The sequence below is a fragment of the Pseudoalteromonas simplex genome (assembly GCF_015278155.1).
Classification (GTDB): Bacteria; Pseudomonadota; Gammaproteobacteria; order Enterobacterales; family Alteromonadaceae; genus Pseudoalteromonas; species Pseudoalteromonas simplex.
Window position 1 is genome coordinate 692,057 of record NZ_JADILN010000002.1, and the last position, 103,474, is coordinate 795,530.

General features: G+C 40.5%; 85 protein-coding genes (1 of these 85 only partly in view). 46 read left to right on the forward strand and 39 right to left on the reverse strand.

Translation table 11 applies throughout. The features are described 5' to 3' along the window. A protein-coding gene (locus tag IRQ78_RS07055; protein WP_054551747.1) for an outer membrane protein assembly factor BamD crosses the window boundary here: on the forward strand, window positions 1-464 show its 3' portion. It extends 295 nt beyond the left edge of the window; the window shows 464 of its 759 coding nt (coding positions 296-759); its start codon lies beyond the left edge, outside the window; its stop codon occupies window positions 462-464. Window positions 465-560: 96 nt separating this feature from the next. Here IRQ78_RS07055 and IRQ78_RS07060 read toward each other — a convergent pair whose 3' ends face one another. Continuing rightward, window positions 561-899, reverse strand: a complete 339-nt coding sequence (locus IRQ78_RS07060) for a P-II family nitrogen regulator (protein ID WP_054551748.1) — start codon at window positions 897-899, stop codon at window positions 561-563. 137 nt (window positions 900-1,036) lie between these two features. Here IRQ78_RS07060 and IRQ78_RS07065 point away from each other — a divergent pair, with 137 nt between their 5' ends. Both IRQ78_RS07065 and IRQ78_RS07070 read left to right on the forward strand, forming a co-directional pair. Next, entirely contained in the window at window positions 1,037-1,585 is a 549-nt protein-coding gene (locus tag IRQ78_RS07065; RefSeq protein WP_194441676.1) for a GspH/FimT family pseudopilin, read from the forward strand. A gap of 72 nt (window positions 1,586-1,657) precedes the next feature. Then, window positions 1,658-2,197 (forward strand): GspH/FimT family protein, encoded by a 540-nt coding sequence (locus IRQ78_RS07070; protein WP_194441677.1) that lies wholly within the window; start codon window positions 1,658-1,660, stop codon window positions 2,195-2,197. Window positions 2,198-2,203: 6 nt separating this feature from the next. Here the strand turns inward: IRQ78_RS07070 and IRQ78_RS07075 are convergent, their stop codons facing one another. From IRQ78_RS07075 to murJ, 15 genes are all read right to left on the reverse strand, one after another. After that, on the reverse strand, window positions 2,204-2,629 hold the full coding sequence (locus tag IRQ78_RS07075) for a type IV pilin protein (RefSeq protein ID WP_166339021.1): 426 nt from the start codon (window positions 2,627-2,629) through the stop codon (window positions 2,204-2,206). Window positions 2,630-2,782: 153 nt separating this feature from the next. After that, a complete protein-coding gene (locus IRQ78_RS07080) occupies window positions 2,783-5,968 on the reverse strand; it encodes a pilus assembly protein (protein ID WP_194441678.1) in 3,186 nt (1,061 codons plus the stop codon). 12 nt (window positions 5,969-5,980) lie between these two features. Beyond that, on the reverse strand, window positions 5,981-6,493 hold the full coding sequence (locus IRQ78_RS07085) for a pilus assembly PilX family protein (protein ID WP_194441679.1): 513 nt from the start codon (window positions 6,491-6,493) through the stop codon (window positions 5,981-5,983). Between the two features lie 395 nt (window positions 6,494-6,888). Next, on the reverse strand, window positions 6,889-9,915 hold the full coding sequence (locus IRQ78_RS07090; RefSeq protein ID WP_194441680.1) for a PilC/PilY family type IV pilus protein: 3,027 nt from the start codon (window positions 9,913-9,915) through the stop codon (window positions 6,889-6,891). A gap of 15 nt (window positions 9,916-9,930) precedes the next feature. Further along, window positions 9,931-10,413, reverse strand: coding sequence for a pilus assembly PilX family protein (locus tag IRQ78_RS07095; RefSeq protein WP_194441681.1), 483 nt, complete (start codon window positions 10,411-10,413; stop codon window positions 9,931-9,933). After that, window positions 10,401-11,396: a PilW family protein gene (locus tag IRQ78_RS07100; protein ID WP_194441682.1), complete on the reverse strand. Its 996-nt coding sequence runs from the start codon at window positions 11,394-11,396 to the stop codon at window positions 10,401-10,403. Before IRQ78_RS07100 ends, IRQ78_RS07095 begins: the two co-directional genes overlap by 13 nt. Before the next feature lies 1 nt (window position 11,397). Then, window positions 11,398-11,952 carry a type IV pilus modification protein PilV gene (gene pilV / locus IRQ78_RS07105; protein WP_194441683.1) on the reverse strand — a complete coding sequence of 185 codons (555 nt, stop codon included), beginning with the start codon at window positions 11,950-11,952 and terminating at the stop codon, window positions 11,398-11,400. Between the two features lie 183 nt (window positions 11,953-12,135). Further along, on the reverse strand, window positions 12,136-12,846 hold the full coding sequence (locus tag IRQ78_RS07110; protein ID WP_228482538.1) for a LytR/AlgR family response regulator transcription factor: 711 nt from the start codon (window positions 12,844-12,846) through the stop codon (window positions 12,136-12,138). Further along, a complete protein-coding gene (locus IRQ78_RS07115; RefSeq protein WP_194441684.1) occupies window positions 12,843-13,868 on the reverse strand; it encodes a sensor histidine kinase in 1,026 nt (341 codons plus the stop codon). Before IRQ78_RS07115 ends, IRQ78_RS07110 begins: the two co-directional genes overlap by 4 nt. Before the next feature lie 38 nt (window positions 13,869-13,906). Further along, entirely contained in the window at window positions 13,907-14,836 is a 930-nt protein-coding gene (gene ispH, locus IRQ78_RS07120) for a 4-hydroxy-3-methylbut-2-enyl diphosphate reductase (RefSeq protein ID WP_194441685.1), read from the reverse strand. Further along, the gene (gene fkpB / locus IRQ78_RS07125) at window positions 14,836-15,276 is read right to left on the reverse strand and encodes an FKBP-type peptidyl-prolyl cis-trans isomerase (RefSeq protein ID WP_194441686.1); all 441 of its coding nucleotides are present in this window, start codon (window positions 15,274-15,276) and stop codon (window positions 14,836-14,838) included. Before fkpB ends, ispH begins: the two co-directional genes overlap by 1 nt. Beyond that, the gene (gene lspA, locus IRQ78_RS07130) at window positions 15,273-15,773 is read right to left on the reverse strand and encodes a signal peptidase II (protein ID WP_194441687.1); all 501 of its coding nucleotides are present in this window, start codon (window positions 15,771-15,773) and stop codon (window positions 15,273-15,275) included. Before lspA ends, fkpB begins: the two co-directional genes overlap by 4 nt. A 9-nt stretch (window positions 15,774-15,782) precedes the next feature. Continuing rightward, window positions 15,783-18,608 (reverse strand): isoleucine--tRNA ligase, encoded by a 2,826-nt coding sequence (gene ileS / locus IRQ78_RS07135; RefSeq protein WP_194441688.1) that lies wholly within the window; start codon window positions 18,606-18,608, stop codon window positions 15,783-15,785. Window positions 18,609-18,633: 25 nt separating this feature from the next. Next, entirely contained in the window at window positions 18,634-19,560 is a 927-nt protein-coding gene (gene ribF, locus IRQ78_RS07140) for a bifunctional riboflavin kinase/FAD synthetase (protein WP_062564282.1), read from the reverse strand. 73 nt (window positions 19,561-19,633) lie between these two features. Then, on the reverse strand, window positions 19,634-21,214 hold the full coding sequence (gene murJ, locus IRQ78_RS07145) for a murein biosynthesis integral membrane protein MurJ (protein ID WP_268795023.1): 1,581 nt from the start codon (window positions 21,212-21,214) through the stop codon (window positions 19,634-19,636). A gap of 243 nt (window positions 21,215-21,457) precedes the next feature. Here murJ and rpsT point away from each other — a divergent pair, with 243 nt between their 5' ends. Further along, a complete protein-coding gene (rpsT, locus tag IRQ78_RS07150) occupies window positions 21,458-21,718 on the forward strand; it encodes a 30S ribosomal protein S20 (RefSeq protein ID WP_036967030.1) in 261 nt (86 codons plus the stop codon). A 96-nt stretch (window positions 21,719-21,814) separates the two neighbouring features. On the opposite strand, the gene IRQ78_RS07155 is transcribed toward rpsT, so the two are convergent. Then, a complete protein-coding gene (locus IRQ78_RS07155) occupies window positions 21,815-22,198 on the reverse strand; it encodes a response regulator (RefSeq protein WP_054551762.1) in 384 nt (127 codons plus the stop codon). 151 nt (window positions 22,199-22,349) lie between these two features. On the opposite strand from IRQ78_RS07155, the gene IRQ78_RS07160 reads away from it, so the two are divergent. The 3 genes from IRQ78_RS07160 (at window position 22,350) to smrA (ending at window position 23,869) form a co-directional block, all read left to right on the forward strand. Beyond that, on the forward strand, window positions 22,350-22,793 hold the full coding sequence (locus IRQ78_RS07160) for a hypothetical protein (protein WP_054551763.1): 444 nt from the start codon (window positions 22,350-22,352) through the stop codon (window positions 22,791-22,793). A 100-nt stretch (window positions 22,794-22,893) separates the two neighbouring features. Continuing rightward, on the forward strand, window positions 22,894-23,139 hold the full coding sequence (locus tag IRQ78_RS07165) for a hypothetical protein (RefSeq protein WP_054551958.1): 246 nt from the start codon (window positions 22,894-22,896) through the stop codon (window positions 23,137-23,139). 148 nt (window positions 23,140-23,287) lie between these two features. Then, entirely contained in the window at window positions 23,288-23,869 is a 582-nt protein-coding gene (gene smrA / locus IRQ78_RS07170; RefSeq protein ID WP_054551764.1) for a DNA endonuclease SmrA, read from the forward strand. Window positions 23,870-23,930: 61 nt separating this feature from the next. Here the strand turns inward: smrA and IRQ78_RS20735 are convergent, their stop codons facing one another. Together IRQ78_RS20735 and IRQ78_RS07175 are read right to left on the reverse strand one after the other, a co-directional pair. Beyond that, window positions 23,931-24,065 (reverse strand): hypothetical protein, encoded by a 135-nt coding sequence (locus tag IRQ78_RS20735; protein ID WP_262387613.1) that lies wholly within the window; start codon window positions 24,063-24,065, stop codon window positions 23,931-23,933. Between the two features lie 95 nt (window positions 24,066-24,160). Then, window positions 24,161-25,081, reverse strand: a complete 921-nt coding sequence (locus IRQ78_RS07175; RefSeq protein WP_054551765.1) for a 2-hydroxyacid dehydrogenase — start codon at window positions 25,079-25,081, stop codon at window positions 24,161-24,163. Between the two features lie 124 nt (window positions 25,082-25,205). Here IRQ78_RS07175 and IRQ78_RS07180 point away from each other — a divergent pair, with 124 nt between their 5' ends. Continuing rightward, the gene (locus IRQ78_RS07180; protein ID WP_194441689.1) at window positions 25,206-26,924 is read left to right on the forward strand and encodes a lysophospholipid acyltransferase family protein; all 1,719 of its coding nucleotides are present in this window, start codon (window positions 25,206-25,208) and stop codon (window positions 26,922-26,924) included. A gap of 215 nt (window positions 26,925-27,139) precedes the next feature. On the opposite strand, the gene dapE is transcribed toward IRQ78_RS07180, so the two are convergent. After that, a complete protein-coding gene (gene dapE, locus IRQ78_RS07185) occupies window positions 27,140-28,318 on the reverse strand; it encodes a succinyl-diaminopimelate desuccinylase (protein WP_194441690.1) in 1,179 nt (392 codons plus the stop codon). A 70-nt stretch (window positions 28,319-28,388) separates the two neighbouring features. Beyond that, window positions 28,389-29,807 carry an MATE family efflux transporter gene (locus IRQ78_RS07190; RefSeq protein ID WP_054551768.1) on the reverse strand — a complete coding sequence of 473 codons (1,419 nt, stop codon included), beginning with the start codon at window positions 29,805-29,807 and terminating at the stop codon, window positions 28,389-28,391. Between the two features lie 233 nt (window positions 29,808-30,040). Between IRQ78_RS07190 and IRQ78_RS07195 the strand changes: the two genes are divergently transcribed. From IRQ78_RS07195 to IRQ78_RS07235, 9 genes are all read left to right on the forward strand, one after another. Continuing rightward, on the forward strand, window positions 30,041-30,694 hold the full coding sequence (locus IRQ78_RS07195; RefSeq protein WP_194441691.1) for an OmpW/AlkL family protein: 654 nt from the start codon (window positions 30,041-30,043) through the stop codon (window positions 30,692-30,694). Between the two features lie 328 nt (window positions 30,695-31,022). Beyond that, entirely contained in the window at window positions 31,023-33,236 is a 2,214-nt protein-coding gene (locus IRQ78_RS07200; RefSeq protein ID WP_194441692.1) for a CapA family protein, read from the forward strand. A gap of 9 nt (window positions 33,237-33,245) precedes the next feature. Beyond that, window positions 33,246-35,156: a hypothetical protein gene (locus IRQ78_RS07205; RefSeq protein ID WP_194441693.1), complete on the forward strand. Its 1,911-nt coding sequence runs from the start codon at window positions 33,246-33,248 to the stop codon at window positions 35,154-35,156. Then, complete coding sequence (locus IRQ78_RS07210; RefSeq protein ID WP_194441694.1) at window positions 35,156-38,269, forward strand: poly-gamma-glutamate biosynthesis protein PgsC/CapC; 3,114 nt, start codon at window positions 35,156-35,158, stop codon at window positions 38,267-38,269. Before IRQ78_RS07205 ends, IRQ78_RS07210 begins: the two co-directional genes overlap by 1 nt. Then, the gene (locus IRQ78_RS07215; RefSeq protein WP_194441695.1) at window positions 38,256-40,520 is read left to right on the forward strand and encodes a hypothetical protein; all 2,265 of its coding nucleotides are present in this window, start codon (window positions 38,256-38,258) and stop codon (window positions 40,518-40,520) included. Before IRQ78_RS07210 ends, IRQ78_RS07215 begins: the two co-directional genes overlap by 14 nt. Then, a complete protein-coding gene (locus tag IRQ78_RS07220; RefSeq protein ID WP_194441696.1) occupies window positions 40,510-41,256 on the forward strand; it encodes a hypothetical protein in 747 nt (248 codons plus the stop codon). Before IRQ78_RS07215 ends, IRQ78_RS07220 begins: the two co-directional genes overlap by 11 nt. Continuing rightward, window positions 41,241-45,518 carry a hypothetical protein gene (locus IRQ78_RS07225; RefSeq protein WP_194441697.1) on the forward strand — a complete coding sequence of 1,426 codons (4,278 nt, stop codon included), beginning with the start codon at window positions 41,241-41,243 and terminating at the stop codon, window positions 45,516-45,518. The genes IRQ78_RS07220 and IRQ78_RS07225 overlap by 16 nt, the downstream gene beginning before the upstream one ends. Next, window positions 45,508-49,599, forward strand: a complete 4,092-nt coding sequence (locus IRQ78_RS07230; protein ID WP_194441698.1) for a poly-gamma-glutamate synthase PgsB — start codon at window positions 45,508-45,510, stop codon at window positions 49,597-49,599. Before IRQ78_RS07225 ends, IRQ78_RS07230 begins: the two co-directional genes overlap by 11 nt. 242 nt (window positions 49,600-49,841) lie before the next feature. Beyond that, window positions 49,842-51,083, forward strand: coding sequence for a DUF642 domain-containing protein (locus IRQ78_RS07235; protein WP_054551960.1), 1,242 nt, complete (start codon window positions 49,842-49,844; stop codon window positions 51,081-51,083). A gap of 60 nt (window positions 51,084-51,143) precedes the next feature. On the opposite strand, the gene IRQ78_RS07240 is transcribed toward IRQ78_RS07235, so the two are convergent. Beyond that, entirely contained in the window at window positions 51,144-51,674 is a 531-nt protein-coding gene (locus IRQ78_RS07240; protein WP_194441699.1) for a thioesterase family protein, read from the reverse strand. 110 nt (window positions 51,675-51,784) lie between these two features. Between IRQ78_RS07240 and IRQ78_RS07245 the strand changes: the two genes are divergently transcribed. Beyond that, window positions 51,785-52,273 (forward strand): hypothetical protein, encoded by a 489-nt coding sequence (locus IRQ78_RS07245; protein WP_054551777.1) that lies wholly within the window; start codon window positions 51,785-51,787, stop codon window positions 52,271-52,273. A 63-nt stretch (window positions 52,274-52,336) separates the two neighbouring features. Here IRQ78_RS07245 and tyrR read toward each other — a convergent pair whose 3' ends face one another. Beyond that, window positions 52,337-53,893, reverse strand: coding sequence for a transcriptional regulator TyrR (gene tyrR / locus IRQ78_RS07250; protein ID WP_054551778.1), 1,557 nt, complete (start codon window positions 53,891-53,893; stop codon window positions 52,337-52,339). Window positions 53,894-54,395: 502 nt separating this feature from the next. Here tyrR and IRQ78_RS07255 point away from each other — a divergent pair. From IRQ78_RS07255 to IRQ78_RS07275, 5 genes are all read left to right on the forward strand, one after another. Continuing rightward, window positions 54,396-55,826 carry a peptide MFS transporter gene (locus tag IRQ78_RS07255; RefSeq protein WP_138616931.1) on the forward strand — a complete coding sequence of 477 codons (1,431 nt, stop codon included), beginning with the start codon at window positions 54,396-54,398 and terminating at the stop codon, window positions 55,824-55,826. A gap of 555 nt (window positions 55,827-56,381) precedes the next feature. Next, a complete protein-coding gene (hppD, locus tag IRQ78_RS07260; RefSeq protein ID WP_194441700.1) occupies window positions 56,382-57,428 on the forward strand; it encodes a 4-hydroxyphenylpyruvate dioxygenase in 1,047 nt (348 codons plus the stop codon). Window positions 57,429-57,583: 155 nt separating this feature from the next. Then, window positions 57,584-58,897, forward strand: coding sequence for a fumarylacetoacetase (gene fahA, locus IRQ78_RS07265; RefSeq protein ID WP_054551781.1), 1,314 nt, complete (start codon window positions 57,584-57,586; stop codon window positions 58,895-58,897). 150 nt (window positions 58,898-59,047) lie between these two features. Next, entirely contained in the window at window positions 59,048-60,199 is a 1,152-nt protein-coding gene (locus IRQ78_RS07270) for a M23 family metallopeptidase (RefSeq protein ID WP_054551782.1), read from the forward strand. After that, the gene (locus IRQ78_RS07275) at window positions 60,189-60,671 is read left to right on the forward strand and encodes a bactofilin family protein (RefSeq protein WP_054551783.1); all 483 of its coding nucleotides are present in this window, start codon (window positions 60,189-60,191) and stop codon (window positions 60,669-60,671) included. The genes IRQ78_RS07270 and IRQ78_RS07275 overlap by 11 nt, the downstream gene beginning before the upstream one ends. Here IRQ78_RS07275 and IRQ78_RS07280 read toward each other — a convergent pair. Continuing rightward, entirely contained in the window at window positions 60,668-61,144 is a 477-nt protein-coding gene (locus IRQ78_RS07280) for a hotdog fold domain-containing protein (protein ID WP_194441701.1), read from the reverse strand. The two genes, IRQ78_RS07275 and IRQ78_RS07280, sit on opposite strands and share 4 nt — an antisense overlap. A 177-nt stretch (window positions 61,145-61,321) precedes the next feature. Here IRQ78_RS07280 and IRQ78_RS07285 point away from each other — a divergent pair, with 177 nt between their 5' ends. The 4 genes from IRQ78_RS07285 to IRQ78_RS07300 all read left to right on the forward strand — a co-directional run bounded on the left by IRQ78_RS07285 (window position 61,322) and on the right by IRQ78_RS07300 (window position 65,762). Then, complete coding sequence (locus IRQ78_RS07285; protein ID WP_194441702.1) at window positions 61,322-62,494, forward strand: multidrug effflux MFS transporter; 1,173 nt, start codon at window positions 61,322-61,324, stop codon at window positions 62,492-62,494. A 222-nt stretch (window positions 62,495-62,716) separates the two neighbouring features. Beyond that, window positions 62,717-64,558, forward strand: coding sequence for a S8 family serine peptidase (locus IRQ78_RS07290; protein ID WP_194441703.1), 1,842 nt, complete (start codon window positions 62,717-62,719; stop codon window positions 64,556-64,558). Between the two features lie 98 nt (window positions 64,559-64,656). After that, window positions 64,657-65,289: a LysE family translocator gene (locus IRQ78_RS07295; RefSeq protein ID WP_194441704.1), complete on the forward strand. Its 633-nt coding sequence runs from the start codon at window positions 64,657-64,659 to the stop codon at window positions 65,287-65,289. A gap of 8 nt (window positions 65,290-65,297) precedes the next feature. Then, window positions 65,298-65,762: a methylglyoxal synthase gene (locus IRQ78_RS07300; protein ID WP_054551787.1), complete on the forward strand. Its 465-nt coding sequence runs from the start codon at window positions 65,298-65,300 to the stop codon at window positions 65,760-65,762. 31 nt (window positions 65,763-65,793) lie between these two features. Here IRQ78_RS07300 and yegD read toward each other — a convergent pair whose 3' ends face one another. The 6 genes from yegD to IRQ78_RS07330 all read right to left on the reverse strand — a co-directional run bounded on the left by yegD (window position 65,794) and on the right by IRQ78_RS07330 (window position 73,600). Further along, entirely contained in the window at window positions 65,794-67,161 is a 1,368-nt protein-coding gene (gene yegD, locus IRQ78_RS07305) for a molecular chaperone (RefSeq protein WP_194441705.1), read from the reverse strand. Window positions 67,162-67,228: 67 nt separating this feature from the next. Next, on the reverse strand, window positions 67,229-68,068 hold the full coding sequence (locus tag IRQ78_RS07310; protein ID WP_194441737.1) for a DNA ligase: 840 nt from the start codon (window positions 68,066-68,068) through the stop codon (window positions 67,229-67,231). A 92-nt stretch (window positions 68,069-68,160) separates the two neighbouring features. After that, a complete protein-coding gene (locus IRQ78_RS07315) occupies window positions 68,161-68,817 on the reverse strand; it encodes an HAD family hydrolase (RefSeq protein ID WP_194441706.1) in 657 nt (218 codons plus the stop codon). A 48-nt stretch (window positions 68,818-68,865) separates the two neighbouring features. Beyond that, window positions 68,866-69,165, reverse strand: a complete 300-nt coding sequence (locus IRQ78_RS07320; protein WP_119853425.1) for a hypothetical protein — start codon at window positions 69,163-69,165, stop codon at window positions 68,866-68,868. 110 nt (window positions 69,166-69,275) lie between these two features. After that, window positions 69,276-71,537: a TonB-dependent receptor gene (locus IRQ78_RS07325; protein WP_194441707.1), complete on the reverse strand. Its 2,262-nt coding sequence runs from the start codon at window positions 71,535-71,537 to the stop codon at window positions 69,276-69,278. A 368-nt stretch (window positions 71,538-71,905) separates the two neighbouring features. Further along, window positions 71,906-73,600 (reverse strand): mechanosensitive ion channel family protein, encoded by a 1,695-nt coding sequence (locus tag IRQ78_RS07330; protein ID WP_249362531.1) that lies wholly within the window; start codon window positions 73,598-73,600, stop codon window positions 71,906-71,908. A 156-nt stretch (window positions 73,601-73,756) separates the two neighbouring features. On the opposite strand from IRQ78_RS07330, the gene IRQ78_RS07335 reads away from it, so the two are divergent. Further along, a complete protein-coding gene (locus tag IRQ78_RS07335; RefSeq protein ID WP_054551794.1) occupies window positions 73,757-74,305 on the forward strand; it encodes an HdeD family acid-resistance protein in 549 nt (182 codons plus the stop codon). Window positions 74,306-74,327: 22 nt separating this feature from the next. On the opposite strand, the gene IRQ78_RS07340 is transcribed toward IRQ78_RS07335, so the two are convergent. Beyond that, complete coding sequence (locus tag IRQ78_RS07340; RefSeq protein ID WP_054551795.1) at window positions 74,328-75,200, reverse strand: mechanosensitive ion channel family protein; 873 nt, start codon at window positions 75,198-75,200, stop codon at window positions 74,328-74,330. 198 nt (window positions 75,201-75,398) lie between these two features. Between IRQ78_RS07340 and IRQ78_RS07345 the strand changes: the two genes are divergently transcribed. The 6 genes from IRQ78_RS07345 to IRQ78_RS07370 all read left to right on the forward strand — a co-directional run bounded on the left by IRQ78_RS07345 (window position 75,399) and on the right by IRQ78_RS07370 (window position 82,586). Beyond that, a complete protein-coding gene (locus IRQ78_RS07345; protein ID WP_054551796.1) occupies window positions 75,399-75,608 on the forward strand; it encodes a hypothetical protein in 210 nt (69 codons plus the stop codon). Window positions 75,609-75,825: 217 nt separating this feature from the next. Further along, on the forward strand, window positions 75,826-77,964 hold the full coding sequence (locus tag IRQ78_RS07350; protein WP_194441708.1) for a M3 family metallopeptidase: 2,139 nt from the start codon (window positions 75,826-75,828) through the stop codon (window positions 77,962-77,964). A gap of 147 nt (window positions 77,965-78,111) precedes the next feature. Continuing rightward, window positions 78,112-79,539, forward strand: a complete 1,428-nt coding sequence (locus IRQ78_RS07355; RefSeq protein WP_138616913.1) for an amidohydrolase family protein — start codon at window positions 78,112-78,114, stop codon at window positions 79,537-79,539. 97 nt (window positions 79,540-79,636) lie between these two features. Then, entirely contained in the window at window positions 79,637-80,494 is an 858-nt protein-coding gene (locus tag IRQ78_RS07360; RefSeq protein ID WP_063700288.1) for a carboxylate/amino acid/amine transporter, read from the forward strand. Window positions 80,495-80,529: 35 nt separating this feature from the next. After that, entirely contained in the window at window positions 80,530-81,759 is a 1,230-nt protein-coding gene (locus IRQ78_RS07365; protein ID WP_194441709.1) for a glycerophosphodiester phosphodiesterase family protein, read from the forward strand. A gap of 89 nt (window positions 81,760-81,848) precedes the next feature. Then, complete coding sequence (locus IRQ78_RS07370) at window positions 81,849-82,586, forward strand: dienelactone hydrolase family protein (RefSeq protein WP_194441710.1); 738 nt, start codon at window positions 81,849-81,851, stop codon at window positions 82,584-82,586. On the opposite strand, the gene IRQ78_RS07375 is transcribed toward IRQ78_RS07370, so the two are convergent. Beyond that, complete coding sequence (locus IRQ78_RS07375) at window positions 82,583-83,494, reverse strand: LysR family transcriptional regulator (RefSeq protein ID WP_194441711.1); 912 nt, start codon at window positions 83,492-83,494, stop codon at window positions 82,583-82,585. The genes IRQ78_RS07370 and IRQ78_RS07375 overlap by 4 nt on opposite strands. A gap of 134 nt (window positions 83,495-83,628) precedes the next feature. On the opposite strand from IRQ78_RS07375, the gene IRQ78_RS07380 reads away from it, so the two are divergent. Together IRQ78_RS07380 and IRQ78_RS07385 are read left to right on the forward strand one after the other, a co-directional pair. After that, window positions 83,629-84,315: a type 1 glutamine amidotransferase domain-containing protein gene (locus tag IRQ78_RS07380; RefSeq protein ID WP_166339077.1), complete on the forward strand. Its 687-nt coding sequence runs from the start codon at window positions 83,629-83,631 to the stop codon at window positions 84,313-84,315. 112 nt (window positions 84,316-84,427) lie between these two features. After that, window positions 84,428-85,018, forward strand: coding sequence for a rhomboid family intramembrane serine protease (locus tag IRQ78_RS07385; protein WP_187490558.1), 591 nt, complete (start codon window positions 84,428-84,430; stop codon window positions 85,016-85,018). 39 nt (window positions 85,019-85,057) lie between these two features. On the opposite strand, the gene IRQ78_RS07390 is transcribed toward IRQ78_RS07385, so the two are convergent. Continuing rightward, window positions 85,058-86,077 (reverse strand): endonuclease/exonuclease/phosphatase family protein, encoded by a 1,020-nt coding sequence (locus tag IRQ78_RS07390; protein ID WP_194441712.1) that lies wholly within the window; start codon window positions 86,075-86,077, stop codon window positions 85,058-85,060. Between the two features lie 207 nt (window positions 86,078-86,284). Between IRQ78_RS07390 and yghU the strand changes: the two genes are divergently transcribed. From yghU to IRQ78_RS07405, 3 genes are read left to right on the forward strand one after another with little or no spacing between them, the layout of a single operon-like run. Beyond that, window positions 86,285-87,124 carry a glutathione-dependent disulfide-bond oxidoreductase gene (gene yghU / locus IRQ78_RS07395; protein ID WP_054551806.1) on the forward strand — a complete coding sequence of 280 codons (840 nt, stop codon included), beginning with the start codon at window positions 86,285-86,287 and terminating at the stop codon, window positions 87,122-87,124. 35 nt (window positions 87,125-87,159) lie between these two features. Further along, entirely contained in the window at window positions 87,160-88,458 is a 1,299-nt protein-coding gene (locus IRQ78_RS07400) for an MFS transporter (protein WP_054551807.1), read from the forward strand. Between the two features lie 58 nt (window positions 88,459-88,516). Continuing rightward, a complete protein-coding gene (locus IRQ78_RS07405; RefSeq protein WP_054551808.1) occupies window positions 88,517-88,903 on the forward strand; it encodes a hypothetical protein in 387 nt (128 codons plus the stop codon). 59 nt (window positions 88,904-88,962) lie between these two features. On the opposite strand, the gene IRQ78_RS07410 is transcribed toward IRQ78_RS07405, so the two are convergent. Beyond that, on the reverse strand, window positions 88,963-90,885 hold the full coding sequence (locus IRQ78_RS07410) for an alpha/beta hydrolase family protein (protein ID WP_194441713.1): 1,923 nt from the start codon (window positions 90,883-90,885) through the stop codon (window positions 88,963-88,965). A 186-nt stretch (window positions 90,886-91,071) separates the two neighbouring features. Here IRQ78_RS07410 and IRQ78_RS07415 point away from each other — a divergent pair, with 186 nt between their 5' ends. Then, entirely contained in the window at window positions 91,072-91,671 is a 600-nt protein-coding gene (locus IRQ78_RS07415) for an FMN-dependent NADH-azoreductase (RefSeq protein WP_138601395.1), read from the forward strand. Between the two features lie 43 nt (window positions 91,672-91,714). Here IRQ78_RS07415 and IRQ78_RS07420 read toward each other — a convergent pair whose 3' ends face one another. Together IRQ78_RS07420 and IRQ78_RS07425 are read right to left on the reverse strand one after the other, a co-directional pair. Then, a complete protein-coding gene (locus IRQ78_RS07420; protein WP_194441714.1) occupies window positions 91,715-92,182 on the reverse strand; it encodes a hypothetical protein in 468 nt (155 codons plus the stop codon). Continuing rightward, window positions 92,179-92,466, reverse strand: a complete 288-nt coding sequence (locus tag IRQ78_RS07425) for an EF-hand domain-containing protein (RefSeq protein ID WP_194441715.1) — start codon at window positions 92,464-92,466, stop codon at window positions 92,179-92,181. The genes IRQ78_RS07420 and IRQ78_RS07425 overlap by 4 nt, the downstream gene beginning before the upstream one ends. 169 nt (window positions 92,467-92,635) lie before the next feature. On the opposite strand from IRQ78_RS07425, the gene IRQ78_RS07430 reads away from it, so the two are divergent. The 4 genes from IRQ78_RS07430 to IRQ78_RS07445 all read left to right on the forward strand — a co-directional run bounded on the left by IRQ78_RS07430 (window position 92,636) and on the right by IRQ78_RS07445 (window position 95,710). After that, a complete protein-coding gene (locus IRQ78_RS07430) occupies window positions 92,636-94,132 on the forward strand; it encodes a cryptochrome/deoxyribodipyrimidine photo-lyase family protein (protein WP_194441716.1) in 1,497 nt (498 codons plus the stop codon). Further along, on the forward strand, window positions 94,122-94,274 hold the full coding sequence (locus IRQ78_RS07435; RefSeq protein WP_138601387.1) for a DUF2256 domain-containing protein: 153 nt from the start codon (window positions 94,122-94,124) through the stop codon (window positions 94,272-94,274). The genes IRQ78_RS07430 and IRQ78_RS07435 overlap by 11 nt, the downstream gene beginning before the upstream one ends. Window positions 94,275-94,363: 89 nt before the next feature. After that, on the forward strand, window positions 94,364-94,792 hold the full coding sequence (locus IRQ78_RS07440) for an OsmC family protein (protein WP_054551814.1): 429 nt from the start codon (window positions 94,364-94,366) through the stop codon (window positions 94,790-94,792). 126 nt (window positions 94,793-94,918) lie between these two features. Continuing rightward, window positions 94,919-95,710, forward strand: coding sequence for a putative porin (locus IRQ78_RS07445; RefSeq protein WP_194441717.1), 792 nt, complete (start codon window positions 94,919-94,921; stop codon window positions 95,708-95,710). A 64-nt stretch (window positions 95,711-95,774) separates the two neighbouring features. Here the strand turns inward: IRQ78_RS07445 and IRQ78_RS07450 are convergent, their stop codons facing one another. Continuing rightward, window positions 95,775-97,265 (reverse strand): dipeptidase, encoded by a 1,491-nt coding sequence (locus tag IRQ78_RS07450; protein WP_194441718.1) that lies wholly within the window; start codon window positions 97,263-97,265, stop codon window positions 95,775-95,777. Window positions 97,266-97,421: 156 nt separating this feature from the next. Between IRQ78_RS07450 and IRQ78_RS07455 the strand changes: the two genes are divergently transcribed. Then, entirely contained in the window at window positions 97,422-97,568 is a 147-nt protein-coding gene (locus IRQ78_RS07455) for a DUF2986 domain-containing protein (RefSeq protein WP_082389188.1), read from the forward strand. Window positions 97,569-98,762: 1,194 nt separating this feature from the next. Here the strand turns inward: IRQ78_RS07455 and IRQ78_RS07460 are convergent. Next, the gene (locus IRQ78_RS07460; protein ID WP_194441719.1) at window positions 98,763-100,895 is read right to left on the reverse strand and encodes a TonB-dependent receptor; all 2,133 of its coding nucleotides are present in this window, start codon (window positions 100,893-100,895) and stop codon (window positions 98,763-98,765) included. Window positions 100,896-100,999: 104 nt separating this feature from the next. Next, window positions 101,000-101,851 (reverse strand): universal stress protein, encoded by an 852-nt coding sequence (locus tag IRQ78_RS07465; protein ID WP_187489923.1) that lies wholly within the window; start codon window positions 101,849-101,851, stop codon window positions 101,000-101,002. 267 nt (window positions 101,852-102,118) lie between these two features. On the opposite strand from IRQ78_RS07465, the gene IRQ78_RS07470 reads away from it, so the two are divergent. Further along, complete coding sequence (locus IRQ78_RS07470; RefSeq protein WP_194441720.1) at window positions 102,119-103,309, forward strand: MFS transporter; 1,191 nt, start codon at window positions 102,119-102,121, stop codon at window positions 103,307-103,309. Window positions 103,310-103,474: the final 165 nt, after the last annotated feature.

Here is a 103,474-nt window from a genome sequence, read left to right on the forward strand (position 1 = left end):
CAACAATCGACCGTTTTATTCGCTTAAACCCAAACCACAAAGATTTAGATTACATGTACTACATGCGTGGCTTGGTAAACATCAAAGCCGATGAAAACGCATTCCAAGAGTATTTTGGTGTAGACCGTGCCGACAGAGATGCAAACCGTACTCGTGTCGCATTTACTGATTTATCAACGCTTTTAAAACGTTTTCCTAACAGTGCTTATGCACCAGAAGCGAAAAAGCGTTTAGTATGGCTACTTAATAAAATGGCGCGCTACGAGTTAAAAGTTGCAGAATACTACTATGAGCGAGAGGCGTACCTTGCTGCAGCAAACCGTGGTAAATATGTGGTTGAGCACTACTCACAAAGCAGCTACCTTGATCAAGCACTGGAGATCATGGAAAAAAGCTATAACAAGCTTGGCTTACCTGAGCTAAGTGAACATGCTAAAGCAACGCGAGAAGCTAACAAGCGTTAAAATAGACTAAAAGCAAAAAAGGCGCCTTAGGCGCCTTTTTTAATGTTTGCGGTTGAATATACCCAAACCACCTCAAGGTGTGAGTTTCAGTTGGAATTAAATCGCGTCTTCATCTTCTTCAGCGGTACGAATACGTACGACACGCTCAACGTCAGTGACAAAGATTTTACCGTCACCAATTTTACCTGTTTGCGATGTTTTAACGATAACATCGATAGCACGGTCAACATCTTCATCGCTTAATACGATATCTAATTTTACCTTAGGTAAAAAGTCCACCATATACTCAGCACCGCGATAAAGCTCGGTGTGTCCTTTTTGACGGCCAAAGCCTTTTACTTCGCTTACCGTCATACCTGTGATGCCCACATCTGATAATGCTTCGCGCACATCATCAAGCTTAAATGGTTTAATAATTGCTTCGATTTTTTTCATTTCGGATTACTTATTATTTCTCGATTGCCTCGATTTTAGACAATCCCATTGCTGATGGCAAACAAAGCTATGAATTACGGTGATTAAATCAGCAATCATGATATTATTAAACAAAGTGATTCAAAATAGAGACAACAATGAAATCATTACAACGGGGTTTTACATTATTAGAGCTAATGGTCACGCTTGCCATTGTGGGTATCGTTGCACTAATAGCACTATGGGATAGCTCAGACATGCTTGAAAATGACCGTGCAGAGAGCTATTTGTTAGAGTTAAAACGCACACTCAGTTTTGCACGCGCAAAAGCAACAAGTAGTGATGCAATTATTGTTGTTTGTAGTGGCAACACTTCAAGAGTTGAAACTAACAGACGAGTTCCATGTTTAAACGATTGGAGCCAAGGTACTGTATTCGTCTTTTTCGATTCGAATCAAAATGGCGTTTATAACCCAAGAGTTGGCGATATCATTTTAAGAGTCATGGAAGAAGTTCCAGAAAGCAGTCAGTTAAATTTCACTGGAGATAATTCTATTATTTTTGATACCAGCGGTATGCTCACGTCAAGTCAAGGAAAGTTCACTTACTGCCCTTCAAAAGCTGATGACGATAATAACAAACAACTAGAAGTACTTACCTCAGGGACTGCTTTATATATTGGTACTACGACAGATGGCTGTAATTAAGCTTGGTAAATTGACAGCCCACACTCTCGAATTATAGTTAAATAAACAGTCGCAATTTTGGAGTCTTCAAGGATGAAGGCATTTACAACTCTGCGCAGCCTCAATGGAGCGACGTTAATTGAAAGCCTCGTAGTGCTATCAATTTTATCACTCCTGCTGCATATCGCCTTATTTGAATATAAGCCACTTCTAGCTAAAAACCGTTTAGAAAGCAACATGCAAACGGTGAAAAGAGCGCTGCAGTTTACTCGCCTAAAAGCGCAAACAAATGATGCCTATGTCACCTTCTGCGCCTTAAAACATAACAGATGCAACAAAGCTATATGGCACAAATCGTTAACCATTTTTGTAGACAGAGGCGTGCTAGGTGTATTTGAAAGTGGTGATACCAAGTTAATGGAAATCGAAGCGATTAATAAATTTGATATGCTGACTTATCCGCGTCATTCAGTCACATTTAGCCCAGCAGGTATGCCGATGGGGCTAGGTAATGGTACTTTTATCTACTGCCCAGAATATAGTAAAGCAAGCCTCAAAGGGCTTGCTATAAGCGTTAGTCCATTTGGACGGGTCAGGTTAATTGATACTGATAAATGCCAAACTGATAATTGATAAAGCTTATTTACCCCAACATGTGCTTGAATCAGCAGACCCTGTTGACGTTTTTAAACCCGTATCAGAAATAGATAAAGTTTTGCACTCGCTATCCTGTAACGGCGGTCCAGACTCAGGTGTTGCCTTAAATATAAATGTACCTGCGTCATTATCTACCTCGACACTAATGGTATAAAAGTTATTTTCTGTAGTACTAGAAACACCTAAATCAGCAATTGTGCTTGTATATTCTCGATTATCGACAAAATACTGCTCTTGCTTATTAGCTGCATCTAATAACGAAGTAATTGCCTCAGTTCGAGCAGTACGTTTTACGTGCTCAAAATAACTAGGAATAGCAATGCTCGCGATGATCCCTAAGATAGCTACAGTAATCATCAGCTCGATTAGCGTAAAACCGTTATGACCCTTTGTTCTTATAAAGTTCATTTTTTAAAAACCTATATGATTGTTTTTTACAGGAATTACCCCTATTTGTTCTTATCTTAGATGGCTAACAATAATTATGCAATTAAGGCGAGTATTCAAATCGCTACCACATGCTCTGCCTTAACACCTAAGGCAGAGCATTCGCTTAGTGCTTTATTGGCTATTATCGTTTCGCTCTTGCTTGTAGATGAAAGTTTGTTGTGTTTTAAAGCCAAAGCCAATAGGCACTGCATCACTAACAAGCTTAATTTTACCGTCTTCAACTGTTATACTTGGACCTAAGATTTCTTGAACCTTAAATGGGTTTTCTTGCCCCTTAATACCAGGCCCAATTGTTAGAAATTGACTTAACTCTTCGACTTTTTCTTCAGTATCTTTAATGACATCTGGATTGTCAGGATCAGGTAAGTCATCACAATAGCCATTATTATTATTATCAACACAACTATTCCCCACGCCAAAATACAACTGAGGTGTGTCCGGAACATCATTGGAAGTAGTAAATTTCAGGCTATCGTAAACCTTTGTGCCATAGTGTAAATGAAAGGCATATACGCTTCCTGAGCCACCAGTTAACGAGCACTGGTTAGTTGTCTCGGTTGCAGAAGCAGGGGTATAGCTTGTGAAATAGGCAACCCCCCCTATAACTGTACTCGCAGCAAGTGATTTTTCTCCCACTGACGGAAGGTTATAATACCAGCCTTTATAAGCTCCAAGTTCAACTTCTAGCTTGGTAAATTTATCGACATTATCAAGCGCATTACCAAATGGATCTGAGTCCATATTCATTAAATCAGATTGAGTAATTACCTTGGGTACGTCACTACCTACAAAAGATTGAGTAACTGTATTAATATCTCGAATCATGAAAAGTTGATCCTTAGTTACTGTTGAAGTTGGCTTTGAACGATTACCACTGCCAACTAAAACTGCATCAAAGGGTGTATCTCGTCGAGAAAATATTTTTTTCCCATTAATAGTTGTTTCTGTGACCTTGCTGAACATAGTTCTTGCTATCAGCGGTTTGTAGAAAAAACGCCTATCTTGTGTACTCAAAGAACTGCCCAAACTTGCAAGTTTGAAGTGAGTCCAAGGACTATCAGAGCTATTTGGTTTTTCACTCGGCATATCTATTCGCCAAATATCACCACCTGTGTCAGTTGCATATAAACGGTCAACAAAGCCATCATAATCCGAATCAAGAACACTAACATCAGCCGCAATACTGTGCTTACCTTTAAAACCGTTTTCGGTTGGAGTTAGTGCCCAAATTTTATTTCCTGTTTGCGCATCAACAATATAGATCCCGCGGCCTTCGTTATCATCTGTTCGGATCACGTTATCCTTGTTAGTGTCGTAACCCGCACCAAAAATCAATACAGGGCGGTTTTTATAGCCTTCCATATTAATATAGGTAACCGTAGGCTTAGACCAAGTTTGACCTAACTCTTTGAAGTCACCGGAACCACCTTCAATAGGTTGATTCCACAGTAAACTTGGTGAGTCGGGGTTTGTAATATCTAAGCCATAGTAATAATTACCACCACGCCTCAAACCAAAAAATGCCCAAACACGATCACTCCCATTTACCACACCATCATTATTTTTGTCATCGAAAAATACAGATATTGGACCATCAACACCATATACTTTAGTGTTCGCTTGATTCTCTCGTAGCGGCTTAATTATTTTGTACAAGCTACTTGGAATAAATGCCCAGCTTTCTTTAAGAACGTCCTTTTTATCTTGGAAAAAGTGTAAAAAGCCTGCATTTGTACCAATTAAAATGCGAATGTCATCATTACCATAATCAATTGTAACGGGTTTAGAATGTAGCGGATCACCGAAAATATCTTGTCGCTGCTCCACTGATGAAGAATCTCCATCCTCGTTATCAACATCTATCCCGCGCGCCCAATCAATTGTTTTTTGTAATTGTGACTTATCAACCCCAAACAACTTCGCGGCTTTTTCATCGCCACCTAAGGCACTCGAAACATTTGCTTTTGTAAAATCTACTAGACTAGGCTTACCCGCGTCTGTGTATAACTTTCGCGATGCTAGTTTAGTTAAATGTAGATTTACGCCACCACGTTGCACTGTATTTCCATCAGCTTCTTCATTAGTTGGTAGCCAGAACGTTCTCGCTTTATTAGAAATCAAACCATCTTCATTAAGTGCTGATTTACCTGTTGAATCAACAATTTGATCACCAGACACTTTTAATTTTTTCAAATTTCCACGCCAACGCGCACCCGTTTCAGGGTAAAACATAGCGTAGTAAATCGATTCGCGGCTACGGGTTTGATCAACATTGTTACTCGCGATTGACGGTGAAGTGAAACTATCATTTACTTCACGGATTTGGGTGATTGTATTTTTCAATGCCTCGGATAATTGCTCTGAAGTATTCGCATGCAGGTACTGGCCACCGCCTAATCGAGCGGTTTCCGAAAGTAGAGTTTTACCGTTATTACTCATCCCACTACCAAAGCCGATGGTATATACACGCCCTGTTTCATGGATATCCGTTGTGGTTGGCCTTAAGTCGACTTCAACATCATCGGTGCCATGTATGATCTGAGCTAACTTGTGTAGAAGAACCCCTGCAATTTTATCTGAGTTATAAAGGTAGGTCCCAAAATGAGAGTAAAAAAGATTGCTAATATTTCCATCTTGTTGATTATCTGAACCTGCAGAAGGGTCACCATCGGTCATATAAATAATATTGACCGAGTTATCACAACGCTTAACTTCTTCGGAGTTATCAAATGGAGAAATATAGGTATAGTCGTACTTTGGATTCCACCAACTACCTGTCTGTTTCCTTTTCTCAATTGACGTATCTCTGAGCGCTTCATTAACTTTTTCACCGTAAAAAACATTTTGTCCTGTAATATACAGATATGCTTCCCAGAGGGTTTCTGTTAGAGGGGTCCCCCCATTTGCAGGTAAGGCGGCAATTGTTTGTTTTAAGAAGGAACTAGACGAACCTATACCAGATAATACATAACCACCATCAGTACTATTAAAGCGCATCAAGCCAAAGTCAATATCGTCATTACCTTCAACTAAGCTTGTTATAGCACTTTGTGCAACACCTAACCGACTATCAGAACAAAGGATATAGCCTGAATAATTACTGTAACCACAGCTGTTACCAGTCGATGTTGAGAAGGCCATACTTCCAGAAGTATCGAATACAATTAATACGCGAGGTTTCTCATCGAGATCAACATTATGATTGACATAAAGCTCTATATCTTCGGCGTGGCCCAAAAAACTAATTACAGCTAATGAAGCTAGCAATATTCGTTGAGTAATTTTTTCTATATTCATTACTTTTCTCCACTAACCACCGGTATTGAGGCTAGCCATTTCTTGGGCAACGCCTGTGCTGATCGTTAAGGTATGTTTACTCTTAGTGCCATAAGTAATAGTGGTATCAACTTGGACCATGTTACATGATACACCGGCAGTAAAGTTAAATTTACGTGGGCATGGTAAATCTAGCACACCATTATTTAGGTTTGTCATAGTATTAGATGCGCCATCCATATCATCCATATCAAAACCTCCCTCAGGTATTTCAGATGCTTTCATTAAAAAAGCACTATTGCCACCTGCTGCCGCTTCATTAGCGATAACTTTTTGCACTATACCAATTAGACTATTTTCGGCCGTTTCTCGCTCTTGGGCTGAGTTTGCAACTTTAATATCTACACTACTACTACTCATCAATGTAACAGCAATACCTGTTACAGCAACGACCATAATCAATGCTATAACTAGTACAATACCTTGCTGTTTATGCAAACTTGAAACGCTATATTTTTTATTTCTATTGATTAAAACTTTTTCCATAACCAACCCATTTAAAAATATCCACCCAACACCCTTAGCGAAAATTCAACTATCAAAAACAAAAGCACTATAAAAAGCTAGCAAATTAATACTAGTACAAGATTATTATAAAAAATATATAATATCAATCCAAAAATGTTAATCAGCAATGTTAAACAATGAGATAACAACGATTTAAAAAATAAGTTCCAACATTTTCAAGAACATAGAAGTATAAAAAGAATAAAATCATAAGCTAACCATAAAGAGGGAATGAAAATGTAAAGGTATAAAAACAGAGCCTACAATTTAAAAAATTGAAGAAATTTATATTATTAATAAAAACCCATTTAAACAAAAAAAGCCCAAATAAATTTGGGCCATCTGAAATAAGAAAATAAGATTTTAATATATAACTACAAGCTATTATCATTCCTCTCTAGTTTATATATATAGCTTTGTTTGACTTTTAATTTAAGAGGTTCTTTATCATATAATTGAACTTTTCCATTTTCATCAATCGTCGGCATTGGGCCATTAATAGATCCAACCTCTATTTTCTCACAATCTTCAATGCAATTTATATCTTTTGGAGGTAATGGAAATAGGTAAACTTTTCCATCTTTCACATACATTGTCGGTGTATCGGGTAATTCTGAAGCAGTTGGGCTCCTCCACCAATCGTAAACTTTTGTTCCGTAATGAAGATGAAAAGCATAAAGGTAGCCTTGGCCAGCAGCAATAGAGCATTCAAAACGTGACTTTGAGCTTGTATCTGGTTTATGAGTAGTAAAATATGCAATCCCACCAATTACAGTTGCTTTGGCTGTGGCTTTTTCTCCCCACCCTAAATTGAAAAACCACCCATCTTTACCAGCTAGGTCTACTTCTAATTCTTGAAAGTCATGTATATTATCAGTCACTTTTGAAAAAGGATCACTGTTAACATTCATTAAATCTGTTTGTTTAATTGTCTCGGGTATCTCGCTATTTTTGAAGCTGCGAGTTACAGTATTTGCATCACGGATCATGTAGAGTTTGTCACTCACTTTTAAATTTAAAGGATCAGTACGATCTCCACTACCAATAAGTACCGCATCAAAAGGGGTATCAATTCTTGAAAAAGTTTTTTCACCATCGATTGTTGTTTCTGTTACTTGACTGAACAGAGTTCTAGATACATAAGGCTCATAAAAAAATCGACGGTTGTTATTGCCTAACTTTGCCAGTTGATAGTGCGTCCAGTTACGAGAGTCATTTGTAGCTAAATCTACTCGCCAAATACCACCACCTGTGTCACTTGCATACAATCGGTCTGTATATCCATCATAGTCAGAATCAAGTAAATGTATGTCTGAAGCTATACTATGCTCACCTTTAAAGCCACCTTCTGAGTTTGTTAACGCCCATAATCTTTTACCTGTTTCTGCGTCAACAATATACAACCCTCGACCTATTGAGTCTGCTGAGATAGAATTATCTTTGTTAGTGTCGTAACCCGCACCAAAAATCAGAACAGGTCTATTTTCATAGCCTTTAAGATTAATAAAGGTAACCTTTGGTTTAGACCAACTTTGCGCCAGCTCTTTAAAACCTGCAGCGCCACCAACAATGGGAGCACCCCACATTAACTTCGGCGAATTAGGGTTTGTAATATTGAGTGCATAATATTCATTACCACCCCGTCTTAAACCAAAAAATGCCCACACCCTATCAGCACCATTAACAACACCGTCGCTATTCTTGTCATCAAAGAATATTGAGATTGGGCCATCTACCCCATACACCTTACTTCGTTTTTCTTTATCTCTTAATGGCTTAATAATTTTATATAAACTTCTTGGTATAAATGCCCAGCTTTCACTCAATACATCATTTTTATCCTGAAACATATGTAAATAGCCTGCATTAGTGCCCACAAGTATGCGTACATCATCATTCCCATAATCTATTGTGGCAGGTTTAAAATGCAATACATCTCCAAAAATATCATGTCGAGTGTCATTAGTAAGGCCGTCTTGATTTTCATCATCAACATCACGGCCTCTAGACCAGTCTATAAGATCAAACACTTCATCTGGATCAGACTCAAAATCTTCAGCGGCTTTAAAACGATTTCCGTAATGGATAATGACTCTATAGTCAGTAAATGGAAGCATTCGACCACCAGAAACATTTGTCAAAACCTTCCTGTCTTTATTAGGGATACTCGATTGGGTTGATAAAAATAAATTAACACCTCCTTTATCAACAAACCCACCATCTGCTTTTAGACTCTCATTTGATTGCCAATATGTTTTAGCTTTAGATAAAATTGCGCCATTACTATCAAGAGCAGGTTTAGCATCCGCACCGATAATTACACCATTTGAAACTTTTAACTTTTTCAGATTTCCTCTCCAACGAGCATGATTTGAAGGCAAAAACATTGGAAAATATACTGCATCACGGTGTGATAATTTATCTGAATTATTTGATGCTACCGCTGGCGAAGAAAAAGTTGAGTTAACCTTTCTAATATTGTTGACAACATAAGAAAATGCCTCTCTTAGCGCTTCTGGAGAGTCTGCGAAAATATAGTCACCACCACCATTATCAGCAGTCGCCTGTAAAATATCTCCTGCGTTTTTGGCTAAGCCTTTACCAAAACCTATCGTGTAAACATTTGCGCCATCTACAACACTTGTTGCAGGGTAAATATCCCTTTTTTCATTCTCTTTACCATGAAGAATTGTTGCCATTGATGGTAAATAACTCTTCCCAACTGCTCCTGGTTCAGTACCATAAATACTTTTGTACAAGCGTTTAATAAAGTCATCTTGATTAAAATCCCAATAAGGCTCACCGTCTGTCATCAAAATGATATTAACGCTATTATCGCAACGAATTGGATCACCTGAATTCTGTTTGAAAGGAGAAATATACTTACCACTTTGTTCTATAGAAGTATCGCGTTCTACGGGGTCTACTAAATTAGCATAGAATATTTCATCGCCCGATAGGTATCGCCACGCTTCTGTAATGGTTTCAACAAGGGGTGTTCCTCCCTGTAAAGAATTTACATCCCAGTTTCTTATGGTATTTTTAATCGCCTTATGGTTTGTACCAATTCCATGAACAACATATCCACCAGTGCCTTTAATAAGCCGCATTAAACCAAACTCAATATCACTATTGTCGTTAATTAATTTAATCATCGCCTCCTGTGCGACTTCTAATCGACTTCCTTCGGGACATAGTATGAGTTTCCCCTTATTCATACAGACTCTGCCCGTCTCTATAGAGAATGCCATGCTATTTGATGTATCAAAAACGAGTAAAATTCGTAACTTTTCGTCTTCCGAAACTTTATAATTTATATATAGATCAATATCTTCAGCAAAAATACTTGGGCTGATAACACTAAAAAAAATAAAAAATAGGCTGCTTAATTTGATTTTCATACTAGCCTTACTCCATTAATTATCACTATTTAAGCTCAGCATTTGTTGAGCTATTCCTGTTGTAATAGTGAGGTTGTGCTTACTTTTCGAACCATATTTAATAACTGAATTTATCTCAATCATATTGCACTTTAAGCCTTCGGTATCGTCAAAGCGCCTAGGACAATTCAATGGCAGAGGGCCTTCATTCCTGTTAAACATCCTGTTTGTAGTATCACCTAGGTTACCTAAGTTAATACCAGCGTCACCAATTTGTTCCTTATTTAAGAAAAAGCGGCTGTTACCTCGCGCACGAGCTTCATTTGCTATAATATTTTGTACATCACCTATTAACACGTTTTCAGCTACTCCCCGCTCTTGAGCTGCATTAGTAATTTTTATATCAACACTACTGCTGCTTAACAGAGTTACTGCAATCCCCGTAACCGCCACCACCATGATCAAAGCAACGATTAACACCACCCCTTGTTGTTTCCTATACAAGGTTAGATGCGCCATAAATTTGCTCCAACATTATTCAAGCGTATTGTTGTTGTGAACACGGCTCGACGAAAATTATCTTTGAAACTCAGCTCTTTCTTACTGGCATCTTCACCCAATGTGTAAGTCTGGTTTTTTAGTTTTAAGTTTGAATCCGGTAAGAGCGATCTAACAAGTAAAAAAACTTGTACTGTTAAAATGCCTCTTCGATTTTCCCAGTCGCTGTTTGTCATTTGGTTTATGCTTTTGTAAGTATCTACTCGACTATTGTTCGTGGTATCTAGACCAAATACAAAATGCATATTCTCCACGCCTTCCATCACACTCTCAGTTCTCATATTTTGGTTAGTAGTTAACCTTTTTCGGCGTAAAACGGGGACTTTAACTGATTGATCATTTATTTTGAATGAGTCTTCAACAATATAATAAACATGGTGTCGATAACGCCATATAGTTGCATTACCATTGATAGATGCGGCCAAAATTGGACCTTTTCTAAATTCAGCCCGCTCTTGCTCAGCAATGAAGTAGTAATAGTCTTTGCTTGTCTGGTTAGGTTGGATCTGCAGCCCTTCAAGAAACTTCATCTGTAAAACATCAGTATTTTTCTTTGCATTGTTGATACAACTAAGCGCAGAACCATCTGAGGTTTCTACTGCATAAACCGAGCGAAAATTACTAGTTGCACTGTCAGCAGGGAAGCTCGCATTATTGAGGCCTTCTGAGCAGTCACCTGTAGGGTTATTTACAGTATCCGTATTAGTATTTTCATCTGAGAACGAGTCTTCATAGAATGTTCCCCAAAAGCCAATCTGTTCTATATCACGCTGCATGATATTTAAAGCTAACCGACCTGTTTCCTGCAATTCACCAATCGTCATGGTGTCTCGTGTTGTTACTTTCATACTTAAATAAGTAAACATCACCCCACCAAGCACTATGCCGCCAATGAATAAAGCGACCATCATCTCAACAAGTGTAAATCCAGTTTGCTTTTTCATCTTATGACCTTAAGTATATGTAGCTTTCAAGCACGACTAAACGGCGCTTGTCGTTTTGTGTTCCACAATCAATAGCAGCTGTCGCATTATTTGCTTTTTGCTCCTGCCTACCTTGCCAGCTGATCACCACCCTTATATTAAATTCACTCGCATTTCCTGCTGCGACTGGGGTGTTATTTATACACACAGTGGCATTATCTAAAGCACCCGTATTTTCACGAGCTTGAATTGCGCGGATCCATTGTTGTTTATCAAACTCAGCTATATTTTTTGCAGTACAAGCGGAGTTAAAACATGCCTGAGCTTTGTCGGCTGATGATTGACTACTAAACTCTCCATTGTATAAACCGGCAAAACCCGAAGAGTCATTTGCTCTCATACGTTGGATTATGTCATTACCAAGTGCCACAGCAGCTGCACGCTGCATTGAATCAAAGCTAGCTTGTTTTGCTTTAGCTTGTAAGGCCACGGCACCTAATAAACCAAAACTCAAAATAACAAAGGCAATAAGCACTTCAATAAGCGTAAAGCCTTTCTGCTCAGAATGTTTAATCATGGTGAAGTTCATTGATACTTTTACATACCATAAGAATATTACGACACAGATAAATAACAATCTGTATATGGACAAGCGGTCATAATGCGCGATAAACGGTACCGAAACTTTCTTCAGAGCAAAGTAATAAACAATAAAGAAGCTGGGACTTTAGGAGATAAGCTGCTGCATTGAGAGTTTTTATTATTTACCCATTACAGCTTTTACATTTTTAAGCTCTCGACGACTAACAGACAAAGGCTCTTTAAACTGCTTCATCGTGACTGTATGTCCACCAGAAGAAGGACTATTAAGGCTTACAATTTGTTGCTTATTGACAAGTGTATTACGATGAATTCTGAGTAGCCGCAGAGGATAGGTTTGCTCAAGTTGTTTTAAACTTTGCTCAACAAGTGCCTCACCTTCAAAAAACACCACCCGCGTGTATTTTTGCTCTGCAATACAGCAAATAACATCATCTATATTTACTCTTCTTAATACGCCTGCAAGTTGATAGCAAATATAGTTATTTTCAGGTGTTAATACTTGAGTTCGGTTTAATTTACTAAGCTGCGCCATTGCTTTTGTTAAAGCTTGCTCGGATACAGGTTTAACTAAATAGCCATCTACTGCGAGCTCAAATGCAGTTAACGCATACTCAGGATGCGCTGTTAAAAACATCACTGCTGGGGGGATCGAAAACTGTTTTAGTTCAGCAGCTACTTCAAGGCCCGACTGCTTGGGCATATTAATATCTAGCATCACTAAATCAGGCTGGAGCTGCTTACAAAGTTCAATCACCTGTTCGCCGTTACTGGCTTCACCTACAACTGTGCAAAGTTCGTTGGTAGCTAATAAACGTTTAATACGCGCCCTTGCTAAAGGCTCGTCATCAGCAATTAAAATTTTTATCATGCGCTTCTCTTCTTAGGTATCACCAGTTTCACCCTAAAGATCTCATCACGAACAGTCGTAGTCAGTTGCGCTTTTTGATGATAGAAAAGTGACAAACGCTGACGGATGTTTTCAAGTGCCATACCGTTGCCTGCTCGTGAATGGCTCCCTTGCTTCGCTACAGGGTTAGTTATAATGAAAGTATAAGCTTTGTTCGATTGATACATCTCGACAGAAATGTTGCCCTGCTCTGCTGGCTCTACGCCATAAAAAACCGCATTTTCAATAATCGGCTGTATTGTCAGACACGGAATATCGATATCTGGCAACTCGTCAGGTAATTTCCAGCTTAATGCTAGGCGTTCGCCATAGCGCCAACGTTCAAGTGCCACATACTGCTGGCATAAAGTGATTTCATCAGCAAGCTTTATGGCTTTACCGCTGCGCATTGCGGCCTGCGACAGCGCCGCCAGCGCCAAAATTGCTTGTTCAGCCGCCTCAGCATCATAATGGGTAAGCTCAGCAGCAGTGTTTAAACTATTAAACAAAAAGTGAGGGCGTATTCTTGCTTGTAATGCATCAAGTTCAGCCTGCGCTAACGCTTTCGTTTGTTGCTCTTTTTGATTATGAATAAGCAGGAATTGGCTGAACAACGCGGTGACCAAAAATATGATCAGTAAATTACTGACAATAAAGTTAGCTCTCGACTCCATAGCGAACACATCTGAAAACACAGACAAAAACAGCCAGCTAAAAACAGACGTTAATGCCAGTAAAGTGGATACCAAAATGAATAACTGTTTAGGGTGCGACAGCTTCGTAAGTAGAGCCCGGCATACATACAGTAACGACAAGCTTGAAAGAAAAATTAGATGTAAAAAGCAGCTAAATATAGCTAGACGTAACCAAACATCACCTAAGCTCATTGGTGAAAAGGCGAGTAAAATAGCAATGACTTGGCTGACGATCAGTGTGGCAAGGACACCACGAGATTGAAAAAGAGCCGCAATCAGCAAGCCGTTTGAATTAGGCTGTTTGCTCATGGGCTCCTCTTTTAACTGTTGACTACTATTTGCTTAGATTAGCGTAGCTCAACAGGAACGGCAAATACTATGTTCTCTTCTTCGCCAGGATTTTCAACAACTTGATTGCCACCCAATCCTTTTAGACGAGCAATAACTTGTTGAACTAAAACTTCTGGTGCAGATGCACCTGCAGTAACACCCACCGCATTTACATTGTTGAACCAATCAGCTTCAACATTACTTGCATCATCAATCAAATAAGCCGTAGTGCCCATTTTATCGGCAAGCTCACGTAAACGATTAGAGTTAGAGCTATTTTTAGCCCCAACTACAAGCAATACATCCACTTTATCAGCTAAGTCACGCACTGCATCTTGACGGTTTTGCGTAGCATAACAAATGTCATCTTTACGCGGGCCATCAATTGCTGGAAACTTAGTACGTAATGCATCAATCACATCTGCTGTATCATCTACAGATAACGTTGTTTGGCTACAGTAAAACAGGTTCTCAGGGTTTTTAACCGTTAAGTTTGCAACATCTTCTGGCGTTTCTACTAAGTAAATACCACCGGCTTCGTTGTCGTACTGCCCCATTGTACCTTCTACTTCTGGATGACCATGATGGCCAATTAACACACACTCAGTACCTTTACGGCTTGCACGTGTTACTTCCATATGTACTTTTGTTACCAACGGGCAGGTTGCATCAAATACTTTAAGGTCACGACGCTTTGCCTCGCTTCGAACAGCTTGTGATACACCATGCGCACTAAAGATAACAATGCTGTCGTCAGGAACCTGATCTAGCTCTTCAACAAAGACTGCACCGCGATTTTTCAAGCCATCAACAACATATCGGTTGTGAACGACTTCATGACGCACATAGATTGGCTTTTCAAAGATATCGAGTGCGCGCTCCACAATACTGATTGCACGGTCAACGCCTGCGCAAAAACCACGTGGGTTCGCTAATAAAATATCCATTAACCTGTTACCTCTAAAATATCGACTTCAAAGGTTAAGCGTTGCCCTGCAAGTGGGTGGTTAAAGTCAATAGTAACTGACTCACCTTGCACTTCACGAACAAGACCAGGTAACTCTGCACCATCAGGCTGAGTAAAGGCAATAATATTACCTACTTCAGCAGGCGTGTCTGCACCAAACTTGCTGCGGTCAACATAGTAGATGTTATCTGGATTTGGCTGACCAAATGCATCTTCTGGCTCTAATGCAAATGACTTACTTTCACCAGCCGCTAAACCGAGTAAGCACTTTTCAAAGTTTGCTGTCAGACTGCCATCACCCATTCGCAATTTTGCAGGTTTATTATGTACTTTAGTTGAATCGGCTGCTGAGCCATCTTCTAACTTAATTGAGAAATGAAAGATCACTTCAGAGTTTTCACCAATTACAGCTTGGCTCATGCTTGTTGCTCCTTAGGACTTTCGCCTGTGAAGGCATCAAATAAAAGTAATGCGGCACCGATACAAATCGCACAATCGGCAATATTAAAAACAGGAAAGTGCCATTTTTCGTAATATACATGCAGGAAGTCAATAACATAGCCATACGCGATTCGGTCGTATAAATTGCCTATTGCACCGGCTAAAACTAACGCATAAGCAGAACATAATACCTTGTTAGACGCAGGTAAACGTTTCAACCACCACACTAAAAGCACACTAATCGACACTGCAATCAAACTAAAGAACCAGCGCTGCCAGCCACCTGAATCACTCAAAAAGCTAAATGCCGCACCATAGTTGTGTACATAGGTGAAGTTAAAGAATGGCAGAATATCTATCGACTCTTGATAGGCCATGGTATTAACGACAAGTGATTTTGTCGCATAGTCTACTACCAAAAGTAGTAGACTAAGCCATAACCAAACCAAGCCACTTTTTCCGGCTAGTTTGCTCACAAACAACTCCTATGCGAACTGACGCTGTTCACCATCGCCATCAACATTGCTTACACAACGGCCACAGATCTCAGGGTGAGCAGGATCAGCACCTACATCATCACAGTAATGCCAACAACGCTCACATTTTTCAGCGGTTGTTGCAGCAACTTTAATGTATAAGCCATCAATTTCTGTAGCTTGCGTATCTTCTGGCTGTGCTGTCACAGTTTCAACGGTTACGCCTGACGTTAATAGTACAAAGCGCAGTTCATCACCTAATGCAGCTAACTTCGCGCTTAGCTCTTCACCTGCATAAATGTTTACGTTTGCTTGTAGAGTTGCACCAATAACTTCTTCTTTACGAGCTGCTTCTAGTACACGGTTTACTTCATCACGCACGTTAAGGATTGTTAACCAATCATCGTTGCTAAATTTACCTTGTGAAGAGGCTTGCAAGCCATCGTACCATACTGAAGTGAATACAAACTTGTCACGATCACCTGGTAATGCTTCCCAAATTTCTTGCGCGGTGAAGCTTAAGATCGGTGCCATCCAACGCGTCATTGCTTCGGCAATGTGATAAAGCGCAGTTTGACATGAACGACGCGCATGACTGTCGCTTTTCGCTGTGTATTGACGATCTTTGATTACGTCTAAGTAGAACGAACCAAGCTCACCAGTACAGAAGTTCATTAGCTTTTGCGTTACAAGTAGCATTTGATACTTGTCATAAGCCGCTAAGATTTCATCTTGAAGCTCAGCTGCGCGGCCCACAATCCAACGGTCAAGCTCAACCATGTCTTCAATAGCAACTTGATCCGTTTTAGGATCAAAACCATTTAAGTTCGCAAGTAAGTAACGGCTCGTGTTACGAATACGACGATAACGGTCTGCTGAACGTTTAAAGATTTCATCAGATACAGTCATTTCAGCCGTAAAATCAGTTGATGCAACCCATAAACGTAAGATGTCAGCACCTAGTTTGTTCATCACGTTTTGTGGCGAAATTACGTTGCCTAATGATTTAGACATCTTGCGGCCATTTTCATCAACCGTGAAACCATGTGTTAGCACTTGCTTATATGGCGCATGACCATTAATAGCAACCGATGTCATCATTGACGACATAAACCAACCACGGTGTTGATCAGAACCTTCTAAGTAAAGATCAGCAGGACCGGTTAAATCTTCACGTGCATCAACCACACATGCGTGAGTCACACCTGAGTCAAACCAAACATCTAGCGTATCTTGTACTTTCATGTATTGCTCAGCGTCATCACCAAGTAAGGTTGCTGGATCTAAGTCATACCAAGCTTGAATACCTGATTTTTCAACCAACTTCGCAGCTTCTTCGATAAGCTCTTGTGTATTCGGATGAAGTGCACCCGTGTCTTTATCAACGAATAATGCAATTGGCACACCCCATGTACGTTGACGTGAAATACACCAATCAGGACGGCCTTCAACCATGTTTGCAATGCGGCTCTCGCCCCACTCAGGTAACCACTCAGTCTTTTTGATTTCGTTTAATGAATCTTGACGAAGGTTAGCTTGGTCCATACTTACGAACCACTGTGGCGTAGCACGGAAGATAATAGGTGTTTTATGACGCCAGCAATGTGGGTAGCTGTGCGTAAGCGCATGATGATGCAATAACGCATTGTTTTCAGTTAATACGTCAATAACGCTCGCATTCGCTTTAAATACGTGCTGACCTGCAAACATTGGTGTGTCAGGTAAGTAAACACCGTTAGCACCAACCGGATTAGCTACTTCTAAACCATAAGCAAGACCTGCCGCGAAATCCTCTTGACCATGACCAGGTGCAGTATGAACAACACCAGTACCAGAATCAGTCGTTACGTGATCAGCCACAATCACAGGCACTGTGAAGTCATAGAACGGGTGAGCAACCTGTAAGTTATCAAGTGCGGCACCTTTTACATAACCGAGTACGTGGTAATGTTTGAAGCCATAACGGTCCATAGCATCTTTAACTAGCTCAGAACCTAAAATTAGACGTTGCTGTGCACCTTCATCATCAATTTGAACAAGGGCATATTCAAGCTTTTCGTGAACTGCTACTGCACGGTTAGCTGGTAATGTCCACGGTGTTGTCGTCCAGATCACTGTACTAACTGCACCTATACCTTCATGGCCTTCAGCAAGTTCAAACGCATTGATTACAGCATCTTGATCAGCAAACTGAAAACGTACATCGATTGCTGGAGACTGTTTATCTTGGTATTCAACTTCCGCTTCAGCTAGTGCTGAACCACAATCTGTACACCAGTGAACAGGCTTAGCACCTTTGTGTAAGTGACCATTTTTAATGATGCGACCAAGCACGCGAATTGCGTTCGCTTCAAAGTCAAAGTTCATTGTTAAGTAAGGCTTGTCCCAGTCACCAAATACACCAAGACGTTTAAAGTCTGTTTTTTGACCTTCGACTTGTTTTTTGGCGTATGCGCGACATTTTTCACGGAACTCAGCAGCAGACACTTTCACGCCTGGCTTGCCTACTTTCTTTTCAACCATTAATTCAATTGGTAAACCGTGACAGTCCCAACCCGGCACGTAAGGTGCGTCGAAGTCAGACAAGGTTTTTGACTTAACAATAATATCTTTAAGAATTTTGTTTACCGAGTGGCCTAAATGGATATCACCGTTTGCATACGGAGGGCCGTCATGCAAAATGAAGGTTTTTTTACCTTTTTTAGCGCTGCGAATTTGACCGTAAAGATCGTCTTCATACCATGTCTTAAGCATCTTTGGTTCACGTTGTGCCAAATTGCCGCGCATTGGAAACGCTGTTTCCGGTAAATTCAAAGTATGTTTGTAGTCGCTCATTAATCCTACTTTCCGTATCGGCTACCTAATTTAAACCAAAACACTGCTTAGCGGCGGTTACATCATCTGCAATCTGCGCCGTCAGTTGTGTTAATGTCTCGAATTTTTTCTCATCGCGAAGCTTTTTAATTAGCTCCACGTGCATAAATTGTCCGTAAATGTCTTGCGCAAAGTCGAAAAGATGGACTTCTAACAATGCGCGTGTCCCATTGAATGTGGGTTTGTTGCCAATATTTGCAACCCCATATAATTCTTTATCACCCACTTTTGCTCTTACCGCAAATACCCCATTTACAGGGCATACTTGGCGTTTTAGTGCTATGTTGGCTGTTCTAAACCCTAATTCACGACCTTTCGCCCAGCCATGAATAACACGTCCAGAAATCGCATAACCATGACCTAACATGGTTTTTGCATCTTCCAATTGCCCTGCAGCAAGCGCATGGCGAATAAGGGTACTACTTACTCTATCATTGAGTCTGCGAAAACTTGCAGTACTTTTCACATCCATGTTCAGCTCAGCGCCCATGGTTTTTAGTAACGCAAAATCTCCACGACGACGTTTGCCAAAACAAAAGTCATCACCAACAGTTAATGCTTTAACGCCTAGCTTTTCAACCAGTACTTGGCTGACAAACTGTTCTGCTTCCATGTTGGCAAATTGCTGATTGAAGCTAATACAAATCACTCGTTCCACGCCTAATTTAGCAAGCAAACTGAGCTTATCACGTAGTCGAGTTAAACGCGCGGGTGCATTATCTTTGGCAAAAAACTCTTGTGGCTGAGGCTCAAATAACATCACGGTACTTGGCAATTGATGCTTTTCTGCGTCTTGCAGCAAGCCTTTAATCACTTCTGCATGACCTAAGTGCACGCCATCAAAATTACCAATGGTCAACACACAGCCATAATGCTGCGCGCGAATATTGTGAATACCTCTAATTAACTCCATGCCACCTTTTTGCCTTTATCAGCGAGCCCAAAACATTGATATCGGGCTTGAAGCGCCGATTATAATCTTTTTTTTAGTTTGATTCAGTAGTTGCAACACTTTTTATCGTATTTAGTCGCACACCTAGAATGAATAAGGCCGCAAAGTAAACAAAAACCGCCAGCACTAATAATCCACTCAACAGCAGCACTTGCTCAGTAAAGTGCCATGCTTTCCAGGCAAATTGCTGGCCCACATACCATACAGATGCGGCCATTAATAAACTTGAAAACAAACACTTAAAGGTGAAACCAAGGCTCATCGCAGAAAACTGATAAACGCCTTCTTTACGTAGTTGATGATACAACAAATAGGCATTACAACTGGCCGACATCGCGGTTGCTAACGCTAACCCCAAATAGCCAATAAATGGAGCTAGCATAATGTTAAACACCATATTTAACACCAGTGTTTTAATACCAATTTTTACGGGGGTTTTAGTATCTTGACGCGAATAAAAGCCCGGTGCTAACACCTTGATTAACATAAAGCTAACCAGTCCAACTGAGTAGGCCATGACACCGTAACTTACCGCTTTTACATGATCAATTTCACCGTCCTGAAATGCACCATGATCAAATAAAACCGTAATAATGAGCGGGCTTATCACCATTAAACCAAACATAGCAGGCAAGCCTAAGAAAATAACAAATCTCACCCCCCAATCCAGGGTTAGCTGAAAATCTTTTGTGCTTTTAGTGCTATGTAGCTTAGACAATGCGGGTAAAATTACCGTCGCGATACCGATACCGAATAAGCCAAGAGGAAACTCAATTAAACGGTCTGAGTAGTAAAGCCACGCGATAGAACCGGTCATCAACATTGAGGCAATCATGGTGTCGAGCAACAGGTTTATTTGACTGATAGACACGCCAAACAAGGCTGGTAGCATGAGTTTTCGCACTTTTTTAACGTTTTCATCTTGCCAGCCCCATTTTGGGCGGCTCAGCATACGGGCACGGTACAAAAATGGCAACTGAAACAGTAACTGCACTACCCCCCCAACAAATACGCCAATGGCAAGGGCATAAGCCCCAACTGAAAATTTATCGTGCAATAAAACTGCGCAGCTAATAATCGATATATTCAACAGCACAGGTGTAAACGCTGCAACAGCAAAGCGATTATAGACGTTCATGACCGCACCGCTCAGGGCAACCAAACTCACGAAAAATAAATAAGGGAAAGTCAGTTTTAACAGTGCACTGGCCAGTACGAACTTCTCGGCATTTTCGCCTCCTTGCCACCAATCAATAAACCAGCCAGTTCCAAATAAGGCCGCTATAACTGGAGAAGCAATAACTCCGAACAGGGTAACAATTAATAAAATAGTTCCTAACGTACCGGCTGCTTGAGCCACAAACAACCGGACTTTATCATCGCCTTGTTGTTCTTTTATCTCAGATAAAACCGGCACAAATGCTTGGGCAAAGGCTCCTTCAGCAAATAAGCGTCTTAGGAAATTAGGAATTCGATTGGCAAATAAAAACACATCCGCAGCAGCACTGGCACCTAGGAGATTCGCCACAACCGCATCTCTTACTAACCCTAAAATACGCGAGATCATCGTCATTGCACTAACAATCATCCCAGAACGAAATAATCCTTTTGCCACCTTAAACCCATTATCAAAAAACTTCTAAGATGGGCGATTATGCCTAAAATATCTTTAAAGCACTAGGCTCGAACCCGACCCTTTGTTACAATGGCGATATTAACTGCTAAAGCGGCAAATTGATGTTCGTTATAAGGAGCAGTTTTTCTTGAGATGTCAAAATTTCGTTGACATTCATGATAAAAACAGGCATATTCCACGGCCTTTAAATTAAGCTTATTTTAAGATTGTTAGGAGCAAACCTTGGCTAACATCAAGTCTGCAAAAAAACGCGCTATTACGAGCGAAAAAAATCGTCAACATAACGCAAGCCGTCGTTCAATGATGCGTACTTACTTCAAAAAAGTAGTTGCTGCAATTGAAGCGGGCGACAAAGAAGCTGCACAAGCGGCATTCGCTGTTGCAACACCTATCCTAGACCGTTACGCAACTAAAGGTCTAATCCACAAGAACAAAGCAGCTCGTCATAAGAGCCGTTTAGCAGCTAAAATCAAAGCGCTATAATTTGTTTTTGATGAATATGAAAAACCGGCTTTTGCCGGTTTTTTTTTGTTTGTAATTTAACAAGGCACTTTTCTAAATACCCCAATAGTTAATTAGCTAAACAATTTCTAGTTCTGGGTAAAACTTTTTCAGCATTGCCGCAATTTTCTTAGGTGTAAACGGTTTTACTACAAATCCTTTAGCGCCCTTTTCAATTGCTTCTTTAACGTTTTCTACTGTTGAATGAGCCGAAACCATCACGACATTCGCTTCGGGCGAAATTTCATTTATTTGCGTGATAATCTCTTTACCATCTCCATCGGGTAATTCAATATCTAGAAAAATTATATTGAACTCTTTCTCTTTACATGCGCTTAAACACTGTGCGGCTGTAGAAGCTTCACGTACATTATCGATACCAAGGTGCATTAATGTTTGATTTAGAAAACTGCGGACCGTACCTACGTCGTCCACAATTAGAATTGAAAGCTGCGTATCCATACTATTCCTCTTAAACTATGAAGATAAACACTCATTGCACTGTAGAGTGTAACGCATTTAAGCTATGAGTGATTTGAATTTGACTATTATATCAAAAACTTCGTTATAATCTCATTATAGAGACCTATATTTAAAAGGCCAGATAAGCTTTATGTCTAATAAAATAAAAAAACAATCTTTACTTGGTAAAGCTCCTGCACGAAAGAAACCAACACAAGCAAAGCGCCAAAGACCAGTAAACCAACAACAAGCGCGCGCACAAGCTGCTCAGCACAGTGCTCCTGAAGTAGAACTTAAGAAAAGCAAAACACGGTGGTATGCACTCGCAGCAGTTGTATTAATTCTGCTAATTACGCCAAAACCCGTGTTAATCACTTACGAAAAGCTAGGTATGGTCTCACAAAGTATATTTTGGCCCGGGGTTTTTGGTTATGGTGCAAACTTATTTGATTCTACTCTTAGCCCCCGTGCAGACCTAAGCCGCAACATTATTTACCTGTGCCAAGATAAGCGTAAACCAGACACCTGTCAGAAGTACCGAGTTACAGAACAAAATGGATTTTTTGCAGCGATGAAAAAGCTGATAATGGATTAAAAAATCTAATCCGAAAATTTAAAATTACTTGGTTGAAAGCTGTGTAAAAGATCACCATAATGGCGCTCCTTTTTCAACACAGACACGATCAGATACGACCATGCTAAACGAGCTAGATTGGCTTTTAAACTTAACGTTACTTGCACTAGGACTAGGTGCATTTTTTATTAACCAGCTAACATTACTGCGTTTTGCAGCGATTAGCGCGTGTAGTTTATTATTTTTATCGTTTAGTTTAGATCTGATGTCATCAAGCGTAATATCAAACATGAGCTTGGTGTTGATCAACACATTTTATTTATTCAAGGTCTACACATTTGGCCAGTTGAATATTAATCAAGGTTAATCTTCCCCTAAGATAAATTGATAGAATAGGCTATATCATCTATCAGCATTTATGCCCAAGCAGTCCCCTGCTTGGGCTTTTTTTTACTTACAAAATGGTTGAACTGAGATACCATTAATGGCGTATATAAATAATTTGGAGGTACCTTATGTCATTAAACGACTTCGACTTATTTCTCTCATCTATGGAAGACGTAAAACCTCTTAAGCATGACACTGTTCAATTTGATTCCACCAAGCAAGGCCCTTCTTTAGCGCAACAAGAAAAACGTAAAGCAGCTGAGTGTGATTTAGCAATTGATGAAAACTATTTGCGCAGCGAGTTCGTCGAGCTGTTAGATCCTCATGCCATATTGGCATTTAAAAAAGATGGCGTACAAGGCCAAGTATATAAAAACTTACGTTTAGCTAAATATCAACTCGATGCCACGCTTGATTTGCATGGTCAGCCTCTTCAACGTGCACGTAGTACGTTATTTAATTTTATCGATGACTGTCATAAACGAAATATTCGTGTCGTACTTATTCGCCATGGGATTGGTATCAAAAATAAATCACAGCCAGGTATTTTAAAGAGCTATACCAATAAGTGGCTGCAAGAAATTCCAGCGGTTTTAGCCTTTCACAGTGCTCTTAAGCATCATGGTGGTAGTGGTGCAACGTATGTGATGATTAAAAAATCTGACGAGAAGAAACACGAGAACAGAGAAATCCACTCAAAAAGAAGTTAGTTGAATAAGCGATTAAAGTGCAGCATCTAAACGTGCTGCACTCGATGAGCATGCTGTGTGGTTATGATTGACTAACTTCAATGTCCTGAACTGGTTGCTCCGATGCATTAGCTTGGTTAAACCATGCTGACACACCTAAAACGATAACTGACACGACGACCAGACTAAATTTAGCTCCACTTTGATTAGATTTCATAACGCCTCTTTTATTATTGTTTTTTTATTGAGCAACTCCAGAATAGCAAAATTACAGATGTTAACAAGACGTTTATTAAACAAATTTACAATGTGTCAATAACCTTTTGTTCTATCAACCTGATTTATTAGTTCTTTACCTTCAGTTAACCTTTTAGCATTACCTGCAATTTGCAACGAGACAGACTCTAAATCTGAAATTGCAGCACAGTGAGGCGTTAAGGTCACCTTTTGATGAGACCAGTAAGGGTGCGCCTGAGGTAAAGGCTCTTCGCTGAATACATCAAGGGTGGCGCCACGTAATTGCTCACTATTAAGTGCCTCGAGTAAATCTTCATCGACAACATGTTTGCCTCTGGCAACATTAATTAGCACCGCATGGCTTTGTAGTTTACCCAGCAGTGATTTATTGATAATGCCCTGAGTGTGTTGGTTAAGTGGTAGTAAGCACACGAGATAATCAATTTGACCAAGCATGTCATCTAACCCCTGCTGTGAGTAATAGGTGCTTACTTCAACGTCGTGTTTTTCACTATTAGACCAAGCACTCACTTGAAAACCATTTGCGAGTAAACGCTTTGCACAGGCTTTGCCTAGTTCACCGTAACCTAAGATACCCACATGTTGATGTGAATACGCTCGCTTTGGCTTCCAAGTACCCGCTGATTGTTTTAAATAATATTCTTTGAGTCTCAGCTTGTGCGCCAATACATGACCCAATACATACTCTGCCATATCATTAGCAAGGTTATCATCAACAATTCTAACAACAGGAACATGCGCTGCTATCTTTGTTAAGTCGATGCTATCAACGCCTGCACCAAATGAAGAAACTGCTTTTAAATTTACCAGCTTAGGCCATAAATCAGCGGGCGCATTCCAGGCCAGTACAAACTCTACGGCTTCGTAGTCTGTGCACTCAGACCAAAGCTGTACGTCAATCTCTGGTAATAACGCTTGTAATCGGGCAATTAATTGGCTGCAATCTCGGCCTGTTACAGCTACAAGTAAAATCATTGTCTTCTCCATTTTAGCCTCGAACACGAAGCGCTCTTTAAAAAGTCACACAACTGCAACCTAACTGTCACAGCGAACTCTTACCCTAACCTCATCGCTAAATGCGTTTATGTTTGAGGTTTGTATGATCAGTGTTGATAAAGTAATAGAAGCAAATTTACCACAATTAGAAAATTCGCCAAAAGTAAAAGGTTTAGTAAAGAAAGGCCTAGGTTATTTATTACATGAGCAAGAGTTTGTTGCCTTTGGTGATGCATACCCACACTTACAGGGGCTTGAATTTGTAGAGCAAGTGCTTGATGAGCTTGACTTTGACACGCGCTACAAGCCAAAACAAATGGAACATATACCAAGTGAAGGTAATGTCGTTATTGTCGCTAACCACCCTATCGGCTCTCTTGATGCATTAGCGCTGATAAAAGTCTTATCAAGTGTACGCCCCGACTTAAAAGTCGTTGCAAACCGCATGCTGATGTCAATCACTCCGATGCACTCGTTACTCCTTCCCGTTGATAACCTCTCTGGTACGAGTAAAAAGAAAGAACTCGCTAATATCCAGCAACACTTAAAATCAGACGGTGCATTATTAATCTTTCCTGCAGGTGAGGTATCGCGCTTAAGTCCAACGGGCATTAAAGACTGTAAGTGGAACAGCGGTTTTTTACGTATGGCAAAAAAAGCCAACGCACCTATTTTGCCTATTTACATCAAAGCGAAAAACAGCCCGTTATTCTACGGCACCTCAATGATCTACAAACCCTTAGCCAGTTTGTTATTAGTCAAAGAGATGTTCAAACAACGACAAAAATCATTAGAGTTTGAAATTGGCGCGTCCATCCCACCTGAGTCATATTTAATCGAAAATTTAAAAGATAAAGAAATAGCTCAGTTGATAAGAAAACAACTGTATCGACTTATCACAAAAAAACCTCTGCCGTTAAAAACGCAAACCCCCATTGCCAGTCCTGAAGCAACGAAAGACCTTAAAAAAGCCATTGAAGAGTGTGAGCTATTAGGTGTAACCTCTGATGGTATGAAAATTTATTTATATCAATACTGTGGTAGCTCACCGATTTTCCGTGAACTAGGACGACTTCGTGAAATTGCGTTTCGGGCAGTCGGTGAAGGCAGTGGTAAACGCCGTGATATAGATAAATACGACATGGATTATCAACACCTCGTTCTGTGGGATGCTAAGCAACTTGAACTAGTCGGCGCATACCGACTTGCCTGCGCACAAGACATTATAGAAAAACATGGCCGCAAAGGTTTATATACTGACAGCCTATTTAGCTACAGCGATGATATGGCGCCGTATTTTGAAAAGGGCATTGAGCTCGGTCGCAGCTTTGTGCAACCCAAATACTGGGGTAGAAAGAGCCTAGACTATTTGTGGTTTGGCATTGGCGCATTTGTGAACCGGTACCCGCAATACCGCTATTTGTTTGGCGCAGTTAGCGTATCTAACGCGCTCCCCGAGCAAGCTAAATCGCTATTGGTTCACTATTACCAGCATTATTATGGTGCTAAAAAAGTGTTAGCTATCCCCAATAATGAATATCGCCATACCGAATCACAAAAAGAACAATGTGCTCAGTTATTTGCTGGGGATGATATTAAAGAAGATTTTGTTGAACTTAAGCATGTGCTTGCCAATATTGGTGCGCAAGTCCCAACCTTATTCAAACAATACACAGAGCTTTGCGAGCCAGGAGGCGTACAGTTTTTAAGTTTTAGCATCGACCCTGAGTTCAATAATTGCATTGATGGATTAGTGCTTGTCGACTTAGATAAAGTAAAAGCGAGTAAAGCCAAACGATACTTAGGGCAGCCACGCGAATAATCGTTATAAAATAGCTAATACCAACCCGCAATAATACTTAATCATTTTGAGGGATTAAACCTGTCGCTAACGGCGTTAAAAATTTCTCATTTAGAACAACTAAATAACGAAATTTTTGCCTTGTTATCAACGAGGTTTTATTGCCTCAAAATAGACTACTTAATTAAGCGGATTGGTATAAAAGAAAAGTCGGCATGTTCGCCGACTTTTTCTTTTTAATTAAAGATATTTCTAAGCGCAGCTAAGTATATTTGCTCAATAGTTTTTAAATCTGCGATAGGAACATGCTCATTAACTTGATGAATGGTATGGTTTCGCACACCACATTCAATCACTTGCGTGTGCTCATTGGCAAAAAATCGCCCATCTGATGTGCCACCACTGGTACTAAGCATAGGGAAGCTGCCTGTTACTTCATGCACGGCTTGTTCAAGCTGCTGCAACAAGCAATTGCTCGCCTGATGCAAGGTATAAAATGATTCGCACGGACGCTCCCAAACAAGCGTTAGCCGCGATGCTAAATCTGCCAATGCAAACTGAATTTCTTCTTTGATGTCTTTACTTTTGTAGCCATGACTATAACGTACGTTAAACGTGAGCTCACATTGAGCAGGAACAAGATTATCGACCACATTGGCAATATTAATTCCGGTCACTTGCAGTGTTGTAGCCGAGCTTGTTTCATCTTTGTGCCAGCTAATTGCCGTTAAGCGCTTTACGACCTCTGCACTTAAATGTGCAGCGTTTATGGTGTTTTCTGGATAAGCAACATGCCCAGCTTTACCTTGAATAGATAATCGAGCAGACAACGCGCCTCGCCTACCATTTTTAATGGTATCACCCACATGCTGATGACTCGTCGGCTCGCCAACTAGGCAACCATCAAGCACAACACCTTGTTTGGCTAGACGCTCAGCAATCAATAAGGATCCGTATTCAGCTTCGCCCTCTTCATCTGAGGTTATTAACCAGTAAAATGTGCCGCGTTTATTGCTATTTTGCGCTAAAAAACGTTTTGTTGCGCAAAGCATCGCAGCAACACCGCCTTTCATATCTGCTGCGCCACGGCCATAGACACTGCCATCGACTATCTCGCCACTAAAAGGATCAACTCGCCAATCACCTTCTGCAGCAGGGACCACATCAATATGGCCAGAAAAAGCAACGATAGGGCCTTCACCAAAGGTGATTTTAGCAATTAAATTAGTAACATGATTAAAGCTAAATACCTCACAATCAAAGCCGAGCTGGCTTAAGTTACCTTCAAGCCAATCAATTGCACCAGCTTGAGCGGGCGTTACCGATTTAAATCGGAGCAAGGTTTGTAATGTTTCAACCACCTCAGATTGCACCGACTGGTGCGTTACTAACTCTGCATTTGATATCAAACTCATAATAACCCTAATCAGTTAGAAAGCTTAGGTTATTACAACGAGAGATTATGACCGCAGTGTGAAACTTAAATTAATGATTTCCTTCTTCAATAAGGGTTTCTTGGGTTACCTTGGCAATGTCTTTGTCTTCTTTGGTTAATTGTGTTCGTTGCCAACGACCAGCTGCGAACCAAAGATAAGTAATAATCGCCACAAGTACATTCGTAATAGCAAACGAATACCAAATCCCCTGCGGTCCAAGAGAGGTATGCTTAGACAAAATATACGCGGCAGGAAATTGAATAACACATTGTGAAAGCAGTGACACAACCATCGCATTTAGCATGTTGCCTGAAGCCCTAAATGCAGCGACTACACAAAGCTGCACGCCTATTCCGCCCCAAGTTAAGCACATAACCCGAATGAACTCTGCACCACCCGCTATCACAGACTCATCATCAGGAATGAAAAAAGCCACCAAGTATTCAGCAAACAGATAAGCAACAACACCCACTATTGTCAGGCCCAGCAGTCCCCAAAGTGAGGCTAATCGTGTTATTTGTGCTGCACGCTGTGGATTTCCCGCCCCCATGTTTTGACCAACCAAAGTCGAAACAGCCATTGAAAGACCCATTGCCGGGATCATCACCATTTGTAAAATATTAGATCCAACACCATAAGAGGCAATCGTGTGCGTACCAAAGCTTGCCACCAAAAACGACATAATAATTAAACCAAAGGCTCGCGCAGAGAGTTCAACCGAGCCTGGCGCTCCTAAAAAGAAAGCCTGCTTCATATACTGCCAGTCTGGTTTAAAACTAGAGAGTTTAAGTTGAATGCCGTGACGCCCTCGCAAAAACACCCATACCCCGATTGCAGCCGCTAAACTTTGCGTGATAAGTGTGGCTAATGCAGCGCCCATTACGCCAAAACCCGAAAAGTCACCAAAACCAAAAATCAGTAAGGGGTCAAGCACAAAATTGAGTAACACAGTACCGCTTACAATATAAAGCGGCACCTTGGTTTGCCCGATACCACGCATTAATGCTTGAAACATGGCATAAATAAATACAAACACAACGCCGATAAAAGATACATGCATAAATTTAAGGGCATCACCAAACACTTGATCTTCAACACCTAATAAAGTCAAAAAATATGGTGAAAGCATATAGCCTATTAAGCCAAGTATGGTTGCGGTAATTGTCACCATTAACATAGTTTGGGCAGCAACGTGATTAACCTTATCTTGCTGACCCGCTCCCATGTATTGAGCGGATAAAATAGCCCCCGCCATTGCCAACCCAGAGCCAATAGCAATCACTAAAAAAGTGACCGGCATACTGACAGAAACGGCAGCTACTTGCTCTGCCCCTAAGCGGCCTACCCAAAATGCATCGGTCAGTTGATAAGCCGACTGCAAAATATTGATTAAGATGATCGGGATACCTAATTTAAGTAGCGCTTTTGAAATCGAGCCATGAAGAAATAAGTGCTGAGGATCAGCCATGCAAAATACCTAATAAGCAAATAACACCGTTAGTTTACCAGCCGCAACTGAATATAGAGTCAATAAGAGTCAATCTTTTTTTGATCTTCCCATTTAAAAACTTAATCTAAATCAAAAAATGGCTTCACTTAGTTCAAACATTTTTGAAACTTTGATCTAGAACAGGTTTTGTCCTCTGCAACTTAGTAATAATAGCCTCAACCAATTAAGACAAGTAGTTCGCGGAGAACAACATGAAAACTAAATTAAGCATTGCATTACTTACTTCACTATTAGCACTCTCTCCTGTTGCAAACGCAAACTTAAGCGTGAATGTAGGTGCAATTAATGTAAACCCTGATAACGACAGCTCAAAAATCAATGAAGCGCCAACGTTAGGACTTCGTGGCGATGACAATACCCAATTAGGTATTACGATTGATTACTCTTTTAATGACAACTGGGTTCTTGAATTAGTTGCAGCGACACCATTTAGCCATGATGTTCAAGGAACTGGTGGCTTAGCGGGCAATAAAATTGCCGATATTAAGCAATTACCACCATCACTAATCGCCCAGTACCACTTCTTAGACTCAACTTATAAGTTCCGTCCTTTTGTGGGTGTAGGTATTAACTATACAACCTTCTTTAATGAGAAACCTTCTGCGGCTTTAAAAGCAACATTAGGTACTGACGATGTAGAAGTGAAACTAGATGATTCATTTGGCTTTGCAGCTCAAGCTGGTTTTAACTACATGATGAGTGAAAACTGGGGCCTACATGGCATGGTTTCACTCATCGACATCGATACAGACGCAACAGTTTATGCTGACGGCGCAAAGGCATTAACTTCAACGGTAGAAATTGACCCAGTCGTTGCTATGTTCGGTGTTAAATACAAATTCTAACTTTCATTTTGTGAAAGCCCATACGCACAAAAAGGCCATTTAATGGCCTTTTTTTTCATCTTTATTTAGTCGATTACAAATTTATTCTTTAACTCTGGCATCATATTTGTTAAACCCCTAGTAAACAAATTATATTTTTGAAAAAGAACATTTTTTTGAGCTAAACTTCAATTTAAGACGTATTTGTTTTGCTAAATTTCAACGGACTAAGAAATATCTGAATTTTCAGAGCCAGCGGTTATTGTTCCCGATAACCAACAAAGATACAATATATCAATAATAATATTGACCTATACAATGTAAAAAAAATGATAACGAGGCTTGCCTTTTGAAAAAGATTATCAACTATTTACTTATAATTTCATGTTTAACCTTAACAGCATGTAAAGTGAAAGACCCTGATGAAGATAAGCCGCAAGAGCAAAAGCAAGATTCCATCAGTGCTAGAGAAACTTTACTTGCTGGTAAGGCTGATTTATCTCTATCAGTGGTGGATGAGAGTAAAGCCAATTTAAGCAATGTTGTCATAAAAGTCGCAGGACAAAGCTACACATCAGATGCCAATGGCAAAGTTAACATTAGCGATTTGCCTTATGGTAACCATGCCTTAATGGTGCAACAAAACGGTTACTTTGCAAAAGCAGGGGTTATCGTTAATCAACCAAATTATGCAACTTCTCAAGTACAATTAGAAACAAAAGCTCAAAACAGTAAAAGCCTGATTTTTGCTGGAGATACTATGTTTGGACGCCGTTATTTAGATCCAAGCTTATCGACTATGGGAACAAACATCCCCGATGTTAAAAATGCACTTATTCGCCCTGAAACAGCTGGGGCAGATAGTGTTGCAATTACTGCCGATGTTGCTGAGCTATTTTTAAATGCAGACTTTGCTTCTGTTAACTTTGAATCACCAGTAACAAGCAATCCTAGTACCGTTCATCCAACTAAAGAGTTTAGCTTTTTTTCTTTACCTGATTCGCTCCAAGGACTTTCAGCCATAGGCGTTGACTATTTGGGGCTCGGTAATAACCATGTGTATGACTATTTACAATCGGGTCTTGAAGACACACTTATAGAAGTAGCAAATGCGGGGTTCTTACACAGTGGTGCTGGAATAAATGACACTGACGCTCTTGCTCCTGTGAATGCTAGTCTTGGGGACATTAACTTAACACTCTTTGCTGCAACCTCTATCACTGGAGATGAGCATGAATTTAATTATGTTGCAGAGCAGAGTAAAGGAGGAGCGGCAGATCTTACCAATGCAAATGCAGTAAATGATACTCTACAAGCTCTTGATACTAATAATTTTATAATTGCACAAATGCATGGCGGTGATGAATATAGTTACTCGCCAACAAGTTATATAGACGGTCGGTTCCAAGCTCTTTCTTCGCAAAATACTGATTTATTAATAGCTCATCACCCTCACGTTGCTCAGGGTTTTGCTGTTTATAATGATATTCCTGCAGTACTCGGCTTAGGTAACTTTGTATTTGATCAACCTAGATTAGACACTCTATTAGGTGTTGCGGTGATGATTGACCTAAACGCAGACACACAAACAGTAAATCGTGCCTTTGCTTACCCTATTTACATTGAAGACTACAAGCCTCGTTTTACCACTGGCTTTTTAAGTAACTATTTAGTGCGCCGTCTAGCAGAGTTCTCAGATAACTCGGTAACGTTAATACCGCGTGACAACTATGCTGAAGTATATTTCTCTAAAGACCAAGCAACAAAGCGTACTTCACAAGTGACCGTTACACTCGATAGCAGCAGTGACATAATTGACTTACGTCAATATGCACCATCATCCGCTGCATACTTGTCTAATATTGAAGTGATTAGTGGTGAGCTTAGCAATAGTATTTTAGGCCGAGACATCATGGTATTCGGCGATTTCGAAGACTGGGATAACGACTCAGAAGCTTTTGAGGTAAGTCGCTGGGATCATACTAGTGATAGCGTTTTTCCTTGCACCGATAAACCCTACGCTGGGATTCAAGCTCTTTGCTCTAGCCGCGATGAGTTTGACAATACCCCTTCAATCATTCCTTTTAGACACACTATGCGAGTGATGGAATTGATTGACGAAAATGGGGCGCCATTATTGAGTAAAGATTTCTCATTATATGGCTACTTACAATCTGAGAATGGTGGCAAGCTAGAAAGCTTGTTAACTTATACAACCGAAATTGATGATCTTACTTTTTCGGAAAATGAAGTTGTTATCAGCAACGGAGGTGATAACTCGTGGCAAGTATTTAGCCATGATTTCAGCTTACCTTCTGACGACTTTACCCTTGGCCCAAAAAACTTACCGCCTCGTGGTATTAAGCTTCAATTTAGACAATATGCGCCAAGTAATGGCGAAGCAATAACGCGCTTAGACAATATCGCGATGATCACTTGGCAAAACCCAATCAGTCTTGAAAATAAGCAATGGCAAACCAGTAAAATGCATGGATTTGACTTTTTAAAAGTCTCTGCAAGTAATGATACGAGTATAAAGCTCACTTTCACTTTACTTGACTAAGGAGGAGCAGTGGCTGTATTTCAACAATTGTTACGATTGAGGCACCAACGTGCGTTTTGGTTAACAGTTAGCTTATTTGCGATTGTAATGTTCAGCAATTTAATGAACCTATTTCAGGCAAGTAATGCTTTTTTATACCAAGCACTTGAGCCATTAGGTCAAACACAGCAAACTAATATCGTATTAGTCAACAGTGATAATTTGAGCAATAATCACCAGCAGCTGGTAAGTAAACTTCATGATTATAAACCAAAAGCGATTATTGTCTTAGCCGATGAACCTTTGCAGCCCTTACCTATAGACAATGTATTCTATCCGTACTCAAACAAAAGCTATTGTGTCCCTCATGTAATTGCTTGGGCAACCTATCAGATTCAAATTCCTTCTCAAGAGGGTTTGAATTGCATAAGTATTTGGCAAGAAATATTTGATTATGAAAATAATCAAATAGCCTTGATTGACTTTAAGCTCGCCGTGGCCGCTTTACCAAAATTTAGTGCTCAAAGAGTGCTTAACTTTGATGTTATGAGTGAACAATTAGAAAATAAAGTCATCATTGTGGGTCAAAAAGCTTCCTCATTTAACGTGCAAATACACGCGCCAAAACTTAACGGCTTACATGACCCACTATTACTCACGGCTTACATGGCTGACAGTATTGATAAGAACACTGTAGTAACACTGCTAAAACCAACCTACTCTATTGTTATTGAATTAATTTTAGTGGTGGTTCTGCTTTTTAGTTTTCAGAAACTATCACTCTTTTACTCATTTTTCATTGCCTTCATGAGTATTTTTGTCTGGTGCACAATTGGTTATTTTTTCGTTGAATCAATGCAGATTTATATCCCGATAGGCCAGTACATTATACTTACCTTTATCACCCTTCTCTGGATCCTAGTTGTCCGCAAAGTAACAGAGGATGCAGAGCTTAATGTTGTGGTAAATAATATCCAACAAAAGATGATGGGACGCTTCATACCACAAAGCTTTATAGATCAAGCTTCGCCTTGGGACCCTATTATTCAGTTAATTAGTCAACAATTAGACTTAGAGAAATCAATTTTCCTTGCTCGCAAAGAAGATGATCACCGAGTTGTAGAAATTCGTGCAATGAATTGTAATTTAGATGACATACAAGAAATGCGCAGAGATTATCAACGAACGCCCTACAGTAATGCGTTAAAGTCATTGGGGATAGTGCAAATAACTCGACCTTTTTTTAAACATGTTAGTGCGAATGAAATTGAATTTATGGTACCGCTTGTTTATGCCGGTGATGTACGCGGTTTCTGGGCACTTTCAGTGATCCCAAATACGCAGTTCAATCAACAAGCCTTTGAAAAGAATGTTAATAAATTTGCTGCTCAAGTCGCTGAATTGCTATTCCATTACCATATTTTTAAAGCCACTGAGAGAAAAAATAAAACTCTAATTAACCAACTACTTAACTTGAGACTGCATGAGCCTACGAGCCAGCGAGTTAAGCGCTCTATTGATGAAATGGAGCAAAAAATGACAACTTTAGAAATGGTATTCAGCCACACTCGTTCTGCTAATATTTTGTTTAACTTATTTGGCCAAGTTATTCAGACGAATGCCGCATTAGAGCAATTTGCAAAACAACATCAAATTGCTGTCTTTGAGATGACTGCATTAGATCTATTATGCCGCTGTTGCAAACTGGATACTGAGGTTGCCAAGGGCAAACTTCGTTATGTGACGTTAAACAAAGCTGAGATAAGTTTACCTGCCAAACTTAATAACCGAAACTATACGCTAAGTATTAAAGCACTGAACACCGACAGTTCGCAAACTGCCTCAGGCGAACCATTTCAAGTATCAGGTATCTTATTTGAATTTATTGATAACCATGCTGTCATAGACGAGCAAGAAGCCACTAAAGAGGACCAAAGTTAATGGACTTTGTACTCGCGCTTTTTCCTGCAGGCACAGGCTTAGGCCAGTCTGTTATTACTACCGTATGGGTAGGTACTGCGGTCGTCTGCTTGTTAAATTTGCGTTTTGGTTTCCCTCTGACGGGGCTTGTTGTACCAGGCTACCTAGTCCCTTTACTGATTATTAGCCCAACCTCAGCTGCGGTTATTATTATCGAGGCAATCGTTGTTTATGCATTAATGCGCTTTAGTGCTCATTATATGATGGAAAAGTTTGGCTATGGAGAAATGTTTGGGCGGGATCGCTTTTTCGCCATAATCTTGCTTAGTATTCTTGTGCGTGTCTGCATGGACACATTGTTTTGGCCTTTAATTGCCGCTCAGTTAAGCCAATGGGATATTACTTTTGATTATGCATCTCAGCTTTATTCTTTAGGCCTTATTATTATCGCACTAACAGCGAACGTGATGTGGAACGGAGGGTTTAAGTACGGGCTTAAAGTAACTTTCATTCAATTACTTATCACTTTCTTGCTAGTTCGTTTTGTCTTAATGCCTTTTACTAATTTTAGTATTGCTAATTTGGGCATTATGTACGAAGCCGTTGCCGCTTCAATCATCGCGGCACCAAAAGCATATATCATACTAGTCATCACTGCATTTATTGCTTCCAGAGCAAATATAAAGTACGGCTGGGAGTTCAATGGAATAATGCTACCGGCATTACTCGCACTGCAATTAACTCAGCCTTCAAAGCTTTTAACTTCTTTTATAGAAACGGCCGTTATTTTAATAATTGGTAGCTCATTGGTGCATTTTACTCGGCTAAGACATGCGAACATTGAGGGTGCCAGACTATTAATGTTCTTCTTCACTATAGGCTTTGTCTATAAGTTAATACTGAATTATGTCGTTGTTTGGTATTTTCCTACGCTCAAAGTGACAGACACATTTGCATTTGGCTACATGCTTGCAACTCTACTGGCACTAAAAATATATCAAAAGAATGCGCTTGGATTAGTAATTAGAGCAACATTTCAAACTTCGGTAATTGGCGGCATTTTCGCTATTACTGTAGGTTTCTTAGTGATGTTAGTGCCCTCTTTGCTGTCTAATCAGGATGTACATTCAGATATCGACAATCCACATGTCATCACCTTAAATCAACAAGTAAGCCAATATAAGAGCTACTTATACACAACTCGGACAGATAAAGTAACAGTCAGTAGTTATAAAGCTAATCAAGCAATTAATGATTTCAAGTATGCTGTTTACCAGTTAAATCAAGCACTTGAGAACAAGCAATCCATAGCAAAGTTTGGTTATTTATTTAGCGAGCTGGGTTTTTCGCTTGAAAGTGATGAGCAATATGTTTACTTGGTAGATACCTACGAAAGTCAGCAAAGAGGGCTATTTATTTTTAATAAAACGCCAAAGTCTCCTTTGTTGATAACTATTCCCTATCCAATTACAGAAAGTCTAGCGAGTGACTCTGCAAGCTTGATTTTTCAACATATGAATAATAAAGCAATGTTATTTGGCACTGCTAAAACGCCACAAAAGACGATTGCAACGGAAGATCAACAAAGCTTTTATTATCAAGCTTTCATTGACGCACTACAAAGTGACGAAATCTTACAAATTCGAGAAGCTAATCGCTTCACGGCAGCACTAGTTGAAAAGCCTTCTAATAAATTCGACAGCCAATATTGGATATATAACCAACTACCAACTTCAATTAGCCAAAGAGACATTCACCAATTTGTAGGCAGTGAGGCAACTTATTTTGGTGCAGCAACACAAAGCAGTTTGCCAACAGCGAATTACTCGGGCTCTATGCTTGAACTATTTTTAGATAGTGCTAACTATACTAATATTTTGGCTAACATTTATCGCGATAACTATAAGTACAATACCCCCCAAATTAGCGTTATCAATGAAGAAATAAATACTATTGTTGACGAGTTTGCTTATCAAATTAGTAAAAAAGGTAGTTTTGAGTATCAACCTCTATCAGAAAGCCAAATAGCGCTGTGGGAGTATGAAGTTTTAAAGCCACTCTATAAATTAATTACACAGATAGGTAATGCCCCACTGACAGAAGACAAGCTTAATCAGTTAAAGCAAATCAATGGCACAACCGAACTACTTAACTATCAATTGCAACTAATCAACAATAGCAGTGGTCGATATCTATTGTTAAGCCCACTTAAAAATAATGAAGCACGCTCACAAGGACAAGGGCTTTACGCTTTTAAATTGACTGCTCATGAAGCTATCACACTCAGTGTACCAAGGCCTTTATTTGAAAGTAATACGCTGAGTTTTGCAGCTGAATTATTCTCCGAGGCAAACACTGCCAATTTATTAATTGCGGGGGCTCACCCTTATGCGCACCCTAAAGCTAATGTACTTGGGGCTGATAATATTGACTCTTTATTTAATGTTATTCATCAAAGCTATTTGCGCTTTACAGCTAATCAGCCTAGTTTACACATTCAAATCCGCAGCCATAGCGCGCCGTCATGGGTACGCCCAAATGCAATTGCATTCTCAGCTACGCGCATCAGCGATGTGGCCTCGCCACTAATGAAACAAATCGACGGAAAACTGAATAACTTAGGGGTTGAATATCAAGTAGTATCAGGACAAAAATCAACGCGAGGTCTTGAAATAGGCAGCTCACCTCAATCAGGATACCAACAATTTAATAGCAATAGTGAGATGGCAACATTATGGCTGGCATCAGACTTTAAAGAACAATTTTCAATCGACCAAAACAGCGTATTGCAACGATTATTGGCAATATCTACCAATACAAAGGTAAAAACTATAAATCTGGCTACCTTGTCGCCACTAAACTGGCAAGCAATCTCGACTAAAGAAAAGCAACGAATTCAAACTCTCGTTAAAAACTATATAGCTCATCAGCGTTTAACATCATTAAGCGGTTTCTGCGAGCAAATTAAAGACTGCTCTTTACACACCATTAAGCTGGAAAATGCAGACAAGTACGCGCTTATGATTAAGTACAATAACGATATTGTGGCAATCTACAATCCAACCAATAACCAGATTATTGATCTGAGCTTATTTAATAGCATTATGGCTGGAGGCGCATATGTACTTAATTAAACGCCTACTTGCTATTTTAGCAATCACAATTGCTTTAGTGGCACTTTTTTATTTCTCACGAAACATAATGGTATGGATCGATTCCGCTGAACCCATTGATGCGCGTACTAGTCAAGAAACACGTTCAAATGTACAGTGGCTTAGTAGTCAAAAGCCACTACAGTTTACGTTTTCAAATCAACGTACTCACTCACTACGCATTTTATCTAATGCCGTGTTTGATCAGTCAGTCGTACTTGATCAACCGGTTAATTATGCAATTAAATACGTGCTATATGATCAAGAAGGAGATGTCATTTTAGACAAGGTTTACCATCATGCATCTAAATTGGTTACAAACTCGCAAGAGCAACAAGTAAAACAAATAATTGAAAACAAACAATCATTGAACGTCGCATCTGGTCAATCTTTTTATTTACCTATTAAAGATTACCCTAATGCTGCGAGTCTCGATCTAACGCTTATCCCTGAACAAACTAACCTACAGGGTGTAGTTGTAAGGGTCCACGCTAAAACTCCTGAGCAAAGTATTGATCCGCTTAACAGCTGGCTAAAGCGTCCTTTAGAAAGACGCAGACGAGCAACTGATTACCTTACTATGGGAGAAAATACTTTAACTGATGGAGAGATTAGAAATGCGATGGCATTCTGGTGGCAAAAAATTGCACCACAGGGAATTCCTGACATAGATTTTAAATCAGACATATTGTATGAAAGTTTACCCTACAATGTAGTCACATATGACTTTAGTGAACAGCAACATGATCTAGGCTCTTATTTCACGAAACCGGGTCTTTGCGCGAGTATTCGCTTAGAGGAAACCGATAGCCTGATATTCAAAACAGACAAACAAGGGCTGCTTCCTTCGTTAATTTGGTATGACAAACTACAGTTTTCCCCTCCTTTACCTGTAAACTTTAGTGCAATAGACGAAGCTAATAGTTATCAAACTGAACCACTTAATCCGGGCTTAGTCACAATCTGCAGCGAAGATAATTTATTAACGCAATGGCGAACATTATCTGGTAATGCAATCTTAACTAGTTACTCAGGCAGTTACTTGGCTAACAGCCAATCCTCTGTCAGTTTTGATATTGAATCGCAAAGTCATTTAAATATTGAAGTTCGAGCTCTTGAGACAAGCCAACTAAATGTCACCTTGTTTGATGAAAGTAACGAGCAAATCGAGAGCTATTCTGTGACATTGAAAGGACAAGCTTCAGAGTTTGATCGTTTGATTGCCGAAAACACACAACGTCAAGATGTTGGTATGTTAGTAACTTACTATTTGCGCTCGCCAAAGAATGCAAGGCGAGTCGAAGTCAAGGCAGATAAAGATGTCTATGTTCGTCTGAAATCCCGCTTTGCTGATTTTAACTACCAAAGAACCTTAACTCACGGCTTGGTGACAGAATCAACTACAAACTTTCATGATATCGCTGCGTGGTATGAACATCGCGCCAATAATCATTATGAACTTACATTGATGGGGCACTTTTCGAATATTCGGACTTTCACGCCACCAGCAGAGTTAGATCCACAAGTCACATACTATCAATCTAGGGAACTATTTGATCAGCTACCAATTTCAAATGTAGCACTGACACTAAGCCCCAATAAGTACTATTTACCTAAACAACCCGCTCAGGTTTTTAACTACGGTATTTATAATAAGAATAATTATACGCCGTATATTAACTCTGAAGATAACAGCCTAATTTATCGTTTAAAGGGTAATAGTGCTAAAGAAGCTAATATGGCGGATTTATCTGTTTCACAACTACAGCAAATCCAAGACAGTTCTCGCTCAATGTATCAAAATTGGTATGGTAATCGGCCTTGGGTTAAACAACGCCTGTACCAATTAAATAAAAAGACTCCTCTAACACTCAGATTTGATAAGTATCAGCGCCCTATTAGTCTTGTTTTCAAAGTTGCTAAATCAAATAATAAGGCTCCCGTTGAACTTAGTGTCAAACAAAGAGCAAAATACAAGTCAGGACTCACAAGCGAATACAGTATTAAAAAGCAAAAATATCAGCTTTATCCATCTGAACTAATTAATGCTTTTTTGATTCACCCAAAGAATAGCCGACTGAATAGCTATCCAAGTGTCACGCACTTAGTATCAAGTGATATAGATACTTTACACTCAATAACAATCGAGTCATCAGAAACAATCTGGCTATCTATTCTCGATGAATACCCTGCTCAAGAGCAAAAAGTGAGGTGGTGGAATAATGAAAATTAATGCTATGTTACTGGTTTTTTGCACTTTTATGGCGGCATGCAGTGCCGAGGAAACTAGCTTGCATGATTTAACAGAAGATTTTCATGCTTGGCTATTAAAACCGAACACTGAACTAACACACTTCAATTACAAGAATGGTGTTTTTAAAGCAAAAAAAACAATTACCTCCGGTGGCGAGATTCATTATAAGAAGACTGGTAATAACTGTATTGCTTATGCACCTCATCGCTATTTTGATAAACACACGCTAAAAATAGCCAAGGCAGTGTTTGCTGAATGTCAGGTGTTACTCACAAATTCAAAACATAGAAATACCCTTGATCAAAGTAATAATAAACTCGATTTTGGCAAATACAAAGTTAGTAGTGCGAATGCATTTATTCTTGCCTATGCTAAGACTGTAGAGTCTTTTTCTATTTATCAGGTACATGGGTTTGCAAAGGAAAAGCGAAAAACTTTACAAGGGCGTAATGCAGATATCATTGTTAGCAATGGCTCTAAAACACCGTCAAAAGCAACTGTAAAAATATCTGAATGTTTAAATAATCAAGTAGGCTCTAATGTTATGCTATTTGGTCGTGATGTTTTTGAGCTCGGAGGGACAAAAAATATACTTACCGACATGGCGCCTGTTAATAGCCAGTTTTTTCATATCGAGTTAAGCCGTCAAATGCGTGAGCGTTTAATAACTAATAGCCAACTTTTAAAGCAGTTTAGCCAATGCCTTATATCATAATAGCCTTAGTCACTTTTACATTATTCAGCATCAACATGGTGTATGCTGCTAAGCCTGAGCATGCGGTTCTTGAGCCCCCTATTTGGTTACAAACCACGCCAAAACTGGCCCCTTTAACGTCTACTCAAGAGTTGCAATTTGATGCCAAGCAGCATCAGTATTTATGGCTACCAGAAGGCCATTGGCTTGAGATAAATCCCGATTTATTAAATCAATTTATTATCAGCGCCGGAAACACACAATACATTCAGCAGCGTTTACAAGTTCATCGGGATCTACTTTGTAATTCGAAACGATGCCAGCTTCCGGCAACAGGCCATAATCGTATAATTGCCATTCAGAATCACCTTGACGAAAGCGCTAGCTTTAGGGCTCTTGTCGGTCACTATCAAGCAAAAAGAGATAGTTTTCGACGTGCACTCAAGCTAGCAAAACCATCTGTTTTATTGACCACACAGCAAGGCAATGAGCGTTATTATCAACTGCATAAAGATGAAGAAGTTACGCTGTTTTTTCCTGCAGCAAAAAAATTAAAGCTATCTGTTAGGCAGAATATGCAACTTCCTGATCGAAACGGTGTTGTGTACGCCTATGTTGATAACGTTTTAACAGCAAAAGTGAATACGATTAATAGTCTCGCTGTTGAATATTCAGATAAGAATGTTGGTTTAGTTAACTCAGATTATTTGGCTATCGAGGCAGGCCAATACCTAACCATTAAAAGCGCAACAAATTCACTGGTTAAAATAGAGCAAAGCCACCGCGCAATTTATGATGATGGTGCAGCCGCAAAAGAACAAGAAAAGCAACTAATGCCATATTGGCTAAATACTGCCAATGATCATTTAAAGTCAATTTACCAAGAGCACTCGTTGGGGCCGTTAAGTAACACTGTTTTTTCTGAAAATGACCCGCTTAACGTAAAGCGATACTATAACTTGCTTTCGATGATGAGCATCGATTCACAACTTGTTGGCAGCTATCGAAACCAATTGCCTGTAGAAAGTAAAAGTGAAACCATCACTGAGCTTGCTGAGCTGCGTTTAGTCGATCATCATTTTTACCCTCGTATCAATCATCAGACTAGACTTTTAACAGCTCTGTCTCAATCTGCACAAGTGTTTGACTTAACGGTAAAAGAACGAGCTACGCCTTGGCTTACCCTAATTGCAAAAAGTAACAATGACACACAATTAAAATTCACCGCAGGTGAGCAAAGCTGGCTAGTTAACCTGAAAGCGACAGAACACTTTCAAACATTAACACTCTCTGTGCCTTTAAAAGAAAAATCACTTTCTATACAAGCACTTAAAAACACAACGGAACATATTGATTTTGCACTATACGCAAGAACTCTAGCTGATATCCCCATGGATGAAGTACTCTACCAGCAGCCGAACAAGTTAAGTGCAAAGAGCCCTACCACAGAGCTGATTATTAAAAACTACTTGCACAAGCAGCATGCGGACTATTTAGCTTCAATTGAACCTTATACACCCGCACAGCAGCAATTAAACATAACAGATTGGGAGCAGTTGCTAATGACTGCTAATGATTTAGCAGAATCTGCGCCATTGGATGCCCTTCGCTTTTTGAAAAAGCTAAGCCAGCATAGTAACCATCAAGTTGCGGAAAAAGCATGGCAAGCAAGAATTGATATTTTGAGGCAGCAAAAACAATTCCATTTAGCAAATAGCTATCTAGAAGGTTTATACAAAAGTGCAAAACAGGCTCAATTGCAGCATTTTGCAAGTTTAGAGTTGATTGAAATTTACCAAGAGCAGCATCAAGACTACAAACTATTTGCCTTGTGCGCTGGTAATTTATCGTCAATTTCCAATTGTAGAAAAATCTTGATCAGGCTTGCTGTTAAACAGCAGAAAAATCGTTTAGCGACGTGGCTAGCTCATCAGTCTGATCAGCAAAACATCGCAGAACCAAGTTTCGCAGCACTAAATTTTCAAAGTTTGGCTTCAAATACTAAACAAAATGACCCTTTATACCACTTAGTAACAGCAGAGCAAGCTGGACTTATTGATGGACAAGGCAAAATACAAAATACCGTGCTAAGTGATAAGAAACCGTGGAAATTTACTGCTACGCACCCTATTCATTTAGCGATCAAAGCTCGGGTAGCTGCGAAACAAAATGGTGAATATCAAACGGCTTGGCTAAAAGCCGATAGCCAATATCAGCATAAATTGATGCCAATTTTTAGTGATATTCCAGCAAATATTCAGTTTGTAGATAATCAGCAACTAGCATCTATATCGGCAACCTTAATTATAAGCTTGCAAGTCGGAGAAACTCTGACTTTGAGCGCTGATCATATGACATATCTTGATGTAAGCCTGCTCCCTAATGATTTAGTTTCACAATTTGACTACCAGTCTGATGCTGCCAATAACCTGACTGCAATAGACTTTATGTCATTAGTTTATTCACCTACCGCATCACAGTATGACTTATTAATTAATGGCTTATACCAATTAAGCAAAAGGCGTTTAAACGACAATCAATACACTCAGCTACTGCAACGTCTAGAGACCTTACCAGCAACAGCTAGATCGACCTTCATTCAGAATAGAATTGAAAGTTTTGGTCAGTGGCAACCTATTGAAAGCATGCTAGATTATGCTGGAACTCGACTATTTAAAATGCAAGCTCCTGCACAAAGTAGCTTTGCTGATCGTTTTACCTTGCTTAACACCCAGTCTGCGTCAGAGCAAGGGTTACAGTTACGACCATTCCATACTTTGCATATTGATCTAGCTCAAACTGCTGGACAACAAATCCGTTTTAAATTTCACTTCTCTACTGCAGAGTTAGCACGAGACAATGTCGCAAATGTTTCACTTCGCCTAGCTAATGAACTGAAAACCTGGTCAGTTTCACAACAACAAAGTGTGCCATTTACTTTTACTAAGCAAGAGCTCGATAACAACATAATCAGTATTAGATGGCTCAACCCTTACCTATCGCAATACTTAACAATAGAAGCAGAACAATATCTAGCCGGAAAATGGCAGCACTTAGAGCTACCAACCAAGTTATTATTCTACACGGTAATACCGGACACACCGCTAATAGCAACTTTATCGGCCGACAGGCTGATCAAGTTGGAAGAAATCGACGAACAAAGACGCACAGAACGTCGCTTTTTTCATCCTGCAGGAAAAATCGAAGTTAAAGCTGAAAAATTGGAATATGTCCGCCTATACAGTTGGCAGTTAAGCGAGCATAACAATAAAATTTCTGCTTACTCGCAGACTAAAGCTGCCCTGCCAGAGTTGATCACCTATCAAGCGCCTGAAAAAGTAGAAATCGTTAAGGAGCAAACAGAACTACACGCAGATGAACTCAACTGGCAAGTTTTTGCTCGTTATGATCAACAGCAAATTTTTCAAAGCGCTGAAGATATTCCCACCCGCGAAGAAACTGATATTGGCGCTAGAATTCGGATAAATGATGATAATCAATGGTATCAGTTAGAGGGATATTACTCATTCAGTGATACGCAAACTGATATTATTAATTTAAATGGATATTACTCTTGGGAGGATGAAACAACGCCTTGGTATATTGATAGCCAAATTAATAGTCGCTGGCAAATGAGCCGAGAGCAATTTGATAGTCAATACGCGATTGATGCCAGCATTAGTATTGGCCAAATATGGCGACAAGACTCAGTGCATCGCCATCAATGGCAAATAACTCCTTATGTTCGCTACAGCAGCGCTGATTTAGCTGACTACCTCGCAGATGATAAGCTTAACTCAGGTATTTTTAATTTTTACAGAGAAAATCATTCATCTGGTTGGTTAGGGCTCTACCAATATAGATATCAACCCTGGGTCGATAACTACCTTAACTTTGGTGTTTCTTCCGGTTCTAATGATGATTGGAGCAGCTTGGATTATTTACGTTTTAACTCTAGTTGGAATCAATATTATGAAGGCCATATTTTCCAGGTGGGGCTAGATAGTTATTACCGCTTCGCTGATGAACATCGTGCTACTGCCACATGGCAATATATCTCTCGCTTTGCATGGCAAAAGCAGATTGACTTAGGGGGCTTCTCACAAGGCTGGCTTAAAGTAAGCTGGCAACAAGATTGGGTTTGGAATAACCACAATATTAGTGTTGAGTTTTCATCTGGCAATAACTTGCATACGGGCTTTGCTCCCTATGCACACGATGAAATTATTTTTCCAACACTTCAACTTAACCATTTGTTAGAGCTGAGTGACTATGAGCAGTAAAGTTTTAAAAGAGCGCCTTGAGTCTCTACTATTTGCCGATATAGCCAATTTTTGGTTAGACCTTTATCGCCAAAAGTATAAGCAACTCGTTAACGAATTAAGTGAGTGGGAGCTTATAAAGAACCAGCCAGATGATAATGACGAAGATGATTGGTTGTTACTCCAAGCTATTGCTTTTTTAACTCACAAAATTGATAAGCTGCAAAACCAATTAACCAAACTTGATGGCGATCATCGTCGCTTTGTTGAGCGTTTGAGTCATGCGGAATTAAAAGCCGAGAGGCAATTTCATATCCTTGATTATGCAAAAACATTAGGGGCAAGTGAGTTGCAACTGCAAAAGGATCAAGATGCTTTTCAGCGTTGGTTTGATGAAGGGGCAATGATTAATCGTTACCAAGATAAAACCTCTGAACTTGAGCAATCATTAAAGTTTTTGATAGGAAAGCTTGGTGACTTAACAAACCGTTATTTACGTAATCACCAAAATGACATGGCTCAGTCATGGTTAAGGCTCGATTTAGAAGGCTTCTTTTTAAACCTACTAGAAAAAACAGACAATGAAGCAACACGAAACTCATTATTTAGAGCGTTAGCTAATCAGGTAAATTTGCTTAATGAATATGTCGAAGATCCTGAGTTTAATGCAGATTTAGTTGAAAGCTTACTACAGTCATTAGAGAAGCCAACAACACCACACGCAGCAAAAGTCGATATTTTAGAAATACTAATTAATCTTAGACCCACTTTTACTCGCTACTTTATGCGCTCTCATATTGATCTGGACGTTGATAAAAACGGCAAAGTAGATCGCCAGCAGTTATTTTTAATTACTTCATTTGCCAAAATCATCAGCAAACAGTTTTCCTTAAATGAGGCAAACCGTAAACTGATTTTTTTACTTGCTAAACATGCTTACCCTCGTGTTCGTCAAAGTGTTATAGAGCAATGTTCCGTTTTGCCTTGGTCATGTGTAACCGATTTACTCAATGAGCGGATGCAACTTGAAAACAGCCCAGCTGTAAGACTAACATTAATTAAACAGTTATCAGACCCGCGCTTTAGTGAACAGCAATTAGGCTTTAAGTTATGGCAACAACTCCTTGAGGAAACTGATAACTTTGCAGAACAACGTCTATTACTTGAACTCACTCCGAGGATCATGTTTAACCTTCAAGTTGATAATGATAATCATGACTACACTCAAGATATATTTAAAGCGTTTATAAATGTATTAAACCGACAACTTGAAGAAAAAACTAACCTTGCAGTAAAACGTATTATTAGCCGTGTTCGAGAGCAGTTAGTCAGTTTTATGCATCAGCAACAAGTTGCACAATTAGAGGTGAGCTTAAGTTCAGACACATCCATTGACTGTAAAGAAGTAGATGAAGATTTGCTTGGCCGACTACTAAGTAAACAAGCTCAGCATTATGAAGCGTTCAATGTTATCCTGAAGAAAAAGTCATGGCAGGTGCAATTGGGTTATAAGCGTGGCTTTAGAATCTGGCGCTTATGGCATGAATTTAAAAACCCTAGTACCGGAAAAAGACAAAGCTATAACCATTTACAGGCCAGAAAGCCTAGTGCATTTATGCATGTACCAAGTTGTACTGTTGCAGAGATAAGCCAGACAGAAGTACCCGGTGAGCCTCGTTTTGATGAGCATCAATTTAGCTCACGACCACACTTGCCATTACTTGATTTCTTATTAAGTACCTTGTCTCAAGATAATTTAAAAGCGTCAGCTAAATCCTATACACCTGATGGCATTTTGATAGTTTCACCACCAACAAGTTTATTTAAGCGTTTATATGCATACTGTTGGATTTCATTGAACTACGAAAAATTGAATGAGTTACGAAATGGTACTGAAGTAGAACAACAACACTACCTAGAAAACATTCGCAGTAAGGGCTTTACGCTAGACTTCCAACCATATGGAATGTTGTTTGATGTAGCGTTCCCTGTCGAATCAGGTATTGCTAACCTTTTTAAAAAGCTCGCAATTACACCCTTTATTTTTAACATTGGGTCAAGCTTTAAAGAGTATGCGTATTCAATTTACCAAAACAGCATTGGTCAGCTAATATTTTTTGTCATTAGCTTTATCGCTTACTTTTGGGCGAGACATATAAAAATCAGCCGTCAGATTCAATCTGACAGAGCACTTATTCCTGTATCTATTGGCGGCTGGGGAACACGTGGGAAATCCGGAACAGAACGCCTTAAAGCGGCCCTTTTTAGCAGCTTAAGTCTAAAAGTAGTAAGTAAAACAACGGGCTGTGAAGCTACGATGATTTATGCAAGGGCAAGTGGTGAGCAGTTTGAAATCCCCTTATTTCGTCCATTCGATAAAGCCAGTATTTGGGAGCAAGGAGATGTTTTGCACTTTGCTAAGAATGTAAAAGCAGACATATTTTTGTGGGAATGTATGGGGCTCACACCACGTTATGTGCGTATTCTTCGCAACTGGATGAAAGACAATTTCTCAACCATAACAAATGCCTACCCAGACCATGAAGATATACTCGGTCCAACAGGTATCGATGTTGCAAACGAAACCAGTCACTTTATTGGCGAGAATAGCTTAGTATTTACCAGCGAACAAAATATGGCTCCTATTTTAGACGTCAATGCCAAGCAGAAGAACTCAAGTTTGATCCAGGTGCATTGGGCCGATGGCTTGCAAATTACAGACGATATACGTTCTTTATACCCATACCAAGAACATCCAGCTAATATTGCGCTAGTTTGTAAAATGGCACAGCATATTGGCTTAAGTAAAGACTATGTTTACAAAGAAACATCGGCCAGAATCATTCCTGATATTGGTGTTTTACAACATTTTGAAAAAGCTAAAGTGGGTAAAGTAGAACAATCATTTATTAATAGCATGTCAGCAAATGAACGTTTAGCAACGTTAGAGAATTGGCAACGGTTAGGGATCTATGATTTAAATGACAACCCCAAAAAACAGGTTATTGCTTTAATCAATAACCGAAATGACCGTGTGGCTCGCTCAAAAGTATTTGCAGATATTTTAAGTCACGATTTGCGTTTCGATAAAATAGTTGTAATTGGTACAAATGTTGATGGGTTTTATAGCTACTTTATTAACGCACTCATTGAGCGATTAGATAAAATTATTGCTAATAATGATCTAGAAGAATTTAATAAACTTTTATCTCAGTTCAACTTTTTAACTGAAGAACAATTAATTGCTCGTTTGAGCGACGCATACGATCTAACTCTTGCTAATAAGCTCATAAAATTAAACGGCGACTCGCTTAAGAAATCTAATATTAACGCTCTTTTGAAAGATGCTACCGGTAACTCAAATGAGGCCGAAGCATCGGCTATTTTACAAAATCTATTTGTTTATCAACAACGTCAAACATTAGAGTTGCTTAAGCAAGATATCGTTAACAATAGCGAAAAGCTAAAAGAGGTTATTGTAAATACAATAAAATCTAACGTTGTGTTACATGAAAACAGTAGTTTATCTGCTGATGAACTAACGCGGTCAATTGCCCAATTAGGTTTAGTAAATAACCATCAAGTTATTGTTGGTATGCAAAACATTAAAGGCGCTGGCTTGAACTATGTTTACGCTTGGCAGCAGTGGCAGCGAATAAACCATACTCTTGAACATCTATTTGACCAACAATGTACAGCTAAGGAGTTCAGAACAGCACTAACAAACCTCAACATGATTGTTTCCTTTAATAGGTTAGAAGTGGCCACATTAAAACAACATTTGAGCACATTGAAAAAAATGCACTTGGCGCAGAATGAGTTCTGCCAAGCAGAAATCACTAATCTACTTGAAAAACTTGAGGCATATAGTTCTGAAGATAACATTGAGAAACAGCAAGCATTGCCTATTCAATATTTAAATCAAGTGGTTGAGTCATTTCTTGATGCAGGAGCAGCTGTTAAACGTAAGAAAAGAGCAAATCAAATTTATAAAGATATAGCTGATCAGCGAATTACCTTAGAAAAGGCGATAAAAATATTAGGCAAATTAAGCCGCAATCAAAAATCAGGCTGGTTTGCTAACAAATCTAAACCCAATTAACTTTTAACCTAGCATAAAAGCGCAGGGTAATCCAAAAGGATTGCTTTGCGTTTTTTATTATTTTCCCATCGAAAAATCAGAATTTTCCTACAAACTAAATTCTTATTAAAAATCAATTGATTAATATGAAAAATTAAAAAAGTATAAATTTAGATCTATTCCCTATTTGATAAACACCAGCAAAAAGCAGTAAAATGATACTATTAAATATTAATTTTATGTTAACAACTTCGGAGACTGTCATGAAAAGCTTAGTTTCTAAATTAGCAGTGTTACCTTTAGCTATCGCCTCTGGTATGGCAATGGCAAGCACAAACCTAGTTGAAAACGGGTCATTTGAAAATAACACAGTAACTGGCCATGGTGGACAATGGCAGTTATTCAGTAATATCGATAACTGGAGCCGTAGTAACAATGCTAAATTTGAGTTACAAACTAACAAATTAGGTATTGTTCCAGCTCAAGATGGTAATCAACTTCTGGAACTAGACTCAACTGCTAACTATTCAATTTCACAGAGCGTAGCTACTTCAGCAGGTAAAAAGTACGAACTTACTTTTTATTACTCTGCGCGTGTTGAAGGTAATGCGACAACAAACGCTGCCAAAGTTTTATGGAATGGTAATGAATTAGCGACCATTAATAGCAGCACAAAAGGCTGGACTAAATATAGCTTTACTGTAGAAGCAAACGATACTAGTTCAGTATTGAGCTTTGCTGGTGCTGGTAAATCAGACTCTTTAGGCGCATTTCTTGATAATGTTTCATTAACAGAAATTCCAGAACCTTGTGCAGTTGAAACAGGTCTATATGGTATTAATAACTTCGGTTCAGAAACTGAGGGCTATGTTTATCATTTCAACCCAGTTTCAAGCTCTGTCACTATTGTTGCAGGCCTAAATAACACAGCTTCAAATATTGCAAGTAAAGACGGTGTGCTTTATTTCATGGAGCAACTAGATAAGAGCAGCAAAGCATCTAAAATTTACAGCTTAGATTTAGCAACTAACCAACAAGCGGAAGTAGTTGATGCGACTTCATTCCCTATTTACCGCTCAACAGTCACCGCTGATGGTCTTGCTCTTCGTGCAACAAGTAAGACATATATGTACGACTTTGATTTAGAAACAGGTGATAAGACAGTTCTTGGTAAACTATCTTACCCTGGTGATACTTTCTCAGATGGTGATATTGCTTACTCAAATGACTTTAACGTACTTTACGTGTTAACAGGTAAAGCACTTTATACGCTAGATGAAGGTAGCTTAGAATTGACACTTGTTGGTGAGCATGGTGTAAATTGGGCATCAGGTATTGCGATTGCAGATGATGGTACAATTTATGTTTCAGGCCGCGAAAGTGGTGAAAATGCTAAAATCTACTCACTTGACCAAAACACTGCAGAAGCAACGTTTGTAATGGATGGTCCTTCGCATGTTAATGACTTAACATTTGTTAGTGAAGCAGTTTGCGCTGCAGAGTAAACTGTGTTTAAAACCATAAAAATGCCAGCTTAGCTGGCATTTTTTTATTTATCTTGGGTATCACTTATTTGTGAGTTTCTTTTGCTCTAACATTTCTTTCCAGTGCATTACTTCTGTTGGCAAGATAGGAGCTACACCTTCAAACCCAGCAACTTCAAGCATTTCTTCAACGCTCACAACACCTTTCTTACGTTTAAATACCCCTCGTACATAGGCAATCGCATGCAATCCACGCTCAGAGTGAAACTTTTGTTCAATGTAAAAGTATTTATGGTCCCAGCCAACTAAACGCGTACTAACAGTGTATTTTTGCATTGGTTTAATATCGCGAATATAGGTAATTGCAGTCGCATTAACGATCGGGAACCAACGACGTTTCATAATATGTTGAAGCAACCCTACTCTTTCTGTCATCCAAGTACGCGCCAAATCCATCATTGCTAAATAACGAGAATTAGTCAGGTGCAAGTTAATATCGCAATCAGTCGGCAGTGCTTTGAATTCAATATCAATCGTGTCGAGTAAACCTTGATAGTCACGATTACGTTTGATTTTAAAAAACAATAATATTAGTCGAAAATATAGATTCACAATAAAAGGTCTAACCAGTTGATAATTCACAAAGTGTATCACAGCATATTGCTAAGGCGAATATTCTGCTCTAATCTGTGCATATATTATTATAAAAACAGATAAGCCTAATGAAACTATTCAGTTTGGTAACTCTATTTTCTGCAAGTTTATTTACCGGCTCAGCATATGCTGACTTCAACTTTCCAGGTAACGGTACTTTAAAATACCCAACGGGTGTGGAAAAAGATTTTAAATTTGGTTTTGCTTGGCAACAAACTGCCGAAAAATTCACTATTGGTGATAAAAGCTATGACATGTCTTTGCCTGAGTCATACTCCGTTGCGATTACACTGAGTAAAGACGAACAACAAGTTTGGGTACAAGAGTTTAATAATGGCTTTATTGAAGGCTTCAATTGGCAAATAGCAGATCACTCCTTAAAACTTGAAAAGCGCAAATTTAGCGACTCAGTCAAAGGCGATTATGTTATAAGCCTAGATAACCGAGATTACTTTTTTGCCCGCAATAACATAAGTATTGTTATCAAATTTGACAATGACGGTATCAAAAATATTGCCATTGATGGTGTCACCAAGGATATGGGTACCAAACAGTAGCAAAAAGCTTGGCTTTTCACCCAAGCTTTTTGCTTAATTCACGATTATTGTGGGGGGTTACTTTTAAACCTTCACTGTCTTACGGTTAATGCCATAATCTCGAAGTTTGTTTGCCACTGCGGTGTGGCTCAAACCTAATCGCTTAGCAAGCTGTCGAGAGCTAGGATAAGCCGGATAGAGCTTACGAAGTAAGGTCGCTTCAAAGCGTTTTACCGCTTGATCTAAAGTTCCTTCAAAGTCAGACTCAAGATAACCTAAATCATGAGTAAAGGTTGGTAACTGCAAATGTTCAATACGCAGTTCGTTATCATCTAACAACGACACCGCACGGTAAATCGCATTTTCTAATTGGCGTACGTTACCCGGCCACGGATAATCTTGTAAAAAGCGTAAACAATCTTCAGACATCACAGGCACAGAATGACCATTTTGTTGGGCATACTTTTGAATAAAATGTTCTGCTAACGGGCCTATATCAGCTTTTCTGTCACGTAATGGCGCAATTTCTAAGGTCAAAACATTAATCCGGTAATAAAGATCTTCTCTAAATGTCCCCTCTTGCACCATGGCCGGTAAGTCTTTTTGCGTTGCAGCAACAATACGTACATTCACTTTTACTTCGTTTTCATCACCGACTTTGCGAAATGTGCCATCTTGTAAAAATCGCAGCAACTTAGTTTGCAATTGAGTCGACATTTCACCAACTTCATCTAAAAACACCGTACCACCATCGGCTTGCTCCAAAACGCCACGTTTTGGTGCCGCGTTTTCTTCATAGCCCGCATAACCAAATAACTCTGACTCAGCCACGTCATCAGGTAACGATGCACACGATAAAGCAATAAAGGGTTTTACTGAACGGTTAGATGCATAATGACAAGCCCGTGCAAGTAGTTCTTTACCTGTCCCCGTTTCACCAGTTATCAAAATTGGCGCTTCAAGCTGTGCCATTTTGCGAGCTTCACGAACAACACGACGCATTGCAGTGCTAAAATTATGGATTGTCGCAAAACTTTCTTGGCCATATCGACGAAAGGCACTCACTTGCTGACCAAGTCGACTTTGCGATTTAATGTTAATAACGGCGCCTGCTAACACATCCCCTTCAGCACCTTGTGGAACTGAAATAGGAAGAATATCAGCAATAAAATCTTCGCCAGCAACTTCTACACGCGTTGTTTGACCAAGTACTTCTTTACCCTCTAACCAGCGAGTAAAGTTAAAGCCTTTCAGCAAGTTATTAATATTAGCGCCTATAACTTCACTTTCAGATAGCTGTAAATCGCGACAAGCTGCATCATTGCATAATCGCACCCAGCCTTTAGCATCAATAGATATTACACCATCAGGCAATGCTCGCAGTAATGTATTTAATTCATTATGCTCTCGCTCAGAAGGTAGAAATGCAGTTGTGCGAACATCCATCACGCCGTCAATTAAGCGAATAGAAGGCATGATCTTTTGAAATTGCTCAAATTCAATAGGAGGAAAACTGACATACATACGACAATTAACCGAATCTACTTCAATACCTTTTAAGTCAACCTGATAACTTACTAAGATATTGAGAATCTCTTGTGCGATACCGATTCGGTCAGCACAGTGGATATCTAAACGCATTACATCCTCAAAAAACGGGAACCTATAGTATGAGAATAATACGCTAACTACTAGCGGCTGAATAGTCTATTGTAAACAATTTTGGACAATTTAAAGTACTTGCTCAGCTATCCAGATGCCAAAAGATCCGCTTTCATTGCAATAAATTACACCTACCCAAACAAAAATAACTCATCACATAAACTTAAAATGAATTGCTAAGTATTACTGACAAGTATCAAGTAATCTTAAATTGGTTGTATTTGGTAAGGTTAAGTTAACGCAACAAATGGTGTACCTACCGCAAGATCTTCCCCTGACCAAGAGGTCTATGTATACTGTAGCGCACTTGTAGCTAGGATAAGGGTGTGTCCTATACCCTTAAGTTCATAACTTGAGCAACAAACCATTATCTTAGCTGCATCAAAAAAACATGGCCGCCCGTTCACTCAATAAATTACATAGAACGACCAAAGCAAAAACAATAAGGCCTCAAATAAAAACTTAGAGTTAGGAAGTAAATATGAGTTCATTACCTAAAGCAGGTGACTTTTTAGGGCATCCTAAAGGGTTATTCCTGTTGTTCGGCACAGAAATGTGGGAACGATTCGGTTACTACGGCATGCGCGCCATTTTAGTTTTATATTTAGTAGCGCTTGTACAAGAAGGTGGTTTTGGTTGGTCAAATGCAGACGCATTGAGCCTATATGGTACCTTCACAATGGCTGTATATATCACACCACTATTCGGTGGTTGGTTAGCCGATAACGTATTAGGACAACGTAAAGCAATTATCCTTGGTGGTTTATTAATGGCTGCAGGCCATTTCACTATGGGTATTCCTCACAGCTATTTAGCTGGCCAAGAAGAAAATATTTTCTACATTGGTTTAACACTTCTTTGCATTGGTAACGGTTTATTCAAGCCAAACATTTCAACTATGGTAGGTGATCTATACAAAGAAGGTGACCAACGTCGTGATGGCGCGTTCACTATCTTCTACATGGGTATCAACCTAGGTGGTGCATTAGGTCCTCTAGTTGCGGGTTATGCTGCAGCTGCAATGGGCTGGCAATGGGGTTTCATCGTAGCTGGCGTAGGTATGGTGATCTCAGTTCTTCTCCAACTTGCACTAAGTAATAAATACTTAGGCGAAATCGGTGTAGTGCCTTCAGCTAAGCTTTCTCAAGCACAATCTGAATCAAATACTAAAGAGCCATTAACGAAAGTTGAAACTGACCGAATTAAAGTTATCTTTACTATGAGTGTATTTAGCATCATCTTCTGGATGGGCTTTGAACAGGCGGGTGGTTTAATGAACCTTTTCGCTAACGATTACACAGACCGTATGTTACTTGGTTTTGAAGTGCCTGCTTCATGGTTCCAATCTTTAAATTCAATTTTCATCATTGTATTTGCACCTTTAGTTGCCATTATTTGGTTAAAGCTTGATAAACGTGAACCTAATTCACCAGTTAAATTTGCTATTGCACTTATTTTCTTAGCACTTGGTTTCATCACTATGATCTTCGCGTTAATGACACAAGGTCAAGGTGAGCACCTACAAATTAGCATGATGTGGTTAGTATTATTCTACTTATTCCACACACTAGGTGAGTTATGTTTATCTCCAATTGGTCTATCTATGGTGAGTAAACTTGCACCTCTTCGTCTAGCTTCAATGCTTATGGGTATTTGGTTCCTATGTACAGCGGTTGCAAACAAGATTGCTGGTTTCGTAGGTTCATTCCTAGGTGAAGGTGAAGAAGCGTTAGACAACGCGATGGGTATCTTCATTGGTTTAGGCGCAACAGCGGTACTTTCTGCTGTGATCATGTACTTACTAAGCGACAAACTTGTAGCTTGGATGCATGGTGCTGAAGGCCAACACGAGCCACAAACTACTGAGCACATCTTAGCTGAAGAGCTAGAAGTGACAGCTGAAAAGCAATAAAACTCAATCCCCACAGCTAGAGCTGTGGGGATACTTATAGCTTAATAGGCTACTAGTTAATAGTAGCAAAGTCACATACACTCCCCTTTCTGCCATTAATCTTTCCGATATTACTTTCTAATTTGAAACATTAACTCAAGAACGCTTCCATACAATGGCATAACTCCTATTTAAAAACTCTCAATTTCTGAACTTCGTTTAATCATAAACTTGAGATACCAGCCCTTAACAACCAGCATAAAAATGTAAACAATTCGATACATTCACTCTAACTTTATTTGGCGAAAACAAAACGAATAAAATACAAAAAAGCTTATAAATATCAGCTCATTAAATATTTATTAACGGCGCTTTATTTACTCTTTTTGATCTTTATTTTTACTATTTTCACTTCACATGATGAAATTAAAACCATTGTCTCATTAAATTTACAAAAGGGACTTTGGCTAAATAACGCTGTGATCTTCCCCAAATTGAATTTCTGGTTAATCATCCGCTCATTACATAACAATAATTCTTTTTAGCGCAGTGCTTATAATTGCGGGAGTAATGACAATGAGCGAAGTAAATAATCCGTTAGGCCTAATGGGCATTGAATTCACTGAATACGCAACACCTGATGCAGATTACATGGACAAAGTGTTTACTGATTTTGGCTTCTCAAAGCTAAAAAAATTCAAAGGTAAAGACATTGTTTACTATAACCAGCATGACATTCATTTCTTACTAAACAATGAGCGTGAAGGTTTCTCTGCTGAATTTGCTAAAAGCCACGGCCCGGCAATCTGTTCTATGGGCTGGCGTGTAGAGAATGCACAAAAAGCATTCGAAGTTGCTGTTGAGCGCGGTGCAAAACCTGCGACAGACTCAACTCACAAAAGCTTACCATACCCTGCTATTTACGGTATCGGCGACAGCTTAATTTATTTCATCGAGCAATTTGGCGACAAAGGTTCTATCTATGAGTCAGATTTTGAAGATTTAAGCGAGCAAAACATTGTTGAAGACAAAGGCTTCATCCGTATCGACCATTTAACCAATAACGTTTATAAAGGCACGATGGAAACATGGGCTAACTTCTATAAAGACGTATTTGGTTTTACTGAAGTTCGTTACTTTGACATTAAAGGTCAAAAAACAGCGTTATTATCTTACGCACTAAAATCGCCGTGCGGCACTTTCTCGATTCCAATCAACGAAGGTAAAGATAACAACAACAACCAAATCGATGAGTACTTAAATGAGTACAATGGTCCGGGTGTACAGCATTTAGCATTCCTAACGAATGACCTAGTAAGCTCACTTGATAAGCTTGACCAATCAACGATTGCGACACTAGATATCATCCCAGAGTACTACGACACCATTTTTGACCGTGTGCCTTGGGTTAAAGAAGACAAAGAGAAGATCCGAAAGCATCAAATCCTTGTAGATAGCCAAAGCGAAAACTGTTATCTACTGCAAATTTTCTCGAAGAACCTATTTGGTCCTATCTTCATCGAGATGATCCAACGTGTAGATGACGGCGGTTTTGGTGAAGGTAACTTCCAAGCCCTTTTCGAGTCAATCGAGCGTGATCAAGAGCGTCGTGGTGTAATCTAGTTCATCATGATGAATAAAAAGCAGCGTGTGGTTTGGGTAAATTCACACGCTGCTTTTTGTCGTTTTAAATTCTGTTTTAAACTAACTGTTTAAATTGCGTTGATTGCCTCCATATAGATAACTAATAAATCAGCGCGAACCAATAAGGAAAGAGTATGAGCCTAATTAACGAAACCCACGATATTAATCTAAAAAGCTGGGTTGCATCTGCTAACGAAGCGAACTGTGACTTCCCAATTCAAAACCTTCCTTTTGCAGAAGTACGTCGTAAAAATTCAGACGAAGCGTTCCGTGGCGCTGTAGCTATTGGTGATCAAGTTATCGACTTAGCAAAAGTAAATGAACTTGGTTTATTCTCAGGTGATGCACAGATTGCCGTTAAAGCTGCAAGCCAAGCTACACTCAATGAATTTATGGGTCTTGGTCAGCAGTATTGGTCTGCACTGCGTCTAGCGTTATCAAAAGCACTTCGTGAAGGTGCCAGTGAGCAAGCGCAATTAAGCGAAGCGCTTATCGCTCAAGCAGACATCGAATTTGCACTACCGTGCCGTATTGGTGATTACACTGACTTTTATACCTCTATTTACCACGCAACAGCGGTAGGTAGTCTATTCCGCCCTGATAACCCACTTCTACCTAACTACAAATGGGTACCAATTGGTTATCACGGCCGTTCATCGTCAATTGATGTATCTGGTCAAACGTTCCACCGCCCTAATGGTCAAACTAAAGCGCCAGATGCAGAAGTACCATCATTCGGCCCGTGTAAACGCCTTGACTACGAACTTGAGTTAGGTATTTACCTTGGTAAAGGTAATGAATTAGGCGATGCAATTGCCATCGAAAATGCTGAAAACCACGTATTTGGATTCTGTGTATTTAATGACTGGTCTGCACGTGATTTACAAGCGTGGGAATACCAGCCGCTTGGTCCATTCCTTGCGAAAAACTTCGCTTCGACAGTATCACCTTGGATTGTTACGACAGAAGCACTGGCACCATTTAGAACAAACTGGACACGTGACGAAAACGATCCACAACCAATGGATTATTTAGAGTCAGCTCATAACCGTGAGTTTGGTGCATTTGATATCAAAATGGATGTACAAATCGAAACTGAAAAGATGCGTGCAGCCGGCGAAGCACCAACACAAGTATCTAAATCAAGCTTCAAGCACTCTTACTGGACAGTTGCGCAAATGGTGACTCACCACACTGTAAATGGCTGTAACTTTCAACCAGGCGATATGTTAGGTTCGGGTACGCAATCAGGCCCTGAGCACGAAGAAGCAGGTTCATTATTAGAGCTTTCTCGCGGTGGTAAAGAAAAGATCACCCTTGCTAATGGTGAGCAACGTGCTTTCTTAGAAGACGGCGACAACGTAATCATGCGTGGTTGGTGCGAAAAAGACGGTTTTGCACGAATTGGTTTTGGTTCAGTTGAAGGAACCGTGCTACCTGCTAAATAAAAGTAACTCACTATTTTTATTTCCAGAACAATTATTAAGGGCATTTTTTGCCCTTTTTTTTGTGCTTTTTCAGCTGAGTTACAATTTTTTGCTGGCTTTTTTAACTGAGGTTGCTATCTTAACTCGGTTATTAGTTAAATTTTGTACGCCATGTTAGTTAAACTTAAGTCTTTTTATCGCACGTTTTTTCCAGCTCGACAGCTGTTGATCCGTCAAAATGGCGAAGTAAAACACTTGGTATTAGCGCCTTGGCTACAATTGACGACCTTAATGGTTATTTTAATAGCCATTGCTTGGCTTAGTATCTCAACACTTCAAATCATTTCACAAGCAGACAAGATAACCAGCATTGAGCAAAAACAGGTTACCAAGCAGCAAGAGTGGAAAAAGCAGCACTTTCAACAGCAAGCTGCCTATGAAAAACAATTAGAGCAACTAGCAATTCTTGAGCAAAAACAAGCGCTATTGCAAAGCATGATTGAATCACTACCAGAATCGATGAACAAACCCACCTTGCCAAACGATGCTGAACCTCTACTTTTACCGATTAAAGAAAATGCTGAAGATTTTCATGCTCCTTTAGAAGATGAGCAGCAACCAAAACAAGTAAAACACTTAGAAAGTATGACTGAGCGTTTAGCACGTCTTGATGCGGCTTATAATCGTAGTTTCGTAGTGCTAGATGAACAAATCAAATTACGCCATCAAGAAATTGTTGCCATGCTCGAAGGGGCTGGTCTTGATAGCAGTCTAGCCAATACCTCAATACTTGAAAGCTCAGACACAGCCCAGGGTGGCCCGTTAGACTTGTTTGACGAATCAAGAATTCCTGCTGAATTTTTAGCAATTGCCGACAACTTACTAGCGTTAAACAACCTAGAAAACTTGCTGAGTGAGTTACCACAAACACTCCCTGCTGCTGACTACTATATTTCTAGCAGTTTTGGCCTACGCAAAGACCCAATGAATGGCCGCCGTGCTTTTCATAAAGGTGTTGATTTAGCAGGTTGGCATAAAACCGAAATTTTTGCTCCAGCCGATGGCACCGTACTTCGTGCAGGTCGTAATGGCGGCTATGGCAACTTTATCGAACTACAACACAAAAATGGCTTCGTTACTCGCTTTGGCCACCTTAATAAAATTAAGGTTAAAAAAGGCCAAACAGTAACTAAAGATGATGTCATCGGTTTAATGGGTAGTACTGGCCGTAGTACCAGTACCCACCTACATTACGAAGTTTTAGTGAATGGCAAACATGTCAATCCAGTTAAAATAACAAAGGCGCTTTCTCGTGTTCGGTAAAAAAAAACAATCAACAGCTAGTTCGTCTGGCTCATCATTAAAAAGAACCAACCATACTCCTTCTATTATTTCTGAAGACGTACGCTTAACAGGTAGCCTTACCAGCCAAGGTGAGGTTCAACTTGATGGTCGTATCGAAGGCGACTTACATGTTAAACACTTAGTGATTGGTCACACAGGTATGATTGAAGGTGTTATCGAAGCAGACAGTGTGGTCGTAAAAGGTAAAATCATTGGTTCACTCATTGCCAACAAAGTGACAATTGAAAGTACTGCTGAAGTCCATGGTGATGTATTTCACGACACTTTAAGTATTGAAGCCGGAGCTATCATTGAAGGCAGCTTAAAACATCGTCACGAAGAAGATAATGTGGCGCCTATTAAGCCTGAAGAACAAACGAGTACTTCAATATTGGCTGATGATGACAACGACTTGTCGTTTGTAAACAAACAAGCCGCTGATAAGTCTTAACGTTTTTTGGCGGTTACATACATAGTGATATCCGCGGTGAAGACAAGTTCATCGCGGCTATTGTAAACCTTAACGGGCACTAGCAAATCCTGCTTTTCTAGCCACTCACTCGGCACGTCTATCTGTGCAACTGCACGCATATCTGTGTCAATTTTTGCTAAGTAGTTCACTGTCATGCCTTTTGGGATCCAGCGATGCGTTTTTGCAGGTACCGTTGCATCAACCATTAAACCTGCGCATAGCTCTGCCACATTGCACTGTGCAATTGCATGGATGGTACCAATGTGATTATGGATCGCGCGGCGATTTTTAACAGTTGCACTGCAATGCCCAGCAGTCAAATTTGTGATCAATGGCTTTATAGACCCAAAGTAAGGTGCTTTAAAGCACACGGCTTTACTAAACAACCAATTACCTTTTGGCAATGACTGACACTTAGTCCAAATTTTTAATAATGATGATGGTGAGCTCACGACGTTTATCCATTATTTTTATGATGTAAGATAAAAAACTAACACATCAGACCAGATAGCGAAATGGAAATTTTTTGTAAGCAGTTTTAATGATTACGTAAGTATTACACTTTTAGCCAAGTGAACGCTTTTCTTTTCCTTTAGGGGCACATAAAATACCGTTTTAAAGGAGAGCGAATGCAGTCACGCCAGCACAAAAACCTCAGCTTACTATTTATTCTTGGCCTTCTGGTTATCTTTAGCCCGTTAGCAATTGATATTTACTTACCCGCATTTCCGACTATTGCAGAACAATTCAGTGCTTCAGAAAAGCAAATTCAGCAAACCGTCGCTATTTTTATGCTTACCGTCGGACTTGGGCAGCTCATTGCAGGGCCATTAGCAGATAAATTTGGGCGTAAGCCTGTAGCAATAACCGGTGTGACAATTTATGGTTTAGCGGCGTTTGGCGCGTATTTAGCACCTGATTTTACAAGCCTGATGATTGCAAGAGCACTGCAAGGTTTGGGGGCCTGTGCCACATTTGTAGTAGCGTTTGCCATTGTAAGAGATCGATTTGGTAGTGAACGCAGCGGCCAAATTATTACTTATCTTAATGGTATCGTTTGCTTTATCCCTGCCCTCGCGCCAATTTTAGGCGCTTGGCTCACAGTACAGTTTGGCTGGCGCATGAACTTTTTATTCATGGCTGTATTTGCACTCATTGGTTTATTCATAACCTTGTTAATGTATAAAGAAACCCGCCCTGCAGATAGTGTATATAGTGGTCATATTCTTGACCTGCGCCGTTTTATGCCAATTATCAGCACGCCATTGTTTTTATTCCATAGCTTAATTTGCTTGGTAACTATGTCGGCTATTTTAGTCTTCGTTACGCTAGCGCCTGGCTGGCTTATTACAGAATTAGGTGGCAGTGTTACCGACTTTACTTTCTGGTTTACCTGTAATGCGGTATTGAGCATTGTTGCAAGCTTTATAATGCCACTGTACATCAAACGTCAACCAAAGCGCGCGCTAAAAGCAGGACTCCTGCTGCTTGTAATCGCAGGAGCCTTAATGTTGGCCTTTAGCCAACAACGTACTGCGCTTGCGTTGATGTTTCCGATGTTTATTGCTGCGTTTGGTTTTGCACTGACACTTGGCTCATCAGCAGGCCGTGCATTAAGTTTGTTCCCTAAACAAGCAGGTACGGCTTCAGCACTTATAGGCTTAATGCAAATGAGTGGCGCAAGTTTATTAGTGTTTATAACGCAATTGTTAAATTTGACTACACCGGTATTAATTGGCGTACATTTTTTAATGCTCATCCCATTTGCCTACTTATTGATCAAACATAAGCATTTGTCATAAAAAGTTTTATCATACTTTTAGTTATATCGGGTAAATGAGAATCGTTATATTCTATTTACCCGTTTAGACATCCTGTTATTTCCTACCGTTATAAAAAGCATCTTTCTAGAATAATTTGTTCCAGTTTTGTGGATTATTTTGCTTGTACCCATTGCCTCATTAAACTATTGTTTACTCGCGTTAACACTTGGTTAACTCGAAAACAGGTTTGGGACACGAATTATGAAAAAGAATAAATTAGCATTAGCACTGATCATCAGTGGACTATGTGCAGCAGGAACTGCAAACGCAGCAAATGACCGTTACATCATCCAAGTAGACAATAATAAAAAAGGCGTAGTTAAAGCCCTCGCTAAAAAGCTTGGGGGTGATATTAAAGTTGATGGTAATGGCTTCATTGCAGCGCAATTTACAGGTCATGACCTTGCAAGTGTAAAAGGCTTATTAAACAACCCTCACATCAAACTAGTTGAAGAAGATCAAAAGCGTGTACCAATGGCGCTTTATAACGATGACGCTGGTAATGCAATGCAGCAGCAATTAACGCCTTACGCAGTTTACCAATCACAAGCTGATCAAGTTACCTTCGATGCAAATGCTGGCATGAAAGTATGTGTAATTGACTCAGGTTTAGATGCTACAAACCCTGATTTCATTTGGGGTAACATTACAGGTGATAATGACAGTGGCACAGGCAACTGGTACGACAATGGTGGTCCACATGGTACTCACGTAGCAGGTACTATTGGCGCAGCAGACAACAATGTTGGTGTGGTTGGTATGGCACCAGGTGTGGCAATGCACATCATCAAAGTATTCAACGCTGAAGGCTGGGGTTACTCTTCAGACTTAGCACACGCAGCAGATTTATGTTCTCAAGCAGGTGCAAATATCATCAGCATGAGCCTTGGTGGCGGTGGTTCAAATAGCACCGAGTCTAACGCATTTGCTACTTTCACAAGTGCTGGCGGTTTAGTTGTTGCTGCAGCGGGTAACGATGGTAACAGCGTACGTTCATACCCTGCAGGCTACCCATCAGTAATGATGGTTGGTGCAAATGATGCGAACAACCAAATTGCAGATTTCTCGCAGTTCCCTAGCTGTACATCTGGTCGTGGTAAACGTGCTACTACAGATGAAACTATCTGTGTTGAAGTAACAGCAGGTGGTGTGGATACACTTTCTACTTACCCTGCTGGAATGGCAACGTCAGCTAGCTTAGCAGCTGATGGCGCAGGCTTTGCGACTTCATCAATGGAAAACTCAGGCAATGCATCAGGCACGGCGTATTACATGGGTACTGCTGAAAGCGTAGATGCTGGCGCAGCGGGCAAAATTTGTATGATTGACCGCGGCAATATCTCGTTCTATGACAAGGTAAATAACTGCGAGAACTCAGGCGGTATCGGGGCTGTTATAATCAATAACGAAGCAGGCATGTTATACGCTACACTAGGCGAAACTAACGATACAACAATTCCAGCTGTCGGTGCGGCACTTGAAGACCGCTCAGCTCTTCTTTCAAGCACAACTATTGGTATCGCAATTGGTACTAGTGATTATGGTTTCATGAGCGGTACATCAATGGCAACGCCTGCTGTTTCAGGTATCGCAGCGCTAGTGTGGTCAAATCACCCTGAGTGTACGGGTACAGAAATCCGTGATGCACTAAAAGCAACGGCAGAAGATCAAGGTGCTTCTGGTCACGATGTTTACTTCGGTCACGGTATTGTTAAAGCAGCTGACGCAGATGCATACCTAACAGCCAATGGCTGTGCAGGTGGTGGCGATAATGGCGGTGGCACAACACCAGGTGGTGATGATATTAGTCTTTCTACTTCAGGTTATAAGTCAAAAGGCACTAAATACATTGATTTAAGCTGGAGTGGCGCTGCTACAAGCACTGTAGATGTTTACCGTAATGGTAGCAAAGTAGGCTCAGTAGCAAACACTAACAGTTATACTGACACTATCACAACAAAAGGTGGTGGCACTTACACTTACCAAGTATGTGAAGCACAAAACACAACTGTTTGTTCAAACAACAGCACTGTGACGTTCTAATACTTTCCCCAACCCAAATTAGCGGGCATTGATTGCCCGCTTTTTCTTTTTCTAGAAGCTTGTTAAAATCAACTACCTAGCTTTTTATCTTTGTGCCGATGATCAATCCAGAATTTCTACTGTCGTTTTTAGGCGCCAGCTTTTTAATTGCCGTAGCCCCCGGCCCTTCTAATGCATTTTTAATGGCACAAACCTTTGCCAATGGCCGTAAAGCCGGGATGCAAAGTGCTTTTGGTTTTGCCTTAGGTGGTGTGGTGCATACTTTTTTTGCGGTGGTGGGTTTAACAGCAATTTTAAAAGCGTCGACTGTTGCCTATACCACGGTGCAGTATTTAGGTGCGGCGTACCTGTGCTATTTGGGCATAATGACGCTAAAAGACACCTTCACACAGCCTGAGTCAGAGTGCGACGAGAAACCCCATGTAAGTACCAGTAAAAAGCAAAATGTGATGTTTCAAGCAATGATGACCGAGGTACTCAATCCTAAAGTCGCTCTATTCTTTATTGCGTTTATTCCGCAGTTCGTCGATCCGAGCTTATCTTCAACGACCTTTCAGCTCGCTTTTTTTGGCTTACTCTACCCACTTTTTGCTTTTCCGATCGACTGCACGTATATTTATTTCGGCGATAAGATAGCCAGTTATTTTCGTGAGCACCCACAAACCCAAATTTGGATTGATCGGATCACGGGGCTGGTGTTTATTGCACTAGCAATTAACCTATTGATATAAGAGCACTTATGGAACAAAAACAACAAGCCTTACCAGCCAAAAAGAATATTGCCCTCGTAGCCCATGATGGTAAAAAAGCTGCCCTTCAGGCGTGGTGTGAAAAACACCAAGACATTTTAAGTAAGCACACGCTATACGGTACGGGTACAACCGGTCATTTAATCGAGCGTACAACAGGGCTTGAAGTGATTAAGCTGCTAAGCGGCCCTATGGGTGGCGATCAACAACTTGGTGCTAAAATTGCTGAACATGAAGTGCACATGCTGGTGTTTTTCTGGGATCCACTTGCATCGCAGCCACACGACCCAGATGTAAAAGCATTACTGCGTTTAGCTGCGGTTTGGAATATTCCTGTTGCCTGTAATGAAGTCAGTGCCGATATGCTATTAAGCTCACCTATGATGGAAACTGAGTTGTGCCGCACGTTGCCAGATTACGAAAAATACCTCGCAACGCGCCAAGTGACTCTTTAGTTCTATAAGTCGATATATCAAAGTGGGGCGATTAGCTATAAAGCTTATGCGCCCACTTAGTTAAACCTGCAGTCACACTACCAAAGTGATCGCCGTTCAGCATTGCAATATCACCTAAATGGGCTTTTAACGCAGCCTTGATAAGCGGTGATTGTGCACTACCGCCCGTTAGGTAAATAACATCAGGCGTTGTACCTGCTTCTTGAATCGCTTGTTTAGCTAGGCTCACTATCTGGCTTATCGAATCATCAACGGCTAAAGCGAGATCTTTTAGCGTTAAGCACTGCGTTAAGTCTGAATCTAAGAAGCGCAAATCTGTAGTAAATTCATTCGCTGATGAGAGCGCAATTTTTGCCGCTTCGCCTTGCTGCACTAATTGATGACCTTGCTTATTTTGCTGCAATTGAATTAAGCGTTTAAAAAGCGCAGGCTCTTTGACTTCACGAAGTTGAGTCAGTAACTCACGATGATGGGCATCGCTATAAAACTGACTTTGCAGATTTACATCATTAATTTTACAAGCTTGCCAAAACGGTTGATTCGGCAGTGGAAGTCCCGATTTAAACTCAGTGCCTAAACCTAGTAATGGCATTAAGCCATGAAAGCTCAGCGCAATATCTAAATCATTTCCACCCACACGCTTACCACTGTGAGCTAAAAAGTCATTGTCACGGCACTGCTTGTCACGAAAGCTCGGCCCCATTTGTACAAATGAGCAATCGCTAGTCCCCCCGCCAATATCGACAACCAACACTTTTTGGTCTTGCTGCAATGAGGTTTCATAATCAATCCCCGCCGCTAACGGCTCATATAAAAATGAGACCTCTTTAAAGCCTGCGCGTTTTGCTGCTCGCTCTAATATGCCGAGCGCTTGTTGATTAGACTCTTCACCACCGACTGATTGAAAGTTTACCGGTCGTCCAATTACCGTTTCTGTTAATATGTCTTGCAAAGATTGCTCGGCGCGTTGTTTAATTTTTAAAATCATCGCCGTGGCAATGTCTTCAAAGAAGTTTATTTGCCCTTGCTTTAAGCCTACTGCACCAAAGAATGACTTAGGTGATTTTACAAAGTAACCTTCTTCAGGAAATTGCACATACTCGCTAATTGCTTCGCGACCTATAAATAAGGTCTCATCACCAGCTTGAATATCGAGGTCAGATTTAATCCGAGGAATGGTATTTAAAAGCGCTTGTCGCTCAGTTTTAAAGTCGTGCTCAAACGGGCTACCTGTCAGATGTTTTGTGACAAAATCGACAACTAATGCACTGTGATGAGTATAAAGTGTTGAGGGTAAATACTGTTTGCCTTGCTCAAGGGGTACTAAAGAGACTTGTTGCTCATTATCCATTACACCGATTGCACAATTTGAGCTACCGTAATCAAAGCCAGCAAACATTCTAACACCTATACATCAATAAAAAGGCCGCGAAATTTACCATAGTCGCAGCCATTTTTGAATGACGCTATGGCGTTTCATGCAAAAAGCTTGCAAAACGTGGTAGGCCATTTTTAGTAAAGCCATGATATTTGTAGGTAATAGTACTACCTATCGCTGGAGGCGATGATCTTTGTTGATCGGTAAACCCCGAGCCAATTTTAAATTCGGTCCCATCACTGCTGCGCACTTTAAGTGCACCAAGCATATTTTTAAACTTACCCTTTCCTGCGATATAACCGATTACAACCGCTTCAGCGTCAAAATAAGGCTTTAACTTTAACAATGCATCACTACGCCCTGTACTGTGCTTAGCTGAGGCTAAATGCAGCATGACGCCCTCAGCACCTTGTGCGACTAGCTCATCCATAAACAAACTAAGTTGCTTGTTATCGTTAAAATGTTTTTGCTCAACAGCTTTAATATGCTCAATTTTCAGCTGGTTTACTAACCTTGAATAGTTTTCATAGCGCTGACTAAACGACTTTGCGGCATCAGGCATATCAAATATCATGTAACTGACGGTTTGCCATTCAGACTCTACAGGTGTGACTTTTCGAACAATCCCGCTCACATTGGCAAAGTCTTGGCGCTTAGTCCAAAGCTCTCCATCAAGCCAAACATCTGGCAGCGGCGCGGTAAACCACTTTGGCGCATAAATTGGGTTACCATTTCGGGTTACTAATTGACTCCCAGTCCAAATAGCTCGAACGCCATCATATTTTTCACTAACTAAATAGTCAGATACATTTACCTTTTCGGCTTGATAGACGTTTGCTAAAAGGACTGAAGGAGCTTGTTGCGCCTCGGCTGAAAAGCCTATAAATAAAGTGATTGCGCATAAAAGCGCACGAGTGAATTTAACCATCATTGCTTCCTTGCAAATTTGTGAGTTTTAAAGTGGCTATTCCTGCTTAATCATAACCACTTAACAATAGCTGTTTTGTGATTGCCAGCTAATTATAGTTTAGTTTCTAGCCATTTGAAAAATTCGTTCAAATCAGCAAACACACCCGCGGCTTTACTAAAATCATGCTCTAACGTGAAATGATTTGGTATCGCATACACAGCAACACCAGCATTGCTCGCAGCGGTAACACCGGTATAAGTATCTTCAACTGCTACGGCTTCATTAGCTGTAATATTTAACGTATCAAGAGCTAGTTGATAAGGGTCACCAGCAGGTTTAGGATTGTTAACATCATCTTTGGTAACCACACAATCAAACCAATCAAAAATGCCATAGCCTTTTAAAATAGGATAGGCTTCATTTTTTGCACTGCCAGTTACTAAAGCCATTTTTAAACCACTGGCTTTTACTTGCTCTAGCACTTCTCTAGCGCAAGGCATATAGGCGGGTAAATGAGTACTAACAAAATGGCCAAATGCCGCGTACTTATCATCCGTTAACTGCTCTGGATTGATACTAAGCCCATAACTTTCAACAACCTCCTTTGCGGCTTCAAATGTTGGTCTGCCAGAAAAGCGCTTACAAAAAGTAGCTTCATCATACTGCACGCCAAAAGGGGCTAATAAATCATTCCAAATATTAAAATGCACACTTTCAGAGTCAACCAAGGTGCCATCCATATCAAACAATACTGCTTTTAAAGTCATCCTCATTCCTTCAAAGTAAAAAGGTGCCATAGGCACCTTTAAATATGATTATTCTGTTAAGCCCGCAGGTGGCTCAGCAAACGCTTCTTCGCCTGTTTCTACATCAACCAGCTCGTAGCCACGTTGCTTTCTTACCACTTTTAAAATCGGCTTAGAAAACGCTGTTTTTAAACGTTCTGCATCTGCTTCAAGTTCTTCGACTGTATTACCAAATGGTGCTGCACCGGTTTCTGACCAATTAGTCACTTTACCATTTAAGTTATATTCAACTTCATGAATTTGATATTGTGCCGCTTCATCTTTTGTTGCTTCACAAAAAATGACACGGTAGTTCCAAAATCCAGCCATAGTTATTCTCTTTCTCTTCAATTAATCCTGCCACTTTAGCAGTTACCAACGCGATTATAAACGAAAAAACCCGCTATACAGCGGGTTTTAATAGGACTTATTATTTCAGCTTAGAAGAAGCTTACTTTGAACTCAGCACCGATGTAACGCTCTTCGTTCACCATTGCTGTGTTGTTATTGAAGTCGATAGCACCGATTGATTGTTGCTCGTCGAACATGTTACGAACGAATGCTGATACTTCATATTCGTTGTCGCCTTGTGCCCAAGCATAACCTGCACGTAAACCTACTTCAGTTAATGGCTTGCCTTCAAACTCAACTGACTCGTATAAGAAGTAGTTGATTTCGCTGCGGTAAGACACGTCAGCGTAAGTGAAGAATTCACCGTCAGCTACTTCGCGGCTATAGCGTAATGTAAGGTTAGAGATCCACTCAGGTGCGTGAGGTAAGCTGTTACCATCAAGGATAGCTTGGCCTGCGCTGTTTAATGAGTTTGTTACAGTACACTGCGCACATACGTCAACGGCTAGGTCTTTATCGTCAAGCTCAGTGTTGTTGTAGCTTAAGTTAAATGTAGCGTTTAGGTTGTCAGTTAATACCCACTCAGTGTCTAACTCAAAACCGTAACCAGTTGTCTTATCAGCATTAACTAAACGGTTGAAGTTTGCACCACCACCTACAGCTGTTAATTGTTGGTCATCCATTGTGTAATAGAACACAGTTGCATTTACACGACCTTGGCCGTCAAGTACGTCTGATTTGATACCTGTTTCGAATGACGTCACAGTTTCAGACTCAGCAACAGTAACTTCATCACCGAATAAGATACGACCTTGGATACTTGGTGCACGGAAGCTGTTAGCAACACGCGCGTACCAGTTTACGTCATCGTTGATCTTGTAGTTAGCAGATAAATCCCAGCTAACGTGGTCGTCACTTGGGTTTTCTGTTAGGAATAACGCACCGCCACCTGCTGGGCTTAAAGTACGGTTTGCAGAGAATTCTTTTTCGTCATCTGAGTAACGTAGTCCTGCAGTGATTTTTAAATCATCTGTGATTGTGTAATCTAATGAACCGAATACCGCCCATGCTTTAGTATCTTGCTGCTGGATAACATAGCCGTTTAACTCACCCGGTGTTGAACCGTATGTATCGTAGCTGAAGTTTTCGATTGTTAACGCTTCGTCAAAGTAGAATACACCTACTTGGAAGTTTACGTCACCAGCATAGTTGCTAGATAAACGAAGTTCTTGCGTATATTGGTCTTGATCTGGAATGCCGTCAGCACTTTCAGAGTAGAATGGGATAAAACCAGGGCCCATATCTGGTAAATAGCTTGCACCGTAACCACCGTCGATGTCAGCGCGAGAATAGATTTCAGCACTTTCCCATGCAGAGATTGACGTAAGAGTTAAATCATTGATATCCCACTCAAGCTTTAAGCTTGCGCCTTGAGATTCAACTTGCTGTGTCGCACGAGAAGCCGCATCGTGGTAAACCACATCGTGCTCAAAATTATCTACTAAGTCGTTTGAACCCGCTTTAATAGCGTTACCACGGAATGCGATTGGCTTACCGTCCATATCACGAACGTGGTAGTTGAAAAGACCTGTGAAATCGTCACCTTCGTATAAAAACTGAATACGTGCCGCTTTTTCAGTGTAACCACCTAAAACGTCATCTTGTTCAAAACCTGGTGCACGATTATCAATATAATCGTCTTTTTCTTGCCAAAGTACAGAAACACGCGTTGATAAACGGTCAGTTAAGCCACCGCCAACAGCACCTTCAAAGTCAACTGCGCCACGGCTACCGTAAGATACTGAACCATAGCCTTCAAATTCTTGTGATGGTTTAACTGTATCAAATTTAACAAGGCCAGCCGGTGTATTACGACCGAATAAAGTACCTTGTGGGCCACGTAGAACTTCTACACGTGCTACGTCAAATACAGGGAAACCTTTTAAGATTGCATTCTCTTGAACAACTTCGTCTACAACTAACGAAACTGGTTGAGAAGCATTTAGGTCAAAGTCAGTGTTACCTAGACCACGAACATAAAAGCGTGGGAAAGAACGACCAAACGAAGATTCGATTGATAAGCTTGGGATCTTCGCGTTCATAAAACGAATATCCATACCAGCTGAGCTGTAAGCGTCTAAGTTGTCACCTTGTAATGCAGATACAGCAACAGGTACTTCCTGAGCATTTTCTACACGTTTACGTGCGGTGATTTGAATAACTTCTAGTTGGTTGTTTTTTGCTGCTGGCGCTTCGTCTGCAGCAAGAGTTGAAAATGAAGTACCTGCTACGGCAGAGAACAACGTTGCATTGATAAGTGTTGCTAACGTAGATCTTTTCATTGCTTTCATGTCGGGTTTTAACCTTTTTTATGCACTCTTATTCAACGGTGATGATGTTGCGTCAATTCATTTGACGGGCTCGGCCAATTTTTCGCGCCTTGTAATAAGCTGCGCGGACCTCTAAATCGAGAGTGCAAAACGAAGTGAAGAGGCTGAACGAACGCTGACGATTATAACACTTTATGACACTTTTACTGCATTAAAAGTTAGAAATATACAAATTTTTTACAACAATTAGCGGCAACATCGGCGCATTTAGAAGATTTTATGCAATTATTTTTCAATAAAGCGGACATATGTCCTGTGCATCTAATTACAACAATGTGTAGACATTATGTACAAATGAGAGCCACTTTCATTTGCTCCTTTTTCAGTAACTAATCGGTAACTCGTGCGAATTCTGGGTTAGCTAATTCGCATTCATGCTCATTTAATAAGCCTAACACTGCTAAATTTAATTCTTCGATTACTTCCATATAAAATGCAAAGTCGACGGTCTCTACGTAGCTTAGTACATCCACTTGTAAAGCCCAAGGCGTAAAGCCTTTAAAGCGAACCCGACACGGTTCAAAGGCGATATGCTTATGTTGTTCTAATAACTCTCTTAGGGCCTGCATAAACGACATAAGATTTTGTTGCTTGGTGTTGGCACTGAGCATCAGTTTAGGTCGATAAGAAATTCGCTCTCGTTCAGAGACGTTCTCAAGCTGCATATCAACAAACTTAGCATTTGCTACATAAATGACAGAGCGGTCAAGGGTTCGGATACGCGTGGCTCTTAAGCCTATTTCTTCCACAGTCCCCAACTGACTGCCAAATTTACATAGATTACCTATTTTTACCGGCGCAGAAATATAAAGGGTGATTGCAGCAATGATATTCTCAACAGTTTTTTGCGCTGCAAGGGCAATAGCAAGCCCACCAATGCCTAAGCCAGCTAACAAAGTAGTAGCATTAAAGCCTAAATTTTCAAACCACATAAATAGCAATGAAATGACAATCAGAGTTTTTGCTACATTGCTTATAGGTCGTAATAAGAAAATCGCTTGTGGCTTATCTTGTTTAATAAAACGCTGGCTTAATCTGTGTTTGGCAAGATCAACTGCCCGTAAACAAATCCAACCCCACGCAATCAATAACACAGTTGCGCCATGGAATAGCGCCATTACAGCAATAGTGACATTTGATTGGTCGTTAAGTGAACGAGCCATAAACACAGCAAGTAACAGGCTAATTGGCCCATTAATAAAACCAATAACGTCATTTTCTACAGGTACTTTCAAATGTGCGAGGATAAATGTGATTAAGCGAGTAATGATAATCGCGACTAGCAAAAACAACACAAATGAGAAGGCAAAATAAATCCATTGCCAAAGCATCACCCCCAAAAACTCGATGTCTGGCAGGTTATCATATAGCCATTCACCTACTTTGTTATAACCATACTCTTTGGTGAGTAACGGTATTTGACTTACCGTTGCATTTGATATTTTCCAGATCCGATTATCTGTTTTATCATCAGGTACTAGTTGTAATAAAATTTGTACCTTACCTTGTGATGTACTGATTTCCCCCACCAAATCACGATAGCTAGGCACACTTTCTTTTTGTTTACCTTCAGGCTTATTACTCAAGTTATCAACATCAACCCATAAGGTACGATCCAGTACCACTGATAAATTTTCAGCAAGTTGAATTTTTCCTAATGCTTCAACGTCTTTAGGTAGATTACGATAATCAAGATAATGGCTGGCCAGTTCAAAATCGCGAGCGCGAGCCGCTTTTAAGTAACCCTGCATTGAACTACGTGGCGTTATCCGGTCAAAGGCATCATAGGGCAAGTCATCTTCGAGAGATTCCTGCGCTTTTTCAGCTGTTGCAGGTGTATTGGTTTCTGATTCTTGTTTGACGGGCTTTTGTTCGACTTGTTCTTCCTTGCTGTCTTTATCAATTAAGGATTTAACGGTCACTTCTGGTGTGGTTGTTGCCCATAATGGCGCGTTAAACAACAGTAAAAAACACACTAATAACTTACTAAATTGTAATGAAAACTGGGTATTACAACGGCTCACGCTTTATTCCTTGTTAGATAAACATTAAATCGCTGAAATATTCAGCTAATTAAATTAGAGCATGGTTTGTGTAACTGTACAAAAAATAATTAAAAATCTTTGCAAGTAAGCGCTGAGATGTTAGTTATATAGAGACTAAAGCAAAGGAAAACGATAATGCAGATTTCAAGTTCACTCATTCCTCATTGGTCGTCATTGATGATCCATGGCGCCATTGCCATCGTTTTTGGCTTGTGTGGTTGGTTTGCCCCAGAAGCTTCACTAGCGATTCTGATGTTTATTTTCGCCGCTTACTTTTTTGTCGATGGTGCCATTAGGACTTGGTTAGCTATTGCTTCAAAAAATGAAAACCCGCTTTGGTGGATGCTATTAGTAGGTGGTTTAATTTCAATTGCTGCTGCACTTGTAACCCTGTTTGCTCCCAACGTAACGGCTATCTTAATGCTCTACTTTATTGCCGCATGGGCCATTGCTATCGGTGTAATTGAAATATTGATTGCGAGTAAACTACGTAAAGAGATCAGTAATGAGTGGCTGCTAATTGGTAGCGGTATTATTTCAATAATCTTTGGTGGCTACCTGATATTTAACCCAGGCGCAGGCATAATCACCCTCCTGTGGCTAGTAGCAAGCTATGCAATCGTGTTTGGCATAATGATGGTGTTACTTGCTTTGAAGCTGAAAAAACTCAATGAACAAGCATAAAAAAGCGGCTTAGCCGCTTTTTTTATTTTTGGCTGTTACGCCTTGTTAAAGCAATTTCACCATCAATATGAATATCGCGCTGCGGGAATGCGATAGTAATGTTGTTTTCAGCAAATACTTTATAGATGCTAAAACGCAGCTCACTGCGCACTTGGCGAAGCGGTGCTTCTGATTCAGCACATACCCAGAAAATAGCGCTAAAAGTTAAAGAGCTATCAGCAAAGTCATCAAACAATACTGACGATGCAGGTGTTTTTAAAATGGCTGGGTGCTCATTAAGAATTTGCTTCATCAGCTTTTCAACCAATACCACATCTGAACCATAAGCAACGCCAACATTTACAAACGAACGAGCATTACGGTCAATTAAGGTCCAGTTAGTTACCGTGTTTTCTAATAAATGGCTATTAGGTACCAGCATATGCACACCATCGTTACGACGGATACGGGTTGAACGGGTATTAATAGTCTCGACAACCCCTTTTGCTGTACCTACTTCTAAAAAGTCACCAATACGAATTGGCCGCTCCCACATTAATATCCAACCACTAATAAAGTTATTAATAATGTTTTGCGCACCAAAACCAACACCGATAGCAATGGCACCAGAAACAAATGCAAACGCCGTCAGAGGAATATTGAGCACCTCAAGCGAGGTAAACACGAGCACAGCAATAGTAACAACAAGATAAATACGCGTGAACAGGTGAACTGTGTCAGGACCTAGGTTTTTTGCCTGCAATGCTTTTTTAATTAATCGACCAATCCAGGTGACCACAAACCACATTAAAAACAGTACCAAAGGTACTTGAATTACTTTTAGTACAGTAATTTGCACATCGTTGTAGGTGAACAAGACAAACGATAGTGCAGATTGCAGATCAGCAAGGGTCATAAATTAACATTCCTAGTAAAAAATGAGTTTGATTCAGTTGTGACTAAGTTTAGCACGGCATAATAGGTGAAAACTTGGTAAATACTAAGTTCTTTATGCGCAATATGCGCTAATTATTAACTATTTTAGACTACAGCTGCTATATACATAGAGAGAGCTTGAGGTTTCACAGGCTTTGAATAGCACGAGGAGAACACAATGTCACAAATGACGCTCACACAAAAACTTGCCACTTTACAACCCTTGGTCGATCTAAACTTATTTGAATCAAGTTTAGAGTACCGTAACCGCATCTTAAACTTACTTGCTGAGCAAGAACACTCACTGACTTTAATTAACAAAGAGTTTGGCAACGCTATGCCAGAAAGCTTTGGCTCAGAGAGAAAGTTTGTGTTGGGTTACAACTAACCTATGGTGATTTATTACCAACAAGATTTAAACTGGCAGCTAGTGCCACTTTTTACTTAAGTGAGCCATTAATACACAATTGATGGCTTTTTACGCACATTTATCCCCTCCATCACATTATTTGCGTTCAAATTCCCCATTCAGACGACAAACTTGATTGTTTCTAGCCAAAAATTTGATAAGTTAGAAAAGATTTATCCACATTTTTGGAGCTCTCATGCGTAAGACCTTAGTAGCAACTACGATTGCTAGTGTGCTTTTATTATCTGCTTGTAGTTCACAACAAGCCGACACTCAAACTCAAGTTGAAACTGCCGCTGAAACACAAACAGCTAATGTTGAAAACGTTCTTTTCAAGCCAAGCCCTTTACAATACATGGCCCCTGAGTTTGATAAAATTTCGACCAAAGATTACGAGCCAGCGTTTGAAGCAGGCATCGCACAGCAAAAAGCTGAAATTGCAAAGATTGCAAACAACCCAGAACCAGCAACATTTGAAAATACCCTTGTTGCTATGGAGTACTCTGGTGAGCTATTAGACCGTACATCTGCGGCATTTTTTAATCTATCGGGTTTAATCTCTGACAGTGAGTACCAACGTATCGCCGCGAAAATGGCGCCGATTATGTCAGCTCACACTGATGACATTTACTTAAACAAAGCTTTATTTGCTCGCGTACAAAGCATTTACGACAACAAAGCGTCTTTAAATGCTGAAGATCAACGTCTTGTTGATTACTACTACAAAAAGTTCGTTAACGCGGGTGCAAAACTAACTGAAGCTGAAAAAGCAAAAATGCGTGAAATCAACGCAGAGCTTGCCAAGCTTTCAACTGAGTTTTCACAAAACATCTTAAAGTCATTCAAAGAAGATGTGATTTTAGTTAAAGATAAAAGCGAGCTAGCGGGTTTATCTGAAGGTGAAATTGCAAGCCTTGCAGCTGCTGCCAAAAAAGCAGGTAAAGAAGGTTACATGATCACACTGGTGAACACGACTCGCCAACCTATCTTACAAAGCCTTGAAAACCGCAAGCTTCGTGAAAAGATTTGGACAACGTCTTCAACGCGTGCACAAGCAACAAACAGCCCTATCATCATTAAAGAAACTAAGCTACGTGCAGAAAAAGCAGCATTACTTGGTTATAAAGACTGGGCTTCGTATGTAATGACTAACCGTATGGCGCAAACAACTGAAAATGTTTACGGCATCCTTGATGACTTAGCACCGAAAGCGGTTGCTAAAGCAGAAGCAGAAGCAGAGCAAATCCAGCAAGTAATCAAAAAGTCAGGTGAAACGTTTGCACTTCAACCTTGGGACTGGGCGTTTTACGCTGAAAAAGTTCGCCAAGAGAAGTACGACTTAGACCCAGCTTTAGTTAAGCCTTACTTTGAAATGCAGTCAGTGATCCACGACGGTCTATTCTTTGCGATGAATAAACTTTACGGTATTACCTTTAAAGAGCGTAAAGACCTACCGGTTTATCACGAAGACGTCATGGTGTTTGAAGTATTTAACGAAGACGGTAGCGCTATCGGCCTATTCTACATGGACCCTTACGCACGTGAAGGTAAACGTGGTGGTGCCTGGATGAGTGCTTATGTTAGCCAAAGCGGTCTTAAAGACACTATGCCTGTGATCTACAACGCACAGAACATTCCTAAGCCAGCTGAAGGCCAACCTACACTCATGACTTTCTCTGAAGTAACGACTATGTTCCATGAGTTTGGTCACGCTGCACACGGTTTATTCTCTGATGTTAAATACCCAAGCTTAGCGGGTACAGCCACTGCTCGTGACTTTGTTGAGTTCCCTTCACAAGCACACGAAGACTGGAATATTGAACCAACAGTACTGGCAAACTATGCCAAGCACTACAAAACAGGTGAACCAATTCCAAAAGCGCTTTTAAATAAAGTACTTGAGTCACAAAAATTCAACCAAGGCTTTGATACAACTGAGTATTTAGCTGCGGCACTGCTTGATATGGAATGGCACTCATTTGGTGTTGATGCTGACATTACAGACGTTCAAAAGTTTGAACATGATGCATTAGACAAGCACGGTATTGCTTACTACCCAGTACCACCACGCTATAAGTCTTGCTACTTCAGCCACACCTTTGCCGGTGGTTACTCAGCCGGTTATTACGCTTACCTTTGGACTGAAGTATTCGCAGCAGATGCGTTTGCACACATGACCGAAGAAGGTGGCTTAACACGTGAAAACGGTGATAATTTCCGTAAAGAGATTTTATCAAAAGGTAACAGCCGCGACTTAATGCAAAGCTACATTGAGTTCCGTGGTCAAAAACCAACAACAGACGCACTATTAAAGCGTCGTGGTTTAGTTGAATAATCACACTGTTGTTTAGAGTATGAGGGGCAACCCTCATACTTTTTAAGTATCAATTAAATTTTCACCCCGCTTTTATTCCTATTCACCTCAAAGTCGTTGTCAGTTAACTCGTTTTTGCTAATCTCAAAGAAAAACACGAGCTCACACATGAAAAACGCTTTACTTTTAGGACTTTGCTCAGCATTAGCTGCATGTTCATCAACCCCAGATGAGCGTGCCGATATCGTGATAGAAAACGCCCAAATTATTGATATGCAAACTGGGGCTATCGCAACACAGCAATCTCTTGCCATTCGCGATGGAATTATCATTAAACGTAGCGATAAACCTTTAAGTAGCCACTATCAAAGCTCAACATTGATTGATGCCAAAGGTCAGTATGTCATGCCTGGTCTATGGGATATGCATGTTCATTTTGGCGGTGGTGATGAGCTTATTGAAGAGAATAAACAGCTCTTGCCACTGTATTTAGCTTACGGCGTAACGACTGTTCGTGATGCTGCGGCTGATTTAAGTGAATCTGTACTTAGCTGGCGAGAACAAGTAAAACAAGGTCAGTTAGTGGGGCCAACTATTTTCACCTCAGGCCCGAAATTAGAAGGTAAAGGGTCTATTTGGCCTGGTGATTTAGAAGTAGAAACGACTGAAGAAATGCATGCTGCAATGGATCTGTTAGACAGCATGGACGTTGATTTTATCAAAATTACCGACAGCGCTCTAACGCCTGAGCTTTATCTAAAGGCAGTAAAAGAGGTTAAAAAACGGGGTTACCAAATTTCAGGTCATATTCCATTTTCATTGTCTGTGACTGATGTCTCCAAGGCGGGGCTTGATGCTATTGAGCATATGACCTATATGCTTAAAGCTGCGGCTAAAAACGAAGCGGATATTTCTGCAAAGGTTGCCTCAAAAGAGCTGAGTTATCGCACTGCACTGCCCATTATCACCGCGCAGTTTGATGAACCAACAGCCATTGAGAAGTTTACGGTTCTTGCTAACAACGACACCGCCGTGGTGCCAACCTTGATTGGTGGCAAAATAACGGCTTACATTGATGAAGATAATCATCAGGACGATGCCTATTTAGATTATTTAGGTAAGGGTTTAAAAGCGACTTATCAATGGCGAGTTGATAGAGCTAACAAAGACACCCCTGCACAAATTAAACAGCGCAAAGAGCGTTTTATTAAAACCGCACAGTTACTCCCTATCGCCCAACAAGCAGGTGTGAGCATTATTGCAGGCACAGATGCAGGCTTTTTAAATTCGTATATTTATCCGGGGCTTTCTTTACACCAAGAACTGAGTATTTTTACTGAATATGGCCTAACACCACTGCAAACGCTGCAAGCTGCGACACTTGCGGGGCCTAAATTTTTAAATAAACAACAGCAATACGGTGCCCTTAGTGAAGGCAAAGTAGCGGATCTCATTTTGCTTTCAAAAAACCCGCTTATTGATATTCGTAATACACAAACGCTAAAGGGTGTTGTCTCGCACAGCACGTTTTACGATAGCAACGCACTTGAGCTTTTAAAGCAACAAGCCAAAGCCTTTGTTGCCAGCCAACCCTAACCCCCCATTGCCCATGACCGCGTATTATCCGTCATGGGCAATTTTAATTTTCAGCCATCTCATATACACTGCCCTTTTTGCACATAACTCGAATAACATGACCTACTTATTTGCTGTAACCCTGCTTTGGGCCTTTTCGTTTAGTCTTATTGGTGTCTATTTAGCAGGCCAAGTGGATGCATGGTTTAGTGTATTAATGCGTATTGGCTTGGCAACTTGCGTATTTTTGCCCTTTTTACACTGGCGTAAAACTCCTAAAGCCTTAGCCCTAAAGCTCATGGCAATTGGCGCAGTACAACTTGGTGTGATGTACAGCTTCTATTACCATTCGTTTTTGTACCTTAGCGTGCCCGAGGTACTGCTATTCACGGTAATGACGCCACTTTACATCACTTTGTTAAACGATTTGCTTGAAAAACGTTTTAATGCCAAGTTTTTATTCGCCGCATTACTGGCTATTTTAGGCGCCGTTGCTATTCGCTATGAAGGCGTCGATGAGAACTACCTTATTGGTATGTTAATGGTGCAGGCAGCCAATATTTGCTTTGCCACTGGGCAAGTAACCTACAAACGTTTAATGCAAGATGAGCAGCTCCCCCACTCTCGGGTGTTTGCTTGGTTCTTTATTGGCGCTTTAATTGTCGCGCTGATTTGTTACGGTTTATTTGGTGATACCAGTAAGCTACCCACCACTACTACACAGTGGGGCGTGTTAATTTACTTAGGCACGATTGCTTCAGGGCTTGGGTATTTCGCTTGGAATAAAGGTGCGACCATCGTCAATGTAGGTGCCTTGGCTGTCATGAATAATCTACTGATCCCAGCAGGGATCATCGTTAACATTGTGATATGGAATCGTGATGCCGATATCATCAAGCTTGCCATCGGTGCAGCGATTATCTTATTAGCACTTATTATAAATCAGAAACTTAATAAAACTGCCATGGAGCAATGATAGGCTAAACTCTATTAGATTAGAGGAATGCTGTTATGCGCGCACTGGTTTTATGTTGTTTAGTTTTCATTATTCAAGGTTGTAAGAATCTGCCTGAGGAGCAGGCAGTGCAAGTGGGTGCTAGGCCTTACTATTTAATCGACAAGATGACTGATGGACCTTTAAAGCAGCAACTTGCGACATGCGCTAATGGCCCTTTCTATAAAACTGATTTTGTAATTGGTCATCGCGGTGCCCCCATGCAGTTTCCTGAGCACAGCAAAGAGTCATATTTAGCCGCTGCAAGAATGGGCGCTGGCGTACTTGAATGTGACGTCGCCTTTACTAAAGACAAACAACTCGTGTGTCGCCATTCACAGTGTGATTTACACACCACTACCAACATTTTAGCGATTCCTGAGTTGGCTGCAAAATGCAGCCAACCTTTTACCCCGGCCAAAGGCGGCCAACCAGCTCAGGCTAAATGCTGCACCAGCGATATCACCCAAGCTGAGTTTTTAACCTTAAAAGCTAAAATGGATGGCGCCAACCCAAACGCCAAAACCGTCGCAGAATATATGCAAGGCACACCAAGCTGGCGCACTGACTTATACGCAAACAGCGGCACCCTAATGACCCACCAGCAAAGCATTGAGTTATTCAAATCTCTAGGTGTAAAAATGACACCCGAGCTAAAAAGTCCAGAAGTCAGCATGCCATTTAACGGTTTTAGTCAGCAAGATTATGCGCAAAAAATGCTTGATGAGTATCGAGCTTTAGGTGTGGATAGCGATGATGTGTATCCGCAATCATTTAATCTTGAAGATGTGAAGTATTGGCTAAATAATCACCCTGAATTTGCAAGCAACAGTATTTATCTTGATGGCCGAGATGAGCAAGCAGACTTTGATGCTATGGATGAAACAACTTGGCAGCCATCAATGCAGGCTCTATATAACGATGGAGTACGCATTATCGCACCGCCAATGTGGATGCTTTTAAGCCTTGATGAGTCAGGTGCAATCGTGCCATCGCTTTATGCTATTAAAGCTAAACAAGCCGGACTGAACATCATTACTTGGAGTTTAGAGCGCTCTGGTCCATTAAATAATGGCGGTGGTTATTATTACCAGTCGATTGCCCGTGTAATTAAACAAGATGGGCAAATGATGAAAGTGGTAGACGTCCTTGCTAAGCAAGTGGGTGTGATGGCTATTTTCTCTGACTGGCCTGCTACTCTTACCTATTACGCAAGCTGTATGCAGTATCCTGCCTCAGAGAGTTAACTGAGCATCAATAAATTTCAAGGGCTTTTACTCGTCCAAAAGGTGGGGCTGAGGTATTATTAGCTAAACCGTTTTTTACAAGGATAAACATGATTATTCAGCACCATAGCCACGACATAGCGACCAACACAGGTGAAATGCGCACCAGTATTTATCGCCCTGTAGAAGAAGGTAAATACCCGTGTATTATCTTCTACTCTGAGATTTTCCAAGAAACAGCACCAATTGCACGCTCTGCGGCAATACTTGCTGGTCATGGCTTTGTCGTGTTAGTGCCAGAAGTTTTTCATGAGTTAAATCCTATTGGGACAGTACTTGCCTATGATGATGCAGGTAAAGACAAAGGCAATGCCGACAAATGGGCAAAACCGCTTGAGAGCCATGACTCAGATACTGACGCCTTAATTGCATTTGCACGTCAGCAAGATTACTGCACAGGAAATGTCGGTGCGATGGGCGTATGTATTGGTGGTCACCTTGCATACCGTGCTGCATTAAACCCAAGTATCAAAGCCGCTTTTTGTTTATACGCGACAGATATACACAGCGATACTTTACCAGCACAAGCAGGTAATAACTCATTTGAGCGCATGGCAGATATTAAAGGTGAAATTCATTTTGTTTGGGGTAAACAAGACCCTCATGTACCAAAAGAAGGCCGCATTAAAATTTACCAACAAGCGGTGGCAACAGGCATTAATTACCAGTGGCAAGAAGTGAACGCCCAACATGCGTTTATGCGCGACGAAGGCGACCGATACGATCCAGCCCTTGCCATCAGCATGTATCAACAAGCAGTCGCTTTATTTAATCGCACACTTGTTTAAATCGTCATAGTGGCTACTTGATTAGTAAAATAATCCTTCAAGTAATCGAGTAAAACCCGCAGCTTTTTACTTCCCGCCGCCCCTGGCGGGAATACGCCATAAAGTTCAATATCAGCAGTTTTGTAATCATCTAAGATTGTGCGTAACAATCCTGCTTTGATCCTTGGCAATGCATCATAAACTGGGATTTTCGCTAAGCCATGCCCAGCTTCTACAAAGGCAGTTCGTGCAGCAGCGTTATTGGTACTTATGCCACCACTAACTGCCACCTCAAAGCGGCGTTTCTCTTTTTCGAGCGTGACAACAGCACTACTTGGTTGATACACCACCCATGTATGCTCTGCTAAATCAGCAATGCTCTTTGGTATAGGGTATTTTGTAAAGTAATCGACTGAGCCACATAAGCAAGTCGCCATACTTGCAAGTTTAGTGGCTTGTAAGTTTGAGCTTTCAAGGGCCACCCCTCTAATCGCTAAGTCAAAGCCCTCTTTGATGATATCAACCACATCATCGCTAAGCTGTAAATCAATATCAATTTTAGGATACAAACGCTTAAACTGAGCCAGTGCCGGTACCACAAGTTGCAAACCAACATTCACCGGACAACTCAATTTAATAACCCCAACCGGTTCACTCTTTAAGTTCTCAAGGTGTAGGTTAGCAGCCTCAGCCTGCTCGGTGATAGCCTGACAACGTTCATAATAAGCCATACCCGCTTCGGTAAGGGTCATGGTGCGCGTTGAGCGATTAAGTAACGTCAGCTTTAATTGCTGTTCTAATTTCTTTAAATGATAACTAACAACAGCCCTTGATAAACCAAGTTGTTGAGCCGCTTTAGTTAAGCTGCCCTGCTGCACAATGTGGGCAAACACCACCATACTTTTTAGCTGCTCAAACGATACTTTCATACAAACTCCTAATCTAACCTGAATCATTGTATCAATTATTAAACCAATGAAGTCAAATTTATCTGCGTTGTTTAATTCAATTCTCACCCCTATAGTGTTATCAACGATGTTTAATTCACAAAAAGGGATTCACTATGTCAGCTAAGAAAATTTTAATGGTACTTACTTCACACGATCAGCTTGGCGATACAGGCCATAAAACGGGTTTTTGGGTCGAAGAATTTGCAGCACCCTACTACGCCTTTATTGATGCTGGTGTAGAGGTAACTTTAGCCTCTGTTAAAGGTGGCCAACCTCCGGTTGATCCAAACAGTGCAGCCCCTGATGCGGCAACCGATGCCACAAAACGTTTTGAGCAAGACAGCGCAGCAAAAACTTTAATGGCTAATACTAAACCTCTTGCTGAAGTTAAAGCCGATGATTTTGATGCGGTATTTTACCCAGGTGGCCATGGTCCGTTATGGGACTTAGTTGATAACCAAGATTCGATTAGCTTAATTGAGCAATTTCTTAACTCAGATAAGCCAGTCGGTGCAGTATGTCACGCCAGTGCCGTATTACTGAATGCGAAAAATGCCGCTGGTAAATCTGTGGTATTTGATAAAAAAGTAACAGGCTTTAGTAATTCAGAAGAAGATGCCGTACAGCTTACCAATGTTGTGCCATTACTTGTTGAAGATGAGTTAATCAAACAAGGTGGTCAGTATCAAAAAACTGATGATTGGGGCGAGCTTGCAATTGAAGATGGCCTACTAATCACTGGGCAAAACCCTGCAAGCTCAGAGCTGACTGCTAAAAAACTACTGACCAAATTAGGTTAGACTAGGTCAACATGCCCTAGACCTTTAGTAAACACCTTGCATATCAAGGTGTTTACCTTCACTTTTAATAAGTTATACTCATTCGGTCACATTGATTTAAGAGCTGCCCATCATGACTGAAAAAAAAACTGTCAAAATTCCTCCTATCAGTAGTAAGCGATTCGCAATTTTCGGCATTATGCTGGTGTGCTTGGTACTGCAAATAGTTAATTCCCTACCCGGCATAAATTTAAACGGTTTAGGTATATTACCAAGGCAGATGTCTGGTTTATCAGGGGTATTTTTTGCGCCATTTTTACATGGTGGCTGGGCACACCTTTTTAGTAACCTAGTGCCATTTGCTATTCTCGGCTGGCTAGTTTGCCAATTTAGCGTTAAACGCTTTTGGCTGGTGTTTGCCGGTACTGCGCTCATTGGTGGATTACTAGTATGGCTATTTGGCCGCAGCAATATTCATGTAGGACTAAGTGGTGTTATCTACGGTTTATGGGGCTATTTAATTAGCTACGGCATTATGCACCGCTCATTCAAAGCCATTTTAATCAGTATTGCGGTTGTTGTGTTATACAGCGGCCTGATTTGGGGTGTTTTTCCGCAGCGCGTTCATATTTCATTCGAAAGCCATTTATTCGGCGCAATCAGCGGCGCATTTATCGGTTATATTATGGCAAAACGTGATAAACAAAAGAGCCCTAAGCTTTAAACTGAAAGCTGAAAGCTGAAAGCTGAAAGCTATAAGCTTCTAGTCTCTTAACTTCATTGTCACCATCACAACGCCATGGTCGGTACTTTGATCATCATAGGCAAACTGGGGGTTGATTAAGTGCTGATCATAAGTGTGATAATCAACTACCTCGAAAAAGCTGCTCTGAAACCCGGCATCAAACTCACGGGATAACAAAATATAATCAAATACTGAGCTGCTACTGCCAAAATAGTGGGTCGCTTCTCTGTCGTTCTCGGTGACAACATGGCGCTGATAGAGTTGCCAACTATCTTGTAGTTTAAACTCTGAACGAGATGGGCTATTTTGGCTATGACCGCTAAAACGAAGGTGGTCAGCGATTAAATGATTAAGCACACCATCGTGTAACTCATTATTAAAGTCCCCCATCACAATCACAGGGTTATTGGTGTGCGCTCTGCGCTTAATAATTTCAACGAGTAACAGCGCTGCTTCACTGCCACGCTGCATACTTGATGCCCAGCGCCCAAGGGCTTGCGATTTTAACTGCATAACTAAGTTTTGCTGTTCGCTGTGGCTTTCATCATCTTGGTGATGGAGCATGCTGCGCTTAGATTTAAAGTGCACTACATAGCAATCGACATGTCCTAAGTGAGGTACTTCAAGTGTTGCGCGAATAATACTGCGGCTAAAGTTAAAATTATCGCTCAAGCCCATCGCTAAAATATCATCTTGCTCTGCCTCAACCTGACTGACAGCAATAATTTTATAGCGTGAGGCAATGGCCACAACCGGATCGCGATAAATAAAGTCATCAATCACCGTTGGCTCATCAACCACTGCAAAATAAGGGTAACCCTCTGCGTTAACTTGTTGTTTTAGTTCATTGATACTGAACACTTCTTGAAAGCCAATAATATCTGGCTGCTGATTTTTAAGGTAATCGGCCAACCAGCGCTGCTTTTTGGCCCACTGCTCAGCGCTATAAATGCGCTGAAAATCATAAAATGCGTCAGGTGGCGCTAAATAATTATATAAATTAAACGTTGCTACCTTTAATTGACTGTTTTTTATCACTTAACTCCTTATTCGTGTAACCACTCAGTGGCAATGATCGGGTCTTCAAAGTATTTCACTTCGCTCAAGGCCAATGGCTAAACCATGCTTTTTCATGCCATCCTCCTTGTTATTCATAATTAATAACTGTACTTCCCTTGCTCTATCTGATCAACTAGGATGGTAGTCTCGTAATGACATTCATTAAAGCACAATTTAGGAGTTTCAATGAGTAATACCGACAGTTATACGCCACCTAAAGTGTGGCAATGGGATGCAGAAAACGGTGGTGAATGGGCGAAGACGAATCGTCCGGTCTCAGGTGCAACCCACGAGCAAGACTTGCCCGTTGGTAAACATGACCTACAACTCTACTCGCTTGCGACACCAAACGGCCAAAAAGTCACTATCATGCTCGAAGAGCTATTAGAGCTTGGTATTGATGAAGCCGACTACGATGCATTTTTAATTAAAATTGGCGATGGTGACCAGTTCTCTTCAGGGTTTGTAAGTGTTAACCCTAATTCAAAAATCCCAGCCTTAATGGATCACAGTACCACACCCGTTACTCGCGTGTTTGAGTCAGGTGCAATTTTACAATACTTGGCAGAAAAGTTTGATGCGCTGATCCCAAGCGATCACGCCAGTAAAACAGAATGTCGTAATTGGCTGTTTTGGCAAATGGGCTCTGCCCCCTACTTAGGCGGAGGTTTCGGTCACTTTTATAGTTATGCACCATTTAAAATGCAGTACCCAATTGATCGCTTCACCATGGAAGTAAAACGCCAGTTAGACGTATTAAACCGTCATTTAAGCGACCATGACTACATGGCTGGTAGCGAATATTCAATTGCCGATATCGCTATTTGGCCTTGGTATGGCAGCTTGGTACTTGGCAATTTATATGATGCGGCAGAGTTCTTAGATGTTGAGTCATACAGCCATGTGATGCGCTGGGCAAAACAAATTGAGCGCCGCCCTGCTGTAAAACGAGGTCGTAGAGTCAATAGAACTTGGGGTGATGAAGCTGAGCAATTAGCAGAGCGCCACTCTAAGGAAGATTTTTAAGGGCTTAACGGCCCTTTTTCATAAAAATAAACAGTATGAAAAAGCTCAGTAAAGAAGATATCTATCAACGTCTTAGCAATACCGAAGATGCCCGTGCCTGTAAAGCGATTGATGAAGCTGCTTGTAAAGTGGTACCCGGCAATTTTATTACTTTATTAGTGAGCCAACTATTTAGTAAGTTTGCAGATGCCCTGCTAAACCCTAAAGTGACTCTGCCTTGGCTACTGCAAAGCATTAATGTACCAAGTAGTTTTATTGCTTGGCTTGTGCCTATTCGTGAGTCAGGCTCAATGTTGCCACAACTGGCCATCGCCAGTGCTATTCGTAGGCTGCCTGTTAGAAAGTGGGTTTGGGTGATTGGCGCCATAGTGCAAGCTTTGTGTATTGTAGGCATGCTTATTTGTGCTTTAACACTTCAAGGTGCAACAGCAGGTTTTGCTATCATCGCTATTTTGATTATCTTTAGCCTTGCTCGTGGCTTTAATTCCATTGCTGCAAAAGATGTATTAGGCAAGGTCATACCTAAACAACAACGAGGCAGTATTAGCGGTCTTGCTGCGAGTTTTGCCGGATTTGCAACGCTCACCTTTGGTCTTGGTTTATGGTATCTACAAAGTCTTGGCTATGAAAATGGGGTGTATGTTGCTTTAATGCTGGCCGCTTTAATGTGGCTGTTTGCAGCGCTCAGCTATAGTCGCATTCAAGAATACAAGGGCGCAACCGAGGGCGCTGAAAACGGCTTTTTGCATGCTTTGTCAAAATTAAAACTGCTTTACCAAGATAAACAATTTGCCCACTTTATTATCACTCGTGCGTTGTTGCTATGTTCTGCTTTGAGCGCCCCGTTTTATATCGTTCTTGCTAGTGAACAGGCTTTCGACTTTTCACTACTTGCTACGTTTATGGCGCTTTCTGGGCTTGCCAGCTTAGTCTCTGCGCCAATTTGGGGTCGATTAAGTGATTTATCGAGTCGCAAAGTATTAGTATTTGCTGCAATGCTCGTCACCCTCAACGGTTTCGCCGTTTATTTAGTTGCTTATCTGAGCCCACAAACGCTCAATGAGTTTTGGCTATTACCGCTCTGTTATTTTTTACTCACCGTAGCTCATCAAGGGGTTCGCCTTGGTCGTAAAACCTACCTTGTTGATATGGCTGAAGGAAACAAGCGCACTGACTATGTCTCTGTTAGTAATACGGTGATCGGAGTTATATTATTACTGCTAGGTAGCGTCGGCTTACTAAATACCTACTTAACGACTGCTGAGTTAATTTTTTTCTACAGTATCTTAGGCTTACTTGGTGCAATTAGTGCATGGTTTTTACCCGATGCCTAGACCCTCGGGTAAAAAAAGCGCATAATCGCGCTGATTTTATTTCCAAAAAGGACTTACTATGAAAAAGGCAGCGCTTGCACTTTTTACCCTACTTACACTTTCTGCTTGTAGCACCAGTGTGCCTATTCGTAACTTTGACGCAAACCCTGTACCGCAAATGGCGTCTGGCCAACATGACCTTGAAAGTATCAAAACCAATATTTTAAAAGCATGTATGAAACTAGGCTGGACGTGTCGTTCAAATGCCGAAGGCCAAATCTTAGGTAAACTTGATATTCGTAAACACCAATTACGCGTTGATATAACGTTTAACGAGCAAGAATACTCTATTGATTACAAAGATTCGATCAACCTTGATTACAATGGCAAAAAAATCCACCGCCAATATATCAATTGGGTTACCAACTTAATGCGCAATATTGATGCTGAATTAGCCTATAAATAAAATTGACGCAGAATCAGGTATTAAAAAAGGCGACCTAGGTCGCCTTTTCTTTGCTAATTCTAGTTTTTCAAGTTCTTATCGAAGAACTCTAAAAACGCTTTCAACGTTTTAATTCTGTATGGCTGGTGCGATAAGTAATGATCGCCATCTTCAAGCTCAATGTAAGTAACATCTTTACCTTCGTCTTTAAGTTCATCATCCATTTCACGGCTATGATAAACAGGCACTACATTATCATCAGAGCCATGAACCAATAGCACCGGACGATTAATTTGCTTTGCAAAATTAACTGGTGAAACCTTTTCAAGTTTATCGCCATCAGTTCCAAATTGCTTACGCACAATTTCTTTATTAGTGAAATAACGCGCTTTACTAACAATACGCTCAAGATCAGTAACGCCTGCAAAGCTTGCTGCACATTTGAATGTTTCTGGGTGTTTAACCACCGCCATTAATGCAGCATAACCACCATAACTTGCCCCGCCAATACAGATTTTATCTTTATTAGCGATACCTTCCTCAACAAGCCAATTCGCCGCATCTTGCAAGTCATCTTGCATTTCTTTACCAAAACCTTGAACTGCAGCCATCTCAAATTCATGGCCATAGCCACTAGAACCACGGAAGTTTGGTTGCAGTACTGCATAACCATTATAAGCAAGTAATGCAGTCCAATAGTCAAAACCAGCGTAATCACGAGCCATAGGACCACCATGCGGGAACACAATAGTGGGTAGTTTATCGCCTTCTTTGTAACCCACAGGTAAAGTTAAATACCCTTCAATAGTTAAACCATCACGGGCTTTAAAACTGATTTTCTTTTTACCGCTGTAAACTGTTTCATTTACATCTGGGAATGCGCTTGCAAATACCGTTAGCTCACTTGTATCGCGATTCCCAATCATGTAAGTTCCAGCACTATCGTCGCTTGTTAAATAAAGCACATATTGGCGCTGATCTTTACTGGTATCAATGATATCTATGTCAAATTTATCTTTTGGTAAAACAGCGCGTAAACCTGTATAGAGCTTATTTAAATCTTCATTCCAGTAACGGATCCCTTCATCTAATTGAGAGTGTGTAAAGCCTGCTACTTCACCTGTAAGTGGTGAGTAGAAAATATGACCGTCGAAGTCATAGTTATCATCGCTGAACACTAACTCTTTTTTCATGGTCGTTAGGTCCATTTTATAAAGCGCATCATAGCCATCTTTAAGAGCTTTGAAATAAAGAATATTAGGGTCTTTATCGAAGCCCAAAACAGTCACTACATCAGGGGTAAATGCTTTATATTTAAATAACGTTTTACGGTTATCTCTATCTTCATCGTAAAGAATATATTCGAATTCGTCTTCATCCATTTTAAGGGCAATACGCACATTACCTTGGCGGTCTGCTGTCCAATCAATCACTTTACTGCGTGAGCGCTGAATTTTTTTCTTACGAAGTGTACTTAAATTAAGTTCATACACGCCAGGGGTATTGGCAACATCAAAGTCACCTTGAACTAAAATTTTATCTTTTTGATCGGGTAAAAAGCTGATGACCTGATCACCAAATTGCGGTTGGCGTTCATTACGATTAAAGTTAGGCTTTATAGCCAGTTTCGCTTTTCCATCACCACCAATGTTATACGCATATAAACGCGTAGATGTATATTTAGGGCCGCCAAATTGACGTTGAATATAGCGTGCACCTAAAAGCAGTACCTCATCATTTGCCCATTCATACCAATCGAAGAAGATAGTGTGATTATCTGAACGAATAACAGCATCTGCTTCTTTAGTTTTGCGGTTATAAACCATTAAAACCAACTCACCATTCACATTTCGAATAAACGATATGTGTTCACCACTAGGCGAAAATTTTACTTGGCTAAAAGCGCGTAAAGAGGCGAATGATTCTACAGGGAGTTGCGTGTTTTCAGCAGCACGGGGCATTAAGCTCAGCACTGCAAAAAATGTAAGCAGTAAGTACTTCATAGTAAAGTCCATTTTTTTATTGTTCCGACAATATTAACATTAAATTACAAAAAAAGACTAACTCAAAAAAACTTAGGCACATCTTTCATTCGCTTAAAACGAACATAACACTCGATTAATAGCATTATTAATTTATTTTTTGATAATTATAATGGCTGCACTACTTCAGTTTTCTTAGGTGACATGATGAAAAAAGTACTTGTGTTAAATTCATCTTTAAATGGTGAACAAGGTAATTCAACCAAACTTAGCCAACAATTTGTTGAGCAACTTGCTAACAACCAACAAATTTCAGTAACAACGCGCGATTTAAGCGACAATGCGATTGCTCACTTAACGCAGACAGAAATGGCTGCTTGGATGACTGATGCAAACGAGCGTAGCGATGAGCAAAAAGCACTTGCTGCAATTTCTGACGATTTAATTGCTGAACTTAACGATAACGAACTGATTGTTATTGGTATGCCAATGTACAACTTTGGAATTCCATCAACATTCAAAGCTTGGATTGATCGTATTGCCCGTGCTGGTATTACGTTTAAATACACTGAGCAAGGCCCTGTAGGTTTAATTGCAGACAAGAAAGTGGTGGTACTTGCAGCACGTGGTGGTTTGTATCAAGGCACTGACATGGATACACAAACTAAATACTTAAAAGATGTACTTGGTTTTGTGGGTATGACTGACGTTGATTTTATTTATGCCGAAGGTCTTGCGATGCCGGGTGCAGAGCAAAGCTTAGAAGCAGCACAAAACGAAATAAAGACTTTTGCTGCAGCACTGTAATTAGCAGAGCATAAAAAAGCGGTCATCATGACCGCTTTGTGATTTACGCTGTGACCGATAACAGCGAATCACCTTCAGATAAACCAAACTTTTCTTGCACAGAGGCTAGAATCGCTTCTTTATCTTCTTCTCCCAGTTGATCAGAATATTGCGCTAACAACTCATCTAAATAACTGACAACTTCTTCAGTATCAACCTGCTCAAGTGAGTTACCACTAGGCGGAGGTGGTGGCGGACCAGGAGGACGCTCACCTTCAGGGCGACCTAATTCACCGACTTCAGCGGCATCAAAGCCAGCTTCAGCCATAATTGCTTCCATTTCTTGACCCGGTTGAATACCCGCATCCATAAATGTTTGCATAATAGATTGTGCATCTTCTGCAGTTAAGTTTTCAGGATCAAACTGAGCTAAGGTATCATTCATCAACTCTGTTTGTTCACTGGTTAACGGCTCTGCTTGCGGTCGTTGCATGGGCTGAAAATTCGCATCCGATGAGACACTGTTGATCATCGTTGATTTTCCTTACGTTTTGGTGGTTTATGGTTGTTGAACTCGTCTTCAGTTACTTCACCATTTTGATCAGCATCCATGTCATTAAAAATGGTTTGCAGCATATCTTCTGGCATAGGCTGCTCACTAAACTCAGTAAAATCAATCACCCCATTGCCATCAATATCAATCGTCGTAAAGTCAGGTCGCTGGGGTGGACCGCCTTGATGGTCGCGAGCAAAGCAAGCGGGCGCTGTGACTAACAACGAAATAGCTAAAACAGAAAGTGCAGATAAATGCTTCATAGCGAACCTCTTATGTCATTCAATTGACCATAAGCATAATCTGAATATCATTCAAAAGTGTGTGGGCAATATGCTACAAATGTGGAAACTTTGTGGATCGTTGTAGCAATTAATCGAAGTTGTAACTTGTTACGTATTAAGAGCAAAACACTTTTTCAACTCCACGTTTATGGCAGACTCAAAAAAACAAAAAGTAAATCTTGTTTGGTTCAAACGTGACCTAAGATTGTCTGATCATCAACCACTTGCCAGTGCGATTGCATCAGATCTGCCTTGCTTACTCATTTATAATTTTGAGCCTCTATTACTCGACGACCCCCATTACAGCTTAAGGCACTGGCGTTTTGTTGCTCAGTCACTTAAAGACATCAACCAACAACTTGAAAAATACAACGCTGAAATCGCCATTTATAATCAAGAAATGATTACCTTGTTAGAAACCCTCAGTGAAGATTTTGATATTGCAGGGGTTTATAGTCATCAAGAAATAGGCCTAAACAATACATTTGAGCGAGATAAACAGGTCAAACGCTGGCTAAACAGTAAAGCAATTCCATGGCACGAAACGCCACTTGGAGGTGTAAAACGAGCGAGGCCAAAACAGTTTGATTGGCAAGCACATTGGCATGGCGTGATGAACCAACGTCTTGTAACGCCAAATTGGCAAGTATTTAATGCTGTACTGCCCAATAATTACCAAGCAGCGACCTGTGTTGATGATTTTCTAAAGCACGACCCGCAGTTTCAATATGGTGGCCCTCATGCAGCTAGAGCTTGCCTACAGAGCTTTGTAGAAGAGCGTGCAAAGAACTACCAAAGTGGCATCTCGAGTCCTTCCAAAAGTAGAGATTCATGCTCTAGGCTTTCGCCTTACTTAGCCTTTGGCAACTTGAGCCTCAGACAAGTTTATCAAACTCTAAAATACTATTTAGCAAAGCAGCCTTTAAGCTGGCGTCGCTCATTACATGCTTTCGAGTCAAGGCTTCACTGGCATTGCCATTTTATGCAAAAGTTCGAAACTCAATGCAGCATGGAGTTTGCACCGCAAAATGCGGGCTACAAGCACTACCCTTATCGCGATGATGAACATGTTGCTGAGCACATAAAACGCTTTGAACAAGGTCAAACAGGTATTCCTATTATTGATGCGTGCATGCGCTGCCTCGCAGCAACAGGTTACATTAACTTTCGAATGCGCGCTATGTTAGTCAGCTTTATGACTCATCATATGAACATTCATTGGCAATCTGTTAGTTTAATTTTATCGCGTTATTTTTTAGATTTTGAGCCGGGTATTCACTACCCACAAATCCAAATGCAAGCATCGGTCACAGGAACTAACACCATTCGTTTGTATAACCCAATAAAGCAATCTGAAGACAAAGACCCAGATGGTATATTTATAAAAACATGGTGCCCTGAGCTTAAAAACTTACCCAAAGAAGATCTCCACCAGCCATGGCAACAACCGCCAATGGAAGCCTTGTTTAATAATTTTAAACTCGGCGAAGACTACCCAGAGCCCATGGTCGATATTGAACACGCAGCCAAACAAGCACGTGAGCGGTTATGGTCATTTCGAGAACGTGATGACGTAAAACGTGGCACAAAAGCCGTACTGCATAAGCATGTGATAAGCCTTAAAAGACAACGCCATGGCTCATAAAAAGCTGAATTTACCCAGCAAAACCTGCCCCGTTTGCGACAGGTCATTTATGTGGCGTAAAAAATGGCAACGTGACTGGGAGCATGTTAAATACTGCTCAGAACGTTGCAAGCGTGAGGCAAAAAGAAATATTGGCGTTTAAGTTGCACTTATATCGTGAACTCACCGTTTTCGGCACAAAACCCTGAAAGCCTTTCACGGTCGTCGAAAAAATTTACAAAGGAGATGACGATGACAATTAAAAAATCTGCACATACGAGTTGGTCTGGTGATATTAAATCTGGCAAAGGCTATATTTCTAGTCAAAGTGGCGCGCTTGAGAAACAGCCATTTGGCTTTAACACTCGCTTTGAAGATAAGCCAGGTACTAACCCTGAAGAACTGGTTGCAGCGGCACACAGTAGCTGTTTTAGCATGGCGCTATCGCTGGCTCTAACTGAAGCAGGCTTTGTCGCTGACGACATAACGACCAAAGCAACAGTGAGCCTTGATGAGGTTGATGACGGCTTCGAAGTGAGCCACATTGCACTTGATGTCAGCGCAAAGATAAAAGAAATCTCACTCGAAAAGTTTGAGCAACTTTGTGAGCAAACCAAGCAAGGCTGCCCTATTTCTAAACTGATGAATGCCGAAATATCACTCACCACAACGCTTAATTAATCTCTGTAGGCCAAGCAGTGCTTGGCCTTTTCACAAACTAACAGACCCACAACACTTTATTACATTCTTTTTACCGCCTCGTTGTATTATCTTTATGAAGCAAAACCAAATACAACAAGGATATGTATGATTAAAAAATTAGCCCCGATCGCTCTTGCAACACTTGCTTATTCAAACTGCTCAATCGCCACAGAACAACAAGTAAGTAAACAATGGTTCAACAGTATCGACTACACGCACATAGAGAACCACAGATATAGTTTTAATGCTTACCAATTAGTGAGTCATTACTACTTTGAGGAGCAGCAGAGCTCTGGGGTACTTGATGATTATGGCTACCTAGATACAGATTCCAACATCCGAGTGAATTACTTTAATAGCGATTACACTGATTATCTTGGCTTGTTTGGTGAAGGATTTTATAAAAACTGGTTTGTTACAGGTGAAATTTACGATGTTGATGATGCTGATGACTATACCTTAGGAATAGGCTATTTATTTGCCGATGCCTTAAAGGTCTCTGTAAATAGGGATGTGCGTGAATATGGTGATGATTATTTCCGCTTAAAAGCGCAGTATAACCTCCAAATCAACGATAAAGATTACCTTGGTTTTAGCGCAGAAACAGATGATGAACTCGACGTTTGGAATGTCTCTGCCAGATACTTTAATCATTTAAGTGGTAGCCATTACATTACCGTCGATGTTGGCCATCAAGACAGCCTTTATGATTCAGCAAGCAATGCCATGATCAGCTACTACTTCGGCGATCACTATGCCATAGGTGCAGGGTTGGATGATTCTGAACTCGTTTTACAAGGTAAGTACTTTATTAATGATAAATACTATTTAACCGCGAATTACACTGAAAGCGGCTCTGCTGAACTTTATAACCTTAAGTTTGTTGCCCAATTCTAAATAGGAATGAGTCACCAGTTTTAAACAAAACGCCGCTATAAAGCGGCGTTTTCAGTTTATAGAATTACATATTACCTAGCTTCATCATCATTGCAGTATACATTTTTAAGTTCAGTGCTAACTGCTCTTCAGTAATAAACTCATGCTCTGAGTGACCTGTGTACTTTTTACCTGGCATTGATGGACCAAATGACACCGCATTATCAAATAACTTAGCATTTGTGCCACCACCAATTGACACAAAGCCCGCGTCCTTATCGCCGGTAAAGTGCTTAAAGATATCGAGTAATGCTTCTGCATGAGGCGCACCATCTAACAGCATTGGCGTACCAATAATAACTTTAGTGTCTTTTAACGTAGCACCATTAGTGGTTTGCCAAGCACTAAGTGCTTCATTAATTTGCTGCTTAAGCACCGCTTCTTGTTTACCTACCGGACGACGCATATTAATCGACAGTTTAATGTCGTTACCGTCGCGGCTTAATAAGGTAGGCGAAACAGTCATCGGGCCCATAAAGTCATGCTTGTAACCAATTTCACCGAATTGCGCGCCGTATAAATCAAGGCCAATTAGTTGATTGATAAACTCAATGGCTTGACCATCACTATTGTTCTCAACATCAATACCTTTAAAGATTTCTGCAAGGTGCGCAATGGCATTTTCACCCGCTTCTGGCTCAGATGAATGCGCTGAAATCCCCTTCACTTGGACTAACAAGCCATTGTCTTGCTCTGTCATCGCCACTTTGACGTTTTTAAGCTTAGCGACATTGTCGTGTAATTTAGCCACTGTCGCCGCATCAGCGTTATGCACTAACACGCTGGCATCTTCAGGGATTTGGCTAACAAAGGCGCCGCCTTTTAAATCACTGACATATAAGCCTGTTTGTGCTGAGGTCGCAGAGAAAGTCGGCGCAATTAAGCTCCAGCCTTTTTCTGCAACAACCACAGGGTATGAAGCATCAATAGTGACAGCATATTTTGGTTGCTGATAGGTTTTCATGAACTCTTCGAGTGGTGCCCAGTCAGACTCTTCTGCAAGGTAAACCATTAATTCAATACGGTTATTTAAAGTAATACCCTTGTCTTTAATCGCCTTCATTGCATGCAGTGCAGTCGCAATTGCGCCTTTATCATCTTCTGTACCACGAGCTATTAGCTTTCCTGGCTCAGAGGTTTTATCCATTTTAAAAGGACTTTGCTGCCATTTACTGGCATCTGCAGGTTGCACATCACCATGGGTTACTATGGTTACTTTGTCAGCTTGGTTACCCATGCCAATTAACACTGTGTAGCCTAAATCTTGATAATCAAAACCAAACTGCGCCGCTTTCATTTTTAAGAACGACTTAAAGCCAATAAAATCTGGGTTATCAGGAGTCGCTAGACCTTCTTTATTTACCGTTGGATACGAAACTAAATTCTCTAAGGTATGAATTTGCGCTTGTTGATATTGCTCTACCGCGTAGCTAGCCAGCTTTTCACTTTGCTCAGACACAGTTGCCTGACTAGAGAAAGCACTTAATAAAAATGCAGCAAGTAATGAATGTTTCAAGATAAGCTCCAGAGTTTAAGAAGGTTTTTAGAAAGTCGCCTTGATTGTAACGCTTATAACGCCGACATAACATCTCTAATTAAAGCAAAATAGATCGCTTAAAAATACCAACAAGGTACAATAACCACTCACCCTATTAATTCGTTTGTTAGACTCATGAACCGCAGAAAAAAGATCTTCACTAAACTTAAGCAAAAAGATAAGCGCGCCAATGCAAAATTGCATAAGAGCAATAAACCGGCCTACATCTCAAAGGCAGAACGCGAAAAATTAGCACAGCAAGAAGCTGAGCAGGAAAATTAAAATACCTAGCGGTCAGGGGTAAAATTGTAGGCGCGATTTTATATCGCGCAACACTTCTATGATTCACAAAGAGGATAAGAGACGCTTCGCTTTAGAGAAAAACAAAAAAAGTTTTAATATTACTTCCTCATTTTCTTCTCATTAGTTTCTCTTTGTGCAATTTGTTTTAACGCGAAATAAATTTCACGTCTACGGCAAAGACATTTTTTCACAAAGAGGATTAGAGRCGCTGCGCTTTAGAGAAAACAACAAGTAATCCAGTGTTTTCCCTCATTACCTTCTCATTCTTTTCTCTTTGTGCAATTTGTTTTAACGCGAAATAAATTTCACGCCTACGWCAAAGACATTTATTTTCACGCAATTTGTTTTAACGCGAAATAAATTTCACGCCTACGWCAAAGACATTTATTTTCACAAAGAGGATAAGAGGCGCTGCGCTTTAGAGAATACAACAAGYAATCCAGTGTTTTACCTCATTGTCTTCTCATTCWKTTCTCTTTGTGCAATTTTTTTAACGCGAAATAAATTTCACGCCTACGTCAAAGACATTTATTTGCACAAAGAGAATATGAGGCGCTGCGCTTTAGAGGAAAACAACAAGTAATCCAGTGTTTTACCTCATTGTCTTCTCATTCTTTTCTCTTTGTGCAATTTTTTTTACGCGAAATAAATTTCACGCCTACRTCAAAGACATTTATTTKCACAAAGAGGATWAGAGACGCTGCGCTTTAGAGAAAACARCAAGTAATCCAGTGTTTTCCCTCATTACCTTCTCATTCTTTTCTCTTTGTGCAATTTGTTTTAACGCGAAATAAATTTCACGCCTACGTCAAAGACATTTATTTTCACTGTGCAATTTGTTTTAACGCGAAATAAATTTCACGCCTACGTCAAAGACATTTATTTGCACAAAGAGAATATGAGGCGCTGCGCTTTAGAGGAAAACAACAAGTAATCTATTGTTTTACCTCATTGTCTTCTCATTCTTTTCTCTTTGTGCAATATGTTTTAACGCGAAATAAATTTCACGCCTACGACAGCTTATGTCACATTTATATCGGACACGTGATCTGACTCGCTAACTTTACTCTCGTAACTAGAAACTCTGGTTTTAATCTGAAAGCTGACAGCTCTCTTCACTCTTTACCCTAGCAGCTTGCTAACTTTACTCTAGCAACTCGCTAACTCCCTAACCTAAAACCTATAACTCACACTGGCATTATACGAACGGCCTTGTCCGGCAAGTTGCTCAAAGCCATTGCTCATATCTTGCTTGTAATTAGCAATGCTTACACCGCCAAGTGGCTGTTGGTAATATTCATCAAGTAAGTTGGTAATTGCTAACTTAAAGGTTAAATTTTGCCACGTTTTCTGGCTTGAGATAGCCAGTAACTGATAACTGTCGGTTTGGTTTTCTAAACGGCGCTCATCAACATGAGTTTTACTATCAACCCATTGCCAGCTCAGTGCGTTTTGCCAGCCTTTGTATTCGTGCTCTAGGCTCAGCTCAGTGTGCAGTGGCATAATTTGATATAAGTCTTCATTGCTATCATCACGCTCACCATGAGTACTGGTTAGTGAGCCTTTTAACTGCCATTTTCCTGCTTGCTTTGAGTTGTAAAGCTCTACCAAGCCCGCCAGTTTTGCACCGTAAAGTGTCGCATCTAGGTTCGTAAAAGTAAGAATATTACGCTTGGTATGCGCCATGTCGGTGCGATTAAAGCTCTTAGTCACTTCAGCATCAATATAATCATTTACTTGCGTGTACCAAACATTTGCCGTTACTTGCCAGCTATCGTCTTTGGCAAGTTTGGTGTAGCTAGAGCTTAATGTGTGAGCTGTTTCGGCTTCTAAATCTGGGTTACCAATATAACCATTACCATCACCAAACCAACCAATCATGGTGGTTGCCATCGTACCTACACCCCAGCTGTAACGCTCATATAAATTAGGTGCGCGGTTTTTACGAGCTAAACCAAATTGCAGCTCATCGTTATTCGATAATTGATAGCGAGCAAGCAAGCTGATATCAACTAAAGTGTCGTCACGTTTACGGTCTAATTGGTTAAATTCCATCGCAGCTTGGGCGTCGGTTTTTGACATATCCATCATTGAGCCCATATTAGCCATGCCGCTCATGCCACCTTCGTTATAAGCCTGCACTTCGCCAGTATCTGTGCTGACTTGCTCAACTCGAACACCTGCCGACACCCACCATGCTTGGTTTACTTGGTTTTGGTACTCCGCAAATGCCGCAAGGCGGTCACGTTTGCCATCGTTAATGTTTACGTATTCATTTGGGCCCATCATCATTGACCCTGTAACCGCTGGCCACCAATCATCAATTCGATAACCGTAATATTCTTGCCCTAGCATTAGTGATGACTGTTTTGATAAGTCAGTGCGCCAATGAACTTGGTAACTGTAATCTTGTGCATCGGTATTCATCGGCATCATGCCGGTTTTCTCATTACTGAAAAAACCCATTTCGTGTTTTACATCATGCGCATTCACTTGCACCTGCAAATCACCATTTTCAAGCTCACGTTGATACTGAACAACGAAACCATAACTGGTGTTATCGGTCATATCCATGTATTGATTTGCAAAGCCTTGGTAAGGAATTTTTTGATGCGTCAGCTTAACCACAAGCTGTTGTTTCTCATTACGAATAACGCCTGTTAAGGCATGATTTTGTACTCGATATAAGGTATCAAGTACACGCTCACCATGGCCATCATCATAGCTGTTAGCATCTTCAAAGCTGCCTTGGTAAGACAAGCTAAACTGTTTGCTCGCAAGGCTGGCACCTAGCGCGTATGCTTGGCTATCGTTAACGCTTTTGTACTGGGCGGTAACATAGCCTGCGCGCCATTTCACTGAGTCTGAATCACTAAATTCAGGGGCAATCGTATTTACCCTAATAACACCGGCAATATTATCCCCGCCACTGCTTACCGGTGATACACCAGCAACGACACTGTAAGAGGCAATTTGATTTGCCGACACATAAGAGAGTGGCGGGTTCATTTGGTTAGCACACGCTGCTGTGACATCAGCACCATCAACTAAAACTTTAACTCTATCGCCCATCATGCCGTTCATTACTGGCAAGTTAGACACCCCTCCGGCCGCTGAAAAATCAACACCTAAATCTTTCAGTAACGCGTCTGCAGAGCCAACTAATTGATGGTTATTTTGGGCATGACCTTGTACTTCTATCACTTCAATAGAATCATCAGCAAAGGCTGAAATACTTAAAACACAGCTAAGTGCTGCAGCAATTTTGGAAAATAAAAAACCAGGGCGAGAAGATTGCGTGTTCATAACTCTTTTAAAATCAAAGCAAATAATTAATGACGCCGATTATAAAACTCATTAATTAGTCTGAACACGTGACATATTGTCGCACCCTGTCACAGGTAAATAACTTAGCGCAACACCACTAAAGGAATACGGCTATCTTCAAGCATTTTTAAGGTCGTGCTGCCTAAAAAGAACTGCCGCCATTTAGAGTGACCAAATGCGCCCATCACCATTAAGTCAACGGCGTGGTCACTTTTATACCGCCACAGCGCTTGGTAAACATCGCCATCGAGCATGCGCGCTCTCACATTAAAGCCGTTTTCAGCCAGCCTTGCTGAGGCAGTATCAAGTTTGTCTTGGCAGTGACCGTCTTGTTTATCAACCATCACCAAGTGGCAATCTAAGCCGGATAAAATCCCGCCCTTGATAATTTGTGTAATCGCTTTGTCGGTACTTTCGCTGCCATCATAAGCCAGCATAAAGTTTGTGGGCTCATGAAATTGCGGCGGCACAATCGCAACCGGGGTATGTACCTGACGGATCAGCGTTTCAATATGTGAGCCCAGTACTTTAAAATCATCGTAATGGCCTTTACCAGAGCGGCCAATAATCATCACGCGGGCATTGTCTTCATGTTCAAGCAAGGCATCAACAAGACTCATTGAAAGCTGCTGTTGCTCAATCTCGTTTAAGCCTGCATGCTCGGCTTTTTTCATTGCTTCATCTAGCAATAATTGACCGTGCTGCGACGCTACTTTGTTGCGCTCTTGCTCAAGTTTTGCCAATTGCTCTAACAATGAAGTTTGCGAACCTAAACCAATAATTGCGGTTAAATCATCACTGCCCTGCGGCAAAGGTGGCTCTAAAGCATGCAGAAAATTAATTGGATGGCTGGAGCGCTTAGAAATCCAAATAGCCGCTTCTGTCACCGCATCGGTCATGCATGAACCGTCGATACAAGCAAATATCTTTTTCATTACACTCTCCTTTAAACCAATTTAATTCACCAAGTATAGTTGGCTTTTTCTCTGTATTTATTTTGAACAGCAAAGACTTAAGAAGTTCAGGTTATTTTCTTATAGCAAACAAATATAGAACGTTCCAAAAAGTACTGTATCAACCCCATTAATTTGTATTAAAATAGCACTGGGCACACATCTCTACTCCAGAACAAAGTATTTGTTACTGGCACTTTCAATTATCAAAAATCTATTTTGTTTTTAAATTTATTTTAAAGGAATTACATGACTAACGTAGCCAACTCCCAAGGCAACGCAAGCACGTTTACCATTCTGATAGTATTGGCTTTAGGCACATTCATTTTAGGCCTATCAGAATTTTCTATGATGCCAATGTTGCCCCTGATCAGCGAAACATTTTCGTCTACGCCAGCGCAAAGTGGTTATGCCATCAGCGCTTACGCGATAGGCGTCGTCGTCGGTGCACCGCTATTTATGATCACAACCGCCAACATGCGTAAGCGCAATGCACTGTTGATGTTTGTCAGTATGATGTTTTTATTCAATGGCTTAAGTGCTTTTGCAAACTCGCTTGAGCAACTTATTTTATTTCGCTTTTTAAGTGGTTTACCACACGGTGCCTACTTCGCCGCTGCTATTTTATTGGCTGCCGACATCGCCCCTGCCGATAAACGCGCAAGCTTTATGTCAAAAGTGTTTATGGGTTTAACCATTGCCACTATCGTTGGTGTGCCCATGGTCACCTTAGTGGGGCAAAACTTTAGCTGGCGTTATTGTTTGGCAGGCACCGCTTTACTTGCGTTAGTTGCCTTGGTATTGATTGTGAAATACGTACCTAACGTAAAAAATACCGCGCCAACATCGATTCTCGATGAGTTAAGTGTATTAAAGAACAAGCTCGTATGGACCATTCTAGGTATCATCATTATTGGTTTTGGTGGTGTATTTTGTGTTTACACTTACATTGCCGACACTATTTTAGAAGTCACCCATACCCCTGCTTACACTATCTCTATTGCTATGATCATGTTTGGTATTGGTTGTACATTAGGTAACTACCTATTAGGTAAAGCCGCCGACCACTCACCGCTGAAAACCACAGGGGCTGCGCTAATTGGTGCTGTAGTATTTGCAGCCAGTTATGTAAGCGCAAGCCATAATATTTGGCTGTTATACGCGGTGATTTTCTTTATTGGTTTTAGTGTTGGTTTAGGTACCGTGATCCAATCGTTATTAATGGATGTATCACCACAAGGGCATGCCATGATTGGTGCGCTAGTACAGTGTGCGTTTAATACTGCCAATGCCATAGGCCCTTGGCTTGGCGGCATGGCTATTGCTGGGGGCGCACTCCCTAGTCAAACAGGCTATGTTTCGGCGGCATTATTCTTAGGTGGCTTTTTAATGTGGTCGTTAAGTGCGATGCAGATGAAAAAACAAAGCTGTAAGCCTTAAGCTGTCAGCTGTAAGTCTGATTGATCTGACTCCATAAAAGTAGACACCTTTTTGGAGTCAGTAATCATGAAAGTAAAGTCACAGCGTAGATATTCCCTCGAATTTAAAATAAAAGTCGTTCAAGAGTCGTTAGACACCACAGATACAGTTAAGATGGTCGCTAAT

Bases quoted from the DNA above. Each gene is read 5' to 3' on its own strand.
- IRQ78_RS07060 (WP_054551748.1), bottom strand. From the start codon at position 899: ATGAAAAAAATCGAAGCAATTATTAAACCATTTAAGCTTGATGATGTG.
- IRQ78_RS07065 (WP_194441676.1), top strand. From the start codon at position 1,037: ATGAAATCATTACAACGGGGTTTTACATTATTAGAGCTAATGGTCACG.
- IRQ78_RS07070 (WP_194441677.1), top strand. From the start codon at position 1,658: ATGAAGGCATTTACAACTCTGCGCAGCCTCAATGGAGCGACGTTAATT.
- IRQ78_RS07075 (WP_166339021.1), bottom strand. From the start codon at position 2,629: ATGAACTTTATAAGAACAAAGGGTCATAACGGTTTTACGCTAATCGAG.
- IRQ78_RS07080 (WP_194441678.1), bottom strand. From the start codon at position 5,968: ATGAATATAGAAAAAATTACTCAACGAATATTGCTAGCTTCATTAGCT.
- IRQ78_RS07085 (WP_194441679.1), bottom strand. From the start codon at position 6,493: ATGGAAAAAGTTTTAATCAATAGAAATAAAAAATATAGCGTTTCAAGT.
- IRQ78_RS07090 (WP_194441680.1), bottom strand. From the start codon at position 9,915: ATGAAAATCAAATTAAGCAGCCTATTTTTTATTTTTTTTAGTGTTATC.
- IRQ78_RS07095 (WP_194441681.1), bottom strand. From the start codon at position 10,413: ATGGCGCATCTAACCTTGTATAGGAAACAACAAGGGGTGGTGTTAATC.
- IRQ78_RS07100 (WP_194441682.1), bottom strand. From the start codon at position 11,396: ATGAAAAAGCAAACTGGATTTACACTTGTTGAGATGATGGTCGCTTTA.
- pilV (WP_194441683.1), bottom strand. From the start codon at position 11,952: ATGATTAAACATTCTGAGCAGAAAGGCTTTACGCTTATTGAAGTGCTT.
- IRQ78_RS07110 (WP_228482538.1), bottom strand. From the start codon at position 12,846: ATGATAAAAATTTTAATTGCTGATGACGAGCCTTTAGCAAGGGCGCGT.
- IRQ78_RS07115 (WP_194441684.1), bottom strand. From the start codon at position 13,868: ATGAGCAAACAGCCTAATTCAAACGGCTTGCTGATTGCGGCTCTTTTT.
- ispH (WP_194441685.1), bottom strand. From the start codon at position 14,836: ATGGATATTTTATTAGCGAACCCACGTGGTTTTTGCGCAGGCGTTGAC.
- fkpB (WP_194441686.1), bottom strand. From the start codon at position 15,276: ATGAGCCAAGCTGTAATTGGTGAAAACTCTGAAGTGATCTTTCATTTC.
- ileS (WP_194441688.1), bottom strand. From the start codon at position 18,608: ATGAGCGACTACAAACATACTTTGAATTTACCGGAAACAGCGTTTCCA.
- ribF (WP_062564282.1), bottom strand. From the start codon at position 19,560: ATGGAGTTAATTAGAGGTATTCACAATATTCGCGCGCAGCATTATGGC.
- IRQ78_RS07155 (WP_054551762.1), bottom strand. From the start codon at position 22,198: ATGGATACGCAGCTTTCAATTCTAATTGTGGACGACGTAGGTACGGTC.
- IRQ78_RS07160 (WP_054551763.1), top strand. From the start codon at position 22,350: ATGTCTAATAAAATAAAAAAACAATCTTTACTTGGTAAAGCTCCTGCA.
- IRQ78_RS07165 (WP_054551958.1), top strand. From the start codon at position 22,894: ATGCTAAACGAGCTAGATTGGCTTTTAAACTTAACGTTACTTGCACTA.
- smrA (WP_054551764.1), top strand. From the start codon at position 23,288: ATGTCATTAAACGACTTCGACTTATTTCTCTCATCTATGGAAGACGTA.
- IRQ78_RS20735 (WP_262387613.1), bottom strand. From the start codon at position 24,065: ATGAAATCTAATCAAAGTGGAGCTAAATTTAGTCTGGTCGTCGTGTCA.
- IRQ78_RS07175 (WP_054551765.1), bottom strand. From the start codon at position 25,081: ATGATTTTACTTGTAGCTGTAACAGGCCGAGATTGCAGCCAATTAATT.
- IRQ78_RS07180 (WP_194441689.1), top strand. From the start codon at position 25,206: ATGATCAGTGTTGATAAAGTAATAGAAGCAAATTTACCACAATTAGAA.
- dapE (WP_194441690.1), bottom strand. From the start codon at position 28,318: ATGAGTTTGATATCAAATGCAGAGTTAGTAACGCACCAGTCGGTGCAA.
- IRQ78_RS07190 (WP_054551768.1), bottom strand. From the start codon at position 29,807: ATGGCTGATCCTCAGCACTTATTTCTTCATGGCTCGATTTCAAAAGCG.
- IRQ78_RS07195 (WP_194441691.1), top strand. From the start codon at position 30,041: ATGAAAACTAAATTAAGCATTGCATTACTTACTTCACTATTAGCACTC.
- IRQ78_RS07210 (WP_194441694.1), top strand. From the start codon at position 35,156: ATGGACTTTGTACTCGCGCTTTTTCCTGCAGGCACAGGCTTAGGCCAG.
- IRQ78_RS07215 (WP_194441695.1), top strand. From the start codon at position 38,256: ATGTACTTAATTAAACGCCTACTTGCTATTTTAGCAATCACAATTGCT.
- IRQ78_RS07220 (WP_194441696.1), top strand. From the start codon at position 40,510: ATGAAAATTAATGCTATGTTACTGGTTTTTTGCACTTTTATGGCGGCA.
- IRQ78_RS07225 (WP_194441697.1), top strand. From the start codon at position 41,241: ATGCCTTATATCATAATAGCCTTAGTCACTTTTACATTATTCAGCATC.
- IRQ78_RS07230 (WP_194441698.1), top strand. From the start codon at position 45,508: ATGAGCAGTAAAGTTTTAAAAGAGCGCCTTGAGTCTCTACTATTTGCC.
- IRQ78_RS07235 (WP_054551960.1), top strand. From the start codon at position 49,842: ATGAAAAGCTTAGTTTCTAAATTAGCAGTGTTACCTTTAGCTATCGCC.
- IRQ78_RS07245 (WP_054551777.1), top strand. From the start codon at position 51,785: ATGAAACTATTCAGTTTGGTAACTCTATTTTCTGCAAGTTTATTTACC.
- tyrR (WP_054551778.1), bottom strand. From the start codon at position 53,893: ATGCGTTTAGATATCCACTGTGCTGACCGAATCGGTATCGCACAAGAG.
- IRQ78_RS07255 (WP_138616931.1), top strand. From the start codon at position 54,396: ATGAGTTCATTACCTAAAGCAGGTGACTTTTTAGGGCATCCTAAAGGG.
- hppD (WP_194441700.1), top strand. From the start codon at position 56,382: ATGAGCGAAGTAAATAATCCGTTAGGCCTAATGGGCATTGAATTCACT.
- fahA (WP_054551781.1), top strand. From the start codon at position 57,584: ATGAGCCTAATTAACGAAACCCACGATATTAATCTAAAAAGCTGGGTT.
- IRQ78_RS07270 (WP_054551782.1), top strand. From the start codon at position 59,048: ATGTTAGTTAAACTTAAGTCTTTTTATCGCACGTTTTTTCCAGCTCGA.
- IRQ78_RS07285 (WP_194441702.1), top strand. From the start codon at position 61,322: ATGCAGTCACGCCAGCACAAAAACCTCAGCTTACTATTTATTCTTGGC.
- IRQ78_RS07290 (WP_194441703.1), top strand. From the start codon at position 62,717: ATGAAAAAGAATAAATTAGCATTAGCACTGATCATCAGTGGACTATGT.
- IRQ78_RS07295 (WP_194441704.1), top strand. From the start codon at position 64,657: ATGATCAATCCAGAATTTCTACTGTCGTTTTTAGGCGCCAGCTTTTTA.
- IRQ78_RS07300 (WP_054551787.1), top strand. From the start codon at position 65,298: ATGGAACAAAAACAACAAGCCTTACCAGCCAAAAAGAATATTGCCCTC.
- yegD (WP_194441705.1), bottom strand. From the start codon at position 67,161: ATGTTTGCTGGCTTTGATTACGGTAGCTCAAATTGTGCAATCGGTGTA.
- IRQ78_RS07310 (WP_194441737.1), bottom strand. From the start codon at position 68,068: ATGGTTAAATTCACTCGTGCGCTTTTATGCGCAATCACTTTATTTATA.
- IRQ78_RS07315 (WP_194441706.1), bottom strand. From the start codon at position 68,817: ATGACTTTAAAAGCAGTATTGTTTGATATGGATGGCACCTTGGTTGAC.
- IRQ78_RS07320 (WP_119853425.1), bottom strand. From the start codon at position 69,165: ATGGCTGGATTTTGGAACTACCGTGTCATTTTTTGTGAAGCAACAAAA.
- IRQ78_RS07325 (WP_194441707.1), bottom strand. From the start codon at position 71,537: ATGAAAGCAATGAAAAGATCTACGTTAGCAACACTTATCAATGCAACG.
- IRQ78_RS07335 (WP_054551794.1), top strand. From the start codon at position 73,757: ATGCAGATTTCAAGTTCACTCATTCCTCATTGGTCGTCATTGATGATC.
- IRQ78_RS07340 (WP_054551795.1), bottom strand. From the start codon at position 75,200: ATGACCCTTGCTGATCTGCAATCTGCACTATCGTTTGTCTTGTTCACC.
- IRQ78_RS07345 (WP_054551796.1), top strand. From the start codon at position 75,399: ATGTCACAAATGACGCTCACACAAAAACTTGCCACTTTACAACCCTTG.
- IRQ78_RS07350 (WP_194441708.1), top strand. From the start codon at position 75,826: ATGCGTAAGACCTTAGTAGCAACTACGATTGCTAGTGTGCTTTTATTA.
- IRQ78_RS07355 (WP_138616913.1), top strand. From the start codon at position 78,112: ATGAAAAACGCTTTACTTTTAGGACTTTGCTCAGCATTAGCTGCATGT.
- IRQ78_RS07360 (WP_063700288.1), top strand. From the start codon at position 79,637: ATGACCTACTTATTTGCTGTAACCCTGCTTTGGGCCTTTTCGTTTAGT.
- IRQ78_RS07365 (WP_194441709.1), top strand. From the start codon at position 80,530: ATGCGCGCACTGGTTTTATGTTGTTTAGTTTTCATTATTCAAGGTTGT.
- IRQ78_RS07370 (WP_194441710.1), top strand. From the start codon at position 81,849: ATGATTATTCAGCACCATAGCCACGACATAGCGACCAACACAGGTGAA.
- IRQ78_RS07375 (WP_194441711.1), bottom strand. From the start codon at position 83,494: ATGAAAGTATCGTTTGAGCAGCTAAAAAGTATGGTGGTGTTTGCCCAC.
- IRQ78_RS07380 (WP_166339077.1), top strand. From the start codon at position 83,629: ATGTCAGCTAAGAAAATTTTAATGGTACTTACTTCACACGATCAGCTT.
- IRQ78_RS07385 (WP_187490558.1), top strand. From the start codon at position 84,428: ATGACTGAAAAAAAAACTGTCAAAATTCCTCCTATCAGTAGTAAGCGA.
- yghU (WP_054551806.1), top strand. From the start codon at position 86,285: ATGAGTAATACCGACAGTTATACGCCACCTAAAGTGTGGCAATGGGAT.
- IRQ78_RS07400 (WP_054551807.1), top strand. From the start codon at position 87,160: ATGAAAAAGCTCAGTAAAGAAGATATCTATCAACGTCTTAGCAATACC.
- IRQ78_RS07405 (WP_054551808.1), top strand. From the start codon at position 88,517: ATGAAAAAGGCAGCGCTTGCACTTTTTACCCTACTTACACTTTCTGCT.
- IRQ78_RS07410 (WP_194441713.1), bottom strand. From the start codon at position 90,885: ATGAAGTACTTACTGCTTACATTTTTTGCAGTGCTGAGCTTAATGCCC.
- IRQ78_RS07415 (WP_138601395.1), top strand. From the start codon at position 91,072: ATGAAAAAAGTACTTGTGTTAAATTCATCTTTAAATGGTGAACAAGGT.
- IRQ78_RS07420 (WP_194441714.1), bottom strand. From the start codon at position 92,182: ATGATCAACAGTGTCTCATCGGATGCGAATTTTCAGCCCATGCAACGA.
- IRQ78_RS07425 (WP_194441715.1), bottom strand. From the start codon at position 92,466: ATGAAGCATTTATCTGCACTTTCTGTTTTAGCTATTTCGTTGTTAGTC.
- IRQ78_RS07430 (WP_194441716.1), top strand. From the start codon at position 92,636: ATGGCAGACTCAAAAAAACAAAAAGTAAATCTTGTTTGGTTCAAACGT.
- IRQ78_RS07435 (WP_138601387.1), top strand. From the start codon at position 94,122: ATGGCTCATAAAAAGCTGAATTTACCCAGCAAAACCTGCCCCGTTTGC.
- IRQ78_RS07440 (WP_054551814.1), top strand. From the start codon at position 94,364: ATGACAATTAAAAAATCTGCACATACGAGTTGGTCTGGTGATATTAAA.
- IRQ78_RS07445 (WP_194441717.1), top strand. From the start codon at position 94,919: ATGATTAAAAAATTAGCCCCGATCGCTCTTGCAACACTTGCTTATTCA.
- IRQ78_RS07455 (WP_082389188.1), top strand. From the start codon at position 97,422: ATGAACCGCAGAAAAAAGATCTTCACTAAACTTAAGCAAAAAGATAAG.
- IRQ78_RS07460 (WP_194441719.1), bottom strand. From the start codon at position 100,895: ATGAACACGCAATCTTCTCGCCCTGGTTTTTTATTTTCCAAAATTGCT.
- IRQ78_RS07465 (WP_187489923.1), bottom strand. From the start codon at position 101,851: ATGAAAAAGATATTTGCTTGTATCGACGGTTCATGCATGACCGATGCG.
- IRQ78_RS07470 (WP_194441720.1), top strand. From the start codon at position 102,119: ATGACTAACGTAGCCAACTCCCAAGGCAACGCAAGCACGTTTACCATT.